The following is a 110,640-nucleotide window of genomic DNA, read 5'->3' on the forward strand; positions in this document are numbered from 1 at the left end:
CGGCGCCAAACGCATGCAGGTGCTGATCAACGACCTGCTGACGTTCTCGCGGGTCGGCCGCCTCAACGCCACCGAAACCGACGTCGACCTCGACACGGTGCTCGACGCGGCGCTGAGCAACGTGGCGACGTCCATCGAGGAGACCGGCGCCGTGATCGAGCGGCCTGCCGGCGGGCTGCCCACGATCAAGGGCGATCCGACGCTGTTGACCATGCTGTGGCAGAACCTGATCGGCAACGCCGTGAAGTTCCGTCGCGAGGGCGTGCGTCCCGAGGTGAGGATCACTTGCGGAGTGGGGTCCGGTGACGCCGATGAATGGTGGTTCTCGGTGACGGACAACGGAATCGGCATCGCTGCGGAGTTCTCCGAGAAAGTCTTCGTGATCTTCCAGCGGCTGCACGGCCGGGACGCCTACACGGGCACCGGCATCGGTCTGGCACTGTGCAAGAAGATCGTCGAACACCACGGCGGGACGATCTGGATCGACACCGACTACACCGAGGGCACCCGCTTCCGGTTCACGCTGCCGGTCGCCGTCGACAGCCCGGCCGCCCAACTGGAAGGATCGTCGTCATGACACCCGCTGAACGCGCCATCGACGTGTTGCTCATCGAGGACGACCCGGGAGACGAGCTGATCACCCGGGAAGCCTTCGAGCACAACAAGATCAAAAACAATCTGCACGTCGCACACGACGGCGAGGAGGGCCTGGACTTCCTCTACAAGAGGGGACAGTACGAGGGGGCGCCCCGGCCGGACCTGGTGCTGCTCGACCTGAACCTGCCCAAGTACGACGGGCGCCAGCTGCTCGAGACCATCAAGTCCGACCCGGACCTGAGCCACATCCCGGTCGTCGTGCTGACCACCTCCTCGGCCGAGGAGGACATCCTGCGCAGCTACAAGCTGCACGCCAACGCGTACGTGACCAAGCCCGTCGACCTCGATCAGTTCATGAACGCTGTCCGCCAGATCGACGAGTTCTTCGTGCAGGTGGTCCGGCTGCCGCAGTTCTGAGGTGGACCTCCCGCGCCCCGACACCGCGACGGCGCACCTCGCCGACGTGACGCCGTCGGTGCTGGCCGCGATGGGGGTCGCGGGCTTCGAGCCGCGCATCGCGCTGCCCTACGACGTCGGCGGGGCGTGTGTGCTGCTGGTCGACGGTCTGGGGGCCGATCTGCTCGACGCGCACACCGCCGACGCCCCCTTCCTGGCCGGTCTCCGGGGCCGCACGTTGCACGTCGGGTTCCCCTCGACGACGGCGGCGGGGCTGGCGGCGGTCGGCACCGGGTGCCGTTCCGGCGAGCACGCCATGGTGGGGATGTCATTCCGGCTGCCCGAGGTGGGCGTGCTCAACGCGCTGCGGTGGCGTCCGCACCCGTGGGGTGACGATCTGCGCGACCGGGCCGTGCCGGAGCAGGTGCAGCCGCTTGCCACGGTGTTCGAGCGGGCCGGCTCGGCGGGGGTGGCGGTCAGCGTGATCTCGGCCGCGGAGTTCGCCGGTTCGGGCCTGACACGGGCGGTGCTCCGCGGCGGCCGGTACGTCGGCGTCCACGCGATCGGGGACCTCGTCGCGGCGATCGGGACGACCATCGCCGAACGCGGCTTCTGTTACGCCTACCACGCTGACCTGGATCTGGTCGGTCATCTTCACGGGCCGGGATCGGACGCGTGGCGGATGCAGTTGCGGCAGGTGGATCTGCTGGTGGAGTCCATCGCCGACGCCCTGCCGCGGGGCGGGCTGCTGGCCGTGGTCGCCGATCACGGCATGGTGTCGCTCGGAGAGGACGTGGTGGACGCCGACGCCGCACCGCCCCTGCAGGACGGGGTCGTCGCCCTCGGCGGCGAGGTACGGGCGCGGCACGTCTACACCCGCGCCGGCGCGAGGGCCGACGTGCTGGCCACCTGGCGGGAGTTCCTCGGGCCGCGGGCGTGGGTGGTGACGCGCGAGGAGGCAGTCGGGGCCGGCTGGTTCGGTGAGCGGGTCACCGACGACGCCAGGTCGCGTATCGGCGACATCGTGGTGGCTGCGCGCGGATCGTCGGGGGTGCTGCGCCGAACCGCCGAACCGGTCGAATCGTCACTGGTCGGTCAGCACGGGTCGCTGACGTCGGCCGAGCAGCACGTCCCGCTGCTGCTGGCTCACCGATGAGGCCAAAAGTTCCTGTGCTGCAGCAGCTTTGCTCGGATCTGATCGCTTTCTGAATCGATCTCTCGCACAATAACTTTCGTGACGTTCAACGCGCTTACGCGCGGATTGTGCCCGCCATCACAGATTTTGGTCGTATTAGAGACCCTCTGCTAGCGTCCGGCCGCATGTATGAACTCGCCACACTCTTGACGCTCGTCAACCAAGTGTCGGGAACGCCGTACATCTCCGGCGGTGACTCCCCGACCGGGACCGACTGCTCCGGGCTTGTGTCGTGGGTCACCAACGCCGCGACCGGCAGGCCGGTCTACGGCGATCGGTTCAACACCGGGAACATCGAGGGCGCACTGCGCGCCCGGGGATTCCAGTACGGGACCCAGCCCGGGGCGCTGGTGGTCGGCTGGAACCGCGGCCACACCGCGGTGACGCTGCCCGACGGCACCCCGGTGTCGTCCGGAGAAGGCGGAGGCGTGAAGATCGGCGGTGGCGGCGCCTATCAGAGCCAGTTCACCCACCACATGTACCTGCCCGCGCCTGCGGCCGCCGACGTGCCGCCTCCGGCCGATCCCCTGCTCTCGCCGCCGATGGCTCCCCCGCCACCGCCCGCGCCGATCGTGCTGATGGGCCAGGAGGCGCCGGCGCCGCCCCCACCCGGGGATCCGCTGCTGCCGCCGCCCCCGCCCCCACCCGGCGATCCGCTGCTGCCGCCGCCCCCACCCGGGGATCCGCTGCTGCCGCCGCCCCCGCCGGCGGGGTGAGCGCCGCGCGCTAGCGTCTTCGCCGTGATCGTCCTGCTGCCCCCGTCGGAGACCAAGCGCGCCGGCGGAGACGGACCCGCGCTGGCCCTGGAATCGCTGAGCTCGCCGGAACTGCATCCGGTCCGGACCGAACTGATCGACGACCTCGTCGGGCTGGCCGCCGACAGGGACGCCAGCCGCACCGCGCTGGGGTTGTCGGCCGGTCAGGATGCGGAGATCGACCGCAACGCGGCCCTGCGCTCGGCGCCGACGATGCCCGCCCTGCACCGCTACACCGGCGTGCTCTACGACGCGCTGGACGTGGAGTCGCTGCGCGGCGCATCGGCGGCCCGCGCCGCCTCGCGGCTCGCGGTCGTGTCGGCGCTGTTCGGGCTCGTCCGCGCCGACGATCCGATCCCGGCCTACCGGCTCTCCGCGAGCTCGCGCCTCCCCGGTCGTCCCACGCTGGCCGCGCGCTGGCGGCCGGCACTGGAGCCCGTGCTCAGCGGGCTGGCCGCGCGCGAACTCGTCGTCGACCTGCGCTCGGGCTCCTACGCGGGATTGGGCAAGATGCCCGGCGCCGTCACCGTCGAGGTCGTCGCCGAACACGCGGACGGTCGTCGCACCGTGGTCAGTCACTTCAACAAGGCGCACAAGGGACGGCTGGCGCGCGCGCTGGCCGCCACCCGGTCGGAGCCGTCGGATGCGGCCGCAGTCGCCGGGGTCGCGCGGCGCGCGGGCATGCGCGTCGAGCGGCAGAGCGACCACCTCACCGTCGTCGTCTCCGCGTGAACGGCCTCGAACACGACGAAATGGCTTGGCGCACTTGAAAAACATCGCCCAAACGTTGGTTTGGGCGAAAAGGTCTACAGAGAAGCGATGAAGTCCGTCGAGTAGAACTCCTCCGGCTGCTGGCTGTTGGCCGCGGGCCGGGTCAGCGACAACCACGCCCCCGTTGCGCCGGGCATGATCGGCCCGCGCACGGTCACGGCGCCCGCGCCCGCTCCGTCGGTGAACAGCACCGCCGACGCCACCCCGGGAGCCCCCGCCCCGCACCCCGCCGCCGACGTCCGCGGTATCTGGATCAGCCGGAGGTCGTAGCGGGTGTTGGGCACGCCGGTGAAGAACGCCACGTCGGCGAGGACCTCACCTCCCTGGACCCGCAGCAGTGCGGTGGGCCGGCCGTAGTAGGAGCCGCCGACGTACTTCACCTGGCTGAAATCGCAGCGGCGCAGCTTCTCGGCGAGCGGCATGACGACCCCCGCGCTCTCCGCGGACGCCGCGCCGGCGCCAGCCAGCATCGGTCCGGTCGCGATCAGCAGCGCCGTGGCGGTCACCGCGGCGCGGGCGATTCGGCGCATGGATCCGTCCTCTCCGGGATCGGGGCAATCGACAGTGCCGTCAAGGTTAGTGGGTCTCATCATCGGCTGCCGCATCAGGGCGTTGACGGTCACCCGCGCGGGAGGTGACACTGTCGGCCGATGTCGACACTGTGGGTCTACCTGCGCATCCAGCTCATGACGTTGGTGTGCGGGATCGTCGGGCCCATCTTCCTGTTCGTCTACTTCGCCGCGCAGCCCGACACCACCATCCGCTGGATGTACTGGTGGGGCCTGCTGATCACGGTCGCCGACATCCTCGTCGCGCTCGCGATCACCGACTCGCTGACCCGCCGGAACCGCGAGGCGGCCCCCCGACGCACCGGACAGGACGCACGGTGACCTACTACCCGACGCCGCGCCCACCGGCACCGCGCTCCGGGGCCGACGTGGCGATCTCCATCGTGGTCCTGGTGCTCACCGCGGTGATGGGCGCCGTCGCGGCGTTTCTCGGCGTGTTCTCGCTGGCATTCCTCGATCACTGTCCACCCGAGACGTGCAGCGTCGATGGCGCGGTCAGCGCGGTGTTCACGGCGCTGATGGTCGCCGCCGGCGTGGGCGTGACCGGGCTGGTGCTCACCGTCGTGGCGCTGGTCCGGCGTGCCACCGCGTGGCCGTATGCGCTCGGCACGTTCGCGCTGTGCGCGCTGACCCTGTTCCTCGGCGTGCTCGGCTACGGCGCTGCTGTGGGCTGACCCGCGGCGGAGTTGCCGCGACGTGCCGCGCCCGCGATGATCCGCGTCATGGACTCACGCACGGCGTTCGAACTCGCCGACCTCGACGCGCTCGGTCAGGCCGAGCTGGCCGCCGCCGGCGAGGTGAGCGCCACCGAGCTGCTCGACGCCGCGATCGTGCGGTTGGAGGCCGGCCGCGCGCTCAACGCGGTGATCGCCGACCTGCTCGACCGCGGTCGGGCCGATGCCGCCGCCCTGGACGCCTCCGGCGCACTGCGAACCGGGGCGAACGGTCCCCTGGCCGGGGTGCCCTTCCTGCTCAAGGATCTGGGCGCCTCGCTGGCCGGCGCACCCGAGGCGATGGGATCGCGCGCGCTGCGCACCCACGTCGCCGAGCAGACGGCGTGGATCGTCGAGCGCTATCTGGACGCGGGTCTGGTGATCTTCGGCAAGACGAACACCCCGGAATGGGGCAACCACTGCACCACCGAGCCGTCGCTGTTCGGCCCGACCGTCAACCCGTGGTCGCCGGACATCACCCCCGGCGGGTCCAGCGGCGGCTCGGCCGCGGCGGTGGCCGCCGGGATCGTGCCTGCCGCGTCGGGCGGAGACGGCACCGGCTCTATCCGGGTTCCCGCGGCGTGCTGTGGGCTGGTGGGGCTTAAGCCGCGACGGGCCCGCACGTCGTTCGGGCCCGCCGCCGGGCACGGGCTGGAAGGCCTGGTCAACGAGCATGCGCTGACCCGGACGGTGCGCGACAGCGCCGCCCTCCTCGACGCGGTCACCGGGGCCGGTGTCGGCGACCCCTACTCGGCCCCGCTGCCCGGCGAGCCGTTCCTGCGCGCCATCGAGACCCCGCCGTCGCCGCAACGCATCCTGCTGGCCACGTCGTCGCCGTTCCCCGCGCCGGTCACCGATCCCGCCGTGGTCGCCGCGGTCGAGCACACCGCGGCCACGCTCGCCGACCTCGGCCACCTGATCGAGCCGGGCGCCCCGACCATCGACGCCGACGCCTTGGCCGACGCCATCGCCGTCCTCCACACCGTCAGCAACGCCGCGCTGTTCGCCCTGGCCCGGGAACACCTGGGCCGGGACCCGCACGAGGACGAGTTCGAGCCGAGCAGCTGGGTGATGATGCGCGAAGGGTTCACCACGACGGGCGTCGCCTACGCCGACGCCATCGCGGCGGTGGACGCCCAGACCCGCCGCTTCGCGGCGCAGATGACCGGTCATGACGTGCTGCTGGTTCCGACCCTGCTGACCTCGCCGCCGCCCTTCGGACTGCTCGACCAGCCGCGCGGCACCACCCGGGCGTTCTTCGACGTCGAGTTCGCCACCACCGGATGGACGTCGCTGGCCAACGTGACCGGATGGGCGGCGGTGTCGCTGCCGCTCGGCGTCACCTCCGACGGCCTGCCGATCGGCGTCCAGCTGATGGCGCCCGACGAGGCGATCCTGCTCAGACTCGCCGCGCAACTTGAAACCGCCCTGCCGTGGGCCGGCCGGCGGCCGCCGGGGTGGGTCGGTCGGAACTGACGGCGACGAGACACCCGCATGCGAGACTGTCGCGCATGGCTCTCGACATCGCCCGTCCCAAGCTCGAAGGCAACGTCGCCGTGGGCGCGCATCGCCGCATCGGGTTCGCCGAGTTCGGCGATCCGCAGGGGCGGCCGATCTTCTGGCTGCACGGCACGCCCGGCGGGCGGCGCCAGATCCCGGTCGAGGCCCGGCTGTACGCGGAGAACAACGGGATCCGGCTGATCGGCGTCGACCGGCCGGGCATCGGGTCGTCCACCCCACACGCCTATGGGCGGGTGATCGACTTCGCCGAGGACCTCGAGGCCATCGCCGATGTGCTGGGCATCGGAAAGATGGTGATCATCGGACTGTCCGGCGGCGGTCCCTACACGCTGGGCGCCGCGGCGGCCATGCCCGAACGCGTCGTCGCGGTCGGCGTGCTCGGCGGTGTCGCCCCGACGCAGGGGGCCGACGCGATCGGCGGCGGCATCATGGGCAAGGTCGGTGTGCCGGTGGCGCCGGTGCTCGAGCACGTCGGCAGCTCGCTGAGCATGGTCGCCACCGGGCTGATCCGGCTGATCAAGCCGATCGCCGAACCGGCGCTGTACCTGTATGCCGGGATCTCCCCCGCCGGTGACCGCCGGCTGCTGGTCCGTCCGGAGTTCAAGGCGATGTTCCTCGACGATCTGCTCAACGGCAGCCGCAAGCAGCTCGCGGCCCCGTTCGCCGATGTCGTGGTGTTCGCCAGGGACTGGGGTTTCCGGCTGGACGAGGTCAAGGTGCCGGTGCGCTGGTGGCATGGCGACAGGGACCACATCGTGCCGTTCGCGCACGGCCGGCATGTGGTGTCGATGCTGCCCGACGCCGAGCTGTACACGCTCTCCGGCGAAAGCCACCTCGGCGGGCTCGGGCAGGCCGAGGCGATCATGGAGGCGATGACGCAGCTGTGGGACGCCGGCGGCGAACGCTGATCAGCGGCGCAGCCAGGCCTGCACCGTCGGGAGTTCCCGGCTGTAGGACTGCAGGAAGTCGTCGTGGAACAGGGTGCCGCCGCTGATCGCGCTGTCGCCCTGCCACACCACGTGCACCCGGACGGTGCCCTTCTCGAAGTAGTCGTTGCGCTCGGCGGTGCGGTGCGTCCAGCCCGTCTGCTCGGCCAGTGCCGAGAACGCCTGCCGCTCGTCGGTGTCAACCATGTCCCACACCCTAGCGGTGCCCGGTCAGTGCCCGGCGCAACAGATGCATCGCGACCGTCGTGGACCGCTCCCGCACATCGGAGCGATTGCCGGGCAGCGTCGTCGTCCGGGTGACCGTCGCTCCGGGATCGGATCCGTCGGTCAGCGCCACCGAGAAGCACACGGTGCCGACCGGTTTGCCCTCGGTGCCGCCGCCGGGTCCGGCGACGCCGGTGATCGCGATCGCGGTGTCGGCGTCGAAGCGGGTCAGGGCACCGTGGGCCATCGCCTCGGCCACCGGCTCGGACACCGCGCCGTGCTGGTCGATCAGCGTGGCGTCGACGCCGAGCAGGTCGGTCTTGGCGGCATTCGCGTACGCCACCACCCCGCCCGCCACGTACGCCGAGGAGCCGGGCCGCTCGGTGAGCCGGGCCGCGAGCAGGCCCGCCGTGCACGATTCCGCGGTCGCGATCCGGCGGCCCCGCAGCAGGTCGGCGATCTGGTCGTCGATCAGGGCGCCGTCGGTGGAGAAGATCTCGCGGTCGTGCCGGGCGCGCAGCGCGTCGAGCAGCGCGGTGTACGCCGCGGCGTCCTGCGGTTCGAACCGGGTGACGATCTCCAGTTCGCCGCGGCGCAGGCAGGTGGTGATCTCGAGGCGGTCGAACCCCGCCACGGACCCCTCGGCGTCGCGCAGCGTCTCGGCCAGACCGGATTCGGGCAGCCCGAACATCCGTACGGTCTCCTGCCGGTACGGCGTGCGCCCCGCGATCGCGGCCTGCAGGGCGTCGGTGGCCACGGCCGCCTGCCACATGGGCTGCAGTTCGCGCGGCGGACCGGGAAGCACGACCACGGTCGGGTGGCCCTCGACGACGACGCCCGGCGCGGTGCCGACCGGGTCGAGGATGACCGCGCCGGCGGGGATCAGCGCCTGCTTGCGGTTGGCGGCGAGAACCGCCTCGGCGTCCACTCCGGGAAAACGCGCCATCAGCCCGGTGACGATGTCGCCGATCTTTGCTTCCAGGCCCGGGTCGAGCACCAGGTCGCGCCCGCAGAACCGGGCGACGACCTCGACGGTCATGTCGTCGGCGGTGGGGCCGAGGCCGCCGCTGGTGATGACGAGGTCGAGGTCCTGGTCGGCGAGGAACCGCAACTGGGCCTCGATGTCGGCGGGCCGGTCACCGCACAGCGTGATGTGGGAGAGCTCGACGCCCAGCTCGAGGAGTCGGTCCGCCAGATACGGGCCGTTGGCATCCGCGACCCGTCCGGTGAGGACCTCGGTCCCCGTCACCACGATGCCCGCCCGTGCGCTCACGATTGCCGACACTACGCACCGGCGCCGCGGCTACCGGACCGGGACGACGACGGGCGCGGTGTTGTAGCCGCTCACCCGCACCCAGTCGGCGGTCGCGCCGGCGGCCAGTGGCGTACCGCGGATCTCGACGGTCTCGCCGCCGAACACGGTGACGTAGTTGTCGGTGTAGGTGACCGGCAGCAGTTCGTCGGCGTCGGGAGCGGCCAGCAGTTCGGCCCGGGCGAAGAACGCCACGCCGCGCCCCGGGTTGTGCAGCCGGATGACCACGCCGTCGGCGGTGCGGGCGGCGCTGACCTCGAGCCGGCCGCGGGGCATCGTGTTGAGCGCGGTCATGTCGGCCCAGGCGGCCGGCCGCAGCTCGAAGGCCTGGTCGTTGCCCGGGTCGCCGACGTCGTCGCGGCGCCGGGACTGCCAGTAGGTGTTCTCGGCGATCAGCGCGCCGGTGGCGTCGCGCAGGTCGAGGCGGACGAAGAACACCGGGGAGTCCCGGGCGACGCGCGGTAGCGACAGGGCCGCGACGTGACCGCCCGCCGCGACGTCGAGCGGGTCGCTGGTGCGGTCCTCGCGGACGCGGCCCTGCAGGTCGTACACCCGCACCCGCACCGTGAGACCGCGGTGCTCGGCCGGGGTCTGGTTGACGACGGTGACCGCGGCGCGGCTGTGGTCGCCGGTGGCGTACGCATCGAACACCGCCGACAGCGGCCGCAGGCCTTTCTTGGCGCCGAAGTAGGCGCCGCCGGGGCGCAGGTAGTAGTCGAAGAGATGGCCGAAGAACGACGGCCAGTGGTTGTTGAGCATCCAGTACACGGTCATCTTGTGCGTGTCCCACCCGCCGGCGGCGAACGCCTCGAACTGTGCACGCGTCGATTCGTAATGTGCCAGTTGGGCTTTGGCGGTGAACATTTCGGCACTGGTGGACGGGCCGTAGCGCCGGTCGATGGCGCGCCGGATGGTCGTCAACGCGGCGTTGCTGGTGTTGGCGCCGGCATGGAAGTACCAGGTGTCGTTGATCGGCCACAGCTTGTCGGCCGGGATGAACCGGCGCAGGCTCGCCATCGGCGGGATGTGTTCGTTGTCGCCCTGCTCGGCGTTCGCGCCGCGCGCGGCGCCGTACCGGCCGGCGAACCAGTAGCTCGGCGGACGCCAACTGTACGGGCCGGCCATGTGGATGCCGTCCCAGAGCACCTGGCCGTCCGCGTCTCTGGCGAAGCTGGACACCGTGTCGACGACGGCCCCCGGCCAGTGCAGTGCCTCGAGGATGCGCCGGTAGTCGGCGAGCAGGTCCGGCGGCGGGGTGCCGTCGCTGCCGTTGGCCCACACGAAAGCCGAAGCGTGCGAACGCAACAGGGTGATCACCGACGTCAGGCTCTCGCGTGCCACCCGCTGGTCCTCGGTGTCCCACTGCGACCACTTCTCCCACTGGTTGCAGCACATCCAGCCCAGCATCAGGGGGATGCCCAGTTCGTCGGCCATGTCGACCAGTCGTTCGCCGGGGAACTTGCCCTCCAGCCGCAGCATGTTCAGGCCCAGGTCCTTGACGTAGCGCAGCGTGGCGGTGTCGCGTGCCGGATCGTCGGCGTAGAGCAGGTCGGGGGCGTACGCCGCGCCGCGGATCGCGAGGTCGCGCCCGTTGACGGTCAGGTAGAAGTTGCCGCCGCCGCCGAGTTCGGGATGGCTGGTGTCATCGTCGCGGTGCTGGGACACCTCCCGGATCCCGAAGCGCTGCAGGCGTTCGTCGGAGGCGCGGCCGAACCGGCGGAACTCGGTGTGCAGGTCATACAGCGCGGGTTCGCCCATCGTGTAGGGCCACCACAGGTCCGGGTGGTCGACCGACAACTGTGGGTGGTCGGCGGGGTCGAACTCGACCTCGCGCTGTTCTCCCGGCGCCAGACTCACCCGCCGCTCGACGACGATGTCGGGTTTCCCCGCCCGGCTGATCGTCGCGCGTACGACCCCGCGCACGGCCGTCGCAGCGTAGTTACGGACGCTGGTGTAGACCGTCAGGCGAGCCGAATCCGTCTGCGGCAGCGGCAGATCCGAGTTCACAGCGGAGGCGCCGAGCACGACGTCCTGCGACATCTGCAGATACACCGGTTTCCAGATGCCCGCGTTGCGGTCGGCGACGAAGGAGGTGTTCACCGGCCGGGCGCCGGGCGGGGCCCGGTAGCCGAGGTAGCGCCAGTTGATCCAGTCGTACCAGCTGTCGGCCAGTTCGACGCCGTCGACGTCCTGCAGCGCCTGTTCGGGTGTCACCTTGACCGCGAGCACGTTGGCTCCCCCGCGGTTGATCCACGGTGTCGTGTCGATCTCGTGCCCGACGTGCATCCCGACCACCCGGGAGGCGTCGGCGATACGGTGCCCGTTGAGCCAGACCTCGGCGCGGTAGTTGATGCCGGGGAACTCGAGCAGGTAGGTGGAGTGACCGCGGGGCGCGTCGAAAGTCGTGCGGTACCACCAGTCTTGCGTGTAGAGGTCCTGGGGCACCTCGTCGCGCAGGTTGGTGCCGACGTAGAGGTCGGGATAGCTGCCGTCGGCCTGCAGTGCCTGCAGCACGGTGGCGGGCATCCGCGCGATGGGATGCCAACCGGCGTCGGAGTAGCCCCGCGCCGACACCGCCGCGCCGTCCTGGCCCGCGGCGCGCGCGGAGATCAACCGCCAGCCCTCCGTCAGTTCGACGCGCGACGGTGCCGGCGTGGGCCGGCCGACCTCCGGGACGTCGGCGACGCCGAGCACCGCGATGAGTGCGGCGAGCACGACGATGGCCAGCGCCGCGCGCACACCGCCGCGGCCCCGGCTGTCAGCGGCGATGGTCGGTGCCCCGAGTCCCGCGGACGGTGCGGCGGCGGACCCTACTTGTGCGGGACGTCGTTGACGAGGCCGCCGTCCATGACGAACTCGGCGCCTGTGGCGTACCGGGATTCGTCACTGGCCAAGAACACCACGAAAGTGGCCACCTCGTCGGGTTGGCCGGGGCGGCCGAGCGGGATACGCAGCATGTTGTCAGGGAAGTGCTTGGTCATCGGGGTGCGGATGAATCCCGGGTGCACCGAGTTGACCCGGATGTTGTGCGGTCCGAGTTCGAGTGCCGCCGACTTGGTCAGCCCGCGCACCGCCCACTTCGAGGCGACGTACGGGTGCACCATCACCGCCCCGCGCAGCCCCTCGATGGAGGAGATGTTGATGATCGATCCGCCGCCGGCCTGCTTCATCGCCTCGACCGAGGCCTGCATGCCGAGGAACGTCCCGGTCAGGTTCACGTCGATGACCTTCTGCCACTTGGCCATGTCGAACTTGCCGATCTGCCCGAGCGCCACGGTGCCTGCGTTGTTCACCAGCACGTTCAGCGTGCCGAATGCGTCGAGGGCGGTGGCCACGGCGGCGTCCCACTGGTCGGCCTGGGTGACGTCGAGATGCACGTAGCGGATGGAGTCCGGTGTCTCGGCGTTGATCTCGTCGGCCAGTTCCCGGCCCTTCTCGTCGAGGATGTCGCCGATCACGACCTTGGCGCCCTCGGCGATCAGCGCCCGGGCGTCCTCGGCGCCCATCCCCTGCGCGCCGCCACTGATGAGTGCCACTTTTCCGTCCACGCGTCCCATGGGGCGACAGGCTACCGCACCCCCACCGCGCAACTAGAACTTGTTCCAATTTGCCCGGGCAGCACGCATACTGGCCGCCATGGCTATTCGTGTGGCGCAGATCGGCACCGGTAACTGCGGCAGTCTGACGCTGCGCCAACTCATCGAGGATCCGCGCTTCGAGCTCACCGGGGTGTGGGTGTCCTCGGAGGCCAAGGTGGGCCGGGATGCCGGGGAGCTCGCGCGCCTCGACGTCACCACGGGCGTGAAAGCCGTCGGCGACCTCGCCGAGATCGTCGCGGCCGCGCCGGACTGCGTCGTCTACTGCGCGATGGGCGACATCCGGCCCAAGGAGGCGCTGGCCGACGTCCGGGCGTTCCTCGGGGCAGGCATCAACGTGGTCGGGTCGTCACCGGGTTTCCTCGAGTACCCCTGGGGCGTGGTCGGCGAGCGGACCATCGACCGGGTCGAGACCGCCGCCCGGCAGGGCAATGCGAGCGTGTTCATCACCGGCGTGGACCCCGGATTCGTCACCGACCTGCTCCCGCTGGCGCTGGCGGGCACCTGCCAGAGCATCAGCCAGATCCGCACGATGGAGATCGCCGACTACGCGACCTACGACGGCGCGACCGTGATGTTCGACGTGATGGGCTTCGGTAACGAGGTCGGCGATCTGCCGTTCCTGTACCAACCCGGCGTGCTGAGCGCGGCGTGGGGCGTGGCCATCCGCCAGCTCGCCGCCGGTCTCGGCGTGGAACTCGACGAGATCAGGGACATGGTCGAGCAGGAACCCGCCCCCGAGGACTTCGACGTCGCCGTCGGCACGATCAAGAAGGGCACGGTCGCCGCGGTGCGCTTCCAGATCGAGGGGCTGGTCGGCGGCGAGCCGGCCATCGTGGTGGAACACATCACCCGGCTGCGCGGTGATCTGCGGCCTGATTGGGCGCAACCGGCGCAGGAAGGCGGGTCCTACCGGGTGGAGATCACCGGCGAGCCGTCGTACGTGATGGACATCTGCCCGACGAGCCGCAACGGGGACCACAACTACGCGGCGATCCTGGCCGCGGCGGGGCGCATCGTCAACGCCGTTCCGGACGTGGTCGCCGCGGCTCCGGGAATCAGGACGACGCTGGATCTGCCGTTGGTCGCCGGACGCGGCACGTACCGGGGCGGGGGCCCTAGCGCCGGGTGACGCCGTGCCACTCCAGGCGCACCCGGGTGCCCGCGGAGGACGGCTCGATGATCGCCTGGTCCGACAGCGTCTCCATCAGCGGGATGCCGCGGCCACGAGTGCGCGGCACCGGGTCGGTCTGCGGCGTCCGCCAGGTCCCGCGGTCGGTGATCTCGACGGTCAGGGTCTTGGCCTGCGGGTCGTGCACCGCGCAGATGTCGATGGTGCCGGGCTGCTCGGCGGACACGTAGGCGAACTCCGCGGCGTTGGCCAGCCCCTCGTTGATCGCCAGCACGAGATCGCTGGAGCGCACCTCGTCGAGATCGAAGAACCGCTTGATCCAGTCGGCGAACTCACGGCGCGCCATCGCGACCGTTCCGGCGTCGGCGTCGAGGCCGAACCGCTCGAAACGTTCAGCGTTGGCTACCTCAGCCGGCGGCATGGAATCGATCATGGCAGTCGGTGGCTACCCGAAGACGCACGTTTCTACGCGGCTTTCCTACGTGTCGCGCGCCGCAAGGGCTTCGTCCAGGCTGGGATAGAGGCTGACGATCTCGGCGATACCGACCAGCTTGAGCGGGCGGCTGGTGGCCGGACCGTCGGCGACCACGCTGAATGCGACCTCGGAGCCGGCTTTGTCGTGCGCGGCGACCAGCACCCCCATGCCCGCTGAGGCTAGGAACTCCACGTCGGTGAAATCGATCACGATGCCGGATGGCTTGCGCTCGAGCGCCGCGTCGATCGCGCTCTCCAGCTGGGGCGAGGTGAGCATGTCGACGACGCCGGATACGGCCACGACGGCCACGCCGCCGACCCACGTTTCGGCGACGACACAGTTCGACGCTCCCGATGAGGCGGTTGTGCCTTCGGCTGCTTGCTCGTCCAAGGTTCACCTTCCATGTCAGGCCGCTCCACGCATATTGCACGAGCACACGCTCATGCCCCTCGCGCAGGCTGCATCCTGAACCCGGCAAGACCAAACTACCGTGGCCGTCTGCGGCGACCGGGACAGATTAAACCAGGAGTGCCGCCGCCGCCCGTAGCATGGCGAGTCGAGAGCCCCCGACGCCCGGACGTGAGGAGACCGTGACCGCAGCGCCCACACATCTGGTGCACCTGCTCACCGCGATCGAGGCGAGCCCGCCCGGACCCGGCATCGGCGCGTTCTTCGATCTGGACGGCACGCTGGTCGACGGCTTCACCGCGACCGCCCACGCCGGGGACCGCATCCGGCGCCGGCAGGCCCGCATCGGCGAGGTGACCGGTGTCGTCGAGGCGGCGATGCGGTACCGGTTCGGCCGGGTGAACTTCGCCAAGCTGCTCGAACGCGCCGCCGGTTACCTGCGCGGCGAATCCCTGGCCGAGCTCGACGACGTGGGCGAACGGCTGTTCGGGGAGCGGGTACGGTCCCGGCTGTTCCCTGCCATGCACGAGGTCGTGCTGGCCCACCAGCGGCGCGGCCACACCGTCGTGATGTGTTCGTCGGCGCTGACCATCCACGCCGAGCCGGTGGCGCGCTTCCTCGAGATCGGCCACGTGCTGTGCAACCACTTCGAGGTCGACGACGCCGGCCGGGTCACCGGCCGGATCGTCCGACCGGTGATCTGGGGGGCGCGCAAGGCCGATGCGGTTCAGACGTTCTGCGCGGGCCGCGCCATCGACCTGGCCGACAGCTACTTCTACGCCGACGGGAACGAGGACATCGCCCTGATGACGCTGGTCGGGTATCCGCGTCCGGTCAACCCCCGTCGCGAGCTGGCCGCCATGGCCGCGCTGCAGAACTGGCCCGTGCTGCGGGTGACGACTCCCGGGAAGGGCAGCCACGACGGACTCCGTGGTGTATTAAAGTAGAACACGTTCCAATTTTCGACTTTTCCGGCCCATGAGCCCACCAGGAGCGGACTATGCATACTCCCCTGTGCGACCAACTCGGCATCGAGTTCCCGATCTTCGCGTTCACCCACTGCCGTGACGTGGTGGTCGCCGTGAGCAAGGCCGGCGGCTTCGGTGTGCTGGGCGCGGTCGGCTTCACCCCCGAGCAGCTCGAGATCGAGCTGAACTGGATCGACGAGCACATCGGCGACCACCCCTACGGCGTCGACATCGTGATCCCGAACAAGTACGAAGGCATGGACGCCGCGGACATGGATCCCGACGTGCTGAAGAAGACCCTCAACGAACTGGTGCCGCAGGAGCACATCGACTTCGCCAAGAAGATCCTCTCCGAGCACGGCGTGCCCGTCGAGCACAGTGACGACGACGCCCTGCAGCTTCTCGGCTGGACCGAGGCCACGGCCACCCCACAGGTCGAGGTGGCGCTGCAGCATCCCAAGGTCACGATGATCGCCAACGCGCTGGGCACCCCGCCGGCCGACATGATCGCCCACATCCACGAGCAGGGGCGGGTGGTCGCGGCGCTGTGCGGGTCGCCGTACCAGGCGCGCAAGCACGCCGACGCCGGCGTGGACATCATCATCGCCCAGGGCGGCGAGGCCGGCGGGCACTGCGGCGACATCGGCTCGATCGTGCTGTGGCCCCAGGTGGTCAAGGAGGTCGCGCCGGTCCCCGTGCTGGCGGCAGGCGGCATCGGCAGCGGTCAGCAGATCGCGGCTGCGCTCGCGCTGGGCGCCCAGGGCGCGTGGACCGGCTCGCAGTGGGTGATGGTCGAGGAGTCCGAGCACACCCCGGTCCAGCACGCCGCCTACGCGAAGGCCACCAGCCGCGACACCGTGCGGAGCCGGTCGTTCACCGGCAAGCCGGCCCGGATGCTCAAGAACGACTGGACCGAGGCGTGGGAGAACCCGGAGAATCCCAAGCCGCTCGGAATGCCGTTGCAGTACATGGTGTCCGGCATGGCGGTGGCCGCGACGCACAAGTACCCCAACGAGTCCGTCGACGTCGCCTTCAACCCCGTCGGTCAGGTGGTCGGCCAGTTCACCAAGGTCGAGAAGACGGCCACGGTGATCGAGCGCTGGGTGCAGGAGTACCTGGAGGCGACGGGCCGGCTCGTCGAACTCAACGAGGCCGCCACGGTCTAGCGATGTGGGCGTGTTCGGTCGCGGTGAGCGCGACCGAACACGCCGGAATCACCGGGTGTTGAGGGCGATCGCCGCATGGATCAGGGCGGTGAACGCCTTCTCGTCGACGGTGTCGCCCTCACGGAAGTCGATGGCGCGCCGGGTGTTTCCGTCGAGGCTGGCATTGAACAGCCCCGCCGGGTCGTCGAGGGAGGCACCCTTGGCGAACGTCACCTTGACGTAGTCCTTGTACGACTCGCCGGTGCAGATCATCCCGCCGCGGTACCAGACGGGCACCCCGCGCCACTTCCACTCCTCGACGACGTCCGGGTCGGCCCGGCGGATCAGGTCGCGGACCCGGGCCAGGGTGTCCCCGCGCCAGTCCCCGAGTTCGTGGATGCGCGCGTCGATCATCTCGGCGGGCGTGCGGTCGGCCATGCTCTGTCTCCTCAGCGTCGTTCCTGGATGCGGATCATCGTGCCCGCGGGATCGCGGACCGCGCAGTCGCGCACCCCGTAGGGCTGCTCGGTCGGTCCGGCGACCACCTCGGCTCGTTCCTGCAGCCGGGCGAACGTGGCGTCGAGGTCGGGGGTGGCCAGCACGATGATCGCGTACGTGCCTTTGGCCATCATCTCCGCGATCACCGCGCGCTCGTCGTCGGTCACGCCGGGGTCGGCGGCCGGTGGATGCAGCACGATCGAGGTGCCGGGCTGTCCGGGCGGCCCGACGGTGATCCAGCGCATCGTGCCGCGGCCCACGTCGAGGCGGACCTCGAAGCCGAGGACGTCGCGGTAGAACGCGAGCGATTCCTCCGGATCGTTGTGCGGCAGAAACGTGTTGTGGATGGTGAGGTCGGTTGTGGTCACGGCCATCACGCTAGGTGCAGGCCCGTCCCCGGTGCTTCTCGATTCCTGATCGGTCTGGTCACCTTCTTCTCCAGGCAGGACGGCAGGCCCGCCGCCGATCGGGCCGCGCGGTCGCGGTAGACGCTGGGCGGCATGCCCACCAGTTCGGTGAACCGGGTGCTGAAGGTGCCCAGCGACGAACAACCTACGGCGAAGCAGACTTCGGTCACCGTCAGGTCGCCGCGGCGCAGCAGGGCCATCGCCCGCTCGATGCGCCGCGTCATCAGATACGAGTACGGCGACTCGCCGTAGGCCAGCTTGAACTGCCGCGACAGATGCCCGGCCGACATGTGCACCCCGCGGGCCAGCGCTTCGACGTCCAGCGGCTGCGCGTAGTCCCGGTCGATCCGGTCGCGGACGCGGCGCAGCAGCGTCAGGTCGCGAAGGCGGTTCGCCGAGGCGGGCTCCGGAGGCATCCCGGAAATCCTACGACGTCACTCTTCCGTCCGCCGGGCCCGTTATGTAGGGTTGCATACATAACAGCGAAGGGAGTCGTCCCACGATGACCGGTCCTCGGGAACGCATGGTGGTCTCGGCGGCGCTGCTGATCCGCGAACGGGGCGCCCACTCCACCGCGATCGCCGACGTGCTCGCCCACAGCGGCGCCCCGCGCGGTTCGGCCTACCACTACTTCCCCGGCGGCCGCACACAGCTGCTCTGCGAAGCGGTCGACTATGCCGCCGAGTACATGACCGCCAAGCTCGAGGCGTCGGCCTCCTGCCTCGACGCGCTCGACGAACTGTTTCGCGGCTATCGGCAGCAGTTGCAGCACAGCGACTTTCGGGCCGGATGCCCCGTCGTCGCGGTCGCCGTCGAGGCCGGCGATCCCGACAAGCCCGGCCAGTCGGCGCCGATGATCGCCCGGGCCGGCGCCGCGTTCGCGGGGTGGCGCGAGGCGATCGCGGCACGGATGCGCGCCGACGGCATCGACGAGCAGCGCGCCGAGGACCTGGCGGTGTTCACCCTGTCGGCGTTCGAGGGCGCCCTGGTCCTCGCCCGTGCGGCGCGCGACCTCGAACCGCTGGACCGGGTGCACGCCCAACTCCGGTCGCTGATCGGCGACCAGATACCTGCAAGGAAACGGACCCGACGATGACCGACACCGCCACCGACTGGCAACCCACCGCCTGCATCCTGTGCGAGTGCAACTGCGGCATCGTCGTACAGGTCGAGGACCGCCGGCTGGCCCGCATCCGCGGCGACAAGGAGCATCCCGCGTCGCGGGGGTACACCTGCAACAAGGCGCTGCGGCTGGATCACTACCAGAACGACCGCAACCGGCTGACCTCCCCGATGCGCCGCCGGCCCGACGGATCCTACGAGGAAATCGACTGGGACACCGCCATCGCCGAGATCGCCGCGGGCTTCCGCGCCATCGCCGACACCCACGGCGGTGACAAGATCCTGTACTACGGCGGCGGCGGACAGGGCAACCACCTCGGCGGGGCGTACAGCGGTGCGTTCCTCAAAGCGCTGGGCTCCCACCACCGGTCGAACGCGCTCGCCCAGGAGAAGACCGGCGAGCACTGGGTCGACGCGCACTTCTACGGCAACCACACCCGCGGTGAATTCGAGCACGCCGAGGTGTCGGTCTTCGTCGGCAAGAACCCGTGGATGTCGCAGAGCTTCCCCCGCGCCCGCGTCGTCCTCAACGAGATCGCCAAGGACCCGGCCCGTTCGATGATCGTGATCGACCCGGTGATCACCGACACCGCGGCGATGGCCGACTTCCACCTACGGGTGCGGCCCGGCACCGACGCGTGGTGCCTGGCGGCGCTGGCGGCAGTGCTGGTGCAGGAAAACCTTTGCGACGAAACGTTTCTCGCCGGGCACGTCACCGGCGCCGACGCGGTCCGGGCCGTGCTGGCCGACGTGCCGGTCGCCGACTACGCGCGGCGCTGTGGTGTCGACGAGGACCTGCTGCGCGCCGCGGCGCGCCGCATCGGCGGCGCGGGCAGCGTCGCGGTGTTCGAGGACCTCGGTGTGCAGCAGTCCGTGAACAGCACGTTGTGCTCGTATCTGAACAAGATGCTGTGGATCCTGACCGGCAACTTCGCCAAACCCGGTGGCCAGCATCTGCATTCGTCGTTCGCGCCGTTGTTCCGGCCCGGCGGCGTGGGCCGCAGCCCGGTCACCGGCGCGCCCATCATCGGCGGCCTGATGCCGAGCAACGTGGTGCCCGAGGAGATCCTCACCGATCACCCCGACCGGTTCCGCGGCTTGATCGTGGAGAGCAGCAACCCGGCCCACTCGATCGCCGACTCCGGCGCGGTGCGGACGGCCTTCGAGAGTCTGGAGCTGCTGGTGGTGATCGACGTGGCGATGACCGAGACGGCCCGGCTCGCGCACTACGTGCTGCCCGCGGCCAGCCAGTTCGAGAAGGCCGAGGCGACGTTCTTCAATCTGGAGTTCCCCCACAACACCTTCCACCTGCGGCACCCGGTCATGGAGCCACTGCCGGGCACACTGCCCGAACCCGAGATCTGGGCGCGTCTGATGCGTGAACTCGATGTGGTCGACGAGGCCGAACTGACTCCGCTACGCCGTGCCGCGGAAGCGGGCCGCGACGAGTTCACCGCCGCGTTCCTCGCCGCCGTCGGGGCGAATCCCGGTCTGGGCAAGGTGCTCCCGTTCGTGCTGTACGAGACGCTGGGACCGACGCTGCCCGAGGGGCTGTCCGGGGCCGCCGCGTTGTGGGGGCTGGCGCAGAAGGCCGCGATGACCTATCCGGAGGCGGTGCGGCGGGCCGGTCATGCCGACGGCAACGCGCTGTTCGACGCGATCCTGTCCGGGCGCTCGGGCATCACGTTCACCGTGCACGAGTACCTCGACGACTTCACGCTGATCACGCATCCGGACCGCAGGATCGCGATCGAGATGCCCGAGATGCTGGCCGAGATCCGCGCGCTGGCCGACGCGCCGGCCGGGCTGACCACACCGGAGTTCCCGATCGTGCTGTCGGCAGGCGAGCGGCGCGCCTACACCGCCAACGACATCATCCGGGACCCGTCGTGGCGTAAGCGCGACGCCGACGGTGCGCTGCGGATCAGTGTGGAAGACGCCGCCGCGCTCGGCCTCACCGACGGCGGCCGCGCCCGCATCAGCACGGCGGCGGGCACCGCCGAGGCGACGGTCGAGATCAGCGACGCGATGCTGGCCGGGCACGCATCGCTGCCCAACGGGTTCGGGGTCGACTTCGTCGGCGCGGACGGACAGGCGCGGATCCCCGGGGTGGCGCCGAATGCGCTGACCTCCAGCGGCTGGCGCGACGCGTACGCGGGCACGCCGCTGCACAAACACGTTCCGGCCCGCATAGAGCCGGTAGTGGTCCCAGAGGTGGCCGCGCTCGCGATCTAGGGGGCCAGCGGAGCAGGGTCGGCCGGGGCGGGCGGCGTCGCGACCGGTGACATCGCCGGCGTCGGGCCGGCCGACATCGGGCGCTGGGTGAGCAGCAGCAGCGCGTCGGAACCCGTCACCTCCTCGGTCTGCATCGCATGCCACAGATCGCGCAGGTAGCCCAATCGCGTCTGCGTCGTCGGGGTCTCGGTGGTGCCCGGCGGTAGGTTCTCCGGGCTCGACAGGTGCGGTACCTCCGCAGGAGGAGCAGCGTCGGCCGGTGCGGCGGGACCGGCCGCCAGCGACTGCACCGGCGCGGCGTCCGTCGGCACGGGAGCGGGGGCCGGCGCGGGCAGCGGCACGGGCACGGGCACGGGCTCCGGCGCCGCGGGCTGGGCGGCCGCCGGCGGTGCACAGGCGATCAGCGCCGCGAACGCGGCAGCCCCCGCGGCCACCGCAGTCTTGTCCCATCCGATCATCGCCGGTGCCCCCTTCGGGTCAGTGGCCGCAGAGATGGCCAGGCTAGAAGCCAGTGCAGATCATTGTCACCCTGTGCTTCCCCGGACGTGCCGAATTCGTTACAGCGCAGGTTCGGCGAAGTCGGTGCACGAGGCCCCGCCGGTGGTGTAGGTATGGCGATACAGCCCCGTGACGGCAAGGAGCAAGCATGCCGACTCCGGATCTCCCGCCCGGTTTCGACTTCACAGATCCCGACCTCAACTGCGCGCGACTCCCGGTGGAGGAACTGGCTGCGCTGCGGCGCAGCGCCCCGATCTGGTGGAACGAGCAGACCACCGGCGGCGCCGGGCCGTTCGGCGACGGCGGCTACTGGGTGGTCACCAAACACCACGACGTCAAGGAGATCTCCAAGCGCAGCGACGTGTTCTCCAGTCTGGAGAAGACTGCGCTCCCCCGCTATCCCGAGGGGTCCACGTTCGAGCAGATCGAGACCGGAAAGTTCGTGTTGCTCAACATGGATGCGCCGCACCACACCCAACTGCGCAAGATCGTCTCGCGCGGCTTCACCCCGCGCGCCGTCGAGCGGCTGCGCGCCGATCTCGACGCCCGTGCGCAGAACATCGCCAAGAGCGCCGCCGCCGAGGGCGCGGGCGATTTCGTCGAACAGGTGTCCTGCGAACTGCCGTTGCAGGCGATCGCCGGTCTCATCGGCATCCCGCTGGAGGACCGCAAGAAGATCTTCGACTGGTCCAATCAGATGGTCGCCGACGACGACCCGGAGTTCGCGCACCACGACAACCGCAATGCCGCAACGGAACTCATCATGTACGCGATGCAGCTTGCGGCGCTGCGCGCCGAGCAGCCCGGCGAGGACATCGTCACCAAGCTGATCGAGGCCGACGTCGAAGGCCACAAACTCTCCGACGACGAATTCGGATTCTTCATGGTGCTGCTGGCCGTCGCCGGCAACGAGACGACCCGCAACTCGATCACCCACGGCATGATCGCGTTCACCGAGTTCCCCGACCAGTGGGAACTGTTCAAGCGGGACCGGCCGGCCACCGCCGTCGACGAGATCGTCCGGTGGGCGACCCCGGTCACGTCGTTCCAGCGCACCGCGCTACAGGACTACGAACTCTCCGGTGTCCAGATCAAGAAGGGGCAGCGGGTCGTGATGTCCTACCGCTCGGCGAACTTCGACGAAGAGGTGTTCGAGGACCCGTTCTCGTTCAACATCCTGCGCGATCCCAACCCGCACGTCGGCTTCGGCGGGACGGGTGCGCACTACTGCATCGGCGCGAACCTGGCCCGGATGACGATCGAATTGATGTTCAACGCCATCGCCGACCACATCCCCGACCTGCGTTCGATCGGCACCCCGGAACGGCTGCGGTCCGGCTGGCTCAACGGGATCAAGCACTGGCAGGTCGACTACACCGGCACGGGCTGCCCCGTCGCGCACTAACGCGGATAGTCGATGATCGAGCGCCAGTAGTCCTCGCCGATCTCGCCGCCGGAGCGCAGCACCATCGCCAGCCCGGTCGCCATCGCCACTCCCAGCAGGCCGAGCCACAGCCCGGTCAGGCCGATCACGACCCACAGCACGGTCGTCAGCGTCGGCCACGGCGACACCACGGCGAGCGCAGGCGCGAAGAAGAAGCCGGTGCCGACGTACCACGACGAGCCTGCGCGGTCGCAGACCAGCACCGCGCGCAACCATCTCGGAATCCCTGCCATGACTCCACGCTGCCCGCCCGAGGTAGCCGGAGCAATTACCTGCGAGGTAGTGGCTTCTCGGACCCGCGGCGCGCAACACTGGGGTCATGACCGTGCAGGAGATACCGACGACGACGGTCGGGTCGATGGTGCGGCGCTGGCGGACCCGGCGCCGGCTCAGCCAGCTCGACCTCGCGCTGGAAGCCGGGGTCTCGGCGCGTCATGTCAGCTTCGTCGAGACCGGCCGGGCCGCCCCCAGCCGCGCGATGGTGATGCGGCTGGCCGCTGTCCTCGACGTGCCGCGCCGTGACCAGAACCGCATGCTCGTCGCCGCCGGGTTCGCCCCGGCCTACGCCGAGCGGCCGCTCGAGGCGCCCGACATGGCGGCCGTGCAGGCCGGCGTCGCGCGCGTGCTCGACGCCTATGATCCCTACCCCTGCGTCGTGGTCAACCGGGCCTGGGACCTGGTGAGCGCCAACGCAGGCGCGGGCGTGCTGCTCGCCGGCGTTGCGGCGCACCTGCTCGAGCGACCGAACGCGCTGCGCATCGCGCTGCATCCCGACGGCCTGGCCCCGCGCATCCGCAACCTCGGCCAGTGGCGGTCCCATCTCGTCGAACGGTTACGCCGCGAGGCCGCCGCCGACGACTCCGGCGAACTCGCCGGACTCCTCGACGAGCTCGACACCTATCCCGGGGGGTACGCGCCGCCCACGGATCTCGGCGGTGTCGCGGTCCCGCTGGAACTCGTCACGCCCGACGGCGTCGAACTGCGTTTCCTGTCGATGGTGACCACGTTCGGCACCGCGCTCGACCTCACCGCCGCCGAACTGAGCATCGAAGCGTTCCTGCCCGCGGACGACGCGACGGCGGCCGCTCTTGGCTGACAGCAACGGCGCGGGCGGCGAATCGCCGGGAATTAACCGACATCGGCGCGCGACCGCATAGAGTCGGGCGCCATGGAACTTCGACACCTCATGACGGCCGTGGCGGGCGGCGTCGTCGTCCTCGGTGCGGTCGGATGCTCGTCCCCCGAGCCCGCGTTGGGCGGCACCACCGCCACCGTCACGATCGACGGCAACGACGCCGGAGGTGCGCTGCCCGTGACGTGTCGGCAGACCGGATTCACCTGGTACATCCAGACTCCCGACAAGGACAAGGGGTTCACGGCCGTGCTCGCCATGGACGGGCCGGCCAAGGCCAAGTCCGTCGAATTCCGCGACGTGGGCGGGTTCTCCGGCAACTTCTGGGCCGACAACTTCGGCGAGGCGGAGGTGACCGGGAACCAGGGGCAGTACACGATCACCGGCACAGCGGAGGGGAACTTCACCGCCAAGCCGAGCGATGCGGTGACAGCGAAGTTCCGCATCCAGGCGAACTGCTAGTCGAGGCCTTCTTCATAGTGGGCGATCGCGATCAGCCGGTCGTGCGCCTCGACGCTGACCAGTTCGCCGCTCATCGCTCTGAGAAGGGGTGAATCCCCGATCTGCGAGACGTCGGCCAGGGTGGCTTTCGGGTGTCCGTCGTGGTGCATCGCCGTGCCTCCGTGCAGTACGGAAGGGCTACCCGGCGGGTGGCGGGCGAATCTGACGAACGTGTGACCTCGCGGATCTAGGTGTACTGACCTGAGAGGTTAGGTACGCGGCTGGCGGGTGGTTGGCCGCCGAGTGCGGTGTGGCCGCGGTGGTGATTGTAGGCGTGCAGCCAGATCGGGAATTGCTCGCAGCGTTGGGCGTCGCTGGTGTAGAGGCGGGCGTAGGCCCATTCGTCGGCCAGGGTGCGGTGGAATCTCTCGACCTTGCCGTTGGTCTGCGGTCGGTATGGGCGGGTGCGCCGGTGTTCGATGTCGCCGAGAGCGTCCCGGAAGGCATGGGATCGGTAGCAGGAGCCGTTGTCGGTCAACACTTTCCGCACTGTGATGCCGCACTCTGTGAACCAGGCGTCGGCGCGTCGCCAGAATGCTGCGGCGGTCTCTTTGCGTTCATCACTTAGCAATTCGGAGTAGGCCAGCCGAGAGTGCGCGTCGATCGCGGTGTGCAGGAAGTGATAGCCCCGCCGGGGATTGCGGTATTGCGTCATGACCGCGCTGCTCTTGTCAGCCTGGCGATTGGCCCTGCCCACAGCGCGGCCCAGCATGCGCCAGCCACCGCCGGCGGGAATCTTGCCGAGCTTCTTGACGTCGATGTGCACCAATTCCCCACACCCGGTGGTTTGGATGCGCCGGATCACTCGGCCGGTAGGTCGGTCCAGCCACCGCAGCTTGGCCACCCCGTAGCGGCTCAGTACCCGATGCACTGTCGAGGGATGAATGCCCAGCTGATAGCCGATGCGGGCCGGTCCCCAACGGCGCAGCACGCGGATTTTGATGATGCGCCGCTCTGTGCGGGTCGGTGTCTGATTCGGGCTGTGGTGCGGCCGAGAGCTGCGATCGACCATCCCAGCCGGACCCAACTCCCGGTATCGGCTCGCCCAGCGGGCCGCCGTAGTCACCGCGACCTGAAACCGTTCGGCAGCCCGGCGCAGCGACCAGCCGTCCTCGACGACGCAGCGAGCCAGCCTCAGACGACCGGTTTCGGACAAGGGGGCATTACGGTGGGACACGAAGACCTCCGGTGAATTGGTGCGTTCCTAGACAGCTCGCACTTCACTCGGAGGTCTTCGTCATGTCACCACGCCACGCCGTACCTAACGTCCGTGGTCAGTACATCTAGGCCTGGATGACGATCGGGTCGCCGACGCTCACCGTGTCGAAATACCAGGCGGCGTTGTCCGGACTGAGGTTGATGCAGCCGTGGCTGACGTTGTCATACCCCTGTGAGCCCACCGACCACGGTGCAGAGTGCACGTAGACGCCGCCCCACGTGACGCGGACGGCGTTGGCGACGGTGAGTTTGTAGCCCTCGGGGTCCGACAGCGGGATGCCGATGGTCCGCGAGTCCATGACGACGGACTTCTCCTTCGCCAGCGCCGTGAACTGGCCGACCGGGGTGGGATGTTTCGGCTTACCCATCGACGCGGGCATCTCCCGTGCGACGACACCGTCGATGCTGACCGTGAACGTGTGCGCGTCGATGTCGGCGACCCCCACCACGGACGAACCGGTCTCGAAGCTGGTGGCGAAGCCGCCGACCGAGACGTCGATGGGTGCGTGCGCCGGGAAGAAGTTCGCGGGCGTCCACTGCACGGTCCGGTCGTCGAGCCAGGCGAAGCTGCCGTCGGCGGGCGTGGTGCTTTCGCCCGGGCGCACCGCGATCGATCCCTCGGCGGCGCGGCGGTTCGGCACCGGCGACGTGAACGTCACCGTGACCGGGTGGGCCACCCCGACGGTCTGCCCCGGCGTCGGCGAGATGTCGCTGATGGCGGGCGGGAGCGCGGTGTCGACCGCGGCGACGGCCGAGGGCCCGGCGGACAGGCCGGAGATCCCGGACAGGACGATCACCGATCCCACCACGGCGGCCACCCGGCGGGTGACCGAGCTGCTGGGCCGGTTCTGTTCACGTGAGGAGCTCACCACGGTGCCATCCTAGGTAATCGTGGGGTTTCCCCCGGTAGAACGCATATCGCGGTCACACTTCGGAACGTTTCACCCCGCCGACGGCCAGCAACGCATAACCGAGTGCCAGCACGCCCGCGGCCAGCGCCGCGACGTTCGCCGCCACCGCGGTGGCACCGACACTGTCGGGGTCCAGAAAGTAGTACGGCGCACGCCGGCCCGCGTCGTTGAGCACGAGCAGGGCCAGCGTCAGATAGGCCGCCGGGAACAGCAGCCAGGCCACGGGCTGCCACCACGACAACCGAGCTGCCAACCGGCCCACCAGCACCCAGTCGCACAGCGCCAGCACCGGCACCACGACATGCAGCAACAGGTTGGCGACGGTGTAGCCCATGCTGTGTTCGGTCAGGAACAGGTTCCACACCAGGCCCGCCATCACCACGTAGAGCACCACCGCGCCACGCAGGCCCGCGCGCGCGTGGGCGCGCGGCCGGACCAGCGTCCACAGGTAATAGCCGGCGGCCAGCAGATTGGCCTGATACGTGAAGGTGAGGAGTCGCCACCACAGACCGCGCTCGGAGGTCACGCCGACGACGAGAAGTGCTGTGGCAACGGCTACCACGATGCCGATGCGCAGGGCGACGCGCGGATTCACACCGTCAGGGTAGGACGGGCGGCACCGGGGGCGGTGCCACCGCTGGCGGCGGCTCGTTCTGCCCGCCGCCCGACAGGCGGTCACGGATCCGCTGCAGGATCCCGGGCCGCTCCTCGGGCACCGGCGGAGGCACGACCTCCGGCACGGGCGGCGGTGCCGCAGCGTCGGGCGCAGGCGGCATGTCGGCGCCCTCCGCCGGGGCGGGATCGGGGGCGGGGGCCACTTCCACCGGCGCGATGTCCGGCGCCGGCTCCTCTTCGACGGGCGCCTCCTCGATCACCGGGGGCGGCGGCGGAACCTCGGCGACCGGCGGGGGTGGCGGCGGCGCCGGGGTCGACGTCGGTGCGGGCACCACGGTCTCGGCGGCGGGCCGGACCGGCGGCGCAGGCCGGTCGGGCACGAACTGCAGGCCCAGCGCCGCCGACACCGAGGCGACGAACGCGACAACGCCGGTGGCCAGCATGACCCTCGGGGCGGCCTCGAGGAAGCGCTCGTTCCCGCGGCCTGTCGGCGGCGCCGCGGTGTCGCGCTCGTCGGCGCAGAAGCCTTCGCCGGCTGGCGCGCAGGCCAGCGCCGCTCCGCGCGCCAGCGCCAGCTGCGCCTCGGCGGGCGAGAACACCGGCACGGCGAGCGCGTCCTGCAGCACCGGCACGAGCCCGTCGAGATCCTCGACCGACCCCACCAGCACCAGCGCCTCGGGCTCCCAGTCGGCGCGGGTGAACACCGCGCTCAGCCAGCCGATCAGATCGTCTTCGGTGATCACGGTGCTGTTGACGGCGGTCTGGACGGCGCCGTCGTCGGGAGTGACGACGAGCGCGATGAGCTGGCCGGGCTCCACCACGCACACCGCGGTGGTGTGGTAGCCCATCACCTCGGCGATGCCGCGCGCGAGCGCGTCGGTGGCCTCGGAGAGCCGTACCGGAACGATGTTGTCGAACCCGGAGTCGCTGAGCGACTCGAGCAGCAGGGACGCCTCGGTGTGGGCGTCGTCGCTCCAGGTCACGCCGATCGACTGCACCCGCCGGCCGCGCTGGGCGGCGATCGCCTCGGTGCGCCGGACCGCGTCGGCGGCCTGCTGCGAGGTCGCCACCTCGAAGCCCGCACCGTCCATCGCGGCGCTGTCGGCGTCGTGCCCCTCGACCAGGACCAGACCGACGGCCGATGACGTCACCGACAAGCCGAGCACTGCGTCCACGAACCACTCCTTCGCGCGTCAGCGGTCCGCCGGCGGACCCGTGACGCGATTTCGCCGGTGACCTTACCCGCACTGCGCGCGGTGGTGCACACCCGTCAAACGGTCACCCCGCGAGAATCTGCGTCAGCAACTGCGGCTCGATGTTGCCACCCGACAGGATCACCGCCGTGGGGCCCGGCGGCGTGCCGCCCTGACGGTAGGCGGCCAGTGCGACGGCTCCGCTGGGTTCACTGACCAGATGCCCCCATAATGCGAATTCTCTTACGGCAGAACGGATTTCGTCTTCATTGACGGTGAGCGCGCCGTCGAGGACATGCTGCAGATGTGCGAAGGTCAGATCCGACGGTTGCGACCGCAGCCCGTCGGCGATGGTGCGGTTGCGCTGCGCGACCGGCCAGTCCGCGCGCCGGCCGGTCCGCAGGCCCTCGGCGGTGTCGGCGGCGAGTTCGGGCTCGACGCCGAACACCGCGGCGTTCGGGCACAGCGCCCGGATCGCTACGCCCACCCCGGAGGCCAGCCCGCCGCCGCTGACCGGGATCAGGACGGTGCGAACCTCGGGCAGGTCCTCGGCGATCTCCAGGCCGATCGTGCCCTGGCCGGCGATCACGTCCGGATGGTCGAACGGCGGGATCATCACCCCGCCGGTCTCGGCGGCGACCTCGGCGGCCACCATCTCGCGCTGCCCGGCCCCGCACAGCACCACCCGTGCGCCGTGCGCGCGGGTGGCGGCGACCTTCACCTCCGGCGTCTCCTCCGGCATCACGATGTGCGCGCGCAGGCCGAAGGCGGCCGCGGCGTAGGCGACGGCCTGTGCGTGGTTGCCGCTGGAGTACGCCACCACGTCCTCCACCCGGCCGGTGAGGGCGGTGAGGGCACTGAACGCGCCGCGAACCTTGAATGCGCCGATGGCCTGCAGGTTCTCCGGTTTGATCCACAACGGCCGGTCGTCGTCGCTCCACGTCGCGGGCACCAGCGGGGTGCGTACCACCCGGCTGCGGATCCGGTGCGCGGCGGAGCGGATGTCGTCGATCGTGACGAGCTGCATGGCCCGAGTCTGCCTCACCCCTAGGGTCGTCCGAATGAGGGAGTTCTCGCTGCCGGTCGTGCCCCGCTACGCCGAGGTGGATCAACAGGGCGTGGTGTTCAACGGCCATTACCTCACCTGGTTCGACGAAGCCTGCACCGGTCTGCTCGACCACTGCGGGGTCGCCTACCCCGAGCTGATGGCGGGCGGTTACGACTTCCAGGTCGTGCACAGCGAGATCGACTTCTCCGCGCCGGTGCGGTGGCGCGACCGCGTGCGGGTGAGCGCCGCATGCACACGCGTCGGCACCACGAGTTTCACGCTGGCGTTCGGGGTGCACCGGTGGGTTCCCGGAGACGGCGCGGAGCAGGTCGCGGTGCGCGGTCAGAACACCTACGTCGTGGTGTCCACCGAGGACTGGGCCAAGCGGCCGGTCCCCGATCACCTGCGCCGGGCGTTGACCGGTTCCGGGGCCGGATGACCGGTACGGTTTTCACGCATGGGCCACGATCACGATCACCGCGGTGACCACCGCCGCGAGCTTCCCCCCGGCATGCTCGAGCAGCTGGAGCTGGCCTACGCGGGAATGGCGTCGTTCGGGCACCGGCCGTTCCTGACCGAGACCGAGCAGCTCGACTCGTGGAAGCCCGACGTGGCGATCGTCGGCGCGCCGTTCGACATCGGGACCACCAACCGGCCGGGCGCCCGCTTCGGCCCGCGGGCGATCCGTGCGACCGCCTACGAACCCGGCACCTACCACATGGATCTGGGCCTGGAGATCTTCGACTGGCTCGAGGTCGTCGACTTCGGTGACGCGTACTGCCCGCACGGGCAGACCGAGGTGTCGCACGCCAACATCAAGGAGCGCGTGCACGCGATCGCCGGCCGCGGCATCGTCCCGGTGATCCTCGGCGGCGACCACTCGATCACGTGGCCGGCTGCCACTGCGGTGGCCGACGTGCACGGCTACGGCAACGTCGGCATCGTGCATTTCGACGCGCACGCCGACACCGCCGACGAGATCGAGGGCAACCTTGCCAGCCACGGCACCCCGATGCGCAGACTGATCGAATCGGGCGCCGTTCCCGGCTCGCACTTCGTCCAGGTCGGGCTGCGGGGCTACTGGCCGCCGCAGGACACCTTCGAGTGGATGCAGGAACAGCGGATGACCTGGCACACCATGCAGGAGATCTGGGAGCGCGGCTTCAAGGCCGTGATGACCGACGCGGTCGGCGAGGCGTTGGCCAAGGCCGACAAGCTGTACGTGTCGGTCGACATCGACGTGCTCGACCCGGCGCACGCCCCCGGCACCGGAACCCCGGAGCCGGGCGGCATCACCAGCGCCGACCTGCTGAGGATGGTGCGCCAGCTCTGCTACGAACACGACGTGGCGGGCGTCGATGTGGTGGAGGTGGCACCCGCCTACGACCACGCCGAGCTGACCGTCAACGCGGCCCACCGGGTGGTGTTCGAGGCCCTGGCGGGCATGGCGGCACGGCGTCGCGACGCCGCGGGCGGGGAACCGGGCCAGCCGGCCCGGTCCTACCTCAGGCCGTAGTCGCGGGCCGCGACATCAGGCCTTCGTGAGGGTGAACTGGCAGATGTCGGTGTAGCCGTCGCGGAACAGGTCGGCGCAGCCGGTCAGGTACTTCATGTACCGCTCGTAGACCTCTTCGGACTGGATCGCGATGGCCTGCTCCCGGTTGGCCTCCAGCGCGGCGGCCCACAGGTCCAGCGTTCTCGCGTAGTGCAGCCTCAGCGGCTGGACGAGCCCGACTCCGAAGCCGGCCTTGGTCGCATGCGTCTTCACCTTCACCGGCTGAGGCAGGTCACCACCGGGGAAGATCTCGTCCATGATGAACTTGAAGAACCTGATCTTGGTCATGGTGACCGGCAGGTTCCGCGCCGCGAACTCCTCGTCGTCGGGCTTGACGATGGTGTGCAGCATCATCACTCCGTCGGCGGGCAGCACGTCGTAGGCCCTGCTGAAGAAGTCGTCGTACCGGTCGCGACCGAAGTGCTCGAATGCGCCGATCGACACGATGCGGTCGACGGGCTCGTGGAACTGCTCCCAGCCCTGCAGCAGCACGCGTTTGCTGCGCGGGCTGTCCAGGCCGTCGAGCACCTTCTGCACGTGCGCCTGCTGGTTACGGCTGAGCGTGAGCCCGACGACGTTGACGTCGTAGCGCTCGACGGCCCGCTTGATGGTGGCACCCCACCCGCAGCCAACGTCGAGCAGCGTCATCCCGGGCTCGAGACCGAGCTTGCCCAGCGACAGATCGATCTTGGCCAGCTGGGCCTCTTCGAGAGTCATGTCGTCACGCTCGAAGTAGGCGCAGCTGTAGGTCTGGGTGGGGTCGAGGAACAGCCGGTAGAAGTCGTCCGAGAGGTCGTAATGCGACTGGACGTCCTCGAAATGCGGTGTCAGATCCCGCGTCCCGTTACTGGTGTCTGGCAAATCACTGACCTTTGAATCGGGGGGCTGGTCGATGGGCGGCCCCGCGCGGTTTGAGGGCCTGTCTCGTCGGAGCACAGTTGTACGCACAGTACCCGAGTGCCCTCGGCAGGCGTGAATCGCCGGGCGTCGGCTGGGGCGTCGGCGACCCGGCGAACTATCGTGGAGGCACCGCTCCCCCCGACTCTCGGAGGCAAACCCGTGATGACGACACCCGACCGCGACCCGCTGCCCGACGCCGCCGAGGCCGACGTCGCCGAACAGCTCACCCCGGTCGACGCCGCCCACGACGCCGACGACGACACCTGGCGCGACGTGGCGCGGGTCGCCGGCGACCGCGACCTGCAGGCCAACGAGGCCGACCTGATCGAGCAGGCGATCGAGGTCCCCGACGACGACGACGACTTCGATCGCTGACCTGCGATGGCCGCGATGCAGGGAGCTGTGACGGTGTCGATGGCGGCGCCTGCCGAGGCGATCTGGGATCTGATCGCCGACGTCCGCAACACCGGCCGGTTCTCGCCGGAGACGTTCGAGGCAGAGTGGCTCGACGGCGCCACCGGGCCCGCGCTCGGTGCCCGCTTCCGCGGCCACGTCCGGCGCAACGAGATCGGCCCGGTGTATTGGACGACGTGCCGGGTCACCGCGTGCGACCCCGGCCGCGAGTTCGGCTTCGCGGTGCTCGCCGGCGACCGCGCGGTCAACAACTGGCACTACCGTCTCACGCCGACGGCGGCGGGCACCGACGTCACCGAATCCTTCCGGCTGGACCAGAATCCCCTGATGGCGCTGTACTCGGTGCTCGGCGGCCAGCTGCGCAAACGACGCAACCTGCGCGACATGCGTAAGACACTGGAAAGAATCAAGGCGGTGGCGGAGGGCGAAGCCCGCGGAGGTTGAGGTGGCGTGAGCCGGGTATCTTCCGGCCGTGACTGACGCAAGCGATGCCACGGTCGACGCCGTCGGCAAGGTGACCGAGGCGCTGGAATGGGTGGAACGCGCGCGGGGCCATCTGTATTCGTTCCACCAGCTGATGGGCCGCGCCGATCTGCTGCTCGGCGAGGCGTGCGACGCGTTGCGCGACGCCGGCCACGACGAGATCGCCGAGCGGGTGGAGACCGAGGTGGTGGGCCGAAACGTCCTCGAGGGACGGTGGACCTTCCAGATCATCGAGGAGTTCGAGGACGCCTACTGGACGGTGATCCGCGATCACGAGCGGCGCGTGCGCGACGAGCTCGTCGGCGGTGAACGGCATCTCCACGAGGCGCGGATGAAAGAGGACCGTCGCACACACGGCAGAAAAGGCCATGAAGCGCGGCCCTGACGCTACGCTCGGGTTGCATGAGCAGCCTGGAACTCGGTGACCTGACCCGGGTGAACGGAACTCCCCCACCCGACGTCGCACTCGCCGACGTCGACCTGGGATCGTGGGATTTCTGGGGACTCGACGACGACGTGCGCGACGGAGCGTTCGCCACCTTGCGGCGCGAAGCCCCGATCAGCTTCCACGAGGCGATCGTCCCCGACGGCGAGGCCGAGGTGGCCGGGCACTGGGCTCTGACCCGCTACGACGACGTCTTCTACGTCAGCAGGCATCCGGAGCTGTTCAGCTCTGCGCTGGGCATCGTGGTCGGCGACCAATCCCCGGAGCTCGCGGAATACTTCGGCTCGATGATCGCGATGGACGACCCGCGCCACACCCGGTTGCGCAACATCGTGCGCAGCGCGTTCACCCCCAGAGTGCTTGCGCTGATCGAGGATTCGGTGCGGGCGCGGGCCGGGCGGCTGGTCGACGACATGGTGGACCGGCACCCCGACGGGCGCGCCGACATCGTCGCCGAGCTGGCCGGGCCTCTGCCGTTGCAGATCATCTGCGACATGATGGGCATCCCGGAGGACGACCATCAGCGCATCTTCGGATGGACCAACGTGATCCTCGGGTTCGGCGACCCTGACATCGCCACCGATTTCGACGAGTTCGTCTCCGTCGCGATGGCGATCGGCGCGTATGCCACCGCGATGGCCGACGACCGGCGCGAGCATCCCGGCGACGATCTCACGACTGCGCTGGTGGCCGCCGAACTCGACGGCGAGCGGCTCACGTCGGCCGAGGTGGCGTCGTTCTTCATCCTGCTCGTCGTCGCGGGCAACGAGACGACCCGCAACGCGATCAGCCACGGTGTGCTCGCGCTGAGTCGCTATCCGGAGCAGCGCGACCTGTGGTGGGCCGACTATGCCGCGATCGCCCCGACGGCGGTCGAGGAGATCGTGCGCTGGGCGTCGCCGGTGGCCTACATGCGGCGCACGGCGACACGTGACGTGGAGTTGGGCGGGGTGCGCATCGCGGCCGGGGACAAGCTGACGATGTGGTACGGCTCGGCCAACCGCGACGAGTCGAAGTTCGCCGATCCCTGGATGTTCGACGTGCGCCGCCATCCGAACCCGCATGTCGGGTTCGGCGGCGGAGGCGCCCACTTCTGCCTCGGCGCCAACCTCGCGCGCCGCGAGATCACCGTGGCCTTCGAGGAACTGCACCGCCGGGTCCCCGACCTGCGCGCGGTCGAGCAGCCCGACCGGCTGCACTCGGCGTTCATCCACGGCATCAAGCGACTGCCCGTCGCGTGGACGCCGCAGGCCGGTTAGCGCTGTGTGACGTCCGGGCGCATCGTCTGGGCGTCGCCCGGCGTGCCGCGATGTCCGTCCTGATGCCCAACGTCGCGGCGGCCGTCGGCGTGGCGGTCGTCGGCTTGGGTGTCGCCGGCGTGGTGATCCACCCGCGGGTCGAGCTTGTCGGCGTGCTCGTGCCGGGCAGCGATGTGCTGCTGTGAGCTGGTGAGCTTGTCGCGACGGCCGGCCGCGGTGTCGGCGAGCCGGGCCGCCTCGGCAGCCTTGGCGTCCGCCTCGGCCTTCGCGGCGCGGGCCCTGGCCTCGGACTCCTCGACGATCGAGGCCTGCCGCTGCACGCGCTGGCTGTCGTGATGCGCCTCTTCGCGGATGCGATCGGCTTCCTGTGCTCGGCGGCGGTCACGGGCCTTGCGTGCCGCGAACACGATCAGGGCGATGACGATGATCGCGACGACGGCGACCACGATCCATACGACGGTGTTGTTGCTGTCCATGCCGGCTCCTCGACGACGGGGGGCCGGTCGTGATTGACGACCCCGTGAATCGTCGGATGCCCGAGTGCCTGCGGAGCTAAACCGCGCCGCTCACAGCGTGGCGGTCAACGGGCCGGTCTCCTGGCAGGACCTCTGCGGTGGATTGCCCGCGGACGCGCAGCCGCGTCCGGTCGCGGTGTAGACCGCGCCTGGGCGGTAGGGCTGGAAGAAGACCTGCGCAGGCAGGATTCCGGCGCCGCGGGCGCACGTCCCGGCGTCGGAGGCGCCGGCCATCTGGATGCAGGCGACGGTCTGGAAGGTGACCGCGCCGTCGCACGCTCTCGGGGTGACCGTCGCCGTCACCACGTTGGTGCCGGACACGGTGACCACGCTCGGGGGCGAGAGTTCGTACTCGCAGGTCGACGGTGCCGGTTGCGCGTCGGCGACCGCGGCCGTCGCGCCGAGGAGCAGCGCGGCAGCCGAGACCACTGCGAACGTGCGGAGCATGCACGAATCGTAGGGCACCGGGGTGCCGGCGCACCGGCTATTGAACGCGTAGCGCGCTGAGCATCCCGGCGGCCGAGCGCGGCCAGGTGAACTGCTCGGCCCGCCGGCGTGCACTGTGCCGCCGGTGGTTCTCGGGCCGGCTCATCACCGCTGTGACGGCGTGCGCGATGGCCCCGGCGTCGTTGTCGGCGGTCGCGCCGCTGTCGTGGGTGAGGATCTCGGCCAGCGCCGAGGTGCGCGACACGACCGCCGGCGTCCCGCAGGCCAGGGCTTCGAGCGCCGCCAGCCCGAACGTTTCATGAGGCCCCGGCGCCAGCGCGACGTCGGCGCTGGCCAGGATGGCGGCCACGGTGTCGCGGCACCCGATGTAGCCGGTGAAGTCGACCGGCAGCCCGTCGGCCTGCCGCTGCAGCCGGGAGCGCAGCGGACCCTCCCCGACCACCACCGGTCGCGCGTCGACCCCCGAATCCCGCAGCGCGGTAACGGTATCGATGCTGCGGTGCGGATGCTTCTCGACTGAGAGCCGCCCGCAGTGCACCAGCAGGGTCTGGCCGGGGCGGGCCCACCGCTCCCGCATCGCCGCAGACCGCAGTCGAGGATGGAACTGGTCGAGGTCGACGCCCAGCGGCACCGTCAGCAGGTTCGTCGCCCCGATCCGGTCGAATTCGGCGCGGGCGAACGCCGTGGTGCAGACCACCGCGTCGTAGTCGGCGGCGGTGCGCCGGTTGGCGGCGTCGGCGACGGTCCTGGCCCACGTCGGTGGCAGGACCTGTCCGACGAGCCGGTCGAGCCGCTCGTGGGAGATCATCACCGTCGAGACGCCGTGTCTGCGGCCCCAGGGTCCCAGCGAGCGCAGCGTGAGCCGGTCGGACACCTCCAGCGCGTCGGGTGCCAGCTGCTCGAGCAGCGCGGTGACCGGCCGCGGCGACACCGCGCGGTATCCACCGGTGAACGGAATCAGCTTGGCGGGCAGACTGATTCGGACGACACCACTGGCCAGCGTGGTGGCCTCGTTGCGCCGGCCGGGCACGACGAGGAACACGGTGTGTCCGGCCGCGCAGTATTCGGCGCCGAGTCGGTCCACCGCGGTGCGCAGGCCGCCGGACCGGGGTCCGTAGAAGTTGGCCACCTGCACGACCCGCATGGCTGCATAGAACGCGCGCGGGTGTGCGAGGAGCAACGACGGGTGGGCGCGTCACCGAACAGCAGGTTGCGTCTTCGCCTGGTGTCAGCCGACGTGCACGGTCAGCCAGTCCAGCGTCCGGCGCCACGCGTCGTCGGCGGCGGCCTGGTCGAAGCGGTCGCCGGTGTCGTTGAAGAACGCGTGGTTGGCGCCCGGTTCGGTGACGAGTTCGTGCACCAGGCCTGCCTTCTCCAGGGCCGCGCGCGCCGCCGGTTCGGTGGCGTTCACGCGCTGATCGAGTGCGCCGTAGAAGCCGAGCACGGCGACGCCCTTCGACGCCGAGAAATCGGGGTCGTCCGGGGTGGGCCCGTAGAACGGGAACGCCGCGGCCAGTTGCGGCACACCGCTGTCGAGCAGCCGCCACACCAGACCGCCGCCCATGCAGAACCCGATCGCGGCGACCTTGCGGCCAGGCACGCGGCGCTGGAGTTCGGCGATGCCCGAGTTCAGATCGGCCACCATCGCCTCTGGCGGGCGGTTGCCCAGCGCGGCCGTCGCCGCGGCCGGGTCGGCGAACGTGGCCGTGCCGCCGTTGTCAGACAGCAGATCGACGGCCAGGCTCGAATATCCCGCCCCGGCCAGCCGGCCTGCGACCGAGCGCACCCAGTCGGTGAGCCCCTTGTTCTCGTGGATGACCAGGATCCCGCCCCGCGCGTCGGGCGCCTCGGCCCACGCGCCCTGCAACTGTCCGGCCGGACCGGCCCACGTCACCGGCGCCGTGGGCAGCGCATTGGCCAGGCCGGGCGGCACCCGCTTGGCCGCGGACGGAGACGCGGACGGTGGCGGAGTCGGGCTCTCGGAGGTCGACCCGTCGGTCTGCTTGGTGTCCGCACAGGCGGCGATCAGCGCCGATGCACTGGCCGCGCCCACACCCAGCAGGGCCAGCCGGCGCAGCGCCTCCCGCCGGGACAGCAGGCCGTCGACGTGGTCGGTGGCGATCTCTTCGGCGATATAGCGCTGCAGCGGCGTCACCTGCTCGATTATGCGCCGACCGCGGGTAGACACTCGGCGAGATCTGTTCACGATTTCGTTGACACGTGTCGTGTCGACCTGTTCGATAGGGAGCGTGAGCAGTGCTGTGAGCTACGACACGATCATCCGCAACGGCCGCTGGTTCGACGGCTCCGGCGCACCGTCGGCGATCCGCACGATCGGCATCAACGACGGCCACGTCGCGGTCATCGCCGACGACGACCTGGCCGACGCCGACGCCGCGGAGGTGATCGACGCGTCAGGGAAATGGGTGCTGCCGGGCATGCTGGACATCCACACCCACTACGACATCGAGGTGCTCGGCGGCCCCGCGCTGGCCGAGTCCCTGCGCCACGGTGTCACCACGGTTCTGCTCGGCTCGTGTTCGCTGTCCACCCTCTACGTCGACGGTCCCGACGCCGGCGACATCTTCGGCCGCGTCGAGGCGATCCCCCGCGAGCACGTCATCGACGCGATCGAACAGCACAAGACCTGGACAAACGGCGAGGAGTACATCGCCGCTCTGGAAGACCGCCCGCTGGGTCCCAACGTCGCCGCGTTCATCGGCCACTCCGACATCCGTGCCGCGACCATGGGTCTGGACCGCGCCACCCGCGGCGACGAGCGCCCGACCAAGGCCGAGCAGGCGCAGATGGAGCGCATGCTCACCGAGGCGCTGCGCGCCGGCTTCGTCGGAATGTCCTCTCAGCAACTGCTTTTCGACAAACTCGACGGAGAGGTCTGCCGCTCGCGCACCCTGCCGTCCACCTACGCCAAGCCCCGGGAACTGCGCCGGCTGAAGTCGCTGTTGCGGCGGTCGGGGCGAGTCCTGCAGTCCGGACCCGATATCCAGAATCCGCTCAACATCGGCTCGCAGGCCTTCGGTTCGCTGGGCATCCTGCGCAACCCGCTCAAGACCAGCCTCCTCTCTGCGGCCGACGTCAAATCCAACCCGCTGGCGATCAAGGTGCTGGGCCCGCTGGCGAAGCTGGTCAACCGCCTCGGCGGCGACTTCCGCTGGCAGCACCTGCCGGTGCCGTTCGAGGTCTACGCCGACGGCATCGATCTGGTGATCTTCGAAGAGTTCGGGGCGGGCGCGGCGGCCCTGCACCTGCGCGACGAGGTCGAACGCAACGCGCTGCTGCGCGACGAGACCTACCGGCGCCGGTTCCGCAGGGACTACGACGCGAAGTTCGGCATGCGGGTGTGGCACCGCGACTTCTTCGACGCCGAGATCGTCGACTGCCCCGACGCCTCGGTGATCGGCAAGTCGTTCGGTCAGGTCGGCCGCGAGCGCGGCGGCCTGCACCCGGTGGATGCCTTCCTCGACCTGGTGCTCGAACACGGCACCGCGCTGCGGTGGCACACCACGATCTCCAACCACCGTCCCGAGGTGCTCAAGATGCTGGCCCGCGACCCGGGCGTGCAGATGGGTTTCTCCGACGCCGGCGCGCACCTGCGCAACATGGCGTTCTACAACATGGGCCTGCGCCTGCTGCGGCACGTGCGCGACGCCGAACGCGCCGGCACGCCGTTCATGACCGTCGAACAGGCTGTGCACCGTCTCACCGGCGAACTGGCCGACTGGTACCGCATCGACGCCGGGCACCTTCGCGTCGGCGACCGCGCCGACGTCGTCGTCCTCGATCCCGAACACCTCGACGCGTCGCTGGACGACTACGCCGAGGCGCCCGTCGACCAGTACGGCGGTCTATCCCGGATGGTCAACCGCAACGACGCCACGGTGACCGCGGTGTTCGTCGGCGGCCGCGCGGTGTTCCGCGAGGGTCAGCCCACTCCGCTCGTCGGGGCGCGGCGCACCGGCCGCTTCCTGCGCGCGGCCCACAAGGCCCCGGCCTTGGCCGCACGGGAGAACGCACTGAGCCATGTCGGCTGAGCACATCGTCGAAGGCATGTGGGCGGCGCTGTCGGTCCGCGACTGGGAGCAGCTGAAGACCTACCTGTCCTGGGACTGCATCTATCTCGACATGCCCGTCGGCCCCGCCGCGGCGGCCCGCGGCCCCGACGACATCGTCAAGCGCCTCAAGATCGGCCTGGAGCCCCTGTCGTCCTACCAGAACTTCCCCGGCCTGATGGTGAGCAACGGCAGCGACGTGATGTACGAGCATCACGAGGAATGGCATTGGGCCACCGGAGAATCCGCGGTCCTGCAGTTCGTCACCGTGCACAGGGTCATCGACGGCGAGATCACGTTGTGGAAGGACTACTGGGACATGGGCGCACTGGTCAACCATGCCCCGCCCACGTGGCTGGAGGACTTCGCAAAAGCGGACATGACCTCGGTGTTTGATGCCACAGGACTGGTCTGACACCACCCGAATTCGGGGCATGTTCGACTGGTGTTCGACTAGCACACGGGTCTATGTCACAATATGTTATGACCGAATTATTTGCTGACCTCGCCGCTGAGGTGCCCCGGTGGCGACGCGCGATGCGCGCCGCCGGTAAATCCGACCGCACGATCACCACCTATAGCGCGGGCGTGTCCCGGTTCTTGCGCTGGTGCGACGACACCGGGACACCCCCGGAGCTGACGAAGGCCAACGCGCAGGGGTGGGTCGCCGACTTGCTCGACTCCGGCGCGCAAGCCACCACCGCGACGACCTGGCTGGGCGGGCTGAAGCGGTTCGGCGCATACCTGGCCGACGAGGAGCTGTTGCCGTCGAACCCGCTGGACCGGCTGTCGCCGCCCAAGATCGCTGTGAAGGTGACCGAGACGCTGACCGACGACGATTTAAAGCGGTTGCTCAAGACGTGCCAAGGCAGCAAGACCCTTCGTGACCGGCGCGACGAGGCGATCATCCGGCTGATGGCCGAAACCGGGCTCCGCGCAAACGAACTCGTGGCCCTCCAACTGGCCGACCTGGACATGGACCGCCAACTAGCGACCGTCACACGCGGCAAGGGCGGCAAGGGCCGCATTGTGCCGTTCTCCCCACAGACCGCGACCGCGCTGGACCGCTACCTCCGCGTGCGCCGCCAACGCGCCGCCGCCGACAACCCGCACCTATTCGTCGGCGCGCAAGCACCCGGCTTCGGATACTGGGCACTGGCCGCGTCACTGAGACGACGCGCGAAAGACGCGGGCGTGGACGGCTTCCACGTCCACAAGCTCCGGCACACCGCCGCGACCCGCTGGTTGCGTGCTGGCGGCTCTGAGGGCGGTCTGATGGCCGTCGCCGGATGGTCCTCCCGCGAAATGCTGGACCGCTACGTGCGCGCGTCCGCGTCCGAACGCGCCGCCGACGAGGCGCGCAACCTCAACCTCGGTGACCTCTAAAGCCAAGGGATAGAGATAACCCCTTGCTGTGACCTCCCAAGGCCACGACCTCCCAATTGACCGCCTCGCACGTCACTCCCAGCGTCCATCGCCCCGCGTCGGCTGAGTGCGCAGGGTTACCGGATTGACCTGGAGGCCGTTGATCACGCGACGAAACCAGGGACGAAGCCGGTTCCCCATCAAGGCACTACCGGAGCGGTCGGTTTACGGCGGACTCACCAAAAGCGCCGGGAACATTTTTCAACCGGGGCCTGGCGTACATCGCATCTGAACGGATACACTCGAACACGGTTAGATGTTCCTGAACCCCGTCCCCGCGAAAGCGGTGGCGGGGTTCAGTTACGTTCTACCCCAACGGCTTTCGGTTGTATAGACCCGAACTCACTGGTCACGAACACATTCCGACACACTGGCTCACACTGGATTAAACGGCGCGCCGACGGTGGCTGACCTCTGAGCGGTGTGCCAGGTGTCCGGATCCGGACACCTGATCTTGGATTCGCCCTGGTGACAACCTCGCTCGTGCTCACAATCTCCACGGATTCCGTGTGCAACACGCACACACAAATCCGACGCGAATCAAACTCCGCTCGAACGCTTTTCGCCTAACCACAGCCCCTTGCGCCCAATTTTGCACACGGGTAATGTCGATTGAAGTACGCGGCTGAAACGTCCGCGCACCCGCGTAGCACCGCACCAGCACCGCTGAGGAACGGCACACGGCCAGGCCGTTCCGGAATTGCGAGAGGGTGCGCTGATGTCCAAGCCCAAAGGCGGCGCGATACCCGCGCAACACATGACGCCGAACGAACGACGGCTTCGCGCCCAGGTGGCCGCGAATGCGTCGTGGGCGGCGACCGAGGACCGTGCGGCGCGAATGGCGAAGGTGCGGAGGGCTTCCCCCACTGAGCTGGAATGGCACGCCAACAAACTCGACCCCGACCACGAACTCCCCGACGCTGAGCGGTACCGCCGCGCGGAGAACGCGCGTAAGGCGTATTACGCGGGCATGGCGCTGAAAGCGGTCACCGCCGCACGCCACCGCCGCGAGAAGCGGGCGCGTGAACATGAGAAGTGAAGACGTCTACAGCCCTGATCCGGTCGTCGCGGACGCACGAAAGTTGCGCCGCCTGGTGGAGCACTTGGAGGTGTTGACCATCGACGCCGGGATCGGTGAGGACGCGCGCGCGGAATTGTTGTGGAGCATCGACGCCTTGCGCCGGATCGTTTCCCGAGGCGGCGAAACAGATTGTGCCGAGCCCGCTTTCATCTTCAAGGGTGGCCCGCCGAGAATCGAGGGACCGTAACATGGCCCGCCGACAAACTCCCCCGTTGCATCTGTGCAATTTCACCGCCACCCGCCGAGCAGATGGCCGGTGGGTGGGCAAGTGCCAAGAATTCCCCGACCTGGCGACTCGCCCGCACGGGAGCAAGGTCGCCGCCCTGGACGCGATCATCACGGCGACCTCTGAGCGGCTCCGCGCCATGTACTTCCCCGAGGCCGAGACGTGAACCGCCTCTGCGCGGAATGCGGTGTCCGGCCCGCGACCGACGACGGATTATGCAAGTCGTGCTCGTCGCGTGAGGCCCGTGAAGAACGGCTTGCCACCGAACGAGCTGAGGACGGTGCCTGAATTGGACACTTGGGAGATTCGTGTCAGCCCTGGTCGTCGTCGCGGGTCGTCAGACCAACCCAGCTTCTTCTGCTCTGAGTGCGAATACGAAGTCTGGCGTGGGTATTTCATCGCACGACCAGCAAGTACCAGCGATTCCGGCGGCTGGATGTGCCTGACGTGCGTCGTGGACCGCGTCCGAAAAGACCTCTACCAACTACCGGCGAGGAACACATGATGACCGACAGACTCGTTCACCGCTGCAATGTGTGTACGCGCACCGTCGCGGACGGCACAGGGTACGTCCACATCTCCCACACCGAGATTTACCAGCACGAGCAAACCCGGCGCGACTGGCGCGCCCAGCACGCGGGTGACATCTACGTCTCGGTCGCCGACATGCCCGACGACGGGCCGGTGCGCTGGCGCACGCACCACACCGACTGCGACCCCGACCCCGGCGGCGACGACTACGTGATCCCCGTCGTACGGATGCGGACCCGTGAGGAATTGCTGTCCTGGACCGCGCACCTTCTCGACAAAAGGTGGCTCTACCAGACGGACTGGAGTCAGTTCATCTACTCGAAAATCTCTCGGGAGGAGGCTGCCACGGTATGACCGCACGGCGCTCGGGCTCGTGGCGGCACTCCGGCCCGGTCTTCGATAACGCCCCGTGTGCAGGTCGCTGGCAACTGTTCGACCTCGTCGCCGACGACCCCACCGCCACCGAAGCCGAAGCCGAAGCCCTGGCCCTGTGCCGGTCATGCCACGCCCGGTCGGCGTGCGCGGCATGGCTCGACTCAATGCCCAAGTCCTCGCAGCCCTACGGCGTCACAGCCGGTCGCGTCCACCGAACCCGAAAGACCACCACCAACGACGCAGGAGGAACCGATGACCGATGAACCCGCACCACCGCCCGCCGAGTGGGTTCCGCACTCCTACGAGGGGCTCCGAATCGCGATGGCCGCGTTCTTGCACCGTGTACGGGGCGACGAGCGGCACTCGGCGATGCTGGTCGCTGAAGCTGGTCATCGCGGCTTGGCGTACGACGTCTTCGACAGCGCCTTGTGGCTGCTGGAGCAAGTAGGCCACTTCGAGGGCGACGAGAAGAAGCAAGCCAAACTCGAACACGACATCGTGCGGTTGGCTGGATGGGAAACCGAGGAGGAGGGCGACGAGGAATGAGCATCACCAACGGGCACAGCGCCGACCCGCCCGCGAGCTTCGATGACCCTGCTCTGGTTGCCCGCCTGGTCGTCCTCGGCGCGTTGCACGACGACCACGATGCGTTGGACGACCTCGCCGACCGCCGACCCGACCTCGACATCGACCAGCTCATTCTGGTGGCTGAGGTCGCCGCCGCCGTCGTCGCGGCCATGACGACGCCCGACACCGCCGCCGCCATCCTGCATCTGAAAAGGAACCCTCGCCGATGACTGACACCGACGCACCCGACGACACCACAGAACCCCCCGAAAGCGGCCCTGAGAGCCACGCTGACGCAACAGAACCCCCTCCCCCGTCCGATGACACCGGAGCGGACTCTGAACAGGGACGCCCGCCGCACCCCGGCATGGTGTGGGACGCGACCAACAACCGCTGGACCGAGTCGGAGCCCTCGGAGCCGCGCACCCGCGAAGCGAAGTACCGGAAACAGCTGCGGGACACCGAAGCTGAGCGGAACTCGCTCAAGGAGCGGCTGGAATCCCGCGACCGCGCCGACGTCGAGCGGATGGTCGTCACGAAACTCACCGACCCGCGCGACCTGTGGCGGGCTGACGTGTCACTGGCCGACATGGTGGGCGACGACGGGGAGATCGACACCGCGAAGGTGGACGAGGCCGTCGCGAATGTGATCGCTGCGCACCCGCATTGGGCCGTCCAGAGACCCAACCCCGCCGCCCCGTCCAGCGCCGTCGGTTTCGGGGCGTCGCAACCCGAGATTGACGACGAACCGCCAACCTGGCAATCCGTGTTCCAAAAGGCGCGCGGCCAAAGCGAATAGCGGCGGCGAGCTCGCTATTGGCTGATCCGCCAATTAAGCGACGCCCAGCGCGGCGCGTAGGATCACCGGCACGACCGCATCCGGTGTGTCACCGTCCCCGGTCCCCCGGCCCTGTTGGGTCACCGCGAGCATGACGTGTCCGTCCTCGCGTGAATCGAATCATTCACGCACAGCTAAGGACTCGCCATGTCTCTGTTCACCACCAGTGCCAGCGGCCTCTTGCGGCCAGAAGAAGTCGGCCCGCTCGTCATCGAACCGCTCAAGAAGGAATCCGTCGCGATGGCCGTCTCGCGTGTCATCACGACCGGCGCAACCAGTTTCAGACTCCCTCGGGTGATCGCCGACCCTGCTTCCGGGTGGTACAGCGAAGGAAGCGACATCGACCCGACCGACGCCACGGTTGACGAGTTGGACGTCGTGCCGCGAGCACTGAAGACGCTGTCCAAGTTGTCGAACGAACTGGTCGCTGACAGCAACCCGACCGCCAGCGAAGTCGTCGGTCAGGGCATGGCGCGTGACATCGCCAGGAAGGTCGACGCTGCCTACTTCGGCAACACCGTCGCCAACGGACCGAACGGATTGCTGAGCCTCGGAAGCGTGCAAACAGTCGACGCCGGTTCGGTATTCGATGACCTCGACGCTTTCGAGGAAGCCGCGAGCAAGCTGGAGAACGTCGGTTCCAAGGTCACGGCGTGGGTTGCCTCCGCGAATACGTGCCTGGCGTTGGCCCAGCTTCGTGAGTTCACCGGCACCGGCTCGACGTCGAACGTCCCGCTGTTGTCGAGTGACCCGACTCAGCCGACCCGCCGGCAAATCCTCGGTGCGCCGCTGTGGCCGCTGCCTTCTGAGGTGATCGCTGACGGCACGGTGTGGGGCTTGGACCGCGACAAGAGTTTCGTTGTCTTGCGCTCCGACACGACGGTCGAGGTGGACACCAGCTACTTCTTCGGCTCTGACTGCACGGCGGTTCGATCCGTGGTTCGGATTGGGTTCGGGTGGCCGCACCAGGAGGCTGTCGTGAAGATCAGCACGGGCGGTAGCTGATCCGTCGACTAGCTTGGCTGGGGCCGCTCCCTTGGAATGTCGGGTGTGACTTTTCGACTGAGAATTTTGTCGAGTTGTTGGTTGGTGGCAATGGGTTTCGGTGTGTGGGTTGGGGTTGTGATGCTTGGTCGTTCGGGGAGCAAGGCGTCGCGGTGGAGCTTGGTGCGGTCGTGGTGGGCGCTGAGAGCCACTTCGGGCTGTTGCTGGGCTCTGCCCAGAGACCAAAAACTTCTGGGAGCCCAGCGGTTTCTCGGCGGATCAACTTTTCGGTTGTTAACTTGATCTCGGTTAGTGTTGGCGTCATGGTGAGGCGGTCGCGGGAGGCGGAAACGCTGCTCGGGGAACTGGAATCGGAGCTGGCCCGGTCGTCGGAGGCCGCTGGTGTGACGCTGTCGTGGACGCCCGCCGAACGGCAACACCTCGACATGATCGCCTCGACGGTGGACCGCCGCGTTCACTTGCAAGGGCGGTACAACACCACCGACCCGCTCGACGCGAAAAATTTGTGCCGGTACTCGACGGAGATTCGGTTGTGCGATGCGCTGGTGTCCCGACTGCTCGGGAAGGTCTCGACCGACGTCGCGCCGCCGATGAGTCAGCGGAGCCGCCGCGCCCAACACGCCGCGCTGTCGCGGTGGGCGAGGGACAGCGGTGCCACAGGTTGACCGGCCCGCCGAGGTGGTCAGCGGCCTCCGCGAGCATCTGATCGCCCAGGCCCGCGCCCAGGTGACGCGCCTCGACGCCGCCGCGTGCGACTGGTACGACTTCGGCGGCGAACGTCAGCGCCAGCGTGACCGCATCGACGCGCTGCTCGACGGACGCGACGTCACCGTGTACCGGCACGAACTCCCCCGCGAACACCAACCCCGCCGCGACGGCACCATGCGCTACACCTTGCACGGCCACCGGCTGATACCGACCCGCTGACCGCCGACGACGAACGCGCGAAAACCGCACGGTAGACCCCGCACCGCTGAAACACTGTCCCCATGTGGACGATTCAAGGTGCTTTGCCATGTCACAGATAATTCACGGCACACAGGGTCTGTCTGACCTCGTTTTACCAGGTCAGAGCACACCGCTGTGTTAGTTCTACGGAAGGACTACTGGGACATGGGCGCGCTGGCCAACCACGCGCCGCCGACCTGGATGGAAGACTTCGCCACCGCCGACATGTCGTGGGTGTTCGACGCGACCGGCCTCGTGTAGAGGAGAACGCGATGCTGGATCTGAAGATCACCGGCGGCACGGTCGTCGACGGCACCGGCGCCGAGCGCTTCCGCGCCGACATCGGGGTCAAGGACGGCCGGATCGTCGAGGTGCGCCGGCGCAGCGGCGACGACGACGGGTTGACCACCGACGCCGCCGAGCACATCGACGCCACCGGCCGTTTCGTCACACCGGGGTTCGTGGACGTGCACACCCACTACGACGGCCAGGTCAGCTGGGACGACACCCTGGAACCGTCGAGCCTGCACGGGGTGACGACGGTGGTCAGCGGAAACTGCGGGGTGGGTTTCGCCCCGGTGCGGCCGGGCCGCGAACAGTGGCTCATCGAGCTGATGGAGGGCGTCGAGGACATCCCGGGCAGCGCGCTGGCGGAGGGCATCAGCTGGCAGTGGGAGAGCTTTCCCGAATACCTCGACGCCGTCGAGAAGCGTTCTCTGGCCGTTGATTACGGGACCCAGGTGGCCCATGGCGCGGTGCGCGGCTACGCGATGGGCGATCGCGGCGCCCGCAACGAGGAGGCCACCGCCGACGACATCGCCGCGATGGCCCGCATCGTGACCGAGGCGGTCGAGGCGGGCGCGCTGGGCTTCTCCACGTCGCGCACGGAGGCGCATCGCGCCATCGACGGGGAACCGGTGCCCGGAACCTACGCCGCCGAGGCCGAACTGTTCGGGTTGGGCCGTGCGATGGCCGCCGGCGGTCAGGCCGTGTTCGAGGTCTCTCCGCAGGGCACGGCCGGCGAGAGTCCGGCGGAGGCCACCATGCGCGAGCTCGAGTGGATGACCAAGCTGTCCGCCGACATCGAGCGGCCCGTGTCGTTCACGATGATCCAGACCGGCGGCGCGCCCGATCTGTGGCGCCGCCAGCTCGAGCGGGCCGGCGCCGCGCTCGATCAGGGCATCGCGCTGTACGCGCAGTTCGCCGCCCGGCCGTTCGGGATGCTGTTCGGCTTCGCCGGCTATCACGCGTTCACCCACCGGCCCACTTACCGAAAACTCAAAGCCGAGCTCGGCCACTCCGATCTCATTGCGCGGCTGGCTGATCCGGCGGTGCGGGCGGCGATCCTGGCCGAGACGGATCTGCCGCCGCAGCCGGTGCCGATGTTCGACGGGCTGTACGCGCTGATCCAGTACAGCGTCGACAAGATCTTCCCGATCGGCGACCCACCGGACTACGAACCGACACCGGACATGACGGTGGCCGCGATCGCCGCCCGCCGCGGCGAGGATCCGCTGGCGACGATGTACGACCTGATGCTCGACTCCGGCGGCACCGCCATGCTGATGCTGCCGTTCTTCAACTACGCCGAGGGCAATCACGACGCGATCTACGAGATGATGACCCACCCGGCCGCGGTGTCGGGGCTCTCCGACGGCGGCGCGCACTGCGGCCTCATCTGTGACGCCTCCTACCCCACCTTCCTGCTGACCCACTGGGCGCGGGACCGCCACCGCGGCCCGAAGTTCTCCCTCGAGTACGTGGTGCGCAAGCAGACCCTGGACACCGCAACGCTTTTCGGGCTGTCCGACCGCGGAGTCATCGCCGAAGGCCGCAAGGCCGACCTGAACGTGATCGACATGGACGCGCTGCGGTTGGACGTTCCGCGGATGGCCTACGACCTGCCCGCCGGTGGCCGTCGGCTGATCCAGGGCGCCTCCGGCTACGACGCCACCGTGGTCAGTGGGGTCGTGACGCGCCGGCACGGCGCCGACACCGGGGCACGTCCGGGCCGGCTGATCCGCGGCGTGCGCTAGGACGCGACCAGGTCGTCGATCTGATTGATCGCCGCCGTCGCGCCCTCGGCCATACCCATGTCCAGCACCTGCTGCAGCGCCTCGGCGGAGTCGTAGGTGCTGACGAACGTCGACCGGGTGCCGCCGTCGTGGGCGCGGAAGGTGAACACGCTTCTCGACACGGGCAGATCCGGGTTGGGGGTGAACTCCAGGTCGGCGAACCCGTCGTCGAACGAGAAGCCGTGCGGCTCATCGACTGCCGTGACGTGCCAGTAGCCGGCGTACTTGTCACCCTCGGGCCCGGTCATGTAGTACGTCACCCGGCCTCCGGGACGCAGGTCGTGGTCGACCACCGTCGCGGGGTATTCGGGCGGCCCCCAGATCTTCTCGAGCTGGCGCGGATCGGCGTAGATCTGCCAGATGCGCTCGACGGGGGCGGCGAAGTCGGCGACGATGGTCAGGGTTCGGGTGTCCAGGTCGTGGTGGACGTCGGTCACGGGCATGGTCATTCCTCCTGTGCGTTCTCGGATGCGATCAGGTCGTCGATGCGCGCGACGCGGCCGCGCCAGAGAAGTTCCAGCTCGGCCAGCAACGAGGCCACCGACCGGACCGCCGTCACGTCGCCACTGGCCAGTTGCTCGCGGCCGCGCCGACGCTTGGTGATCAGTCCGGCCCGGTCGAGCACGGCGACGTGCTTCTGCACGGCGGCGAAACTCATGTCGTAGTCCGCCGCCAGCGTCGACACCGAGTGCTCCCCCACCAGCACCCGGCGCAGAATGTCGCGCCGGGTCCGGTCGGCCAACGCGTGGAACAGGGCGTCGGTGCGGTCCTCGTCGATGACGATCACCCCCTTAACATACAACCAATCGGTTGTATGTTGTCAAGGGTTGGTTCACACGCTCCAGGCGAGCCGGAACTTCTCGGCCAGCTCGTCGGCGCTCAGCCCGCCGTACGTCTCCTGCTCGTAGCGCCGCACGCCGACCACGGCGTCCACCACCGGGTCGCCCAGGATGCGTCGCATCAGTGCCGAACCGTCGAGCGCGTCGAGCGTCGCGGTCTGATCCGTCCCCAGCACGGTGATGCCCGCCTCGGCGCGCTGCGACTCCGACAGCGACGAGGGGTCGACCGCCACCTCGGCAGACAGCGTCAGTTCCCGCTCGACACCGTCGAGTGCCAGGCCGAGGATCGCCGCGGACGCCAGGTACGGGTTGGCCGACGGGTCGACGATCTTGACTTCGACATTGGCGCCGTGGACGTTCGCGGGTCCGGCCGTCAGGAACCGCACCGCGGCTTCCCGGTTCTCGGTGCCCCAGCAGGCGTAGGCGCCGGCCCAGCTGCCCGGCTGCATCCGCAGGCCCGAGACGATCGATCCGCTCAGTACGCCCTGAGCCTCGGCCAGCCCGGCGAGCACCCCGGCCACCGCCGAGGCGCCCTCGCCGGTCATGCCGGCCGGACCGTCGCCGCCGGAGAACACCGGGACCTCATGGCGGGTCAGCGAGAAGTGTTGATGCGCACCGGAACCGACGCTTCCGGCGAACGGCACCGGCGACAGGCTCACCCGCACACCGTACTTGCGGGCCACCCGGCCGATGATGATGCGCATCAGCGTCACATGGTCGGCGGCCGCGACGGGCTTCTGCGGGGCCAGCGAGATCTCGAACTGGTTGGCGCCGTACTCGGGATGGAACTGCTCGATGGCGACCCCGGAGGCGGTCGCGGCCGCGGTGACGTCGCGGACGAACCCCTCGAACTCCAGGACACCGGCCAGCCCGTACTGCGCCCACAGGCGGCTGGGCAGCGCGCTGCCATCGGGGCCGACCAACACGAACTCGATCTCGTGGCCCACCACCGCGTCGAGGCCCGCGCCGGCGAGCCTGTCCTCCACGCGGCGCAGCGCGCCGCGGGTGCAGAACGGATCGCGTGCACCGTTCTGGTCGAAGAAATCGCCCGGCGCCCAGGCGAATCCGTCACCGAGGATGCGTAGCGCGCCGAGGTCGATGCGGATGCGCTGATCGCCGACGACACCGGTGGCGGCACTGAACACGATGCCGGCCTGGTCGATGGCGAAGACGTGCCAGACCGGGCTGGCGCCCAGACCGGGATCGGCGAACGAGCCCATCCGGCGCAGCGGGATCGTCTTGGCGTGGATCAGACCGGCCGGGTTGACCACGGTGCCGATCAGCGTGCCGACACCGTCGGACTCGAGCTGGGCGATCGCCGCGGCGGCGAGCGGTTTGGCGGCCATGCCGGCCATTCTGCCGTCCACCGATCCGCTTTACAGCGTGATCTTGCAGGCCTGTCCGATGTCGAGAGTGCTCAGCATCCGGCCCATCCCCACCCACATCGCGCAGGAGATCGCCAGATCGGTGAGCAGTGCGTCGTCGAAGTGTTCCTTGGCGCGGGCCCAGAAGTCCTCGTCGTCGCGCAGGCCGGTGTGGTCGGTGGCGAACCGGTGGGCGAATTCCATCGCGATCCGCTCGGCGTCGCTGTAACCGGGCCAGGTGCGCCACTGCGCGGCGTAGTCGTAGAACTCCTCGGTGATGCCGTTGGCCTCGCCCTCGGTGTCACGGGTGTTCTGACACGTCACACACTCGTTGGCGAGCGCGATCACGATCCGCGCCGCCTCCCGGGTGCGCATCGGCAGCCGGTTCTTCTCGTACACCGCGTGGCTGAACTTGGCCATCGCCGTGCCCAGCTCCGGTGACGTCACCGCGAAACCCGTCACGTCGTCGTCGGCGAAGTCCCCGATTCGGCTCATTGCCGGATTGTAACGTGTTCCAGTTCCCGGACGGGCCGGTCGACTACTGCGGCGGCCGCGACACGCACTGCGCGAGATAGAGCTCCTCGCCCAGCTTGTTCATCAGCTCGAGCTGGGTCTCGAGGTAGTCGATGTGCAGCTCTTCGTCGGCCAGGATCTTCTCGAAGAGGTTCGCCGAGGTGGCGTCGCCCTTCTCGCGGCACAGGATGATGCCCGGCCTCAGCCGCGCGACCACCTCGTGCTCGATCGCGAGGTCGGCCTCGAACTGCTCGCGGACCGTCTGGCCGACGCGCAGCGAGAACAGCCGCTGGTAGTTGGGCAGCCCGTCGAGGACCAGGATGCGATCGGTGATCTCCTCCGCATGCACCATCTCCTCGAACGATTCCTTGCGGGTGTGCGCCGCCAGTTCGGTGAAGCCCCAGTTGTCCTGCATCTTCGAGTGCAGGAAGTACTGGTTGATCGCCGTGAGTTCGCTCGTCAGCTGCTCGTTGAGCAACTTCAGAACCTCGGGATCGCCTTGCATGGTCGGCTCCTCGAACGCTGGTGAATCGTCTGAACGGGCTGTGGGCTGAGCACGTTCAATCTAGTGCACTTCCGCAGACGGCACGGGCACCATCGGCGCTGTGTCCACCGACCTGGACTACCGGCGTCAGGTAAGGATAGACTTCGCTAACCGTTCACGGGCCGCACAGACAGGCGAGGATGACGATGGGTGAGCACGATCTGCATTCATTCATCCTGGCGTGCGACTATCGCGTCGACGACGTCGAGCACATGTGGACCTGGCTGGGCGGGCGCCGCGACTCGCTCTCCTCTATCGGCGCCCACCACGTGGTGCTCTACGAGTCCATCTGGGAACCGCGCCGGGTGCTGGTGACGATCGGAATCCGGCACGCGGCCCCGCTGCGTGACGTACTGAGCTCGCCGGCGATCTTCGAATGGTTCGACATCTCGGGCGCCGAGGACATCCCACCGATCTTCTGCGGCGAGGTCGTCGAGAAGATCGATCTGCAGGGCGGCAGCTCCGAACGACACGTGGGACGGGTCGTGGTCGGGGTGATGTCGTCGGTCGACGACGTGCCGACCCTGATGGAGAAGGTGCACGACGGGCTCGCCCGGTTCGCCGGCGGCGGGGTGCGCAAGATCTGGGTGTACCGCGCACTCGACGACGGGCACGAGGTGCTGATCCTGCAAGAGATCGCCGACGAGATGAGCGCCCGGCAGTGGATCGACCACCCCGACGCGGCGGCGGAATGGATGAGCCACGCGGGCATGGGGCCCTACCCCACCCAGTTCGTCGGCAGATTCGCCCATCTGATGAGTGTGGACGAGCGGGGATAGCGGCCGATGTTCGTCTGTCTGTGCACCGGGACCACCAGTCACGTGGTGGACGAGGTCGTGGCCAAGGGCGCCCGGACGTCCAAGGACATCGCCGCGGCGTGCGGAGCCGGCGGCGACTGCGGCCGGTGCCGCCGGACGCTGAGGGCGATCATCGAGGCCCACTACGCCCAGTGCGACGCCCGCGTCATCCGTTAGCCGTGCCCTGACCGGTGAACGCGGCCAGCGCGGCGGCATTCGCGGCGCCCCCCAGCAGTTCCGTGAACGCTTCGTTCTCGCGTTCGGTCGCCGCGGCGATGCCCGCCCGATACGGTTCGGCGATGGCCCGCTTGACGGCGACCAGGCTCGGAATCGACTGTGCGGCAAGGACATCGGCGTGGCGGCGAGCCTCGGGCAGCAGGTCCGCGGGTTCGCACACCTTCCACGCGATACCCATCCGGTGTGCTTCGGCGGCGTCGACCCATTCCGAGGACAGCAGCATCCACGCCGCGTTCTGCCGGCCGATCAATTGCGGCAGCAGAAACGACGAGGCCGCCTCGGGGGCCACGCCGAGGCTGGTGAAGGGACACTTCAACCGCGCCGTCGACGACATGAACACGAGGTCGGCGTAGCCCAGGATGGTGGCGCCGATGCCCAGGCCCACGCCGTTGACCGCGCAGATCAACGGTTTGGGGAGCTCCGTGAGCGCGGTGATCATCGTCGAGAAGTGGCTGCCGGAGGAATACGAACCCTCGGCGATGCGGGCCTGCATCTCCTTGAGGTCGTTGCCCGCGCTGAAGGCGCGCCCGGCGCCGGTGAGCAGCACGACGGCGACGTCGGGGTCCTCGCCTGCCTCGCGCAGCGCGACGGCGGTCGCCAGGTAGAGCTCCTCGTTGAACGCGTTGAGGGCCTCGGGCCGGTCGAGCACCAGGGTGCGGACGCGGTTGTCGTCGCTGATCTGCAGAGTCACGGCTGCACTGTAACGAACGGCTCCCGCAACACGTATCGGCTGGTCGGGACGGTGTCGACGTTCTCGTTGGCGCCGAACGCCGAGGTGCTCGCCACCATGCGGGTCATCCGGTCGGCGAGGTCGTCGTCGTCGGCCGCGCCGAAGAAAGCGTGCAGATCCGTCGTCGCCTCGATGGGGAACAGTTCCTCGACGATCGCCGAGATGGGCGCGGCACCCTCGGTGAGGGCGCGCACCACGGTGTTCTGGATGTATCCGAACGTCGCCTGGGTGTCGATCGCGACCTGGGTGTGATCGCGGTGCCACCGCGTCAGCCAGGTGGCCTGGTCCAGGTCGGCGGGGCGACGCAGCAGCGCGATGTTGGCCAGACCGGGCGTCCGTGCGCCCACCTCGGTCGGCGGGGGGACCAGCGGAACCGACTCCGTGACCAGATATGCCGCGAGCTCGTCGCAGACGTCAGCGAGAATCTCTGTCGCCCTGTGGATCTGCGTGCCGTAGTACTGATCGGTCCACAGGCTCACCACAGCGATCACCGGTGGATCCAACGTGGTCAGTGTCATCAACGAGGCGCCGACCGCGCCGTCGCGGACGTTGACGGCCAGACCCGCGACGCCGGTGGCCAGCAGCGTCTGCGCGATGTCGGTGCGCAGGCGGGTGCACCACGCCTCGTCCCCCGGGACGCCACGCAAGGTCATGATCACTTTCTCCACTCGGCGAACATAACCCCGCGCCAGAATGGACGGGTGACTATGGTCCCCGCGGTGCGGTCGGTGCTGCCGGAGGCGGCGCCGGTGCTGCGCGGCCTGGCGGCCGTCGTCGCCGCGGTACTGGTCGCCGTGTCCTTGGGACCGCCGGGGTCCGCGACGGCCGTCGCCGGAGCGGGTGCGGTCGCGGGTGCGGCCGCGCTGCAGGACCGTCCGCGCGGACGCATCCTACGCGTGCTGTTCGTCTCGGTGCTGATGGGGGCGAGCGCGCTGCTCGGTGCCCTGACCTCGTCGCACTCCCCTGTCTTCATCGCTTCGGCCGCGGTGTGGTGCTTCGCCGCGGCGCTGGCGTGGGCGCTGGGCGGCCACGCCGGGCTCATCGCGAGCGCGGCGGGCGCGCTGATGGTCGTCGCCGCTCCGGTACCGCCGACATGGGCCTCGACGGTCGGGGCTGCCGGCCTCGCCGTGGGCGCCGGCGCGCTGCAGGCCGTGGTGGTCGCGGTCTGGCTGCCGCGGCGGTGGCGGATGCAGCACGACGCGCTCACCGCCGCCTATCGGGCGCTGGCCGCCGATGCGTCCCGGCTCGCGCACCGGTCCGGCGACGGCGGCTTCGCCCATGCCGATTCGATGATCGCGTTGCGCGCCGTGTTCACCCCCGCCACCGGACCCGCCACGCGCCATCCCGCCGACTACCGCAGGTGGTACCTCCTGCCCGAACGCATCGGGACCGCACTCACCGATGTCGCGGAGACCGCCGACGCCGCGGAGGTGCTGACTGCGGCGGCCGACACGCTGACCGCGGTGGCCGACCCCCGCCGCGCGGCGCGCGAGGCAGCCGACGAGGCACTGCGCCGACTCGATGACGCCGTGGCGCAGTTGCCCGCCGCCGACGCGGCTGCCGGGCAACGGCTCTCGGCGCATCTGCACGAAGCGGCGGCGATGCGGCTGGGTGACTTCGTGCCCTCCTCGCCGGACGCGCTACGGGTTCGGCGCCCGGACCTACGCACGTCCGGCCGGGCCGCGGTCAGCCAGCTGCGTGCCGAGATCGACCGGCACTCGCCGGTGTTCCGGCACGCGGTGCGCCTGGGTGCCGCGGTGGCCGCGGCGTGCGCGGCCGAGCGCTACACCGCGGTGGGCCACGGGGGGTGGATCGCACTGACCGTACTGATCGTGCTGCGCCCGGAGACGGCGCACACCTATACCCGGTGCGTGGGCCGGACCGCCGGGGTGGCGCTGGGTGCGGTGCTCGCCTCCGCGGTGCTGCTGATCCTCCGGCCGGGACCGGTGGTCACCGGTGTGCTGGCCGCCGTCGCGATCGGCGTGGTGTACGCCGCGGGCCGCTACGGATACCTCGCGCTGGCAGCGGCGTCGGCGGGCGCGATTGCGCTGATCGTCGCGATCGACCGGCCCATCGCGACGGCGACACCCGGTGAGCTGTTGATCGGCACGGTGATCGGGGGTGCGCTGGCGGTCCTCGCCCACGTCGTGTTCCCCGACGACGCGCTCACCCGCCTCGCGCAGCGGGCGGGGGAACTGCTCAAGACCGAGATCGACTATGCCGCCACGGTCGTCAAGGTCTACCTGCACGAGCTGGACACCGCCTCCGACGTCCGCGCCGCGGCCTGGGAGCGCACGTTCCGGGCCCGGGCGGCTTTCGAGGCGGCCGCCGGCGCGGCCCGGTTGGAGTCGCGCGAACAGCGTCACTGGTTGCGCTGTTACCGCAGTGTGCTGAACGCGGTCACGAGTTCGTGCGCCGCGCTCGAGGGCAATCTGCCCGTCGACCCGTTCCCGGACTCCCACCGGGTGTTCCTGCACGCCGTCGACGAGTTCGTCGAGGCGCTGTGCGGCGAGCCTCCCACGCCGACCGACCCCTGGACCGTCGACGCCGTCGAGTTGGCCGCGGCTGCGCAGCGGGTGCGGCGCACCGTTCCGGTCCATGAATCCGACGAAGGGTCCGCGCGGGTGCTGGTCGGCGAGATCGCCGCGATCACCCGGCAGCTGTCCCTGATCGCCGCCACCCCCTGGCCGACCGCGCAGCGCTGACCTCAGCCCTGCGGGGCGGGTCCGACGAGCAGCGTGCGGATCATCGGCCCGGCCCAGCCGATCACTTCGTCGTGCGACATCGCCGTTGCCGCCGGGGCTTCGAGGACGTAGCGGACCGTGGCCATCCCGATCACCAGCGACCCGATCATGGCCGCGCGCGACGCCGTGTGGTCGGGTGCGACAGCCGCGACCGTCGGTGCCACCTGGGTCGCGAACACCGTGCGCATCGTGGTCGCGGCCTCGGGACTCGTCATCGCGGCGCGCAGCAGCGCGACGAACGTCGTGTCGGCCTCCCACACCGCGAAGAACCGGTCGAGCAGCGCGGCGGCCATCTCGTCGGGCGGCATAGTGCTCAGGTCCGGCAGGTGCAGTGTGAAATCGGCCGCGGCGGCAAACAATTGCTGCTTGCTGCCGAAGTACCGGATCACCAGCGCCGGGTCGACCCCGACGTCACCGGCGATCGCCCGCAGCGTGGTCCGCTCGTATCCGTCCGCACCGAAGCGGGTGCGGGCGGCGGCGAGGATGTCGGCGCGGGTGGCGTCGGCGTTACGGGCTCGGGTCATGGCGACAGCATAAGTCACCGACTGTTGACATCGGTCGGAATCGGTCTATCGTCAAGTCATCACTTGTTGACTTATTGCATCGAGGAGACCCTCATGACAATTCCCGTCCTCATCGTCGGTGCCGGGCCGTCGGGCCTGACCGCAGCCGTCGAACTCTCCCGCCTTGGCGTTCACGTCCGCATCGTGGACCGCGCCGTGCGGCCCTCCGCCGAATCGCGTGCGCTGGCCGTGCAGGCCCGCACGATGGAACTGCTGCGGGTCCGCGGCATCGGTGACGAGATGCTCGCGCTGGGCAACCGGGCCACGGCCGCTGGGCTGTATGCCGGCGACCGGAAGCTGGCGCCCATCGAATTACACCGTATGCCAAGCCGATTCAACTTCATCCTGATGCTCGCGCAATCGGAGACCGAGCGGCTGCTGAGAGAGCAGCTCGCGCGCCAGGGCGTCAAGGTCGAGTGCGGTGTGGAGGTGACGTCGGTGCGGCCCGGCGGGCAGACCGTCGCGGTGACGCTGCTCGGGGCCGAGGGCACCGAAGAGCGCATCGAGGCGTCCTACGTGATCGCCGCCGACGGCCCGCACAGCACACTGCGCAAGACGCTGGGCGTGCCCTTCCCCGGCCGCACACTGCCGCAGGACTACGTGCTCGCCGATCTCCACATCACCGGCGGCCTGCCCGAGGACGAGGTGTCGATCTTCCTGGCCCGCGGTGGCTTCGTCGCGATCTTCCCGATGGGGCGCGGTCGATTCCGGATGATGGCCACCGACCCCGACGGCCTCCTCGACGGCGGCGACGACCCGACGGTGGCCCAGATGCAGCAGCTCTATGACCGCACCGTCGGCGTGCCCGCGCGCCTGCACGACGTCAACTGGAGTTCGCGGTTCCGGATCAACAGCAGGCACGTGCCCACGATGCGGGCGGGCCGGGTGTTCCTCGGCGGCGACGCCGCGCACGTGCACAGCCCCGCCGGCGGCCAGGGCATGAACGTGGGTGTCCAAGACATGGTGAACCTGTCCTGGAAGCTCGCGATGGTGCTCGACGGCCGGGCCCGGCCCGATCTGCTCGACACCTACTCCTCGGAGCGCCTGCCGGTGATCCGGACGGTGGTGCGGTTCACCGAGATCGGCACCCGCGTGTTCAACTCGACGAACCCCCTCGTGCACGCGCTGCGGATACGACTCGCGCCGAAAGCCCTCGGCCGCACAGTCATTCAGAATGCCGCGGCGTCGATGTTCGGGCAGGTGGCGGCCGGCTACCGCGGCAACGCGCTCGCCGAGGGCGGCGGTGGTGTGGGGGCGCTACGGGCCGGCGACCGCGTGCCCGACGTCGGCGCCCTGTACGACGCACTGGACCTCGGTGCGCTGACGTTGTTCACCGGCGGACGGGCGCGCGCGATCGTCGAGGTCGGGCAGGCCTGGGGCGGTGTGGTGAGCGTGCGCGATGCGTCTGATCTGGCTCCGGACGGGTGGCTGCTGGTCCGTCCTGACGGCTACCTGGCCGCCGCGGGCGGGCCCGGCGACGCCGCGATGCTCGATGGCTGGCTCGAGCGGTGGTTCGTCAGGCCGTGATTTGTCGGTGGTTCGAACTAGTGTTCGATGTATGGGTGAAGTCGCGAGCGCGGTGGATGCGATCCGGTCGCAGATCGCGATTCTGCACGACACCTGCGACACCCTGTCGCACCGCGAGCTGGTCGAGCTGCTGACGGAGCTGACGACGGTGCTGCGCAGTGTGCCCGCCCTCGAGCATCGGGTGCTCGCGCGGCTGACCGCCGAGACCGAGCCGCGCCGGCTCGGCGAGGCGTCGTGGAAGAAGGTGCTCACCACCGCGCTGCGGGTCTCGGAGACCGAAGCCAAACGACGATTGGCTCACGCCGCGGCGCTGGGGCCGCGGCAGTCGATGACCGGGGAGCCGCTGGCGCCGGTATGGGAAGCCACCGCCGCCGCGCAAGCCCGCGGCGCTCTCGACGCCGAGCACGTCAAGTTGATCGCCACGTTTCACGACAATCTTCCTTCGTGGGTGGACGTGGACACCCGCGCCTCCGCCGACCGCCAACTCGCCACCCTGGGCGCCGGGTTGGCGCCGGAGGACTTGAAGAAGGCCGCGAATCGGCTGGCGGCGATGATCGATCAGGACGGCCCCGAACCGACCGACGCCGAACGCGCCCGCAAACGAGGCGTCACGTTGGGTGAACAGCAAGCCGACGGGATGAGCAAGCTCTCCGGCTGGGTCACCCCGGAATTTCGAGCCGTCTATGAAGCCATCGAGGCCAAACTCGCCGCACAGGGTATGTGTAACCCCGACGACGAGACACCGTGTGTGGACAGCGACCCCGACGACACTCAGCGGCGCGCTGACACGCGCTCCCCGGCGCAGCGGCGCCACGACGCGTGGCTGGCCGTCGGCCGGATGGCGCTGTGCTCGAAGAACTTGGGGCAGCACAACGGATTACCGGTCACCGTGATCGTCTCGACCACGCTGCAGGAGTTGGAGAAGGGTGCCGGGGTGGCGGTCACCGGCGGCGGATCGCTGCTGCCAATGGGCGATCTGATCCGGATGGCCTCCCATGCGTTCCACTATCTGGCGGTGTTCGACCAACACACCAGCCAAGCCCTCTACCTCGGCCGGACCAAACGCCTCGCCTCCCCGGCGCAGCGGATCGTGTTGCATGCGCGCGATCGGGGCTGCAGCCGGCCGGGGTGCACCGTGCCCGGCTACTGGACCCAGGTCCACCACGTCACCGACTGGAAGCACGGCGGCACCACCGACGTCGACGACCTCACCCTGGCCTGCGGCCCGGAGAACCGGATGATCGACACAACCGGCTGGGACACCCGCAAGAACGCCCACGGCCAGATCGAATGGGTGCCGCCACCCGACCTCGACACCGGCCAACACCGCGTCAACGGCTACCACCACCCCGAACGCCATCTGCTGCCCGAAGATGACAACGGTCCATAGCGATTGTGGCGCAACACTATTCGTACGCCGGCCGAACTCTTTCTGCGCGCATCGGAATTTGTTCCTACCATTGTCTGCCATGGCAGCGCCGAGGGAGGAACCGTCGAGGCCGGCGCTGCCTGCGACTCTGGTCGAAGTGGCCGGGCACCGGCTGCGCGATGCGATCCTGTCCGGCCAGCTCGTGCCCGGTCAGAAAATCGTCGAGGAGCAACTGTGTGCCGACCTCGGGATCAGCCGCGCGCCCCTGCGCGAAGCGCTGCGCCTCCTGGCGCAGCAGGGGCTGGTCGAACATCTCCCCCGGCGCGGATCACGGGTCGCCGACTGGTCCCCCACGGACATCCTCCAGTTGTTCGAGCTGCGCCACGTCCTGGAACGGCACGCGATCGACAGCGCGCTGCCGCTGCCCGATCCGCAGAACGACCTCGAACCGGTCCGCGCGGCACTGGAGCGGATGGACCACGCGCGGGACGCGCTGGACCGCGACGACGCGCACCGGGCGTTCCATGCCGCCGTCGTCACGCTCGCCGACAACCGCCAGCTGGACATCGCCCTGGCGCCCATCCTGCTCAAATTGCAGCTCCCGATGGCCAAGAACCTGCGCGAGGAAGCCCGCCAGCGCGACCCCGAGGACGGGATCGAGCGGCACCACGCGATCCTCGCCGCGCTCGAGACCAACGACGCGGCCGTCGTCGTCGCGGCGCTGCGCCACCACGGCCAACTCGACTATCTCGGCCTGCCCGGCGAGCGCTAACACAAACGACACACAGCCGACCCGCGATCGCCACGATTCTGTCGACAATCGACAGATATGCGCACCGAGACCCAGGGACCGTCGGTCGGGCCGTCCGTGGTCGAGATCCTGGCCTCGCACGCGAGCGGCACCGGATCGCCGGCCAAGACGGCGGCCCGGGTGGCGGACGCGATCGCTGCCCGTGGCGATGACGGCACCTGGCTGTCGACCGTCCCGCGTGCGCAGCTGATCGCCGCCGCCGAGGCCATCGAACGCCGGCCCGGGGCCCGGACGCTGCCGCTGTACGGCGTCCCCTTCGGCGTGAAGGACAGCATCGACGTCGACGGCGTTCCGACCACGCTGTCGTGCCCGGACTACGCCTACACCGCCACCCGGACCGCGCCCGCGGTGCAGCGCCTGCTCGACGCCGGAGCGCTCTACGTCGGCAAGACCAACCTCGACCAGTTCGCCACCGGACTCAACGGCACCCGCATGCCGCACACCATCCCGCGCAGCGTGTACGGCGGCGAGATGATCTCGGGCGGCTCCAGTTCCGGCTCGGCGCTCGCCGTGGCGCTGGGCCAGGTGCCGTTCGCCGTCGCCACCGACACCGCCGGCTCGGGCCGGGTGCCCGCCGCACTCAACGGCATCGTCGGTGTCAAGCCCTCCCGCGGCCTGATCAGCACCGTCGGACTTGTACCGGCGTGCAAATCCCTCGACTGCCTGACCGTGATGGCCGGCTGCATCGACGACGCCGACCGGGTGCTCGACGTGATGATCGCCCGCGACGACCGCGACCCCTGGTCGCGCGACCGCGGCCCCCGCTACGCCGGCGAACCGGTGCGCATCGGCTTGCCGGCCGCCACCGAGCTGGAGTTCTTCGGCGACGACGCGATGCGTGCTGCGCACCTGGCCTTCCGTGAACACCTCGCCCGCACCCACATCGTCGTCGACGTCCCCCTCGAACCGTTCCTGGCCGCTGGGGCGCTGCTCTACCAGGGTCCCTGGGTCGCCGAGCGCCTCGTCGAGTTCGCCGATTTCCTTGCTGCCCAGCCTGAGTCGATCCACCCCGTGGTCCGGGAGATCTTCGCGGGCGGACACCGCTACACCGCCGTCGATGCGTTCGCCGCCCTCCAGCGCCTGCAGGAACTCAAGGCCGAGGCGAGCCGGCTGTGGCGGCAGATGGACGTGCTGGTGCTGCCCACCATCGGCACCACCTTCACCGTCGAGCAGGTGCTGGCCGCGCCCATCGAGACCAACACCATGCTCGGCCACTACACCCACTTCGGCAATCTGCTCGACCTGTGCGGCGCCGCGATCCCCGTCGGTGCCACCGCCGACGAAAGGCCCTGCAGTGCCATGCTTCTCGGCCCGGCGCTCGGCGACGACACCGTGCTGCACCTCGCCGCGCAGCTCCTCGACGAACCGCGCCTCGCGCCCTCCCACTCCCTTGTCCCCGTCCCTACCGAGGAGCTGCTGTGACCCCGATCCCCGTCGCCGCGGAACCGGCGCCGTTCCCGCTCGTCGCGGGCAAGACCGCCCTGATCGTGATCGACATGCAGCGGGACTTCCTGCTGCCCGGTGGATTCGGCGAGAGCCTCGGCAACGACGTCGAGCGGCTACGCACGGTGGTGCCCCCGCTGTCCGCACTGCTGGGCGCCGCGCGGGCGGCCGGGATCATGGTGATCCACACCCGCGAAGGGCACCGTCCCGACCTGTCCGACTGCCCGCCCGCCAAACTGCGGCGCGGCGCGCCGTCGAAGCGCATCGGCGACCCCGGCACTTACGGCCGCATCCTGATCCGCGGCGAGTACGGCCACGACATCATCGACGAACTCGCGCCGGTCGAGGGCGAGGTCGTCATCGACAAGCCCGGCAAGGGCGCGTTCTACGGCACCGACCTGTCCGACGTGCTGAACGGCGCGGGCATCACCCAACTACTGATCACCGGCGTCACCACCGAGGTCTGCGTGCACACCACCACACGTGAGGCCAACGACCGCGGCTACGAATGCCTCGTCGTCTCCGACTGTGTCGGTTCCTATTTCCCCGACTTCCACCGCGTCGGCCTGCAGATGGTCACCGCGCAGGGCGGCATCTTCGGCTGGGTCGCCGACAGCGCCGCCGTCATCCCCGCACTGCACCAGCTCACCACCACGGCCGCCTGAGGACACCCGATGAGCACCGACGTCACCACCCCCGCACCCGCCGAGAAGACCGCTGCCGTCGCCTGGTGGACCCGCGGGGACCTCAACGCGTTCTTCGGCCTCGGCTTCAACATCCTGGTCAACGTCCTGACGCTGACCGGCCTGATGATCGGCGTGATCAAGGTGCCCGCCGGTGACGTGCTCGGCACCGTGCTGCCCGCACTCGGCGTCGCGCTGATCCTCGGCAACCTGTACTACACGTTCCTCGCGCGCCGACTGGCAAAGCGGGAGAACCGATCGGACGTCACCGCACTGCCCTACGGGCCCAGCGTGCCGCACATGTTCATCGTGGTCTTCGTCGTCATGCTTCCGGTGTATCTGAACACTGACGACGCGATGCGGGCCTGGGAGGCCGGGCTGGCGTGGGCGTTCATGATCGGTGTGATCGTGATGATCGGTGCGTTCGTCGGCCCGCACATCCGCCGCCTCACCCCGCGTGCGGCGATGCTCGGCACGCTGGCGGGTATCTCGATCACGTTCATCTCCATGCGGCCCGCCGCGCAGATGTGGGAGGCCGCGTGGATCGGGCTGCCCGTGCTGGCGATCATCCTGATCGGCTTCTTCACCGACATCAAGCTGCCGTTCGGCATCCCGGTGGGGCTGGCTGCGCTGCTCGTCGGCACCGCGATCGGCTGGATCGGCGGGTTCATGTCGGCACCGGATGTGGGACAGGCCGTGTCCGACATCGCGATCGGCGTGCCGGATCCGCGCATCGACATGCTGTTCGCCGGGCTGTCGAACCTGGCGCCGCTGCTGGGCACCGCGATTCCGCTGGGCGTGTACAACTTCACCGAAGCGATGAGCAACGTCGAGAGCGCCGCGGCCGCCGGGGACAACTACAACCTGCGCAGCGTGCTGCTCGCCGACGGTGCGGGTGCGGTGGTCGGTTCCGCGTTCGGCTCCCCGTTCCCGCCCGCCGTCTACATCGGGCACCCCGGCTGGAAGGACGCCGGCGGCCGGGCCGGCTACTCGCTGGCCAGCGGAGTCGTCATCGGAATCCTCTGCTTCCTCGGGCTTTTCGGGGTGCTCGACGCGCTGCTCCCGGTACCGGCGATCGTGCCGATCCTGCTCTACATCGGCCTGCTGATCGGCGCGCAGGCGTTCCAGGCGGTGCCGCGGCTACACGCGATCGCCGTGGTGGCCGCGATCCTTCCGAACCTGGCCCAGTGGGCCAGCGGTCTGATCGACAACGCGCTGAACGCCGCCGGCACGTCGGCCACACAGGTCGGCATGGACGCACTGGGCAATGCCGGTGTGGTCTATGAGGGACTGCAGACCCTCGGCGAAGGCGCGGTGCTGGTCGGCCTGATCCTGGGCACGATGGTCACTTTCATCCTGGAGAAGAAGTTCCGCTACGCCGCCATCGCGTCGGCGGTGGGCGCGGTGCTGTCGTTCATCGGGCTGATCCATGCGCCCGAGGTGTCCTGGGCCGCGAATCCTCAAGTGGCGCTGGGCTATGCGCTTTTCGGCGTGGTCTGCCTGCTGTACTCGCTGCTACCCGGCGCGAAGGATCCGGTGCAGGTCGACGAAGCCGACGTGGTGGCGGGCCACTGATTCGGGTCCAGTGGCGGGCCACTATCTGTCTGCGACGAACGGCACCACCGCGTCGTCGCCGAGTCGCACGTACATCCGCCGCCACGGGTCGGCGCCCTCCAGGCGCCACTGGTGGCCCGAGCCGGTGGTGTCCTCGGCGAGCAGGACGTCACCGGGGGCCTGCCGGAACTGCTCGCCGTCGCGGGTGATGAACTGCAGCGTCCCGGCCAGCGTGACGACGAGTTGGCGCACCGGCGCCGTGTGCCAGGCCAGGGTGCCGCCGGTCGCGGTCTCCTCCACGGTCACCTCGGTCGCCGCGAACGTCGTCGACACCAGGTCGTCGTTGCGTCCCGGGGCCATGTCGAGCCGCCCGGTCTGAACGTGCGACGCGTCGTCGTCGCCGGTCCACAGCCGCACGCAACGGATCATGCGCGTCACCGTAGCGGTGCGCACCGGGTCCACGAAGTTGCCTACGCTTGCCCTAGTGACCGAACGAGGGCGCAGCGCCGATCCGCGTGCCGAGCGGGTGCGCGGCCGGCACGGTGACGGTGTACGCCGACCCGGTGCTTGGTGCGCTGACCGGGCACCGTGGCAGGTGTTCGGGGCGCTGTGGCTCTACGCGATGGCGGTCGGCGGCGCGGTCACCGGGGTCGCGGCGGCGTTCGGCAGCGCGGCGTCGGTGGTGCTCGGGCTGTTCCTCGTCGTGGTCGGCAACGCCGCCGCGGCGGGCCCGGTCGGCCGTCCGCTGCTGTCGAACTTCTACTCCACGTTCAGCGCGATCGTGCCGCAGGGCTCCGGGGTGTCGCTGCTGCGCAGTGTGTCCTACTTCGACGGGCACGGCGCGGCGACGGGCCAGGCGCCGGCTGCCTGCTCGCTGTCCTCGCCACCGGCGCACGGCTGAATTATCGTGCCGGGTATGAGCGGATCGCCGGGCGTCGTCGGGCAGACCGAGCCGTACTACGACCTCGGCTCCTACCATCGGCCGACTGACAGCCCATCGCAGGACGCCCGGGTCTGGTTCGACCGGGGCATGGTGTGGGCCTACGCCTTCAACCACGAGGAGGCCATCGCCTGCTTCGAGCGCGCGCTCGACCTCGACCCCGACTTCGCGTTGGCCCGCTGGGGCATCGCCTACGCGATCGGACCGAACTACAACAAGGCGTGGGAGGCCTTCGATCCCGTCGACCTGGCGGCGTCGGTGGCCCGCGCACGCAGCGAGCTCGCGCTTGCCGCAGGCGGGCGCGCCTCGGCGCTCGAACGCGGCCTCGTCGACGCGCTGACGGCGCGGTTCTCCACCGACGATCCCGACGACACCGACGCGCTGCAGGCAGGCCACACCGCCTACGCCGACGCGATGACCGCACTGGCCCGGGAATTCCCCGACGACGTCGACGTCGCGGCCCTGACCGCCGACGCGCTGGTCAACATCACCGCCTGGGCGCTCTGGGACAGCCGCACCGGTGAACCGGCGCCCGGGTCGCGGGTGCTCGAGGCCAAGACGATCCTCGACGGCGCGCTGGCCACCCCGGCCGGCCGAGCCCACCCCGGCATCCTGCACCTGTATCTGCACACCATGGAGATGTCGACCACGCCGGAAGTGGCGTTGCCGGCTGCCGACCTGCTGCGCGGCCTGGTCCCCGACGCCGGGCATCTGCGGCACATGCCCAGCCACATCGACGTGCTGTGCGGCAATTACCACGATTCGATCGTCGCGAATGTGGCTGCCGTACTGGTGGATCGGAGTTTCGTCGAGCGGTCCGGGCCGCTGAACTTCTACTCGCTCTACCGCGCGCACAACCTGCACTTCGTGGTGTACTCGGCGATGTTCGAGGGCAACTCGGCGACCGCACTGCGCGCCGCCGACGAACTCGCCGAGCAACTGACCCCCGACCTGCTGGCCATCTCCTCACCGCCGATGGCCGACTGGCTGGAGGCGTTCGTGCCGCTGCGCGTCCACGTGCTGGTGCGGTTCGGTCGCTGGGACGATCTGATCGCGACCGCGCTGCCTGAGGATCCGGCGCTCTACTGCACCACCACGGCGACCATCCACTACGGGCGCGGCGTCGCCTACGCCGCCACCGGCCGGCTCGCCGAAGCCCGCGCCGAGCGGGCGGCCTTCGCCGTAGTCTACGAGCGGATCCCGGAGAGCCGCTACCTGTTCAACAACACCAGCCGGGACATCCTCGCCGTCGCCGAAGCGATGCTCGACGGTGAGATCGCTTATCGAGCAGGTGAATTCGAGGAGGCCTTCGCGCACCTGCGGCGCGCGATCGCGCTGGACGACGGGCTGCCCTACGACGAGCCGTGGGGATGGATGCAGCCCACCCGACACGCCTACGGTGCGCTGCTGCTCGAGCAGGGCCGCGTCGCCGACGCCGCGCAGGTCTACGCTGCCGACCTCGGGCTGGACCCGACGCTGGCACGGTCGTGCCAGCACCCGGGCAACGTGTGGAGCCTGCACGGCTACCACGAGTGCCTGACGCGGCTGGGCCGAACCGCCGAGGCCGAGATCATCGGCAGGCAGTTGGCGCTGGCCGCCGCGCGCGCCGACGTGCCGATCCGCGCGTCCTGCGCGTGCCGGCTCGATGCGTAGACTGCCGCTGTGTCTGTCCGCGCCGCCGACGTCGAGTACCTGAGACGCTGCGCGGAGCTGGCCCGTCACGCGGTGGAGGCCGGCGACGAGCCGTTCGGGTCGCTGCTCGTCGACCCCGACGGCGTGGTGCGCTTCGAGGATCACAACCACGTCGCGGCCGGTGACGCCACCCGTCATCCGGAGCTGGCGATCGCGCTGTGGGCAGTCGAGCACCTGAGCCCGCAGCAGCGCGCCGCGTCCACGGTCTACACCTCCGGTGAGCACTGCCCGATGTGCGCGGCGGCGCACGCCTGGGTGGGTCTGGGCCGCATCGTGTACGCGGCCTCGTCGGCCCAGCTGACCCAGTGGCTGCGCGACTGGGACGCGCCCGCACCGCCCGTGGCCGCGCTGCCGATCACGACGGTCGCGCCGGGTGTCCCGGTCGACGGGCCGGCGTCCGAACTGACCGAGACCATGAAAGCGTTGTACGAGAGGGCGTTTCGACGATGAGTGAGCCGGACTGGGTCGAGCACGCCCTGTGGTGGCAGGTGTATCCGCTGGGATTCGTCGGCGCCCACCCGGCCGATCCGCCCCCCGGCCCCGAGGAACACCGCCTGCGACGCCTGGTCGACTGGCTGGACTACGCGCTGGAACTCGGAGCCTCCGGCCTGGCGCTGGGCCCGGTCTTCGCATCCCAGACCCACGGCTACGACACCACCGACTACTACCGCGTCGATGGCCGGCTCGGTGACGACGGCGACTTCGACCACCTCGTCGCCGAAGCCCACGGCCGCGGACTGCGGATCCTGCTCGACGGCGTGTTCAACCATGTGGGCACCGACTTCCCGCGCTACCGCGATGCGCTCGCCGGCGGCGACCGGTCCTGGTTCCGGGCGCGCGGCGACGAATTCGCCACCTTCGAGGGCCACGGCGGCCTGATCGCGCTGAACCACCGCGAACCGGAGGTCGTCGACTACGTCGTCGACGTGATGTGCCACTGGCTCCAACGCGGCGCCGACGGGTGGCGGCTGGACGCCGCCTACGCGGTGCCCGACCGGTTCTGGGCCCAGGTGTTGCCCCGGGTGCGGGAACGGCATCCGCAGGCGTGGTTCGTCGGCGAGGTCATCCACGGTGACTACTCGGCGCGGGTCCGCGACTCCGGGTTCGACAGCGTCACCCAGTACGAGCTGTGGAAGGCGATCTGGAGCAGCCTCAACGACGCGAACCTGCACGAACTCGATTGGGCGCTCAAGCGGCACAACGAGTTTCTCGACGTGTTCGTGCCTTTGACGTTCATCGGCAACCACGACGTGACCCGGATCGCCAGCAAGCTGGACAATCCCGACCACGTGGAGCACGCGCTGGTGGTGCTGCTGACCACCGGGGGAACCCCCAGCATCTACGCGGGCGACGAAGTGGCCTACCGCGGGGTCAAAGAGGAGCGCTTCGGCGGTGACGACGCGGTGCGGCCCGAATTCGGTTCTCCCCACGAAGGAGTCGGCGAGCACGGGCAGCAGGTGTTCCGCGCCCACCAGCACCTGATCGGACTGCGCCGCCGCCACCCCTGGCTGCACACCGCGCGGACGGCGCCGCTGCAGGTGACCAACCACGGATACGTCTACGCCACCCGGGGCGGCTCGGAGGCCGGGGACACGCTCGTCGTCGCACTCAACGTCGGCGATGAACCCCTGCCGGTGGCACTGACCGAGTTCGGTTTCAAGTCAGGCGACGTGGTGGCCGGCTCGGGCGCGCCCCCGGCCGAGCGGATCGTCGAGACGACGGTGCCGCCGCACGGTTGGCTCGTGATAGCCCCGTGCTGAATCCGGCTTGAGCCCCTAGCTGAATCCAGCCTGAGCGCCACGCTGACTCAGCCCAGCAGCCGCAGCGTCGCGGAATCGGGTTCTCTGTCGTAGAACGCGTCGAGGACCTCGGTGAAGATCGGGTCGCCGCCGGCGCGGGCGAACAGCGTCATCGACGAACGCACCTTCAGATCGTCGGGATAGCCGAGGATCTGAAGGGCGGTGCGGCCGCGGTGCGCGACCAGCAGGCGGGCGCACTCCTGCAGACGCGGTCCCAGCACCGGATGCGCCAGATAGGCCTGCGCCTCGGCCAGGGACCCCAGGCCGAAGCGCTGCGCAGTGGCGCTGTGGCCGAGCCCGCGTAACTGCGGGAATACGAACCAGATCCAGTGGCTGCGTTTGGCCCCGGCGCGCAGTTCGGCCAGCACCGTCGGGTAGACGCCGGCCTGGGCGTCGACGAAGCGCTGGAGGTCGAAGGGATCGTCGGCGGAAGTACTCATCTCCCCGTCGAGTCTGGCAGGCGGGAGGCTTGATCACTGCGCCGAGTCGTAATCGTTAGCCAACCGCGACCGCGAATCGCTGTGTCGGACAGCCGATCGGGCAATCGGAGCGTGTTGCATGACGACTGCACACGACGGCACGTTTGCGCGACATGTGGGACTTGAACAGAAAGGTGGGTTGGTTGCCGTTATGAAGTGGAAAGAGAAGTTTCGAGGTCGGTGGGTGCGCCGGATGGCGGCTGTCGCCCTGGCAGTCACCGCGCTGCCCGGGCTGATCGGCTTCGTCGGGGGATCGGCGACTGCCAACGCGTTCTCCCGGCCCGGTCTGCCGGTCGAGTACCTGGACGTGTTCTCCGCGGCGATGAACCGCAACATCCGGATCCAGTTCCAGGGTGGCGGTCCGCACGCGGTGTACCTGCTCGACGGGTTGCGCGCGCAGGACGATTACAACGGCTGGGACATCAACACCCCTGCCTTCGAGTGGTACTACCAGTCGGGCTTGTCGACGATCATGCCGGTCGGCGGTCAGTCCAGCTTCTACGCCGACTGGTACCAGCCCTCGCGCGGCAACGGTCAGAACTACACCTACAAGTGGGAGACGTTCCTGACCCAGGAGCTGCCGGCATGGCTTGAGGCCAACCGCGGCGTCTCCCGGACCGGTAACGCGGTCGTCGGTCTGTCGATGGCGGGCAGCGCCTCGATGACCTACGCCATCTACCATCCGCAGCAGTTCATCTACGCCGCATCGCTTTCCGGGTTCCTGAATCCCTCCGAGGGTTGGTGGCCGATGCTGATCGGGTTGGCGATGAACGATGCGGGCGGCTTCAACGCCGAAAGCATGTGGGGACCGTCCTCGGATCCGGCGTGGAAGCGCAACGACCCGATGGTCAACATCAGCCAGCTGGTGGCCAACAACACCCGGATCTGGGTCTACTGCGGCACCGGTACGCCGTCGGACCTCGACTCGGGCACGGCCGGACAGAACCTGATGGCGGCGCAGTTCCTCGAGGGCTTCACCTTGCGGACCAACATCAGCTTCCGGGACAACTACATCGCGGCGGGCGGCACCAACGGTGTCTTCAACTTCCCGGCGCAGGGCACCCACAGCTGGGGCTACTGGGGACAGCAGCTCCTGCAGATGAAGCCGGACATCCAGCGGGTGCTCGGAGCTCAGGCCTCCGCCTAGCCACCCACCCACACCCAGAGAGCCTGCCGTTTCCCCCGAGCGGCAGGCTCTCTGCTGTGTGTCACCGTTCTGCGAACGTGACCACTGTGTGACACGGCGCGGCGGCGCGTTTCGATCGGCGCCGCGGTGGGGTATCTCGCCTCCCGTGATCCCCTTCATCTGCACCAGCTGCGGCAGCATCGACATCGACTCGGCGGACTGCGGCCAGTGCGCCACCGCTACCGGGCCCGAGGGCGCCGCGGCCTGACCGGTCCGCTACAGCCGGGTGCGGACCTCGATGTCGGTGCTGAACTCGTCGAGCATCGCCTCGGTGAGCGTCGGGCGGGTCTCGGCGATCGCCGCCAGATAGTCGTCGGTGCACGCCGGTTCGCCGCGACGCGACTCGATCTCCCGCTCGAACGCGCACTGGGCGCCCTTGCGCGCGGCGAACTCGATGTCGGCGGGAGTGAACATGTCCGACGCCTCGACGAGCTTGTCGACCTCGACGTTGTCGGCGTTGCCGTTCAGATACCGCAACCAGATCGCCTTGCGCGCAGCCTCATCGGGCGGTCCGACGGGGATGATGTAGTCGAACCGGCCGGGACGCAGGAACGCCGAATCCAGTGAGCTGACCGAGTTCGTCGCGCAGATGAGCAGCCGCTCGTCGTGCTGACGGAACGTCGGGATCAACTTGAGCAGTTCGTTGGTCACCCCGTGCGCGGGATCCGACGGGACACCCGACCGCGAGCCGGCGATCTCCTCCACCTCGTCGATGAACACCACCGCCGCGTCGAGTTCGTTCAGATCGGCGAACACCTCCCGCAGCGCGGCGGGCATCGCGACGCCGGGCGCCGCCAGCCGCGACGGGAAGATCTCCACGAACGGCCAACCCAGCCGCCCGGCAACGGCTTTGGCGAAGCTCGTCTTCCCGGTGCCCGGCGGACCGAACAGGATGACCGCCTTCGGCGGCGACACGCCGTAGCGTGCGGCCAGGTCGGGCTGCGCCAGCGGAGCGACGATACGGCGCTCGATCATCCGCTTCTCGGTCTCCATGCCGGCCATGTCCTGCCACAGCCCCTGGCCCATGAGCCGGCCGCCCAGCGCGGTCAGCAGCCCGGTGTCCGACGCGCCGACGTGGTCGACCTTCTCGAAGTACCGCAGGTCGGCCCGCTCGGTGTAGCCCGAATTGCGCAGGGCGGTAGCACCTGTCGCATCGCTGGGCAACAGCACGCTGATGCGGCGCGCGCCGAGGCCGCGCAGTCGCAGCTCCAGTTCGGCGAGCAGCGCGCTGCCGATGCCGCGGTTGCGCCAGCGGTTGGACAGCGCCACCATCGAGACCCAGGCCCTGTCATCGGCGATGTGGGCCACCGCCATCCCGACCAGCTGATCCCCGACCACCGCAACCACCGCGGGCTGGCCGGACCGTGCGGCCGACACCACTTCGGACACCGGGAACGCCGGTGGCGCCTCGCCGGGTTCGCGGCTCTGATCCCAGACCGAGATCGCCTGGTCGAGGTCGTCGTCGTGGAAATCGCGTAAACGCCAAGGGGGCATGCCGGAGTTGTACCGGCACGGGCGGCCGGTCGGCATCGCCCCCGGGGTGGTGCCGGCGGGGGATCCGCGTCTCCCCCGCGCGTCAGCCCTGCCGGGTGGGACGAATAGTCAGATCCCCGATCTCCACGTCGTGGGGCTGCTCGATCGCGAACGCGATCGCCCGGGCCACCGCGTCCGCCGACAGGCCGAACGCATCCATGTCGGCACGTATCCGCTCCCGCAGTGCGTCATCGGTGACGGACCCGTCGAGTTCGGTCTTGACGTACCCCGGCGAGATCGATGTCGTGCGCACCACGCCGTCCGTCGACTCCTGCCGCAGCGCCTCCATCATGGTGCGCACGGCGTTCTTCGTCGCCGCGTAGACCCCCATCGTCGGGACGATCTTCAACCCGGCCGTCGACACCGTCGTCACGAAGTGGCCGCGGCCCTGACGGCGGAACACCGGCATCGCGGCGGCGATGCCGTGCAGCACCCCGCGAAGGTTGACGTCGATCATCGCGTCCCAGCCGGCCACGTCGGCGTCCTCGAGCGGCCCGATCGCGCTGATCCCCGCGTTGGAGACCAGCACATCGAGGCGGCCGAACCGCTCGACCGCGGTGCCGACGAGCCGCGCGAGATCCTCGGCGACAGTGACGTCCGTGGCGACGGTGGCCACCTCGGCGGTGCCCATCTCGTCGGCGAGGGCGTCGAGGCGGTCGGTGCGGCGGGCGCCCAGCACCACGCGCGCGCCGCGGGCGGCCAGCAGTCGTGCCGCCGCCGCGCCGATGCCACTGCTCGCTCCGGTGATCGCGACGACCTCGCCGGTGATCGGGTCTGTGCTCATGGTGGGTACGACCCGGCACCGGGGGCGGCTATTCCGCTGTCGGCCGAATCGCCGCGGGGAACAAAAGCACGCCCCCGCAGGGTTGAGCGCATCAGGTTCAACTTTGGAGGATTGATGCCTGAAGCTCTGCAAGTGCCGGTTCTTTTCGTCACCGAGCCGATCGTGCTGCCCGGAATGGTCGTGCCGATCGAACTCGACGACGCCGCCCGCGCTGCCGTCGACGCCGCTCAAGCCAGCGAGTCAGGCAAGCTGCTGATCGCGCCGCGGCTGGACGACCGCTACCCCACCTACGGCGTGCTCGCCTCGATCGTGCAGGTCGGCCGCGTGCCCGGCGGCGGTGCGGCCGCGGTTGTGCGCGGCGAGACGCGCGCCCACATCGGTACCGGGGCCACCGGTCCCGGCGCGGCCCTGTGGGTCTCGGTCGACGAGGTGGCCGAGCCCGCGATCACCGACGAGACGCGCTCGCTGGCCGCCGAATACAAGAAGCTGCTGCTGGCGATGCTGCAGCGCCGCGAGGCGTGGCAGATCGTCGACGTGGTCAACAAGATCACCGATCCGTCGGCGCTGGCCGACACCGCCGGCTATGCGTCGTACCTGTCCGACGTCCAGAAGCGTGAGCTGCTGGAGACCGAGGACGTGGCGGCGCGGCTGCGGTGGCTGATCGACTGGACCAGCGAGCATCTCGCCGAGGTCGAGGTCAACGACAAGATCGCCGAGGACGTGCGGGCCGGCATGGACAAGCAGCAGAAGGAATTCCTGCTGCGCCAGCAGCTTTCGGCGATCCGCAAGGAACTCGGTGAATCCGATGAGCACGGCGCCGGCTCCTCGGACGACTACCGCGCCCGCGTCGAGGCCGCGGATCTGCCCGACAAGGTCCGCGAGGCCGCGCTGCGCGAGGTCGGCAAGCTGGAGCGGTCCAGCGAGCAGAGCCCCGAGGGCGGTTGGATCCGCACCTGGCTGGACACCGTCCTGGACCTGCCGTGGAACGTCACCACCGAGGACTCGACGGACCTGAAGGCGGCCCGGGAGATTCTCGACGCCGACCACCACGGCCTCGAGGACGTCAAGGACCGCATCGTGGAGTACCTGGCCGTGCGGGCCCGGCGCTCCCAGCGCGGCATGGCCGTCGTCGGCGGCCGCGGGTCCGGTGCGGTGATGGTGCTGGCCGGTCCCCCCGGGGTCGGCAAGACGTCCCTCGGCGAGTCCGTCGCCCGCGCGCTGGGCCGCACGTTCGTGCGGGTCGCGCTGGGCGGGGTGCGCGACGAGGCCGAGATCCGGGGCCACCGGCGCACCTACGTGGGCGCGCTGCCCGGCCGCATCGTGCGGGCCATCGGCGAGGCAGGATCGATGAATCCCGTTGTGCTGCTGGACGAGATCGACAAGGTGGGCTCCGACTACCGCGGCGATCCGTCGGCGGCGCTGCTCGAGGTACTCGACCCGGCGCAGAACCACACGTTCCGCGACCATTACCTCGATCTGGATCTCGACCTGTCCGATGTGGTGTTCCTGGCGACGGCCAACGTCATCGAGAACATTCCGTCGGCGCTGCTGGACCGCATGGAGCTGGTCACCATCGACGGCTACACCGCCGACGACAAGGTGGCGATCGCCAGGGATTACCTGTTGCCCCGCCAGGCCGAGCGCGCGGCGCTCACCGCCGACGAGGTCACGGTCACCGATGCGGCGCTGCGTAAGATCGCCGCGGACTACACCCGCGAACCGGGTGTTCGCCAGTTCGAGCGACTGCTGGCCAAGGCGCTGCGCAAGGTCACCACGAAGCTGGACGCCGACCCGTCGCCGATCACGATCGACGAGCCGGATCTGGTGGAGTACCTGGGCCGTCCGCGGTTCATGCCGGAGTCCGACGAACGCACCGCGGTGCCGGGCGTGGCAACCGGGCTGGCCGTCACCGGCCTGGGCGGCGACGTGCTCTACATCGAGGCCGGCGCGAACGGATCAACGGAGGCCGGTGAGTCGACCTTGACCCTGACCGGACAGCTGGGTGACGTGATGAAGGAGTCGGCGCAGATCGCGCTGTCCTACGTGCGGGCCCACGCCGAACAGCTCGGGGTCGACCCCAAGGCGCTGGACCGCCAGATCCACGTGCACGTGCCCGCGGGCGCGGTGCCCAAGGACGGCCCGTCGGCCGGCGTCACGATGGTCACGGCGCTGGTGTCAATGGCCACGGGACGTCAGGTGCGCGGTGACGTCGGCATGACCGGGGAGGTCACGCTGAACGGCCGGGTGCTGCCGATCGGCGGGGTCAAGCAGAAGCTGCTGGCCGCCCAGCGGGCCGGTCTGGGATGCGTGTTCATCCCGCAGCGCAACGAGCCCGACCTGGACGACGTCCCGGCCGACGTGCTCGAGGCGCTGGAGGTCCGGCCGATGACCGACGTGGCGCAGATCGTCGCGCTGGCCCTGGAGCCGGCGGCCGAGGCGGTGACCGCCGCCGCCTGACAACCCCATGGCGCGAGCAGACGCGGACTCGCACGGAATCTCGCGATTCCGTGCGAGTTCGTGTCTTCTCGGCGAAGAAAGGTGACCCATGCTCGCCGGCGTTACCGTAGCGGCATGGCCTACGACACCGACCTCGCCGACCGGGTGCGCGAACTGATCGCAGGCGAGCGTGGCGTCGACGAGAAGCCGATGTTCGGTGGGTTGGCGTTCCTCGTCGACGGCAATATGTCGGTGTGCGTCAGCGGTCACGGCGGTCTGATGGTGCGGGTGCCACCCGAGGAGACCGAGCGGCTGCTCGACCTCGACCATGTCGAGCCGATGATCATGGCCGGCCGCCAGACGCGGGGATGGGTGAGGGTGTCGGTCGACGGGCTGGCGAACACCCGCCAGCTGCAGACCTGGGTGCGCCGCGGCGTGGAGCAGGCTGGCACGCTGCCCGCCAAGTAGCGATTCTCGGCCCGAAGAGCGGGTAGTCCATGGCCATGAGCAGAAACGACGTCGTGCGCCGCCTGCTCGACGAGGCCGGCACGACCTACGCCGAGCAGGCCGGCATCCGGCTCGCCGACAAACCCATGCCGCTGTTCGAGCTGCTGGTGCTGTGCATGCTCGCCAGTAAGCCGATCGACGCGAACATCGCGGTGCGCGCGGCGCAGGAGATCTTCGGCGAGAAGCTGCGCACCCCCGACGCGGTCCTCGACGCCAAGCGGCAGACGATGATCGAGGCGTTCGGGCGCGCCGGCTACGCCCGCTACGACGAGAGTTCAGCCACCCGGCTGGTCGACATCGCCACCGCGGTCCGCGACGAGTACGGCGGCGACCTGCGTGGCCTGGCCGCACGCGCCGAGCACGACCCCGCGACCGCGAAGCGCCTGCTCGAGGAGTTCACCGGCATCGGTGACACCGGTGCGGACATCTTCCTGCGGGAGGTGCAGGACGTGTGGACGTGGGTGCGACCCCACTTCGACTCCCGGGCGATCGCCGCCGCCGGGGACCTCGGTCTGCCCGGGGACCCGGACGAACTCGGGCGACTCGCAGGCTCGACGTGCGCTCCGCTGGCCGCGGCGCTGGTGCGGGCCTCGCTCGACCGCGACGTGCGCGAGGCGATCACGCGCTGACGATCAGCCGTCACGCGGTAGGTGCGCGCAGCTGGCTCCAGGCACGTTCCCATTGACGAAAGCGGCTGCGCCGCAGACCCATCCGCAGCAGCGCGAACAGCCCCAGTGCGCAGGCGGTCCCTGCCAGCCACACCGCCAGCGCGGCGCCGAGCGCGTCGACCGACACCTGCCACGCACTCATCGGCGTCACGATCTCCGATCGGCTGTCATTCACCCAGACCGCGATGCGGTCCCCCACGCCGATGGGGCGCGTGGAGATCACCGTGCCCGTGTGCTCCTCGATACCGGTGCGCCACACCGTCTGAACCGACGTCGCCGACGAGCGCGCCCGTACCGGCGACGTCCCGACCACCGTCGCCGTGATCTGATGCCGGACCGCCAGGTGTGCCCGGTAGTCGGCCATGCGGCTGTCCTGCACACCGGCGCCGACGACGCTGCCGAGGATCAGCATGGCCGCCGAGATCGCGATCGCGGCCACCAGGCCCGCTGCCTCGACGCGATCGGTTCCGCGGACCAGCGGGCTTCGCGCCTTCAGCTGCGTCCAGCGCCAGCGCAGCCACGCCATCACAGAACTCACGACGCCCCCATACACGCTGCAGGGGGGTGTCAAACATGCCCCGGATGTTCCGCACCGTGGGACCTGCGGCAGGCTGGAACACCGTTATGCGTGCGATTCCCTCACTCTGTGCGACGGCGCTGCTCGGGCTGTTGCTGTCCGGCTGCGGTGGACCGACCGTGGTCAACACCGAGGAGCCGACCAGCCGGGCCCCCGCGCCTGCGGCGGCCCCGACCTCGACCCGGCCCAGCAACGCCCATCTGGCCAACGCCTTCGGCTATGCCACACCGATCGACGGCGCGACCGGCTACGCCTTCACCACGCCCAGCGGCCGCTGGCAGTGCGTGATCGTGCCGCGCACCCGGGCCAGCTGTGGCAAGGCAGGTGGCTCCGCCTCGGCGCTCGGCGTCACCGGAGCCCCCGACGAGGTGCCCGGACCCGAGGGCGAGACCGTCGCGCCGACCGCGATCCTGGTGGACCGCAGCGGCGACCCTCAGTTCGCCGCGCTGCCCGCATCGGCGGTCGCCGACCCGCCGGAGCTGCCGTTCAACCGGATCCTCGCCGTCGCCGGCTTCCGCTGCAATGTCCAGGAGGCGACCGGCATCTCGTGCCTGTCGGAGCTCTCCGGCAAGGGCTTCACGTTCTCGGCCGAGGGCTACTCGACGGCCTACACCGACGTGCCCGCCGACGCTCCCTAGGCTCGTGCCCATGACATCTGCGCGAACCCCGGTCACCGTCACCGTCACCGGAGCCGCCGGCCAGATCGGCTACGCCGCGCTGTTCCGCATCGCCGCGGGCGCGATGCTCGGCCACGACACCTCGGTGCAGCTGCGCCTGCTCGAGCTGCCCGACGCGGTCCGCGCCGCCGAGGGCGTGGTGATGGAACTCGACGACGGCGCCTTCCCGCTGTTGGCAGGCACCGAGATCTTCGACGACCCGGTGCGGGCGTTCGACGGCGTCGACGTCGCGTTGCTGGTCGGCGCCAGACCGCGCACCAAGGGCATGGAGCGGGCCGACCTGCTCGGCGCCAACGCCGCGATCTTCGCGACGGCGGGCCGGGCGCTGAACGCCGGCGCGGGACCCGAGGTCCGCGTGCTCGTCGTCGGTAACCCGGCCAACACCAACGCGCTCGTCACCGCGGCGCACGCCCCCGACATCCCGAGAGACCGGTTCACCGCGCTGACCCGGCTCGACCACAACCGGGCGGTGGCCGCGATGGCCCGGCACGCCGCGGTGCCCGTCACCGAGATCACCCGGATGGCGATCTGGGGCAACCACTCACCCACCCAGTACCCCGACATCTTCCACTCGATCGTCGGCGGCCGTGCCGGCGCGGACTACGCCGCGGACACCCGTTGGCTCACCGACGAATTCATTCCGACCGTGGCGCGGCGCGGCACCGCGATCATCGAGGCGCGCGGCGCCAGCTCGGCCGCATCGGCCGCCAACGGCGCGATCGACCACGTCGACGACTGGATCCACGGCACCCCCGACGGCGACTGGACGTCGGTGGCGTTGCCGTCCCCCGGCGCCTACGGCGTCGACGAGGGGCTGGTGTGCTCGTTCCCGTGCCGCTCGATCGACGGCCGGTGGGAGATCGTCGAGGGCCTCGACATCAACCCGTTCTCCCGGGCCAGGATCGACGCGTCGGTCGCCGAGCTGCGCGCCGAACGCGACGCGGTGGCAGCACTCGGTCTGCTGTAGTCACTCCAGCGTCGCGGTGCCATCGGGATGCACCCGCACCGCCGCGCCGGCGATGTCGTCGGCGATCGTGGTCTCCGCCGCGTCGGTGCCGGTGATCACGGCCAACACCCGGGCGTCCTCGGGCGTGCGCACCGCGAGGAACGCCTTCTCGGGTTCGCCGTCGCGCCCGACCGGCGTCGTCCACGATTCGACCCTGCCCACCCCGCTCCAGTCCACGAGTTCGGTGCGGGTGGGCTCCCGGTCGACGGCGTCTTGCACGTCCTCCCAACGGAATTCGTGCAGCGGCGGCTCCGTCCCGTAGACCCCCATGCTGTGCTTGGTCAGGTAGCCGCCGTTGGCGGTGACCAGCCCGCGGGTACCCGGCCGCACGGCGAGGTGCTCGGCCATCGTCGCGATGGAGTGGGTGACGTAGTTGTTCCAGGGCCCGCCGGCGAAGGTCAGCCCGCCGGTCACCGTCAGCGGCCGCGCGGGATCGCCGAGCGGCAGACCGAGCTCACGCGCGGCGACCTGCACGGCCGACGGGAAGCAGGAGTACACGTCGATCAGGTCGAGGTCGTCGACACCGGTGTCGGCGAGTTCGAGGACGCGCCGGCCGGCGATCCTGATCGCCGGCGAGGTGTGGAACTCGGCCCGCTCCCCGATCGCGTACGTGTCGTGGGCGTCGGTGCCGGCGTACGGGAACACCCAACGCTCCGTGGGGATCTGCAGATAGGTGGCCTTCTCGGCCGAGGCCAGGATCAGCACCGCACCCTGATCCACCATGTTGTTGGAGTTCATCAGCTTCGTGTACGGCCAGCTGATCATCCTGTTGTCGGCCGACGGTTGGTAGATCTGTTCGGGGCTGTAGGTCTCCCGGTTCCACGCGTGCGGGTTGCCCGCGGCCACCCGCGAGAACTGCGCCCACAGTTCGCCGATGCGTTGCCGGTGAACCTGGCTGCTCTCCCCCGCGGCGATGCGCACCGCCTGCTCGAACATCGGGTACACATAGGCCGGACGGTCGAGGTGGATCTTCAGGTCGCCGGGCCCGGCCATCGGCATGGTCTCGTCGGAGCCGGGCGCCAACGGCACGGACTCGTCCTGCTTCGTCCAGTTCGCCTTCGTGCCTGCGGCGCGCATCTTCGTCTTCGTGCGCCAGGTCTCCGCGCCGGCGATCAGCACGAGGTCCGCCCTGCCCTGCTGGATGTCCAGGCATGCCTGGTTCACCAATGTCTGCGGGACGTTGCCGCCGATCCCGGTGTAGCGGGTCACCGCCTTGTCGGCGCGAAGACGTTGCGCCAGAAGCAGACCCGGATCGCGGTAGCGCCACGACAGCAGGTTGACCACCCGTACCGCGTCGACCGCCTCGAGCACCCGCGGATCGGCGGCCTCGCGGGCGGCGGCGACCATCAGGTCGACGGGTTCTGCTTCGGGATTCTCGGTGTGCTGGTTGACCTGGCCGTAGCCGACGAGAACCGGTGTGCGGGGATCGAGGGGCATGGATGCTCAACCTTCCTGGGGGGTGTCGTCGGCGAACAGCGCGCCGTCGGCGATGAGTTCGTGGATCCGGGCGTCGTCGAGACCGAGCACCCGCCTGCAGAGGTCGCGGGTGTGCTCGCCGGGCATCGGAGCCGGGCGCAGCGGCGCGCGGGCAATCCGACGGTACCGGGCCGGTGCGGTCTCGGCTGGAATCGGCTTGTCCAGCAGCGGATGCACCATCTCGGTGAACAGTTCCCGGAAGACGACCTGCGGGTCGGCCGGCACGTCCGCCGCGCGTTGCATCGGCGCTGCCGGCACTCCGTGGCGCTGCAGCAGGCCGGCGACGTCGTCCTTGTCGCGCACGGACGTCCAGGCCCCGACGGCGGCGATCAGTCCGGCCCGGTCGGCGGGCAGACCGGGAGAACCCATCACCGCGGCCAGGGTGTCGCGGTCCGCGGGGCCGCGCACCGAGACGACACACCATTCGTCCTCCCCGGCGCACGGGCACACCGCGTGCACGGCGTCGTCGTCGACAACGGGAAGCCCTGCTGCGCGGGCAGATTCGACGACGTAACGGTCGGCGAGCTGGTTGATCGCCGCCTCGGCCTGGGAGATGTGCACGTGCGCGCCGCAGCCCTGCCGGTCGCGGCGGATCAGGGCGGCCAGCGCGGCGATCGCGGTCAGCCTGCCCACCACGTGGTCGGGGAAGATCGTCGTCGCGTCGAAGAACGCGCCGGGCGGGGCGTCGGGCGAGGTCCACAGGTGGGTGATGCCGGTGCACGCCCGCACCAGCGGGCCGTATCCCATCTGGGCGCTCCAGAGCCCGCGGTCGCCGTAGGCGCTGCTCTCGGCCAGCACGATGTCCGGGTTCACTTCGCGCAGTCGCTCGTAGGAGAAGCCGAGAGAGGCCAGCGTGCCGGGCTTGAAGTTGGCGAACACCGCGTCGGCGTCGGCGACCAGACGGGCGAACAGGTCCGCGCCGCGCGGGTGGCGCAGATCCAGACCGAGGCTGTACTCGTTGCGGTGCGTCAGCGCCCACGACCGGCTCATCAGCCGGCCGGGCGGGCTCTGGCGCAGCCCATCGGGATACGCGGCGCTCTCGATCTTGATGACCTCCGCGCCGAGGTCGGCGAACAACCGCCCCAGTTCGCCGCCGGCGACGATCACCCCGAGATCGAGGATGCGCAGGCCCTCCAGCGGGCGTGCCGCACCGGGCGGCACCGAGGTCGGTGCCGGTGCCGCGGGCTGCGGCCACGCGGCCTCACCGGAGCCGGGTTCAGCTGCGGGACTGCGGAACCCGTGATGCTCGCCGTCGACGACGAACGGCCCAACCGGAATCGCGATGCGCGCCTGCGGGGTGAGCGGCGCCTCGGCGATCGCTCCCACGTCGCGGAAGTGCTCAGCCGACAACGCCTCCCGCGGGGTTCGGACCGCCGCGATCGGCACCCCCCGTTCCTGGCCCTGCGCGACGAGGCTGTCCATCGTCTGCGGCGCGAACAGGGCCCCGATCGCTGCGTTGAGTTCCGCCGACGCGGCGTAGCGCGCGGCGATGGTGTCGAACTCCGGGCCCGCGAACCGTTCCGGTTCACCCAGCCATGCCCGCATCCCCCGCCACTGGCGCGGCGAGAGCAGGCAGATGCGCACGTGCCCGTCGCGGCACCCGAAGACCGGGTAGATCTGCTGGTTGCGGGGGCGGCCGCGCCACAGCTGAGCCGGCTGCTTCAGCCCGACCGCGGCCTGCCCCTCGGAGCCGTACGGCGGATCGAGGGCCTGCACCACCGCCTCGAACCGGGAGAAATCGATGAAATCGCCTGTGCCGCAACGGAGCCTGTCAAAGTAGGCGATCAGTACCGCCCACGCCGCCTGCACCGCCGCGGTCGCCGAGGCCACTCCCGGCGGTGGCAGGATCGGCGTTCCGGTCGACGGCCCGGTGCGCGAGAGTGCCGAGGACATCGCGTAGAAGACCGCGTCGGTGGCGCGCCACGACGCGCGCGGACCCTCCAGTCCGAAGTCGGTGACCGACAGCGTGACCAGGTGGGGGTGCCGGTCGGCCAGCTCGGCGCACGACGTTCCGAAAGGCGCTGCCCCGCTGGGGTTTCCGCTGTCGATGACGATGTCCGCGGTGGCGGCGAGTTCGAGCAGCCGGCGCCGGTCGCCGTCATCGGCCGGATCGAGAATTGCACAGCGCTTGTCGGCGTTGTCGAGCGCGAACCCGATGCTGGCGTCGGCGACGGTCGGCGCCGCGAGACGGGCCGGGCTGCCGCCGGGCGGCTCGATCTTGCAGACGTCGGCGCCCAGGTCGGCCAGGATGCGGCCCACGGCATCCGCGTCACCAACGGACAGATCGAGCACGCGCACGGACGTCAGCAAGCCAGCCTCGCCCATCGCTGATGTCCGCCCTTCTGTGATGACCGCTCGCGAAAGATTAACGCCCCGGTCATCGGGTACGGGTTGACGGTGTACCGGAGCCGGGTTGGATGAGGGCGATGACGACTGCTGCGTGGACGACCGTGGAACGACAGCCGCTGAGCGACGCGATGGTCGATCGGCTGGACCGGTGGTGGCGGGCCGCCAACTATCTCTCGGTGGGCCAGATCTATCTGCTCGACAATCCGTTGCTGCGCACCCCCCTGGTCCGTGACGACGTCAAGCCGCGGCTGCTCGGGCACTGGGGCACCACGCCGGGCCTGAACTTCCTCTACGCCCACCTGAACCGGGTCATCGCCGAACGCGGACAGTCGACGATCTATCTGACGGGCCCCGGCCACGGCGGACCCGGTCTGGTGGCCAGCGCCTACCTCGACGGCACCTACAGCGAGGTCTACCCGGACATCACGCCCGACGCCGAGGGCATGCGCCGGCTGTTCCGTCAGTTCTCCTTCCCCGGCGGCATCCCGTCTCACGTCGCCCCCGAGACGCCGGGGTCGATCCACGAAGGCGGTGAGCTCGGCTACGTGCTGTCGCACGCCTACGGCGCCGCGTTCGACAATCCCGACCTCCTGGTCGCCGCGGTGGTCGGCGACGGTGAGGCGGAGACCGGGCCGCTGGCCACCAGCTGGCACTCCAACAAGCTGGCCAATCCCGCCCACGACGGCGTGGTGCTGCCGATCCTGCACCTCAACGGCTACAAGATCGCGAACCCGACCGTGCTGGCGCGGATCCCCGAGGACGAACTGCGCAGTCTGATGGTCGGCTACGGACACACGCCGTACTTCTTCGAGGTGCCCGACGATCAGTCCGCAGAGGATCATGCGGACGCGCACCGCCGGTTCGCGACCCTGCTCGACGACGTCCTCGACGAGATCGCCGCCATCAAGTCCCGCGCCGCCGACGGCGACGACTCGCGGCCGTCCTGGCCGATGATCGTGTTCCGGACCCCGAAGGGGTGGACCGGGCCGGCCACCATCGACGGCAAGAAGACCACCGGATCCTGGCGCGCCCACCAAGTGCCCCTGGCCAGTGCCCGCGACACGCGGGAGCACCTCGCGGTGCTCGGCGACTGGCTGGCCTCCTACCGCGCCGACGAGCTGTTCGACGAGGACGGCAGGCTGCACGACGAAATCGCGGCGCTCGCGCCGAAGGGTCCGCTGCGGATGAGCGACAACCCGCACACCAACGGCGGGCTCCTGCTCAAGGATCTGCGCCTGCCCGACTTCCGGTCCTTCGGGGTGGACGTGCCCGCCCCCGGCGCAACGGTCGCCGAGGCCACCCGCGTCCTCGGCCAGTGGCTGACCGAGGTGATCCGCCTCAATCCCGACAACTTCCGCATCTTCGGTCCCGACGAGACCGCCTCGAACCGGTTGCAGGCCGTCTACGACGCCACCGACAAGCAGTGGAACGCCGATCTGGTCGGTCCCGAGGTCGACGAGCACCTGGCCCGGGTGGGGCGCGTGGTCGAGATGCTCTCCGAGCACCAGTGCCAGGGCTGGCTCGAGGGCTACCTGTTGACCGGCAGGCACGGGCTGTTCAACTGCTACGAGGCGTTCATCCACATCGTCGACTCGATGCTCAACCAGCACGCCAAGTGGCTGAAGGTCACCGACGAGATCCCGTGGCGGCGTCCCATCTCGAGCCTGAACTACCTTCTGTCCAGCCATGTCTGGCGCCAGGACCACAACGGGTTCTCCCATCAGGATCCCGGGTTCATCGACCACGTCGTCAACAAGAGCGCCCACGTGGTGCGGGTCTACCTGCCACCGGACGCCAACACGCTGCTGTCCACCTACGACCACTGCCTGCGCTCGCGCCAGTACGTCAACGTCGTGGTCTCCGGCAAGCAGCCCTCCCCGAACTTCCTGACCATGGAGCAGGCGATCGCGCACTGCACGCGCGGCCTCGGCATCTGGGAGTGGGCCGGCAGTGAGGTGCTCGGCACCGATCCCGACGTCGTGCTGGCCTCGGCGGGCGACATCCCGACGCTGGAGGCGCTCGCGGCCGCGGACATCCTGCGCCGGCACCTGCCCGACCTGAAGGTGCGGTTCGTCAACGTGGTGGACCTGATGCGGCTACAGGACGACACCGAACATCCGCACGGGCTGTCCAGCCGGAACTTCGACATGATCTTCACCACGGACAGGCCGATCATCTTCGCCTACCACGGCTACCCCTGGCTGATCCACCGGCTGACCTACCGGCGCACCGGTCACGCCAACCTGCACGTGCGCGGCTACAAGGAGGAGGGCACCACGACGACGCCGTTCGACATGGTGATGCTCAACGACCTCGACCGCTACCACCTGGTGATGGACGTCATCGACCGCGTTCCGTCACTGGGCTCCCGGTGCGCCACGCTGCGCCAGCAGATGGCCGACAAGCGCATCGCCGCCCGCGAGTACACCCGCGCCCACGGTGACGACATCGGTGAGGTCAAGGACTGGGTGTGGCCCGCCGCCCGGGAGTCCGGGTTCGGTGTCGGTGCCGCCGACGCCGCCGCCGACACCGGCGGCGACAACGAGTAGCTGAGCAGGGCCTCCGTTTCCGTTCGGTACCCTGGAGCGGTTATGTCTGACGTCAGCGTCATTTCCGACGAGCCCCACCCGCTGGTGGGGCAGTTGGCGGCGCTGCACCATTTCCGCACCTACGTCGACGTCGCGGTCGTCGTCGTCGTGCTGGCGCTGACCAACCTGCTCGCCCATTTCACGACGCCGTGGGCCAACGTCGCGGTGGTCCCGGTTGCCGCGGTCGTGCTGGTCGCGCTGGTGCGCTCCCGCGGGCTGGGCTGGTCGGAGCTGGGGCTGGGCCGCGAGCACTGGCGCTCGGGCGCCGGCTACGCGCTGGGCGCCGTGGGTCTGGTCGGCATCGTAATCGCGATTGGGGCGCTGCTGCCCTGGACCCGGCCGATGTTCCTCAACGACCACTACGCGACGCTGTCCGGCGCCCTGGTGGCCTCGATGATCATCATCCCGCTGCAGACCGTCATTCCCGAAGAGCTCGCGTTCCGCGGAGTCCTGCACGGCGCGCTGGACCGCGCCTGGGGCTTCCGCGGCGTCGCGGCGGCGGGTTCGCTGCTGTTCGGGCTGTGGCACATCGCGTCGTCGCTCGGGCTCACAGCGGGCAACGTCGGCTTCACCCGGGTCCTCGGCGGAGGGGTCTTCGGCATGGTCGCCGGCGTCGTCGGCGCCGTCCTCGCGACCGCCGCGGCCGGCTTCGTGTTCACCTGGCTGCGCCGCCGCAGCGGCAGTCTGATCGCGCCGATCGCACTGCACTGGTCGCTCAACGGGCTGGGCGCTCTCGCCGCGGCCCTGGTGTGGCACCTCAGCTGAGCGTCCGCCCGGCGCGCAGTCCCAGCATGCGGCGACCACCGGCGATCAATTCCGCGCGCAGCGCGTCGTCGTCGAGGCCGTCGAAGGGCAGGCCCACCGCGCCGGCGATCCCGGCCATGACGATCGCCGCCTTCACCTGACCTCGTGGGCCGGGGTCGGCGCCGGCGAGAAGGTCGATCTGGCGTCGCACGATCGCCGCCCACTCCGGCCGGGCGCGCAGGAAGTCGACGACGGCCGGGTCGCCGCTGAACACCGGGAACAGGTCGCGGTTGGCCACCGCGAGCGCGGCGTACCCGGTGAGCATGCGGTCCGCACGTGACCGCGGGGTGCGTTGCGACGCGGCGTGCTCGGTCAACTCGGCGACCCGTTCGATGAGTGGTTCGATGATCGCGCCCAGAAGGTCGTCGCGCGTCCGGAAATGGTGGTAGATGGCCGATTTCGTGAAGCCGAGCTCATCGGAGATCATCTGCAGCGACGTCGCCGCGACACTGTGCTTCCTGAAGAGTTCGATCGCGACATCCATGAGGCGCGCACGGGTCGATCCGTCGTCGGCGGCACCACCGTTGTTCCTACGGCTGACCATCCGTACAGGTTACTCCTGTACGTTTGGTCAGGAATCCGCATGCTGAGAGAGAAGGAATGTCTCATGCCCGTCGACTTCGGCAAGAGCCGCCGGACCCCCTTCGACCTGTCCGGCAAGGTCGTGGTCGTCGTGGGCGGAGGGCAGATGTCCGGACCCAAGATCGGCAACGGCCGGGCCAGCGCCATCGTCGCGGCGCGCCACGGTGCCGAGGTCGTGGTCGTCGACATCGACCCGGGCAGCGCCGCCCAGACCGTCGACGCGATCACCGCCGAGGGTGGCCTCGCCTATGCGCTCGAGGCCGACGTCTCCGAGGAACAGGACTGCCGCCGGATCTTCGACGTCGCGGTGGAGCGCAGTGGGCGCGTCGACGGCATGGTGTACAGCGTGGCGATCAACCCGCCTTTCGACATCGCGACGAACACCATGGCGCGCACCGACTTCCACCACGGCATCGACGTCAACCTGCTCGGCTGCTACTACTGCAATCTCCACGGCGCGCAGGCCATGCAACGCAACGACGGCGATACGACGGGCAGCATCGTCAACATCTCGTCGATCGCCAGCATCAAGAACGAGATCGGGCTGAACATCGGGATCATGCCGTACACGCTGGGCAAGTGCGGGCTGAACCACATCACCGAGCTGACCGCGGTGCAGTTCGCCGGCGCCGGCATCCGGGCGAACACGCTGATGCTCGGGCCGATCGATTCGACGCTGGGTACTCACGACGCACAGTCACTGTTCGGCCTCGACCCGACCGAGGTCGACGAGGTCTACCGTGACACCGTCCGGCTCAAGATGGGGCGTGCCACCGCGTGGGAGACCGGCTACGCCGTGCTCTACCTGCTGGCCGACGAGTCGCGGTTCATGACCGGTCAGCAGATCCGGCTCGACGGCGGCGCCACCGTCGTGCGGTGAGCGTGAGCTAAACCCTGCGCTTCTGCACCATGCCGACGATCCACAGCAGGATCACCGCACCGAGGATCGCGGTGAACAGCGTGAACCACCACCCTCCCCCGGCGGTGTCGAGGAAGAAGCTCAGCAGGAAGCCGCCGATCAGTGCGCCGATGACGCCGATGACGATGTTCATCAGGATGCCCGAGCCGGACCCCTTGACGATCTTCCCGGCAATCCAGCCGGCGATCGCGCCGATGATGATGTAACCGATCCAGCCCACGCTCGTCTGCGTCGACGAACGGGCGAGAAATTCGGTTGCCGCCATGATCTCCATGAGGATCTCCTGCCTGTTGCCAGCCAGGCCCGGAGCAGCCGCGCCCAGGCCCTCACCCAGATATAGCGGGCGAAGGTAACGGTTCGGCCATGCAATCGGAAACGATCACACGCGAATCATCGGTCAGGCGGGCGGCAGCATCCCCGGGGCCGCGTTCGGATCGACCGGAACCGGCACACCCACGGCCGGCCGCGGCGGCGGCGCGTTGGGATCGGCCGGCGGCGGAGCGGCGTTCGGGTCGCCCGGCGCGGGCGGCGGCGGAGGAGGCGGCGTCCAGGGCCGGATCGAGTTGGCCAGCGTCACCGCTTCGTTCTGCGGGATCGGGTTGGTCGCGGTGCCGAGCCAGACGACGAACCAGCGCTCGGGAGCCCGTTGCCCGCGCGGGGTTCCCGGTGCGGTCGGCGCACCGACCACTCCGGCCCAGATCTGGCCGTTCGGCTTGTTGGTGTCGGTGAACTTCACCTCGTAGGACGACGCGACGCCGGTCATGCCGTTGGCGTTGAGCGGAACCGTCTGCTGGTTGATCCGGGTGCCCGGGAACGGCATGAAGAATTCACCCATGTCCGACGCCAGGCGCTGAGCCGCCTTCGTGTTGTCGGTCTCGGCGCCGGCGAACAGCTTCAGGTCGAGACGGCCGAGCAGCACGCTGGTGTCGTTGGGCGCCTGCGCGTCCGGCGGTGATCCCGCCGGCGGCAGCTTGTTCAGCAGCGCCTGGCCGTAGGAGAGCTGGGCGGCGTCGGCCACCTTCCAACCCGCGGGCACGACGTAGCTGAACCCGCCGGCGGCGTTGTCGACCCGTCCCGGCTCGGGGGCCGGCGCAGGCGCGGGCGCGGGCGCGGCGGGATCCGCAGGCGGTGCCGGCGGGGGCGGCGGCGCGTTCGGGTCGGCGGGAGGCGGCGGCGGCGCATTCGGGTCGGCGGGAGGCGGCGGCGCATTCGGGTCGGCGGGAGGCGGAACCGGAGCGTTGGGATCGGCCGGGGGCGGCGGCGCCGCAGGGGGCGGCGCGTCCTGTGCCGTCGGGGGCGGCGCGGGCGCCGGCGCAGGTGCCGGCTGGGCCCCCGCCACGGCGGGGAACGTCAGCGCGGCCACGGTGGCGCCGGTGAGGGCGACCAGCCCGACCGAGGTCGGCAGGCTCCTGCGGCGGGGGGAAGGCACGTCTCGCTCATGCATGGGGAAGAAACTACCGTGTTACAGCCGTGACGCAAGTGTGAGTAGCTGTGAATGTGCCAAATTGTGACATTGCTAATCTGGGCATATATACACGTCAGACAGATTTGCATGGTTGCTGGCATGCCGAGCGCCCCGCGCGTGGCGCGGGGTGCGGCGCCGACGCCGTGCAGCGTCGACGATGGGTTGATCGCGGTGCGGGCCCGAGTCGTTACCGCGCGCGGCGCGTCAGTGTCCGGCGGCTAGCTACCGTCCAGTAACATGGGCCCGACTCGCTGGGGTTCAGCGCCGAACACAACAGGAGGCCGATGATGGATGTCTTGATCACGGGATGCGACACCGACCTGGGGCGCGCGATCGCCGAGAACTTCAGCCACGCCGGGCACCGGGTGATCGTCGCGGGACGTCACCGCGACGACCTGGAGGTGCTGGCCAAGGAACTGGACGCGGACGCCATCGTCGTCGACATGGCCGATCCGGCGTCGATCGCGGCGGCGCAGGATCAGTTCCCGGCGTACCTCGACACCGTGATCAACGTGCCCGCACCCACCTGGAACGGCGGTGACCCGCGGGCCTACACGCTCGCCGACCACGCCGCCGAATGGCGCGGACTCTTCGACGCCGGTCTGCTCTCGGCCGTGCTCGCCGTGCAGGTCCTCGGCGATCAGCTGCGCTCGGGTGGCTCGATCGTCACGGTCATCGGCGACGCACTGCGAGAAGGCAGCGCCGCAGCGGCGGTCAAGGCCGCGGTTTCGGACTGGACGGCCGGGCAGGCGCACTACTTCGGCATCCGCGGGATCACCGTCAACGCGGTGGCCATGGGACGCGGGGCCGAGCCCGGCTACGAAGGCCTCGGCACCACCTCGCCGTCGGTGAGCGCGGAGATCGCCCGGCTGTCGCTGTTCCTGACGACGCCCGCGGCCCGGCACATCACCGGGCAGACCCTGCACGTCAGCCACGGTGCGCTCGCCAACTTCGGCTGAGGACGACGATCAAGCGCTGAGGACGACGATCAAGCGGCGAGGCGCGAGCCGCCGCAACGGCGAACGGGCACGGTTTATTCCGCGCTTCGCGCCGAGTGAAACGGCGGACGACGGCCGCCGCGCAGTGCGTAGGGTCGGTCCCGTGACGATTCGACTCGGGCTTCAGATCAACAACTTCTCGTACGGAACCGGCGTCGGGGAACTGTTCCCCACCGTCGTCGCTCAGGCGAAAGAAGCCGACAGCTCCGGCTTCGACTCCGTGTTCCTGATGGACCACTTCTACCAACTGCCGGGGATCGGCACCTACGACCAGCCGATGCTCGAGGCGTACACCGCGCTCGGCGCACTGGCCGCCGCGACCGACACCGTGCAGCTGGGCACCCTGGTCACCGGCAACACCTACCGCAACCCCACGCTGCTGGCGAAGGCGATCACCACGCTCGACGTGATCAGCGCCGGCCGCGCGATCCTGGGCATCGGCACCGGGTGGTTCGAGCTCGAGCACGACCAACTCGGCTACGAGTTCGGCACCTTCACCGATCGCTTCGAGAAGCTCGGCGAAGCGCTGCAGATCATCCTGCCGATGCTCGCGGGTGAGCGCCCCACCGTCACCGGCAAGCACTACCGCACGCAGGAGGCGCTGGCCAATCCCCGCTTCCGCGACCACATTCCGCTGATGATCGGCGGTAGCGGCGAGAAGAAGACCATTCCGCTTGCGGCCAGGCACTTCGACCACCTCAACGTGATCGCCGGTTTCGACGAGCTGGCCCGCAAGGTGGACGTCGTCAAGCAGCGCTGCGAGGAGATCGACCGCGACCCCGCGGCGCTGGAGACCAGCATGCTCATCGGCGCGGTCGTCGGCGACGGCGTGACCCCGGACATGATCCCGGAGGACTTCCGGCAGCGGATGGTCGCAGGCAGCGTCGACGACGTGGCCGAGCAGATCCAGACCAAGGTGCTCGACGCAGGCATCGACGGGGTGATCCTGTTCGTCCCGACCCAGACCGTCGGCTACCAGCCGGGCCAGATCGCTGCCCTTGGCGAGGCACTCAAGCCGCTGGTCACGGGGTGAGTCGGCGCGGTGGGGCATCTCACCGCGCCGCCCGGAAGCGCGGCCGCTAAGGTTCTGGTTGTTCTGAATGGGTAAAGAAGTTCCGGCAAGGACACCCGAGAGCACCGTGCACAGGAGTAGCCATGACCCATCCCGGAGCCATCGCATCCGATCGCCACAAGGTGGTCATCATCGGATCGGGATTCGGCGGGCTGACCGCGGCCAAGACCCTCAAGAGGGCTGACGTCGACATCAAGATGATCGCCCGCACCACCCATCACCTGTTCCAGCCGCTGCTGTATCAGGTGGCGACGGGCATCATCTCCGAGGGCGAGATCGCGCCGGCGACCCGGGTGATCCTGCGCAAGCAGAAGAACGCGCAAGTGCTGCTCGGTGACGTCACCGGCATCGACCTGAAGACCAACACCGTGCGCTCGGAGTTGCTGGGCCACACCTACATCACGCCGTTCGACAGCCTGATCGTCGCCGCAGGCGCGGGCCAGTCCTATTTCGGCAACGACCACTTCGCCGAGTGGGCGCCGGGCATGAAGTCGATCGACGACGCGCTGGAACTGCGCGGGCGGATCCTGGGCGCATTCGAACAGGCCGAGCGGTCCAGCGACCCGGCCCGGCGCGAGAAGCTGCTGACGTTCGTGGTCGTCGGCGCCGGCCCGACAGGTGTCGAAATGGCCGGGCAGATCGCCGAATTGGCGGACCAGACGCTCAAAGGCGCTTTCCGGCACATCGATTCGACCAAGGCGCGGGTGATCCTGCTCGACGCCGCGCCGGCGGTGCTGCCGCCGATGGGCGAGAAACTCGGCAAGAAGGCCCAAGCCCGGCTGGAGAAGATGGGCGTGGAGATCCAGCTCAACGCCATGGTGACCGACGTCGACCGCAACGGCATCACGGTCAAGGACCCCGACGGCAAGATCCGCCGCATCGAGGCGGCCTGCAAGGTGTGGTCGGCCGGCGTGTCGGCCAGCCCACTGGGCCGCGACCTGGCGGAGCAGTCCGGGGTGGAACTCGACCGTGCCGGCCGCGTCAAGGTGCTGCCCGACCTCTCGATCCCCGGTCACCCCAACGTGTTCGTCGTCGGCGACATGGCGGCGGTGGAAGGCGTGCCGGGCATGGCGCAGGGCGCCATCCAGGGCGGCAAGTACGCCGCCAAGGCGATCATGTCGGGGCTCAAGGGCGCCGACCCCGCCGAGCGCGAACCGTTCAACTACTTCGACAAGGGCTCGATGGCCACGGTGTCGAAGTACAGCGCGGTGGCCAAGGTGGGCCCGCTCGAATTCGGCGGCTTCATCGCCTGGCTGGCGTGGCTGGTGCTGCACCTGGTCTACCTCGTCGGGTTCAAGACCAAGATCGCCACGCTGCTGTCGTGGACGGTGACGTTCCTTGGCAGCAACCGCGGTCAGCTCACGATCACCGAGCAGCAGGCCTACGCGCGCACGCGGATCGAGGAACTCGAGGAGATCGCCGCAGCCGTCGAGGAGAAAGCGGCCAGTTAGAGCCGCTCCCCCTGCCAGGTGGCCAGGCAGCCACCGCCGGCCAGCGCCAAGGCGACGCCGGCTGTGCACGCGTCGGTTGCGGGATAGTGCAGTTCGCTGACACATGCCCGGGGCGCGGCGATCTCGTCGTCGGCGAACGAGCCGTTGCCGATCTCGATCCGGTGGCGCAGCAGTGCGACGCCGTCCACGTCGGCGTGCAGAGACCCCGACCAGTAGCCGTCGCGCTCCCCTGTCCTGCCGATCTGAACGCGTTCGCGCAGCCGCAGCGATGCGCCGGTGCTCAGCGCCAGCCGCGTCGACGTCACGTGTCGCGACAGGCCCGCGACGATCGTCGGCTGCGGGTCGAGATCCAGGACGCCGGCCACCTCCAGGTCCCAGCTGGCGTGCGACTCGGTGGTCAGGGCGCCGGGCAGCGCCATCGTCGCCGCGGCCGTGCGCACCGCCAGCCGGGCGCCCGCCTCCACCACCACGCGCAGCCGGATCGCGTCACCGCCCAGCGGGGTGGCCGCGGCGGATACCAGATGCACCGTGTCGGGCTCGGTCCGCCGGGCGGCGATCCCGCCCGCACACTCGAGGTGGGGTGAGCGGCCGGCGCGGGCGACGATCAGCACGTCGGAGCGCATCTACACTGCCTGCGCGACCCGCAGCTGCTCGCGCACCCACTCCAGCACCGGTCCCGCGGTGGGATCGGCGGTCAGCGAGATCAGCGCGAACGGACGGTCCCCCCGCGCGGCTGCGGCGTCGCGGCGCATCACGCCCAGATCTGCGCCCACCATGGGCGCCAGGTCGGTCTTGTTGATCACCAGCAGATCCGAGAACGTCACGCCGGGCCCGCCCTTGCGGGGCACCTTGTCGCCGCCGGCCACGTCGATGACGAAGATCTGCACGTCGATCAGACCGGACGAGAACGTCGCGGTGAGGTTGTCGCCGCCGGACTCGACCAGGATCAGATCCAGCCGGTCGTGCGCGGCGATCAGGTCGTCGATGGCGTCAAGGTTCGCCGTGATGTCGTCGCGGATCGCCGTGTGCGGACAGCCGCCGGTCTGCACCGCGGCGATGCGGTCGTCGGGCAGCACGGCGTTGCGGCGCAGGAAGTCCGCGTCCTCGGTGGTGTAGATGTCGTTGGTCAGCACCGCCAGGGACAGCTCGTCGCGCAACGTGCGGCACAGGGCGGCCACCAGTGCCGTCTTGCCGGACCCCACCGGACCGCCGACGCCGATCCGCAGCGGTTCGTCGGGCCGGCGCGCGCGGCGGGGTCGGTCGGCGTGGCCGTGCGACTCGCCGACTCCGTCGATGAGATGTGGTGGCATAACGGCTCTTTCGGATCAGGACGCGAACAGCGGACGGTCACGGTCGAGGTGGCGTTGGGCGAGGATGTCGAGCAGCGGGTCGGACAAGTCGGCGAGTTCCTTGACGGCCTCGGCGGCGGTCCGCTCACACAGCGGCGCCAGCGCGAACGTCAGCGCCGCGACGTCACCCGGATCGAGTGCGAGCAGACGCTGGCCGGCGGTCGCCGATCCGGTCATCGTCGTGTAGACGACCGACAGCGCGGTCTGCCCGGGGGTCAGTCCGCTCGCCCGGCCCACCGCGCCCGCGGCGACCGCCAGATGCGGCGTGGCGCCGAGGGCGTCCCAGTCGGTGTCCGGCCACACCCGCCGGGCCAGTCGCACCAGCCCGCGGCCCTGGGCCCGCGACGCCGCGCGGGCGGCCGGAGCCGGTGTGCGCGCGTCGGTTTCGGTGTCACCGGTCCCTGCGGCGACGGCGGTCAACGCGCCTTCGTGGACGGCGGCGGCCAGCGACGCGGCGACCAGTCCGGTGGTGCGGATGCGCCTGCCGAGGTAGGCGCGCAGCGTCGCGAGGTCGGCGACCAGACCGCTGGTCACAGCCTCCTCGATGCCCCCCGAATGAACGTGCCCGCCGGTGGGCAGCCGCGAATCGGCGAGGACGAGCAGGGTGGCGAGGGTGTCCATCAGAACAGGAAGAACCGTTGCGCCATGGGCAGTTCCGCGGCGGGCTGCTCCTGCCACACCTCGCCGTCGATGCGGACGGTGAACGTGTCCGGGTCGACCTCGATGTCGGGAAGCGCGTCGTTGAGCGGCATCTGCGCCTTACCCGCGGCGCGGACGTTGCCCACGGCGACGAGCCTGCGCCGCACCGCGATCCGGTCGGCCAGCCCGTCCTCGAGCGCCTGTGGGGCGACGAAGTGCACCGAGGTCGCGGCGGCCGCGGCGGGCGCGGCGCCGAACATCGGCCGTGGCAGCACCGGCTGCGGGGTGGGGATGGAGGCGTTGGCGTCGCCCATCGCCGCCCAGGCGATCATGCCGCCCTTGAGCACGGCGTGCGGACGGACCCCGAAGAACGCCGGCTCCCACAGCACGAGGTCGGCCAGCTTGCCCACCTCGACCGAGCCGATCTCGTGGTCCATCCCGTGCGCGACCGCCGGGCAGATCGTGTACTTGGCGACATACCGTCGCGCCCTGGTGTTGTCGGCCCGGGTGTCCCCCGGCAGGAAGCCGCGGCGGCGCTTCATCACGTGCGCGGTCTGCCACGTCCGCAGCACCACCTCGCCGATGCGGCCCATCGCCTGGGCGTCGCTGCCGATCATCGAGATCGCCCCGATGTCGTGCAGCAGGTCCTCGGCCGCGATCGTGGAGGGCCGGATGCGGCTCTCGGCGAACGCGAGATCCTCGGGCACGCTGGGGTTGAGGTGGTGGCACACCATCAGCATGTCGAGATGCTCGTCGAGGGTGTTGACGGTGTGCGGACGGGTCGGATTGGTGGAACTGGGCAGCACATTGGGCTTGCCGGCCACGGTGATGATGTCCGGTGCGTGTCCCCCGCCCGCGCCCTCGGTGTGATAGGCGTGGATCGAACGGCCTTTGATCGCGGCGAGGGTGTCCTCGACGAAGCCCGCCTCGTTGAGGGTGTCGGTGTGGATGTTGGCCTGCACGCCGGCGGCCTCGGCCACGCCGAGGCAGGCGTCGATGGCCGCGGGGGTGGTGCCCCAGTCCTCATGCAGCTTGAAACCTGCTGCGCCGCCTCGTAACTGCTCCCACATCGCCTCGGCGCTGACGGTGTTGCCCTTGCCGAGAAGCGCGACGTTGAGCGGCCAGGTGTCGAGCGCCTCGAGCATCCGGGCCAGGTGCCACGACCCCGGGGTGACCGTGGTGGCCTTGCTGCCCTCGGCGGGGCCGGTACCGCCGGCGACGATCGTCGTGATGCCGCCGCCGAGGGCCTCCTCCATGATCTGCGGGCAGATCAGGTGCACGTGGCAGTCGATCGCCCCCGCGGTGACGATGCGGCCGTTGCCGGCGATGACCTCCGTCGACGGTCCGACCACGAGGTCGGGGTGCACCCCCGACATGATGTCCGGATTGCCGGCCTTGCCGATTGCGACGATGCGGCCGTCGCGGATTCCGATGTCGGCCTTGATGATCCCCCAGTAGTCGAGGATGATCGCGCCGGTGATGACGGTGTCGGGTGCGCCGTCGGTACGGGTGGCGCGCGACTGGCCCATCGACTCCCGCAGCACCTTGCCGCCGCCGAACACCGCCTCGTCGCCTGCGAGTGTCGGACCGCCGCTGCGATCCTCGGTGATCTCGACGAACAGGTCGGTGTCGGCCAGTCGGATGCGGTCGCCGGTCGTCGGGCCGTAGAGGGCCGCGTAGCGGGCCCTCGGCAGTGCGCTCATCGCGGGTCCAATCTGCCGGGCGGGTCGAGGCTCAGGCCGTACACCTCGCGGGTGCCGCGCAACGGCACCAGCGCCACGCGCTGGGCGACGCCGGGCTCGAACCGGATCGCGGTGCCCGCGGGGATGTCGAACCGGTGCCCATGCGCGGCGGAGCGGTCGAACTGCAGGGCTGAATTGGCTTGCGGCACATGGACATGGCTGCCGACCTGCACGGGCCGGTCGCCGGTGTTGACGATGTCGAGTTCGAGCCGCTGCGCGCCGGCGTTGATCTCGATGTCGCCGTCGCCGAAGATGATCTCTCCGGGAATCATCGCTGCCGCCTCACGGGATCGGGTCGTGGACGGTGACGAGCTTGGTGCCGTCGGGGAAGGTGGCTTCGACCTGGACGTCGTGCAGCATCTCGGGGATACCGTCCATCACCTCGTCGCGGCCGAGCACCGCGCGGCCGCTGACCATCAGCTCGGCCACGGTCCGGCCGTCCCGGGCTCCCTCGAGGATGTGGTCGGTGATCACCGCGACGGCCTCGGGATGGTTGAGCCGCAGGCCGCGGGCCTGCCTGCGGCGGGCCAGTTCGGCCGCATACGAGATCAGCAGCCGTTCCTGTTCATGCGGGGTCAGGCGCATAGTGGGCGATCCTGCCACGCCGCGCGACAGTCAGCAGCGCACGCGCGTGCGCTACTCCTCGGGCAGGTTCTGCAGCCGGACCTGACCGCGGGCCACCAGCCGGTCGGACGCGTCGGTGAGGGTCACCAGCCACAACTGCTGGCGGCGGCCGCGGTGAATCGGCGTGGACGTCGCGGTCACGGTGCCGGTCTTGATCGCGCGCAGGAAGTCGGTGTTGTTGTTGACGCCGACGACGTGGCCGCCCCCGTTTTGGGAGAGCCACACCTGGCCCGAGACGCTGGCCATGCTCTCGATCACCGCGCAGTAGACGCCGCCGTGCACGATTCCCCAGGGCTGCAACAGCTTCTCGGTGATCTCCAGCGTGGCGCGTCCGCCGTCGGGGCTCATGTCGAGATAGGTGAGGCCCAGTTCTTTGTCGAAGCCGCCGCCGACTCCATCGGGAAGATCAGTCACGGATCGTGTCTACACGTATGCCGTCGTGCCCCGAAAAGGGGGGACGGGCCCCACGCGGGAGCGTGGGGCCCGTCCTTCGGTCGGACCGGGGGTCTCTGCAGCCCTCAGGACTCCGGCGCGGTCCGGTGGTTCTCGGCGGTTCTCCGTGGTGCGATGGCCGCTCCATAAATATAGGCAAGGCTGCCCTAATAGAGCAAGGGCTTCCCCGCATTCGGCCGTGCGGTTCCGCGCACCGGGGCGCCGAAGCCGACGAGCGCGTCGAGCACCGCCTGGGCGCGCCGCATGCTCACCACCTCGCTGGTGCCCGCCAGCACCGGGATACGGGTGGCCGCGCCGACGGTGGCCACCCCGACGCCATGCCACATCGCCGCGACCGGCATCGCACCTCCGCTCACTGCCGCGAGCCGGCCGAACAGCGGCGCCAGGGCGCGGTGGCTGCGATGGGCGACCCAGGTCGTCAGCGCCGCCTCGCTCGGCAACGCGACGATCCCGTCGTCGACGACCGCGGCGCGGCCGTCGAACATCGGATCGTCGGGCAGGGCGCGCAGCGTCGGATCCGCCACCCCCACCCAGTCGATGGCGCCCTCGGAGTCGACATGCACCCAGAGGTTCTCCGGACCGGTGTCCCAGGCGCGGCCCTCCAGCGCCAGCAACGGGATCACGCGCCCGACCACGACGTGGGCGAAGGTGGCCGCGAGCTGCTGGGTCACCGCGGCCGCGCCGGCCGTCTCGGCCCGGGCCGCGTCGTACATCCCGCTCAGTCGATCAGTGGTGAGCAACTCCGCCAGCGGCCACCACCGCCGCCGGGAGAGGTCCCCCATCACCGCGACGCCGTACACCCGCGGGCACTCGCGGTAGAGCTCTCGCAGCCGCCGGCTGGACTCGTGGATCGGCAGCGTGCGCCGGATCAACATGCTCGCGATCAGGGGATCGTCCACCAGGACCGTCACGGCGCCTCCACTCAAGTTAGGTTAGGCTTACTATAATCACCAATGCATGAGAGGGGGCCACCGGCTGTGATCGGACTCACAACGCTCGACGGCACGACGCACAGAGGTGCTGACGTTGCTCGACGCAGCGACGTGCGCAGGCCCACCGCCGGTTCGCAGGAATTTGATACGACACGCGGTAGTAATCCCGTAGTAGGCTCGAAACCACCGCCGGTAGGAGAGAAACGGAAGATGGCCAAGCTGACACGGCTCGGAGAGCTCGAGCGCTCCGTGATGGATCACCTGTGGTCCGCGGGCGACCCGCAAACCGTACGGCAGGTGCATGAAGCCCTGTCAGCGCGCCGCGAGCTCGCCTACACGACGATCATGACCGTGCTGCAGAGGCTGGCCAAGAAGAACCTCGTGGTGCAGCATCGCGACGACCGTGCCCACCGCTATGCGCCCACGCATGGCCGTGACGAACTGGTCGCCGGCCTGATGGTCGATGCCCTCGACCAGGCCGCCGACTCGGGCAGCCGCGAGGCCGCGCTGGTGCATTTCGTGGAGCGCGTCGGCGCCGACGAGGCCGCCGCGCTTCGCCGCGCGCTGGCAGAACTCGAGGACAAACACCGCGCGCACCCACCCGGTGGCGAGCAAGGCACCGGCTGAGAGACACTGACAGCGTGTCCGCGCTGGCCTTCACCACCGTCGCCCTGCTGCTGTCGGGGCCGGTGCCTGCGATGCTGGCACGCGCCACCTGGCCGCTGCGGGCCCCCCGCGCCGCGATCGTGCTCTGGCAGTCGATCGCACTGGCCGCGGTGCTCTCCTTCTTCTCCGCGGGTATCGCGATCGCCAGCCGGCTTTTCGAGCCCGGCCCGGACGGGCGCCCCACCGCGACGATCGTCACCGCGTACGACGACCTCGGGTGGGCACTGTGGACCACCTACGTCGTCGTCTTCGCGCTGACCCTCGTCGTCGGAGCCCGGCTGATCGTCTCGATCCTGCAGGTGGCGATCGCCACCCGTCGCCGCCGCGCCCACCACCGCATGATCGTCGACCTCGTCGGCGCCCACCCCACCCGGCCGATGGCGGCCAGCGGCGTGCGCATCCTGCACGTCGCGCAGCCGCTGGCGTACTGCCTGCCAGGGGTGCGCAGCCGTGTCGTGGTCAGCGATGGCGCGCTGAACACGTTGGCGGACAACGAGATGTCGGCCATCCTGTCGCACGAGCGGGCGCATCTGCGGGCCCGGCACGACCTGGTGCTGGAGATGTTCACCGCGGTGCACGCCGCTTTCCCCCGCATCGTGCGCAGCGCACATGCGCTCAACGCGGTGCGCCTGCTCATCGAGGCGCTCGCCGACGACGCCGCCGTCCGCCACACCGGCCCCACTCCCCTGGCCCGCGCGCTGGTCGCCTGCGCGGCCGGACACACCCCGCGCGGCGCGCTGGCGGCGGGCGGGCCCACCACGGTGGTGCGGGTTCGCCGGCTGGGCGGCGCGCCGAACAGCCGCGCCGTCGCCGCGTGCGCCTACGTCTGCGCAGCGACGGTGCTGGTGCTGCCGACCGTCGCGCTGGCGGTGCCGTGGCTGACCGAGCTGCACCGCCTGTTCAGTGCCCTTTGAATGTCCTCCAGCTGCCCTCCAGCTCTGCTCGATCCCCCACAACCGCACAACGAAAGGCTGTCCGCATGACCGACTCCGCCACCCCCACGACCGGTACCGCGCAGATCGGCGTCACCGGCCTCGCGGTCATGGGGTCGAATCTCGCGCGCAACTTCGCCCGGCACGGCTACACCGTGGCGCTGCACAACCGCTCGATCGCCAAGACCGACGCGCTGCTGGCCGAGCACGGCTCCGACGGCACGTTCGTGCGCAGCGAGACCATCGCCGAGTTCCTCGACGCGCTGGAGAAGCCGCGGCGGGTGATCATCATGGTCAAGGCCGGCGATCCGACCGACGCCGTGATCAACGAGCTCGCCGACGCGATGGAATCCGGCGACATCATCATCGACGGCGGCAACGCGCTCTACACCGACACCATCCGCCGCGAGAAGGCGATGCGCGAGCGCGGACTGCACTTCGTCGGCGCGGGCATCTCCGGCGGCGAGGAGGGCGCGCTGAACGGGCCGTCGATCATGCCCGGCGGGCCCGTCGAGTCCTACAAGAGCCTGGGCCCGCTGCTGGAAGAGATCTCCGCACACGTCGACGGCGTGCCCTGCTGCACCCACATCGGCCCCGATGGCGCTGGCCACTTCGTCAAGATGGTGCACAACGGCATCGAGTACTCCGACATGCAGCTCATCGGCGAGGCGTACCAGCTGCTGCGCGACGGGCTGGGCAAGACAGCTCCCGAGATCGCCGACGTGTTCGCCGAGTGGAACACCGGCGACCTGGACAGCTTCCTGATCGAGATCACCGCGCAGGTGCTCCGCCAGACCGACGCCAAGACCGGCAAGCCCCTCGTCGACGTCATCCTGGACGAGGCCGAGCAGAAGGGCACCGGCCGCTGGACGGTGAAGTCGGCGCTCGACTTGGGCGTCCCGGTGACCGGCATCGCCGAGGCCGTGTTCGCCCGGGCGCTGTCGGGCTCGGTCGCCCAGCGGAAGGCCACCACCGGTCTTGCCTCCGGCGAGCTCGGCGACAAGCCCAGCGACGCAGCGCAATTCGTCGACGACGTCAGCAAGGCGCTGTACGCCTCGAAGATCATCGCCTACGCGCAGGGCTTCAACCAGATCCAGGCAGGCAGCGCCGAGTACGACTGGAACATCACCCCGGGCGACATGGCCACGATCTGGCGCGGCGGCTGCATCATCCGGGCCAAGTTCCTCAACCGGATCAAAGAGGCGTTCGACGAGAACCCCGACCTGCCGACGCTGATCGCCGCCCCGTACTTCCGCGAGGCCATCGAGTCGGGCATCGACAGCTGGCGGCGCGTCGTGGCGACCGCCACCCGGCTGGGCATCCCGATCCCCGGGTTCGCCTCGGCACTGTCCTACTACGACGCGCTGCGCACCGAGCGGCTGCCCGCCGCGCTGACCCAGGGCCTGCGCGACTTCTTCGGCGCGCACACCTACGGCCGCACCGACACCGACCCTGCCAAGCGCTTCCACACGCTGTGGAGCGGCGACCGCGGCGAGATCGAGGCCTGAGCCTGACGATCACAATGTCGTCGTGAGAGCGCCGTCGTGCAGATATGTGCGTGGCTCCGCTCTCGGGGTGACATTGCGACCGCAGCGAGATCGAGGCCTGAGCCTGCGCCACTAGACTCGGGGCGTGAAGTTCCTCGATGACCCGCCGTACGACCTGACCTACAACGACGTCTTCATCGTGCCGGGCCGCTCGCAGGTCACCTCCCGCTTCGACGTGGACCTGTCCACGGTCGACGGGTCGGGCACGACGATCCCGGTGGTGGTGGCCAACATGACTGCCGTCGCGGGCCGCCGGATGGCCGAGACCGTCGCCCGCCGCGGGGGCATCGTGGTTCTGCCGCAGGACCTTCCGGCGGCCGCGGTGCACCACACCGTCGACTTCGTCAAGAGCCGGGACACGGTCGTCGACACCCCGGTGACGCTGTCACCGGACGACTCGGTGTCCGATGCCTGCGCGCTGATCAACAAGCGGGCCCACGGCGCGGCCGTCGTGGTCGACGACAACCGTCCGATCGGACTGGTGACCGAGTCGGTGTGCAGCGGCGTGGACCGCTTCACCCGGGTCCGCGACGTGGCCGTCCGGGATTTCGTCAACGCGCCGGTGGGCACCGACCCGCGCAAGGTGTTCGACCTGCTCGAACACGCGCCGGTCGCCGTCGCCGTGCTCACCGACGCCGACGGCGCGCTGGCCGGTGTGCTCACCCGCACGGGCGCCATCCGTGCCGGCATCTACACCCCCGCGCTCGACGACCGCGGGCGCCTGCGCATCGCCGCCGCGGTCGGCATCAACGGCGACGTCGCCGCCAAGGCCCGTGCGCTCGTCGAGGCCGGCGCCGACCTGCTGGTCATCGACACCGCGCACGGCCACCAGGTCAAGATGCTCGACGCGATCGCCGCGGTCGCCGCGCTGGACCTCGGGGTGCCGTTGGCCGCCGGCAACGTCGTCTCGGCGCAGGGCACGCGCGACCTGATCGCCGCCGGCGCCTCGATCGTGAAGGTCGGCGTCGGCCCCGGCGCCATGTGCACCACCCGCATGATGACCGGCGTGGGCCGCCCGCAGTTCTCCGCGGTCGTCGAATGTGCCGCTGCGGCAAAAGAACTCGGTGGACATGTGTGGGCCGACGGCGGGGTGCGCCACCCCCGCGACGTCGCGCTGGCGCTCGCGGCCGGAGCGTCGAACGTGATGATCGGCTCCTGGTTCGCCGGCACCTACGAATCCCCCGGAGACCTGCTGCACGACCGCGACAACCAGCCGTTCAAGGAGAGCTACGGCATGGCCTCCAAGCGGGCCGTGGCCGCCAGGACCGCTGCCGACAGCGCGTTCGACCGGGCCCGCAAGGCGCTGTTCGAGGAGGGCATCTCGACGTCGCGGATGAACCTCGATCCGGTGCGCGGCGGAGTCGAAGACCTGCTCGACCACATCACCTCCGGGGTGCGCAGCACGTGCACCTACGTCGGCGCCGCCACACTGCCCGAACTGCACGAGAAGGTGGTGCTCGGCGTGCAGTCAGCGGCCGGTTTCGCCGAAGGGCACCCGCTGCCCACCGGCTGGTGAGGCATAGGCCAGCACGTCGCCGGCCACCTCGACGGTGACCACGCTGTCACCGGCCAGCTCGGTCCGCCCCGGATGCCGCATGCGCACCGCGGTGCCGTCGGAGAGCATCAGCTCCACCGCGGTGTCCGCGCCGTAGAACCGGCACGCCGTCACACGGGCGGGCACTCCCTCGGCGCCGATGCGCAGCTGCTCGGGGCGCAGCACCACCACCGCGGCGCCGTCGGCCACCGGCAGCCGCGGGCGAAGCCGCCCCAGCGCAGTCTGCACGACCCCTGCCGCGGACGTGCCGGTCAACTCCACCGTGGCGCCGACGAACCGGGCCGCGGCCAGGCTGGCCGGCCGCTCGTAGAGGTCGGCGGGAGTGCCGTGCTGGGCCACCGTCCCGTCGATGAGCAGGGCCACCGAGTCGGCGAGCGACAGCGCTTCGGACTGATCGTGGGTGACCAGCACCGCCGTCGTCCCGGTGTCGCGCAGGATCGTCGCGATGTCCTCACGGACCCGCGTCCGCAGACCCGCGTCCAGTGCGGCGAACGGTTCGTCGAGCAACAGCACCCGCGGCCGGGCTGCCAGCGCGCGCGCCAGCGCGACCCGCTGCTGCTGGCCACCGGAGATCTCGTGCGGGCGCGCGTCGGCCAGCCCCTCGAGGCCCACCACCTCGAGCCACTCTTCGACGCGGCCGCCGCGCGGCATGCCGAACGCGACGTTGGCGCCGACGCTCAGATGCGGGAACAGCGCACCCTCCTGCGGCATCAGGCCCACCCGCCGGCGGTGAACGGGCACCGGGGCGGGGCCGCCGGCGACGAGCTGCCCGGCGATGCGAACCGTGCCCGCGTCCGGATCGGTGAACCCGGCCAGGATCCGCAGCAGTGTGGTCTTGCCGCACCCCGACGGTCCGAGCACCGCGCTCATCGTGCCTGCGGGCACCACCAGATCGGCCCCGGCGAGCACCCTCCGGTCGCCGAACGCCTTGTGGACGCCGTTCGCGGCGACCCCGGCCACCGGCTCAGTCACCGCGCACGCTCCACGCACCGAGCAGCGCGGTGGGCACCGCCGCGAACAGCAGCAGCGCCGCGGCGTACGGCGCGGCGGCGGCGTAGTCGCTGACCGAGCTGTATCCCCACAGCCGGGTGGCCAGCGTGTCCGTCCCCGTCGGATGCAGCAGCAGCGTCACCGGCAGTTCCTTCATGCAGGTCAGCAGCACCATCGCCGCACCGGCCGCGATGCCGGGCAGCGCCACCCGGGCCGTCACCGCGGTGAACGCCCGCACCGGTGTGCGGCCCAGCGACCGCGCCACCTCTTCGAGCCGGATGGGCGCCGACTCCACCGCGGCACGCACCGAACCGACCGCCAGCGGCACGAACAGCACCGTGTAGGCCAGTATCAACAGCGGTTCGCGCTGATAGATCGGCCGCAAAAGCAGCACGCCCAGCGACACCATCGAGATCGCGATGACGATCGCCGGAAGGCCGTGTGCCACATAGCTGACGCCCTCGAGCGCCCGCGTCGCGCGGTCGCGGTGACGGGCCGCAAGCACCCCCAGCGGGAGCGCGGCGGCGGTCGAGGCGAGTGCGGCCGCGGCCGACAACCACAGCGTCGACCCCAGGGCGTCCAGCCACCGGCCCGGATCCCAGCGCGGACCGGCCGTCGCCAGCCAGTCCACCAGCGCCGCCCCGGGCACCACCACCGCGGCCGCGAGCACGACGACCGGCAGCCCCAGCGCCACGCCCGTCCACCCCCCGAGACGGTTCCGCGGCGCTGGCCGGGGCGCGCCCGACCCGACCCGCGACGCCGCGGCCCGACCCCGGACCCTGTGCTCGGCGGCGACCAGGACCACGGCGAACACCATCAGCACCAGCGACAACACCGCCGCCCGTGCCGGATTGAACCCCGACCGGTACGCGCCGTAGATCACCCAGGTGAACGCTTCGAAGCGCATCGCCGCCACCGCGCCGAAATCGCTGAGCACATACAGCGCCACCAGTAGGGCGCCCGCGGCGATCGCCGCGCGCGCCTGCCGCAGCGTCACCCCGAACAGCACCGCCCAGCCGCCCCGGCCCAGCGAGCGGGCCACCTCCTCCTGCGCCGGATCGACCCGGGCCAGCGCCGCCGTCGTCGTCAGCAGCACCAGCGGGTAGCTGACCAGCGTCAGCACCAGGACAGCGCCCCAGAAACCGGCCATCGAGGGAACCGCCGACACCCATAGGTAGGCCAGCAGGTAGCTCGGCATCGCCAGCGGCAACGTCAGCGCGACGCTCCACAACCGCCGGCCCGGGAGGTCGGTACGAGTGAGCAGCACCGCCAGCGTCACACCGAGCACCACGCACGCGGCCGTGACCGTCGTGACGAGCAGCAGCGACCGGCCGACCAGGGCCGCGGTGCGCGGCTGCACCACCTCGGCGACGACCGCGGACCAGCCGCGGGAGAGCGCCCGGTCGCCGAGATAGACGAGGGGAATCAGGGTCGCCGCGGCCACCAGGGCGGCCGGCAGCACCAGCAGCGCCGGCGGACGACGTGCCGCCCGGACCGAACCGGCCACCCTCAGTTGGTCAGCAGGCCGGTCTCGACGAGGAGCTCCTGCGTCGTCTCGATGTCGTCGAGTTGGGACAGGTCCACGGCGGGCGGACGCAGGTCGCTCAGCGCAGGCATCTGCGCGGCCGGCGCCACCCCGGCCGCCAGCGGGTACTCCGCGGTCTCCTCGGCGAAGTACCGCTGCGCCGACTCGCCCACCAGGTAGGCCGCAAACGCTTGCGCGCCTTCAGGATTGGGTGCCGCCTTCAGCACGCCGACGCCTGCGACGTTCACCAACCCGCCGGGGTCGCCGGCCGCCATGAACTTGTTCTGCGCCGTCACCGCGCCGTCACCCTTGGCGTCGATCAGCTCGTAGAGGTAGTAGTGGTTGACCAGGCCGAGCGGGATCTGGCCGGAATCCACCGCGTCGCGGACCGCGACGTTGTTCTCGAACGCCTTGGGGTCCTGGGCCTTGAACGCGCGTAGCCACTGCGCGGCGCCGTCTTCGCCGCGCACCACCCGCAACCCGGTGACGAACGCCTGCCACGACGCGTTGCTCGGCGCGAAGCCGATCTTGCCCTTCCACTGCGGCGCGAGCAGGCCGTCGATGGTGTCCGGCGGGGCGGGGGCCAGCGTCGGGTTGTAGACGACCACCCGTGCCCGGCCCGACACCCCGACCCAGGTGCCGTCGGCGGCGGCGTACTGCGCGGGGACCGCGCGCAGCGTCTCGGCGTCCACCGGCGCCAGCAATCCGGCCTTCGACACCGCGCCCAGTGCGCCGGCGTCCTGCGACAGGAACACGTCGGCCGGAGACTTGTCGCCCTCGGTGATCAGTTGCGCGGCGATCTCGCCCGAACCGGCGTAGCGGGTTTCCACCTCGATGCCGGTGTCGGCGGTGAACTGCTTGATCAGCGGCGCCACCAGCTCCTCGCTGCGGCCGGAGTACACGACGACCTTGTCGGCGTCGTCGGTGCGCGTCTCGGAACCGCATGCGGACAGCGCCACCAGCGCGGTGACGACGCCGAGGGCGCCGGCCCAGCGCGAGGCCGAGATTCTCGGGAATGTCACAGACATCGACTTCAGGGGCATAGGGAGCAGTCCGCCTTTCTGATCGTGATCTGCAACCTACCATCGCGTGAGGTTAGGCTTAGTAAACGCTCGCCGCGGCGGGGCGGGCCGCGCACTTCGGCTAACATGTGAGGTCACGCTGTCACTCAGCCGACCTGTCACTGCGCCGAAAGGGATCAGGTGCCGCAGGCACTGGATGGAGGCCCATCCGCGCCGGCCACACTCGCCGAGCGGCCCGAACACGAGCCCGCCGAGGCCGAGCCCTCCTGTAGTCCGCCGGGCCTCGAGCCCGGCGCCTCCCCCGCTGCCGTCCCGGGAGCGATCCGATGACCGCCACGATGTCTCTGCTGTCGCTGCTGGCCATCGGGTTGCTGACCGCCGGGACCGCGGTGTTCGTCGCCGCCGAGTTCTCGCTCACCGCACTGGAACGCAGCACCGTCGAGTCCAACGCGCGCTCGGGCAACCGGCGCGATCAGCTGGTGCAGCGCGCGCACCGGACCCTGTCCACGCAGCTGTCGGGTGCCCAGGTCGGCATCTCGATCACGACGCTGGCCACCGGTTTTCTCGCCGAGCCCGTGCTGGCGCGGCTGATCGAACCGGGACTGGCCGCCGTGGGCCTGCCGGAGCGGTTCGCCACCAGCCTGGCGCTGATCCTGGCCATCCTGATCGCCACGTCCGTGTCGATGGTGTTCGGCGAGTTGGTGCCGAAGAACCTCGCGGTCGCCCGGCCTGTGCCCACGGCGCGGGCCTCGGCGGGCCCGCAGCTGATGTTCTCGTTCCTGTTCACGCCGCTGATCCGGATGACGAACGGCACCGCGAACTGGATCCTGCGCCGGTTGGGCATCGAGCCTGCCGAAGAGTTGCGGTCCGCGCGCTCGCCGCAGGAGCTGGTGTCACTGGTGCGCACGTCGGCCCAGAGCGGCTCGCTGGACCCCGTCACCGCGGTGCTGGTGGACCGCTCGCTGCAGTTCGGTGACCGGACCGCCGAGGAACTCATGACCCCGCGCTCGAAGATCGACACCCTCGACGCCGACGACACCGTGCTCGAGCTCAGCCAGGCCGCGGTGCGGACCGGGCACTCGCGCTTCCCGGTGATCCGCGGCGACCTCGACGAGACGATCGGCGTGGTGCACGTCAAGCAGGTGTTCGCGGTGGCCCACGACAAACGTTCCACGACCCGGTTGTCGGAGATCGTGCAGCCCGTCGCGAAGGTCCCGTCCACCCTCGACGGCGATGCGGTGATGTCGGAGGTGCGCGCCAACGGCCTGGCCACCGCGCTGGTGGTCGACGAGTACGGCGGCACCGCGGGCATGGTCACCGTCGAGGACCTGATCGAGGAGATCGTCGGCGACGTGCGCGACGAGCACGACGACGAACCCCCCGACGTCGTGCCGGCAGGCAGCGGCTGGCAGGTCTCGGGCCTGCTGCGTATCGACGAGGTGGCCGAGAACACCGAGTTCCGGGCACCCGAAGGCGACTACGAGACGATCGGCGGGCTGGTGCTCGAGGAGCTCGGACACATTCCCGACGAGGGCGAATCGGTGGAGTTGACCGCGTTCGACCCCGACGGACCGATCGAGGATCCCATTCGCTGGCTCGCCACCGTGGTCAAGATGGACGGCCGACGCATCGACCAACTGACACTGACCGTGCTCGGCCGTGCCGGTGATCACGATGACGAGCGCGCCGAGACCGGTGAGGACCTCTGATGGGCGACATCTTCGGCGTGCTGCTGACCTTCGTGCTGCTGGGCGCCAACGCGTTCTTCGTCGCTTCGGAGTTCGCGCTGATCTCGGCCCGCCGCGACCGCCTGGAGGCGCTCGCCGAGCAGGGCAAGAACAGCGCGGTCACCGTCATCAGGGCCGGGGAGAACCTGTCGCTGATGCTGGCCGGCGCCCAACTGGGCATCACGGTGTGTTCGATCCTGCTCGGCCGCGTCGCCGAACCCGCGGTGGCGCACCTGCTCGAGAAGCCGTTCGATCTGCTCGGCATCCCCGACACGCTGTTGCACACGGTGTCGTTCCTGGTGGCGCTCTCCATCGTGGTGACGCTGCACGTGCTGCTCGGGGAGATGGTGCCGAAGAACATCGCGATCGCGGGCCCGGAGTCGACGGCGATGCTGCTGATCCCGGTGTACCTGGTCTACATCCGGGCCGCCCGTCCGTTCATCGCCTTCTACAACTGGTGCGCCAACACCACGCTGCGGTCCTTCGGGGTGGAACCCAAGGACGAACTCGACGTCACGGTGTCCACGGTCGAGCTGTCGGAGATGATCGCCGAGTCCCTGTCGGAGGGACTGCTGGACCCCGAGGAGCACAGCCGACTGACGCGCGCGCTACAGATCCGCAACCGCGTCGTCGACGACGTCGCGCTGCCGCTGCACCAGATCCGGGCGGTGCCCGCGGCGCGCACCGGCGCCGGGCCGACGATCCGCGCCCTCGAGGAGGCGCTGAAAGAGACCGGCTACTCGCGGTTCCCGGTCGCCGACCCGTCCGGTTCCTATGCCGGCTACCTGCACATCAAAGACGTGCTGCCCCTGCTCGACGGGCCGCACGACGACTCGGTGGTGCTCGAGTCGTCGATGGTGCGCCCGTTGCCGCGGGTGCCGGCCTCGCTGCCGTTGCCCGACGCGTTGACCCGGCTGCGCCGCACCAACAGTCACCTGGCTCTGGTCACCGCGGCCGACGGCAGCGTCACCGCCATGGTCGCGCTGGAAGACCTCGTCGAAGACCTGGTGGGCACCGTCCGTGACGGCACCCATCGTGTCTGAGAGCACCGACTGGAGCGTCTGTGCCGACTGGACCGAGCGTGCCGAGGCCCACCGCCGCCGCGCCGACGCCCTGCTCGCGCCGCACGTCGAGCGCCGCCGGGCGGGCCGGCCCCACCCGGTGTTCGACTTCCTGTTCACCTATTACAGCTGCCGGCCGCGCCAGCTGCGCGTCTGGCATCCGGGCTTCGGAGTGGTGCTCGGCGGGGACGCCGCACAGGCGTATCTGACGCGCGCCGGCTACCAGCGCTCCGGTGCAGGCGTCACCGTGAGCCGTGACCATCTGCTGACGCGTCTGGGCACTGTGACGTTCATCGCCGAGCTGCTGGCGGCCACCGCGGCGCGCCCGGCCCGATTCAGTTGCTTCGGCATGCACGAGTGGGCGATGGTGTACCGCACCGAGACCGTTCGTCACGACGCGGTGCCCCTGCGGCTCGGGGCGGCGGGCACCGACGCGGTGGTGGAGTCGATTCCTCTGCGCTGCAGCCACTTCGATGCTTACCGCTTCTTCACCGAGCCGGCTGCGGCGCGCAACGCCCGGCCGCTGACGCGGCAGACGCAGATCGCTGAGGAGCAGCCCGGCTGCGTGCATGCCGGAATGGACCTCTACAAGTGGGCGTTCAAGCTCGGCCCGCTGATCGAATCCTCCCTTCTGCTCGACTGTTTCGAGCTGGCCGCCGACGCCCGCATCCTGGACATGCGCGCCAGCCCGTACGATCTGCAGGACTTCGGCTTCGCGCCAATAAGAGTCGAAACACCGGACGGCCGACGGGAATACGCGGCGGCGCAGGAGGCCATCAGCGGCCGCGCGGCCCCGCTGCGGTCGAGGCTTCTGCGGGCCTGCGCCGCGCTGGCCGAAGCCGGCCGGCGAAGTGGGCCGGGGATCAGCGCGTTTACCGGCGGGTAAACTGATTCGACGGATTTCACGACAGGCACGCGCGGGCCGAGCGCATGTGCCGGCGAGGGAGGAATCATGACCGAACGTGTGACGGTGGGGAACCTGCGCGTCGCCCCGGTGTTGTACGACTTCATCACCCATGAGGCGCTGTCCGGCACCGGAATCGACCCCGACACGTTCTGGTCCGGCGTCGACAAGGTCGTCGCCGATCTCACCCCCAAGAATCAGGAGCTGCTCGCCCGCCGTGACGAACTGCAGGCCCAGATCGACCGGTGGCACCGCGCGCGGGTGATCGGCGGCTTCGAGCCCGAGGAGTACAAGCAGTTCCTCACCGACATCGGCTACCTGGAGCCCGAACCCGGCGACTTCACGATCACCACCGCCGGGGTGGACGACGAGATCACCACAACGGCCGGACCGCAGCTGGTGGTGCCGGTGCTCAACGCGCGCTTCGCCCTCAATGCCGCGAATGCGCGCTGGGGCTCGCTCTACGACGCGCTGTACGGCACCGACGTGATCTCCGAGGAGGACGGGGCCGAGCCGGGCACGAGTTACAACAAGGTGCGCGGCGACAAGGTGATCGCGTATGCCCGTACGTTCCTGGACGG

122 protein-coding genes and 2 pseudogenes (2 of these 124 cut by a window edge) are annotated in these 110,640 nt (G+C 69.8%); 72 read left to right on the plus strand and 52 right to left on the minus strand.

All coding sequences use genetic code 11. From position 1 onward, the window contains the following. The 5 genes from G6N45_RS17465 to yaaA all read left to right on the plus strand — a co-directional run. Window positions 1-577, plus strand: the 3' portion of a protein-coding gene (locus G6N45_RS17465) for a sensor histidine kinase (RefSeq protein ID WP_163723397.1). The gene continues 1,007 nt to the left of window position 1, outside the view; only the last 577 of its 1,584 coding nucleotides appear in the window; its start codon lies off the left edge, out of view; the stop codon is at window positions 575-577. Then, the gene (locus tag G6N45_RS17470; protein WP_057147989.1) at window positions 574-1,014 is read left to right on the plus strand and encodes a response regulator; all 441 of its coding nucleotides are present in this window, start codon (window positions 574-576) and stop codon (window positions 1,012-1,014) included. Before G6N45_RS17465 ends, G6N45_RS17470 begins: the two co-directional genes overlap by 4 nt. A 1-nt stretch (window position 1,015) precedes the next feature. Next, window positions 1,016-2,149 (plus strand): alkaline phosphatase family protein, encoded by a 1,134-nt coding sequence (locus G6N45_RS17475; RefSeq protein WP_163723398.1) that lies wholly within the window; start codon window positions 1,016-1,018, stop codon window positions 2,147-2,149. Window positions 2,150-2,313: 164 nt separating this feature from the next. Continuing rightward, window positions 2,314-2,904 (plus strand): C40 family peptidase, encoded by a 591-nt coding sequence (locus G6N45_RS17480; protein ID WP_163723399.1) that lies wholly within the window; start codon window positions 2,314-2,316, stop codon window positions 2,902-2,904. Between the two features lie 24 nt (window positions 2,905-2,928). Then, on the plus strand, window positions 2,929-3,675 hold the full coding sequence (yaaA, locus tag G6N45_RS17485) for a peroxide stress protein YaaA (protein ID WP_163723400.1): 747 nt from the start codon (window positions 2,929-2,931) through the stop codon (window positions 3,673-3,675). Between the two features lie 74 nt (window positions 3,676-3,749). Here the strand turns inward: yaaA and G6N45_RS17490 are convergent, their stop codons facing one another. Beyond that, the gene (locus G6N45_RS17490) at window positions 3,750-4,244 is read right to left on the minus strand and encodes a hypothetical protein (RefSeq protein WP_163723401.1); all 495 of its coding nucleotides are present in this window, start codon (window positions 4,242-4,244) and stop codon (window positions 3,750-3,752) included. A gap of 120 nt (window positions 4,245-4,364) precedes the next feature. Here G6N45_RS17490 and G6N45_RS17495 point away from each other — a divergent pair, with 120 nt between their 5' ends. The 4 genes from G6N45_RS17495 to G6N45_RS17510 are packed head-to-tail and all read left to right on the plus strand — an operon-like array spanning window position 4,365 to window position 7,425. After that, window positions 4,365-4,604, plus strand: a complete 240-nt coding sequence (locus G6N45_RS17495; RefSeq protein ID WP_163723402.1) for a hypothetical protein — start codon at window positions 4,365-4,367, stop codon at window positions 4,602-4,604. Continuing rightward, window positions 4,601-4,957 carry a hypothetical protein gene (locus G6N45_RS17500; RefSeq protein WP_163723403.1) on the plus strand — a complete coding sequence of 119 codons (357 nt, stop codon included), beginning with the start codon at window positions 4,601-4,603 and terminating at the stop codon, window positions 4,955-4,957. The genes G6N45_RS17495 and G6N45_RS17500 overlap by 4 nt, the downstream gene beginning before the upstream one ends. Before the next feature lie 48 nt (window positions 4,958-5,005). Continuing rightward, window positions 5,006-6,472, plus strand: a complete 1,467-nt coding sequence (locus G6N45_RS17505) for an amidase (RefSeq protein WP_163723404.1) — start codon at window positions 5,006-5,008, stop codon at window positions 6,470-6,472. A 35-nt stretch (window positions 6,473-6,507) separates the two neighbouring features. Then, window positions 6,508-7,425: an alpha/beta fold hydrolase gene (locus G6N45_RS17510; RefSeq protein ID WP_163723405.1), complete on the plus strand. Its 918-nt coding sequence runs from the start codon at window positions 6,508-6,510 to the stop codon at window positions 7,423-7,425. On the opposite strand, the gene G6N45_RS17515 is transcribed toward G6N45_RS17510, so the two are convergent. The 4 genes from G6N45_RS17515 to G6N45_RS17530 all read right to left on the minus strand — a co-directional run bounded on the left by G6N45_RS17515 (window position 7,426) and on the right by G6N45_RS17530 (window position 12,537). Beyond that, complete coding sequence (locus G6N45_RS17515; RefSeq protein WP_057148015.1) at window positions 7,426-7,650, minus strand: hypothetical protein; 225 nt, start codon at window positions 7,648-7,650, stop codon at window positions 7,426-7,428. Between the two features lie 10 nt (window positions 7,651-7,660). After that, complete coding sequence (locus G6N45_RS17520; RefSeq protein WP_163723406.1) at window positions 7,661-8,941, minus strand: competence/damage-inducible protein A; 1,281 nt, start codon at window positions 8,939-8,941, stop codon at window positions 7,661-7,663. Window positions 8,942-8,971: 30 nt separating this feature from the next. Then, window positions 8,972-11,719, minus strand: a complete 2,748-nt coding sequence (locus G6N45_RS17525) for a glycoside hydrolase family 2 protein (RefSeq protein ID WP_308207030.1) — start codon at window positions 11,717-11,719, stop codon at window positions 8,972-8,974. A 71-nt stretch (window positions 11,720-11,790) separates the two neighbouring features. Then, window positions 11,791-12,537 (minus strand): glucose 1-dehydrogenase, encoded by a 747-nt coding sequence (locus G6N45_RS17530; protein WP_057147981.1) that lies wholly within the window; start codon window positions 12,535-12,537, stop codon window positions 11,791-11,793. A 79-nt stretch (window positions 12,538-12,616) separates the two neighbouring features. On the opposite strand from G6N45_RS17530, the gene G6N45_RS17535 reads away from it, so the two are divergent. Then, on the plus strand, window positions 12,617-13,708 hold the full coding sequence (locus tag G6N45_RS17535; RefSeq protein ID WP_163723407.1) for an NAD(P)H-dependent amine dehydrogenase family protein: 1,092 nt from the start codon (window positions 12,617-12,619) through the stop codon (window positions 13,706-13,708). Here G6N45_RS17535 and G6N45_RS17540 read toward each other — a convergent pair. Both G6N45_RS17540 and G6N45_RS17545 read right to left on the minus strand, forming a co-directional pair. After that, the gene (locus G6N45_RS17540) at window positions 13,695-14,141 is read right to left on the minus strand and encodes an ATP-binding protein (RefSeq protein WP_163723408.1); all 447 of its coding nucleotides are present in this window, start codon (window positions 14,139-14,141) and stop codon (window positions 13,695-13,697) included. The two genes, G6N45_RS17535 and G6N45_RS17540, sit on opposite strands and share 14 nt — an antisense overlap. 45 nt (window positions 14,142-14,186) lie before the next feature. After that, window positions 14,187-14,573 (minus strand): STAS domain-containing protein, encoded by a 387-nt coding sequence (locus G6N45_RS17545; RefSeq protein ID WP_163723409.1) that lies wholly within the window; start codon window positions 14,571-14,573, stop codon window positions 14,187-14,189. A gap of 200 nt (window positions 14,574-14,773) precedes the next feature. Here G6N45_RS17545 and G6N45_RS17550 point away from each other — a divergent pair, with 200 nt between their 5' ends. Next, window positions 14,774-15,538 carry an HAD family hydrolase gene (locus tag G6N45_RS17550; RefSeq protein ID WP_246228711.1) on the plus strand — a complete coding sequence of 255 codons (765 nt, stop codon included), beginning with the start codon at window positions 14,774-14,776 and terminating at the stop codon, window positions 15,536-15,538. 53 nt (window positions 15,539-15,591) lie between these two features. Next, window positions 15,592-16,725 carry a nitronate monooxygenase gene (locus G6N45_RS17555; RefSeq protein ID WP_163723411.1) on the plus strand — a complete coding sequence of 378 codons (1,134 nt, stop codon included), beginning with the start codon at window positions 15,592-15,594 and terminating at the stop codon, window positions 16,723-16,725. A gap of 48 nt (window positions 16,726-16,773) precedes the next feature. Here G6N45_RS17555 and G6N45_RS17560 read toward each other — a convergent pair whose 3' ends face one another. Genes G6N45_RS17560 through G6N45_RS17570 form a run of 3 tightly spaced genes read right to left on the minus strand, consistent with a single transcriptional unit; the run spans window position 16,774 to window position 18,025 of the window. Next, window positions 16,774-17,142 carry a DUF1801 domain-containing protein gene (locus tag G6N45_RS17560; protein WP_163723412.1) on the minus strand — a complete coding sequence of 123 codons (369 nt, stop codon included), beginning with the start codon at window positions 17,140-17,142 and terminating at the stop codon, window positions 16,774-16,776. 11 nt (window positions 17,143-17,153) lie between these two features. Beyond that, the gene (locus G6N45_RS17565; protein ID WP_246228712.1) at window positions 17,154-17,570 is read right to left on the minus strand and encodes a VOC family protein; all 417 of its coding nucleotides are present in this window, start codon (window positions 17,568-17,570) and stop codon (window positions 17,154-17,156) included. Window positions 17,571-17,575: 5 nt separating this feature from the next. Further along, on the minus strand, window positions 17,576-18,025 hold the full coding sequence (locus G6N45_RS17570; RefSeq protein WP_163723414.1) for a helix-turn-helix transcriptional regulator: 450 nt from the start codon (window positions 18,023-18,025) through the stop codon (window positions 17,576-17,578). A gap of 86 nt (window positions 18,026-18,111) precedes the next feature. Here G6N45_RS17570 and G6N45_RS17575 point away from each other — a divergent pair, with 86 nt between their 5' ends. Both G6N45_RS17575 and G6N45_RS17580 read left to right on the plus strand, forming a co-directional pair. After that, a complete protein-coding gene (locus G6N45_RS17575) occupies window positions 18,112-18,705 on the plus strand; it encodes a TetR/AcrR family transcriptional regulator (protein WP_163723415.1) in 594 nt (197 codons plus the stop codon). Then, window positions 18,702-20,966, plus strand: coding sequence for a molybdopterin-dependent oxidoreductase (locus tag G6N45_RS17580; RefSeq protein WP_163723416.1), 2,265 nt, complete (start codon window positions 18,702-18,704; stop codon window positions 20,964-20,966). Before G6N45_RS17575 ends, G6N45_RS17580 begins: the two co-directional genes overlap by 4 nt. Here the strand turns inward: G6N45_RS17580 and G6N45_RS17585 are convergent. Continuing rightward, window positions 20,963-21,424, minus strand: coding sequence for a hypothetical protein (locus G6N45_RS17585; RefSeq protein WP_163723417.1), 462 nt, complete (start codon window positions 21,422-21,424; stop codon window positions 20,963-20,965). The two genes, G6N45_RS17580 and G6N45_RS17585, sit on opposite strands and share 4 nt — an antisense overlap. Before the next feature lie 188 nt (window positions 21,425-21,612). On the opposite strand from G6N45_RS17585, the gene G6N45_RS17590 reads away from it, so the two are divergent. Next, a complete protein-coding gene (locus G6N45_RS17590) occupies window positions 21,613-22,869 on the plus strand; it encodes a cytochrome P450 (protein WP_163723418.1) in 1,257 nt (418 codons plus the stop codon). Here G6N45_RS17590 and G6N45_RS17595 read toward each other — a convergent pair. Then, window positions 22,866-23,141 carry a hypothetical protein gene (locus tag G6N45_RS17595; RefSeq protein ID WP_163723419.1) on the minus strand — a complete coding sequence of 92 codons (276 nt, stop codon included), beginning with the start codon at window positions 23,139-23,141 and terminating at the stop codon, window positions 22,866-22,868. The two genes, G6N45_RS17590 and G6N45_RS17595, sit on opposite strands and share 4 nt — an antisense overlap. A gap of 86 nt (window positions 23,142-23,227) precedes the next feature. On the opposite strand from G6N45_RS17595, the gene G6N45_RS17600 reads away from it, so the two are divergent. Together G6N45_RS17600 and G6N45_RS17605 are read left to right on the plus strand one after the other, a co-directional pair. Continuing rightward, entirely contained in the window at window positions 23,228-24,004 is a 777-nt protein-coding gene (locus G6N45_RS17600) for a helix-turn-helix transcriptional regulator (RefSeq protein WP_163723420.1), read from the plus strand. A 72-nt stretch (window positions 24,005-24,076) separates the two neighbouring features. After that, window positions 24,077-24,502 carry a lipoprotein LpqH gene (locus G6N45_RS17605; RefSeq protein WP_163723421.1) on the plus strand — a complete coding sequence of 142 codons (426 nt, stop codon included), beginning with the start codon at window positions 24,077-24,079 and terminating at the stop codon, window positions 24,500-24,502. On the opposite strand, the gene G6N45_RS27735 is transcribed toward G6N45_RS17605, so the two are convergent. From G6N45_RS27735 to G6N45_RS17630, 6 genes are all read right to left on the minus strand, one after another. After that, window positions 24,499-24,651 (minus strand): hypothetical protein, encoded by a 153-nt coding sequence (locus tag G6N45_RS27735; RefSeq protein WP_170312454.1) that lies wholly within the window; start codon window positions 24,649-24,651, stop codon window positions 24,499-24,501. The two genes, G6N45_RS17605 and G6N45_RS27735, sit on opposite strands and share 4 nt — an antisense overlap. Window positions 24,652-24,728: 77 nt before the next feature. Further along, window positions 24,729-25,718: an IS481 family transposase gene (locus G6N45_RS17610; protein WP_163723422.1), complete on the minus strand. Its 990-nt coding sequence runs from the start codon at window positions 25,716-25,718 to the stop codon at window positions 24,729-24,731. Window positions 25,719-25,824: 106 nt separating this feature from the next. Continuing rightward, complete coding sequence (locus G6N45_RS17615; protein WP_163723423.1) at window positions 25,825-26,631, minus strand: L,D-transpeptidase; 807 nt, start codon at window positions 26,629-26,631, stop codon at window positions 25,825-25,827. A gap of 52 nt (window positions 26,632-26,683) precedes the next feature. Continuing rightward, window positions 26,684-27,265 (minus strand): Pr6Pr family membrane protein, encoded by a 582-nt coding sequence (locus G6N45_RS17620; RefSeq protein ID WP_163723424.1) that lies wholly within the window; start codon window positions 27,263-27,265, stop codon window positions 26,684-26,686. A 4-nt stretch (window positions 27,266-27,269) separates the two neighbouring features. Then, window positions 27,270-28,460, minus strand: coding sequence for a DUF7159 family protein (locus G6N45_RS17625; RefSeq protein WP_163723425.1), 1,191 nt, complete (start codon window positions 28,458-28,460; stop codon window positions 27,270-27,272). Window positions 28,461-28,563: 103 nt separating this feature from the next. After that, a complete protein-coding gene (locus G6N45_RS17630) occupies window positions 28,564-29,505 on the minus strand; it encodes a threonine ammonia-lyase (RefSeq protein WP_163723426.1) in 942 nt (313 codons plus the stop codon). Window positions 29,506-29,539: 34 nt separating this feature from the next. Here G6N45_RS17630 and G6N45_RS17635 point away from each other — a divergent pair, with 34 nt between their 5' ends. Both G6N45_RS17635 and speB read left to right on the plus strand, forming a co-directional pair. Next, window positions 29,540-29,965, plus strand: a complete 426-nt coding sequence (locus G6N45_RS17635) for an acyl-CoA thioesterase (protein ID WP_163723427.1) — start codon at window positions 29,540-29,542, stop codon at window positions 29,963-29,965. Between the two features lie 18 nt (window positions 29,966-29,983). After that, window positions 29,984-31,042, plus strand: coding sequence for an agmatinase (speB, locus tag G6N45_RS17640; protein ID WP_179965193.1), 1,059 nt, complete (start codon window positions 29,984-29,986; stop codon window positions 31,040-31,042). Between the two features lie 15 nt (window positions 31,043-31,057). On the opposite strand, the gene G6N45_RS17645 is transcribed toward speB, so the two are convergent. Next, entirely contained in the window at window positions 31,058-31,942 is an 885-nt protein-coding gene (locus G6N45_RS17645) for a cyclopropane mycolic acid synthase family methyltransferase (protein ID WP_163723428.1), read from the minus strand. A 201-nt stretch (window positions 31,943-32,143) separates the two neighbouring features. On the opposite strand from G6N45_RS17645, the gene G6N45_RS17650 reads away from it, so the two are divergent. From G6N45_RS17650 to G6N45_RS17665, 4 genes are read left to right on the plus strand one after another with little or no spacing between them, the layout of a single operon-like run. Then, entirely contained in the window at window positions 32,144-32,356 is a 213-nt protein-coding gene (locus G6N45_RS17650; RefSeq protein ID WP_163723429.1) for an Rv3202a family protein, read from the plus strand. Between the two features lie 15 nt (window positions 32,357-32,371). After that, on the plus strand, window positions 32,372-32,839 hold the full coding sequence (locus G6N45_RS17655) for an SRPBCC family protein (protein WP_163723430.1): 468 nt from the start codon (window positions 32,372-32,374) through the stop codon (window positions 32,837-32,839). A gap of 28 nt (window positions 32,840-32,867) precedes the next feature. Then, entirely contained in the window at window positions 32,868-33,263 is a 396-nt protein-coding gene (locus G6N45_RS17660) for a hypothetical protein (RefSeq protein WP_163723431.1), read from the plus strand. Between the two features lie 17 nt (window positions 33,264-33,280). Next, complete coding sequence (locus tag G6N45_RS17665; RefSeq protein ID WP_163723432.1) at window positions 33,281-34,582, plus strand: cytochrome P450; 1,302 nt, start codon at window positions 33,281-33,283, stop codon at window positions 34,580-34,582. Here G6N45_RS17665 and G6N45_RS17670 read toward each other — a convergent pair. The 4 genes from G6N45_RS17670 to G6N45_RS17685 form a co-directional block, all read right to left on the minus strand. Next, complete coding sequence (locus G6N45_RS17670; protein ID WP_246228713.1) at window positions 34,579-35,058, minus strand: hypothetical protein; 480 nt, start codon at window positions 35,056-35,058, stop codon at window positions 34,579-34,581. The genes G6N45_RS17665 and G6N45_RS17670 overlap by 4 nt on opposite strands. A 90-nt stretch (window positions 35,059-35,148) precedes the next feature. Continuing rightward, on the minus strand, window positions 35,149-35,544 hold the full coding sequence (locus G6N45_RS17675) for a hypothetical protein (protein WP_163723433.1): 396 nt from the start codon (window positions 35,542-35,544) through the stop codon (window positions 35,149-35,151). Between the two features lie 37 nt (window positions 35,545-35,581). After that, on the minus strand, window positions 35,582-36,688 hold the full coding sequence (locus G6N45_RS17680) for a glycosyltransferase (RefSeq protein ID WP_163723434.1): 1,107 nt from the start codon (window positions 36,686-36,688) through the stop codon (window positions 35,582-35,584). Window positions 36,689-36,772: 84 nt separating this feature from the next. Beyond that, on the minus strand, window positions 36,773-37,699 hold the full coding sequence (locus tag G6N45_RS17685; protein WP_163723435.1) for a dienelactone hydrolase family protein: 927 nt from the start codon (window positions 37,697-37,699) through the stop codon (window positions 36,773-36,775). A gap of 106 nt (window positions 37,700-37,805) precedes the next feature. Between G6N45_RS17685 and G6N45_RS17690 the strand changes: the two genes are divergently transcribed. The 16 genes and pseudogenes from G6N45_RS17690 (at window position 37,806) to G6N45_RS17765 (ending at window position 48,646) form a co-directional block, all read left to right on the plus strand. Continuing rightward, entirely contained in the window at window positions 37,806-39,596 is a 1,791-nt protein-coding gene (locus G6N45_RS17690) for an N-acyl-D-amino-acid deacylase family protein (protein WP_246229129.1), read from the plus strand. Next, on the plus strand, window positions 39,586-40,029 hold the full coding sequence (locus tag G6N45_RS17695; RefSeq protein WP_163723437.1) for a nuclear transport factor 2 family protein: 444 nt from the start codon (window positions 39,586-39,588) through the stop codon (window positions 40,027-40,029). The genes G6N45_RS17690 and G6N45_RS17695 overlap by 11 nt, the downstream gene beginning before the upstream one ends. A gap of 68 nt (window positions 40,030-40,097) precedes the next feature. Beyond that, window positions 40,098-41,000: a tyrosine-type recombinase/integrase gene (locus G6N45_RS17700; RefSeq protein WP_163723438.1), complete on the plus strand. Its 903-nt coding sequence runs from the start codon at window positions 40,098-40,100 to the stop codon at window positions 40,998-41,000. Window positions 41,001-41,757: 757 nt separating this feature from the next. Then, entirely contained in the window at window positions 41,758-42,078 is a 321-nt protein-coding gene (locus G6N45_RS17705) for a hypothetical protein (protein ID WP_197746846.1), read from the plus strand. Beyond that, window positions 42,068-42,307 carry a hypothetical protein gene (locus tag G6N45_RS17710; protein ID WP_163723439.1) on the plus strand — a complete coding sequence of 80 codons (240 nt, stop codon included), beginning with the start codon at window positions 42,068-42,070 and terminating at the stop codon, window positions 42,305-42,307. Before G6N45_RS17705 ends, G6N45_RS17710 begins: the two co-directional genes overlap by 11 nt. A gap of 1 nt (window position 42,308) precedes the next feature. Next, complete coding sequence (locus G6N45_RS17715) at window positions 42,309-42,512, plus strand: hypothetical protein (protein ID WP_163723440.1); 204 nt, start codon at window positions 42,309-42,311, stop codon at window positions 42,510-42,512. A 338-nt stretch (window positions 42,513-42,850) separates the two neighbouring features. Beyond that, window positions 42,851-43,231, plus strand: coding sequence for a hypothetical protein (locus tag G6N45_RS17720; RefSeq protein WP_163723441.1), 381 nt, complete (start codon window positions 42,851-42,853; stop codon window positions 43,229-43,231). Continuing rightward, window positions 43,228-43,515 carry a WhiB family transcriptional regulator gene (locus tag G6N45_RS17725; protein WP_163723442.1) on the plus strand — a complete coding sequence of 96 codons (288 nt, stop codon included), beginning with the start codon at window positions 43,228-43,230 and terminating at the stop codon, window positions 43,513-43,515. The genes G6N45_RS17720 and G6N45_RS17725 overlap by 4 nt, the downstream gene beginning before the upstream one ends. Continuing rightward, window positions 43,505-43,798 (plus strand): hypothetical protein, encoded by a 294-nt coding sequence (locus G6N45_RS17730; RefSeq protein ID WP_163723443.1) that lies wholly within the window; start codon window positions 43,505-43,507, stop codon window positions 43,796-43,798. The genes G6N45_RS17725 and G6N45_RS17730 overlap by 11 nt, the downstream gene beginning before the upstream one ends. After that, window positions 43,795-44,049 (plus strand): hypothetical protein, encoded by a 255-nt coding sequence (locus G6N45_RS17735; protein WP_163723444.1) that lies wholly within the window; start codon window positions 43,795-43,797, stop codon window positions 44,047-44,049. Before G6N45_RS17730 ends, G6N45_RS17735 begins: the two co-directional genes overlap by 4 nt. After that, window positions 44,046-44,618 (plus strand): hypothetical protein, encoded by a 573-nt coding sequence (locus G6N45_RS17740; RefSeq protein WP_163723445.1) that lies wholly within the window; start codon window positions 44,046-44,048, stop codon window positions 44,616-44,618. Before G6N45_RS17735 ends, G6N45_RS17740 begins: the two co-directional genes overlap by 4 nt. Before the next feature lie 186 nt (window positions 44,619-44,804). Beyond that, a complete protein-coding gene (locus tag G6N45_RS17745; protein ID WP_163723446.1) occupies window positions 44,805-45,662 on the plus strand; it encodes a phage major capsid protein in 858 nt (285 codons plus the stop codon). A gap of 302 nt (window positions 45,663-45,964) precedes the next feature. Then, window positions 45,965-46,327, plus strand: a complete 363-nt coding sequence (locus G6N45_RS17750) for a hypothetical protein (protein ID WP_163723447.1) — start codon at window positions 45,965-45,967, stop codon at window positions 46,325-46,327. After that, a complete protein-coding gene (locus tag G6N45_RS17755) occupies window positions 46,314-46,589 on the plus strand; it encodes a hypothetical protein (protein ID WP_163723448.1) in 276 nt (91 codons plus the stop codon). The genes G6N45_RS17750 and G6N45_RS17755 overlap by 14 nt, the downstream gene beginning before the upstream one ends. A 159-nt stretch (window positions 46,590-46,748) precedes the next feature. Further along, window positions 46,749-46,871: pseudogene (locus G6N45_RS17760) on the plus strand (nuclear transport factor 2 family protein); the annotation flags it as partial. Window positions 46,872-46,882: 11 nt separating this feature from the next. Next, a complete protein-coding gene (locus tag G6N45_RS17765) occupies window positions 46,883-48,646 on the plus strand; it encodes an N-acyl-D-amino-acid deacylase family protein (RefSeq protein WP_163723449.1) in 1,764 nt (587 codons plus the stop codon). On the opposite strand, the gene G6N45_RS17770 is transcribed toward G6N45_RS17765, so the two are convergent. Genes G6N45_RS17770 through bfr form a run of 5 tightly spaced genes read right to left on the minus strand, consistent with a single transcriptional unit; the run spans window position 48,643 to window position 51,906 of the window. Continuing rightward, a complete protein-coding gene (locus G6N45_RS17770; RefSeq protein ID WP_163723450.1) occupies window positions 48,643-49,128 on the minus strand; it encodes an SRPBCC family protein in 486 nt (161 codons plus the stop codon). The genes G6N45_RS17765 and G6N45_RS17770 overlap by 4 nt on opposite strands. A gap of 2 nt (window positions 49,129-49,130) precedes the next feature. After that, window positions 49,131-49,472, minus strand: coding sequence for an ArsR/SmtB family transcription factor (locus tag G6N45_RS17775; protein WP_163723451.1), 342 nt, complete (start codon window positions 49,470-49,472; stop codon window positions 49,131-49,133). A 45-nt stretch (window positions 49,473-49,517) separates the two neighbouring features. Then, window positions 49,518-50,879 carry a type I glutamate--ammonia ligase gene (locus G6N45_RS17780; protein WP_163728607.1) on the minus strand — a complete coding sequence of 454 codons (1,362 nt, stop codon included), beginning with the start codon at window positions 50,877-50,879 and terminating at the stop codon, window positions 49,518-49,520. Between the two features lie 21 nt (window positions 50,880-50,900). After that, window positions 50,901-51,383, minus strand: coding sequence for a carboxymuconolactone decarboxylase family protein (locus tag G6N45_RS17785; protein WP_057147945.1), 483 nt, complete (start codon window positions 51,381-51,383; stop codon window positions 50,901-50,903). A gap of 43 nt (window positions 51,384-51,426) precedes the next feature. Beyond that, complete coding sequence (gene bfr, locus G6N45_RS17790; RefSeq protein ID WP_163723452.1) at window positions 51,427-51,906, minus strand: bacterioferritin; 480 nt, start codon at window positions 51,904-51,906, stop codon at window positions 51,427-51,429. A 185-nt stretch (window positions 51,907-52,091) separates the two neighbouring features. Between bfr and G6N45_RS17795 the strand changes: the two genes are divergently transcribed. Together G6N45_RS17795 and G6N45_RS17800 are read left to right on the plus strand one after the other, a co-directional pair. Next, the gene (locus G6N45_RS17795; RefSeq protein WP_163728611.1) at window positions 52,092-52,724 is read left to right on the plus strand and encodes a fatty-acid--CoA ligase; all 633 of its coding nucleotides are present in this window, start codon (window positions 52,092-52,094) and stop codon (window positions 52,722-52,724) included. 6 nt (window positions 52,725-52,730) lie between these two features. Next, window positions 52,731-52,919 carry a (2Fe-2S)-binding protein gene (locus G6N45_RS17800; protein WP_163723453.1) on the plus strand — a complete coding sequence of 63 codons (189 nt, stop codon included), beginning with the start codon at window positions 52,731-52,733 and terminating at the stop codon, window positions 52,917-52,919. Here G6N45_RS17800 and G6N45_RS17805 read toward each other — a convergent pair. Both G6N45_RS17805 and G6N45_RS17810 read right to left on the minus strand, forming a co-directional pair. Next, on the minus strand, window positions 52,909-53,670 hold the full coding sequence (locus G6N45_RS17805) for an enoyl-CoA hydratase/isomerase family protein (RefSeq protein WP_163723454.1): 762 nt from the start codon (window positions 53,668-53,670) through the stop codon (window positions 52,909-52,911). The genes G6N45_RS17800 and G6N45_RS17805 overlap by 11 nt on opposite strands. Continuing rightward, window positions 53,667-54,377: a hypothetical protein gene (locus tag G6N45_RS17810; protein ID WP_407664217.1), complete on the minus strand. Its 711-nt coding sequence runs from the start codon at window positions 54,375-54,377 to the stop codon at window positions 53,667-53,669. Before G6N45_RS17810 ends, G6N45_RS17805 begins: the two co-directional genes overlap by 4 nt. 39 nt (window positions 54,378-54,416) lie before the next feature. Here G6N45_RS17810 and G6N45_RS17815 point away from each other — a divergent pair, with 39 nt between their 5' ends. After that, entirely contained in the window at window positions 54,417-56,414 is a 1,998-nt protein-coding gene (locus G6N45_RS17815) for an FUSC family protein (protein WP_163728616.1), read from the plus strand. Window positions 56,415-56,416: 2 nt separating this feature from the next. Here G6N45_RS17815 and G6N45_RS17820 read toward each other — a convergent pair whose 3' ends face one another. Then, window positions 56,417-56,977 (minus strand): TetR/AcrR family transcriptional regulator, encoded by a 561-nt coding sequence (locus G6N45_RS17820; RefSeq protein WP_163723455.1) that lies wholly within the window; start codon window positions 56,975-56,977, stop codon window positions 56,417-56,419. A 93-nt stretch (window positions 56,978-57,070) separates the two neighbouring features. On the opposite strand from G6N45_RS17820, the gene G6N45_RS17825 reads away from it, so the two are divergent. From G6N45_RS17825 to G6N45_RS17850, 6 genes are all read left to right on the plus strand, one after another. Beyond that, a complete protein-coding gene (locus tag G6N45_RS17825; protein ID WP_163723456.1) occupies window positions 57,071-58,543 on the plus strand; it encodes an FAD-dependent monooxygenase in 1,473 nt (490 codons plus the stop codon). 31 nt (window positions 58,544-58,574) lie between these two features. Next, window positions 58,575-59,933: an HNH endonuclease signature motif containing protein gene (locus tag G6N45_RS17830; RefSeq protein WP_163723457.1), complete on the plus strand. Its 1,359-nt coding sequence runs from the start codon at window positions 58,575-58,577 to the stop codon at window positions 59,931-59,933. Window positions 59,934-60,012: 79 nt separating this feature from the next. After that, window positions 60,013-60,684 carry a GntR family transcriptional regulator gene (locus tag G6N45_RS17835; RefSeq protein ID WP_163723458.1) on the plus strand — a complete coding sequence of 224 codons (672 nt, stop codon included), beginning with the start codon at window positions 60,013-60,015 and terminating at the stop codon, window positions 60,682-60,684. Window positions 60,685-60,741: 57 nt separating this feature from the next. Beyond that, complete coding sequence (locus G6N45_RS17840; protein ID WP_163723459.1) at window positions 60,742-62,145, plus strand: allophanate hydrolase; 1,404 nt, start codon at window positions 60,742-60,744, stop codon at window positions 62,143-62,145. Next, entirely contained in the window at window positions 62,142-62,831 is a 690-nt protein-coding gene (locus tag G6N45_RS17845; protein WP_163723460.1) for a cysteine hydrolase family protein, read from the plus strand. Before G6N45_RS17840 ends, G6N45_RS17845 begins: the two co-directional genes overlap by 4 nt. A 9-nt stretch (window positions 62,832-62,840) precedes the next feature. Next, complete coding sequence (locus tag G6N45_RS17850; protein WP_163723461.1) at window positions 62,841-64,424, plus strand: SulP family inorganic anion transporter; 1,584 nt, start codon at window positions 62,841-62,843, stop codon at window positions 64,422-64,424. A 21-nt stretch (window positions 64,425-64,445) separates the two neighbouring features. Here the strand turns inward: G6N45_RS17850 and G6N45_RS17855 are convergent, their stop codons facing one another. Further along, window positions 64,446-64,832, minus strand: a complete 387-nt coding sequence (locus G6N45_RS17855; RefSeq protein ID WP_163723462.1) for a cupin domain-containing protein — start codon at window positions 64,830-64,832, stop codon at window positions 64,446-64,448. 92 nt (window positions 64,833-64,924) lie between these two features. Here G6N45_RS17855 and G6N45_RS17860 point away from each other — a divergent pair. The 4 genes and pseudogenes from G6N45_RS17860 to G6N45_RS17875 form a co-directional block, all read left to right on the plus strand. Continuing rightward, window positions 64,925-65,393 (plus strand): annotated as a pseudogene (locus tag G6N45_RS17860) (hypothetical protein); the annotation flags it as partial. Then, window positions 65,320-66,996 (plus strand): tetratricopeptide repeat protein, encoded by a 1,677-nt coding sequence (locus tag G6N45_RS17865; RefSeq protein ID WP_163723463.1) that lies wholly within the window; start codon window positions 65,320-65,322, stop codon window positions 66,994-66,996. The pseudogene G6N45_RS17860 and the gene G6N45_RS17865, both read left to right, overlap by 74 nt. Window positions 66,997-67,005: 9 nt before the next feature. Then, a complete protein-coding gene (locus tag G6N45_RS17870; RefSeq protein ID WP_163723464.1) occupies window positions 67,006-67,485 on the plus strand; it encodes a nucleoside deaminase in 480 nt (159 codons plus the stop codon). Continuing rightward, complete coding sequence (locus tag G6N45_RS17875) at window positions 67,482-68,795, plus strand: alpha-amylase family protein (protein ID WP_163723465.1); 1,314 nt, start codon at window positions 67,482-67,484, stop codon at window positions 68,793-68,795. The genes G6N45_RS17870 and G6N45_RS17875 overlap by 4 nt, the downstream gene beginning before the upstream one ends. 47 nt (window positions 68,796-68,842) lie before the next feature. Here G6N45_RS17875 and G6N45_RS17880 read toward each other — a convergent pair whose 3' ends face one another. Then, window positions 68,843-69,274 (minus strand): DUF1810 domain-containing protein, encoded by a 432-nt coding sequence (locus G6N45_RS17880; RefSeq protein ID WP_163723466.1) that lies wholly within the window; start codon window positions 69,272-69,274, stop codon window positions 68,843-68,845. A 190-nt stretch (window positions 69,275-69,464) separates the two neighbouring features. Here G6N45_RS17880 and G6N45_RS17885 point away from each other — a divergent pair, with 190 nt between their 5' ends. Next, complete coding sequence (locus G6N45_RS17885) at window positions 69,465-70,460, plus strand: esterase family protein (RefSeq protein WP_057147083.1); 996 nt, start codon at window positions 69,465-69,467, stop codon at window positions 70,458-70,460. Between the two features lie 255 nt (window positions 70,461-70,715). Here G6N45_RS17885 and G6N45_RS17890 read toward each other — a convergent pair whose 3' ends face one another. Then, window positions 70,716-71,993: an ATP-binding protein gene (locus tag G6N45_RS17890; protein ID WP_163723467.1), complete on the minus strand. Its 1,278-nt coding sequence runs from the start codon at window positions 71,991-71,993 to the stop codon at window positions 70,716-70,718. Window positions 71,994-72,075: 82 nt separating this feature from the next. Continuing rightward, window positions 72,076-72,816 (minus strand): SDR family oxidoreductase, encoded by a 741-nt coding sequence (locus G6N45_RS17895; protein ID WP_163723468.1) that lies wholly within the window; start codon window positions 72,814-72,816, stop codon window positions 72,076-72,078. Between the two features lie 114 nt (window positions 72,817-72,930). Between G6N45_RS17895 and lon the strand changes: the two genes are divergently transcribed. From lon to G6N45_RS17910, 3 genes are all read left to right on the plus strand, one after another. Beyond that, a complete protein-coding gene (gene lon, locus G6N45_RS17900) occupies window positions 72,931-75,273 on the plus strand; it encodes an endopeptidase La (RefSeq protein ID WP_163723469.1) in 2,343 nt (780 codons plus the stop codon). Window positions 75,274-75,387: 114 nt separating this feature from the next. After that, a complete protein-coding gene (locus G6N45_RS17905; RefSeq protein WP_163723470.1) occupies window positions 75,388-75,720 on the plus strand; it encodes a TfoX/Sxy family protein in 333 nt (110 codons plus the stop codon). A gap of 35 nt (window positions 75,721-75,755) precedes the next feature. Next, window positions 75,756-76,388, plus strand: a complete 633-nt coding sequence (locus G6N45_RS17910) for an HhH-GDP family DNA glycosylase (RefSeq protein ID WP_057147108.1) — start codon at window positions 75,756-75,758, stop codon at window positions 76,386-76,388. A gap of 10 nt (window positions 76,389-76,398) precedes the next feature. On the opposite strand, the gene G6N45_RS17915 is transcribed toward G6N45_RS17910, so the two are convergent. Continuing rightward, complete coding sequence (locus G6N45_RS17915; protein WP_163723471.1) at window positions 76,399-76,965, minus strand: Rv1733c family protein; 567 nt, start codon at window positions 76,963-76,965, stop codon at window positions 76,399-76,401. A gap of 86 nt (window positions 76,966-77,051) precedes the next feature. Here G6N45_RS17915 and G6N45_RS17920 point away from each other — a divergent pair, with 86 nt between their 5' ends. After that, the gene (locus G6N45_RS17920) at window positions 77,052-77,642 is read left to right on the plus strand and encodes a hypothetical protein (RefSeq protein ID WP_163728619.1); all 591 of its coding nucleotides are present in this window, start codon (window positions 77,052-77,054) and stop codon (window positions 77,640-77,642) included. A 10-nt stretch (window positions 77,643-77,652) separates the two neighbouring features. Next, window positions 77,653-78,648: a malate dehydrogenase gene (locus G6N45_RS17925; RefSeq protein ID WP_163723472.1), complete on the plus strand. Its 996-nt coding sequence runs from the start codon at window positions 77,653-77,655 to the stop codon at window positions 78,646-78,648. Here the strand turns inward: G6N45_RS17925 and G6N45_RS17930 are convergent, their stop codons facing one another. Beyond that, window positions 78,649-80,124, minus strand: a complete 1,476-nt coding sequence (locus G6N45_RS17930) for an acetyl-CoA acetyltransferase (RefSeq protein ID WP_163723473.1) — start codon at window positions 80,122-80,124, stop codon at window positions 78,649-78,651. A gap of 6 nt (window positions 80,125-80,130) precedes the next feature. Continuing rightward, window positions 80,131-82,488, minus strand: a complete 2,358-nt coding sequence (locus tag G6N45_RS17935) for a CaiB/BaiF CoA-transferase family protein (RefSeq protein ID WP_163723474.1) — start codon at window positions 82,486-82,488, stop codon at window positions 80,131-80,133. A 101-nt stretch (window positions 82,489-82,589) separates the two neighbouring features. Between G6N45_RS17935 and G6N45_RS17940 the strand changes: the two genes are divergently transcribed. Together G6N45_RS17940 and G6N45_RS17945 are read left to right on the plus strand one after the other, a co-directional pair. Then, window positions 82,590-85,061 (plus strand): phosphoketolase family protein, encoded by a 2,472-nt coding sequence (locus G6N45_RS17940; RefSeq protein ID WP_163723475.1) that lies wholly within the window; start codon window positions 82,590-82,592, stop codon window positions 85,059-85,061. 42 nt (window positions 85,062-85,103) lie between these two features. Next, window positions 85,104-85,865, plus strand: a complete 762-nt coding sequence (locus tag G6N45_RS17945; RefSeq protein ID WP_163723476.1) for a CPBP family intramembrane glutamic endopeptidase — start codon at window positions 85,104-85,106, stop codon at window positions 85,863-85,865. Here G6N45_RS17945 and G6N45_RS17950 read toward each other — a convergent pair. Continuing rightward, the gene (locus G6N45_RS17950) at window positions 85,858-86,448 is read right to left on the minus strand and encodes a TetR/AcrR family transcriptional regulator (protein ID WP_163723477.1); all 591 of its coding nucleotides are present in this window, start codon (window positions 86,446-86,448) and stop codon (window positions 85,858-85,860) included. The genes G6N45_RS17945 and G6N45_RS17950 overlap by 8 nt on opposite strands. 63 nt (window positions 86,449-86,511) lie before the next feature. Here G6N45_RS17950 and G6N45_RS17955 point away from each other — a divergent pair, with 63 nt between their 5' ends. Continuing rightward, complete coding sequence (locus G6N45_RS17955; protein WP_163723478.1) at window positions 86,512-87,366, plus strand: SDR family NAD(P)-dependent oxidoreductase; 855 nt, start codon at window positions 86,512-86,514, stop codon at window positions 87,364-87,366. A gap of 7 nt (window positions 87,367-87,373) precedes the next feature. Here the strand turns inward: G6N45_RS17955 and G6N45_RS17960 are convergent, their stop codons facing one another. Together G6N45_RS17960 and G6N45_RS17965 are read right to left on the minus strand one after the other, a co-directional pair. Further along, window positions 87,374-87,679, minus strand: coding sequence for a GlsB/YeaQ/YmgE family stress response membrane protein (locus G6N45_RS17960; protein WP_163723479.1), 306 nt, complete (start codon window positions 87,677-87,679; stop codon window positions 87,374-87,376). Window positions 87,680-87,802: 123 nt separating this feature from the next. Continuing rightward, window positions 87,803-88,849, minus strand: coding sequence for an APA family fibronectin-binding glycoprotein (locus G6N45_RS17965; protein ID WP_163723480.1), 1,047 nt, complete (start codon window positions 88,847-88,849; stop codon window positions 87,803-87,805). A gap of 308 nt (window positions 88,850-89,157) precedes the next feature. Between G6N45_RS17965 and G6N45_RS17970 the strand changes: the two genes are divergently transcribed. The 3 genes from G6N45_RS17970 to G6N45_RS17980 all read left to right on the plus strand — a co-directional run bounded on the left by G6N45_RS17970 (window position 89,158) and on the right by G6N45_RS17980 (window position 92,391). Next, window positions 89,158-89,829 carry an SDR family oxidoreductase gene (locus G6N45_RS17970; RefSeq protein WP_163723481.1) on the plus strand — a complete coding sequence of 224 codons (672 nt, stop codon included), beginning with the start codon at window positions 89,158-89,160 and terminating at the stop codon, window positions 89,827-89,829. A 142-nt stretch (window positions 89,830-89,971) separates the two neighbouring features. Further along, the gene (locus G6N45_RS17975) at window positions 89,972-90,901 is read left to right on the plus strand and encodes an LLM class F420-dependent oxidoreductase (protein ID WP_163723482.1); all 930 of its coding nucleotides are present in this window, start codon (window positions 89,972-89,974) and stop codon (window positions 90,899-90,901) included. Between the two features lie 122 nt (window positions 90,902-91,023). Beyond that, window positions 91,024-92,391, plus strand: a complete 1,368-nt coding sequence (locus G6N45_RS17980; RefSeq protein ID WP_057147065.1) for a type II NADH:quinone oxidoreductase Ndh — start codon at window positions 91,024-91,026, stop codon at window positions 92,389-92,391. Here the strand turns inward: G6N45_RS17980 and G6N45_RS17985 are convergent. From G6N45_RS17985 to G6N45_RS18020, 8 genes are all read right to left on the minus strand, one after another. After that, window positions 92,388-93,014, minus strand: a complete 627-nt coding sequence (locus G6N45_RS17985; protein ID WP_163723483.1) for an urease accessory protein UreD — start codon at window positions 93,012-93,014, stop codon at window positions 92,388-92,390. The genes G6N45_RS17980 and G6N45_RS17985 overlap by 4 nt on opposite strands. Next, window positions 93,015-93,701, minus strand: coding sequence for an urease accessory protein UreG (gene ureG, locus G6N45_RS17990; protein ID WP_163723484.1), 687 nt, complete (start codon window positions 93,699-93,701; stop codon window positions 93,015-93,017). Window positions 93,702-93,716: 15 nt separating this feature from the next. Beyond that, window positions 93,717-94,361, minus strand: coding sequence for an urease accessory protein UreF (locus tag G6N45_RS17995; RefSeq protein ID WP_163723485.1), 645 nt, complete (start codon window positions 94,359-94,361; stop codon window positions 93,717-93,719). Next, the gene (locus G6N45_RS18000) at window positions 94,361-96,082 is read right to left on the minus strand and encodes an urease subunit alpha (RefSeq protein WP_163723486.1); all 1,722 of its coding nucleotides are present in this window, start codon (window positions 96,080-96,082) and stop codon (window positions 94,361-94,363) included. The genes G6N45_RS17995 and G6N45_RS18000 overlap by 1 nt, the downstream gene beginning before the upstream one ends. Then, window positions 96,079-96,393 (minus strand): urease subunit beta, encoded by a 315-nt coding sequence (locus G6N45_RS18005; RefSeq protein ID WP_163723487.1) that lies wholly within the window; start codon window positions 96,391-96,393, stop codon window positions 96,079-96,081. Before G6N45_RS18005 ends, G6N45_RS18000 begins: the two co-directional genes overlap by 4 nt. A 10-nt stretch (window positions 96,394-96,403) precedes the next feature. Then, window positions 96,404-96,706 carry an urease subunit gamma gene (locus G6N45_RS18010; protein ID WP_163723488.1) on the minus strand — a complete coding sequence of 101 codons (303 nt, stop codon included), beginning with the start codon at window positions 96,704-96,706 and terminating at the stop codon, window positions 96,404-96,406. A 51-nt stretch (window positions 96,707-96,757) separates the two neighbouring features. Continuing rightward, complete coding sequence (locus G6N45_RS18015; protein ID WP_163723489.1) at window positions 96,758-97,159, minus strand: PaaI family thioesterase; 402 nt, start codon at window positions 97,157-97,159, stop codon at window positions 96,758-96,760. Window positions 97,160-97,344: 185 nt separating this feature from the next. After that, a complete protein-coding gene (locus G6N45_RS18020; protein WP_163723490.1) occupies window positions 97,345-98,109 on the minus strand; it encodes an iron reductase in 765 nt (254 codons plus the stop codon). Between the two features lie 231 nt (window positions 98,110-98,340). On the opposite strand from G6N45_RS18020, the gene G6N45_RS18025 reads away from it, so the two are divergent. The 4 genes from G6N45_RS18025 (at window position 98,341) to G6N45_RS18040 (ending at window position 102,791) form a co-directional block, all read left to right on the plus strand. Next, entirely contained in the window at window positions 98,341-98,757 is a 417-nt protein-coding gene (locus G6N45_RS18025) for a BlaI/MecI/CopY family transcriptional regulator (RefSeq protein ID WP_163723491.1), read from the plus strand. Window positions 98,758-98,771: 14 nt separating this feature from the next. After that, window positions 98,772-99,710: a M56 family metallopeptidase gene (locus tag G6N45_RS18030; protein ID WP_163723492.1), complete on the plus strand. Its 939-nt coding sequence runs from the start codon at window positions 98,772-98,774 to the stop codon at window positions 99,708-99,710. Window positions 99,711-99,775: 65 nt separating this feature from the next. After that, on the plus strand, window positions 99,776-101,236 hold the full coding sequence (gene gndA, locus G6N45_RS18035; protein ID WP_163723493.1) for an NADP-dependent phosphogluconate dehydrogenase: 1,461 nt from the start codon (window positions 99,776-99,778) through the stop codon (window positions 101,234-101,236). A 124-nt stretch (window positions 101,237-101,360) separates the two neighbouring features. After that, window positions 101,361-102,791 (plus strand): GuaB1 family IMP dehydrogenase-related protein, encoded by a 1,431-nt coding sequence (locus G6N45_RS18040; protein WP_163723494.1) that lies wholly within the window; start codon window positions 101,361-101,363, stop codon window positions 102,789-102,791. Here the strand turns inward: G6N45_RS18040 and G6N45_RS18045 are convergent. From G6N45_RS18045 to G6N45_RS18055, 3 genes are read right to left on the minus strand one after another with little or no spacing between them, the layout of a single operon-like run. Next, window positions 102,744-103,802, minus strand: coding sequence for an ABC transporter ATP-binding protein (locus G6N45_RS18045; RefSeq protein WP_163723495.1), 1,059 nt, complete (start codon window positions 103,800-103,802; stop codon window positions 102,744-102,746). The genes G6N45_RS18040 and G6N45_RS18045 overlap by 48 nt on opposite strands. After that, a complete protein-coding gene (locus G6N45_RS18050) occupies window positions 103,795-105,327 on the minus strand; it encodes an ABC transporter permease (protein WP_163723496.1) in 1,533 nt (510 codons plus the stop codon). Before G6N45_RS18050 ends, G6N45_RS18045 begins: the two co-directional genes overlap by 8 nt. Before the next feature lie 2 nt (window positions 105,328-105,329). Beyond that, window positions 105,330-106,373, minus strand: coding sequence for an iron ABC transporter substrate-binding protein (locus G6N45_RS18055; protein ID WP_163723497.1), 1,044 nt, complete (start codon window positions 106,371-106,373; stop codon window positions 105,330-105,332). Between the two features lie 320 nt (window positions 106,374-106,693). Between G6N45_RS18055 and G6N45_RS18060 the strand changes: the two genes are divergently transcribed. The 4 genes from G6N45_RS18060 to G6N45_RS18075 form a co-directional block, all read left to right on the plus strand. Then, the gene (locus tag G6N45_RS18060) at window positions 106,694-108,076 is read left to right on the plus strand and encodes a hemolysin family protein (RefSeq protein WP_163723498.1); all 1,383 of its coding nucleotides are present in this window, start codon (window positions 106,694-106,696) and stop codon (window positions 108,074-108,076) included. Next, a complete protein-coding gene (locus G6N45_RS18065; RefSeq protein ID WP_163723499.1) occupies window positions 108,076-109,137 on the plus strand; it encodes a hemolysin family protein in 1,062 nt (353 codons plus the stop codon). The genes G6N45_RS18060 and G6N45_RS18065 overlap by 1 nt, the downstream gene beginning before the upstream one ends. Then, entirely contained in the window at window positions 109,130-110,041 is a 912-nt protein-coding gene (locus tag G6N45_RS18070; protein WP_246228714.1) for a 3-methyladenine DNA glycosylase, read from the plus strand. The genes G6N45_RS18065 and G6N45_RS18070 overlap by 8 nt, the downstream gene beginning before the upstream one ends. A 66-nt stretch (window positions 110,042-110,107) precedes the next feature. Next, window positions 110,108-110,640, plus strand: partial view of a malate synthase G gene (locus G6N45_RS18075; RefSeq protein ID WP_163723500.1) — the start only. Its footprint extends 1,693 nt past the window's final position; the window shows 533 of its 2,226 coding nt (coding positions 1-533); the start codon lies at window positions 110,108-110,110; its stop codon lies off the right edge, out of view.

This window comes from Mycolicibacterium psychrotolerans, assembly GCF_010729305.1.
GTDB lineage: Bacteria > Actinomycetota > Actinomycetes > Mycobacteriales > Mycobacteriaceae > Mycobacterium > Mycobacterium psychrotolerans.

Coding starts and splice junctions, on each gene's coding strand:
- G6N45_RS17535 (WP_163723407.1), top strand. CDS start 12,617: ATGGCTATTCGTGTGGCGCAGATCGGCACCGGTAACTGCGGCAGTCTG.
- G6N45_RS18065 (WP_163723499.1), top strand. CDS start 108,076: ATGGGCGACATCTTCGGCGTGCTGCTGACCTTCGTGCTGCTGGGCGCC.
- G6N45_RS17665 (WP_163723432.1), top strand. CDS start 33,281: ATGAGCAGCCTGGAACTCGGTGACCTGACCCGGGTGAACGGAACTCCC.
- G6N45_RS17765 (WP_163723449.1), top strand. CDS start 46,883: ATGCTGGATCTGAAGATCACCGGCGGCACGGTCGTCGACGGCACCGGC.
- G6N45_RS17490 (WP_163723401.1), bottom strand. CDS start 4,244: ATGCGCCGAATCGCCCGCGCCGCGGTGACCGCCACGGCGCTGCTGATC.
- G6N45_RS17850 (WP_163723461.1), top strand. CDS start 62,841: ATGAGCACCGACGTCACCACCCCCGCACCCGCCGAGAAGACCGCTGCC.
- G6N45_RS17910 (WP_057147108.1), top strand. CDS start 75,756: ATGAGCAGAAACGACGTCGTGCGCCGCCTGCTCGACGAGGCCGGCACG.
- G6N45_RS17940 (WP_163723475.1), top strand. CDS start 82,590: ATGACGACTGCTGCGTGGACGACCGTGGAACGACAGCCGCTGAGCGAC.
- G6N45_RS17600 (WP_163723420.1), top strand. CDS start 23,228: ATGACCGTGCAGGAGATACCGACGACGACGGTCGGGTCGATGGTGCGG.
- G6N45_RS17785 (WP_057147945.1), bottom strand. CDS start 51,383: ATGAGCCGAATCGGGGACTTCGCCGACGACGACGTGACGGGTTTCGCG.
- G6N45_RS17865 (WP_163723463.1), top strand. CDS start 65,320: ATGAGCGGATCGCCGGGCGTCGTCGGGCAGACCGAGCCGTACTACGAC.
- G6N45_RS17745 (WP_163723446.1), top strand. CDS start 44,805: ATGTCTCTGTTCACCACCAGTGCCAGCGGCCTCTTGCGGCCAGAAGAA.
- G6N45_RS17630 (WP_163723426.1), bottom strand. CDS start 29,505: ATGCAGCTCGTCACGATCGACGACATCCGCTCCGCCGCGCACCGGATC.
- G6N45_RS17505 (WP_163723404.1), top strand. CDS start 5,006: ATGGACTCACGCACGGCGTTCGAACTCGCCGACCTCGACGCGCTCGGT.
- G6N45_RS17930 (WP_163723473.1), bottom strand. CDS start 80,124: ATGCCCCTCGATCCCCGCACACCGGTTCTCGTCGGCTACGGCCAGGTC.
- G6N45_RS17770 (WP_163723450.1), bottom strand. CDS start 49,128: ATGCCCGTGACCGACGTCCACCACGACCTGGACACCCGAACCCTGACC.
- G6N45_RS17700 (WP_163723438.1), top strand. CDS start 40,098: ATGACCGAATTATTTGCTGACCTCGCCGCTGAGGTGCCCCGGTGGCGA.
- G6N45_RS17580 (WP_163723416.1), top strand. CDS start 18,702: ATGACCGACACCGCCACCGACTGGCAACCCACCGCCTGCATCCTGTGC.
- G6N45_RS17605 (WP_163723421.1), top strand. CDS start 24,077: ATGGAACTTCGACACCTCATGACGGCCGTGGCGGGCGGCGTCGTCGTC.
- G6N45_RS17825 (WP_163723456.1), top strand. CDS start 57,071: ATGACAATTCCCGTCCTCATCGTCGGTGCCGGGCCGTCGGGCCTGACC.
- G6N45_RS17855 (WP_163723462.1), bottom strand. CDS start 64,832: ATGATCCGTTGCGTGCGGCTGTGGACCGGCGACGACGACGCGTCGCAC.
- G6N45_RS17935 (WP_163723474.1), bottom strand. CDS start 82,488: ATGGGCGAGGCTGGCTTGCTGACGTCCGTGCGCGTGCTCGATCTGTCC.
- G6N45_RS18005 (WP_163723487.1), bottom strand. CDS start 96,393: ATGATTCCCGGAGAGATCATCTTCGGCGACGGCGACATCGAGATCAAC.
- G6N45_RS17890 (WP_163723467.1), bottom strand. CDS start 71,993: ATGCCCCCTTGGCGTTTACGCGATTTCCACGACGACGACCTCGACCAG.
- G6N45_RS17980 (WP_057147065.1), top strand. CDS start 91,024: ATGACCCATCCCGGAGCCATCGCATCCGATCGCCACAAGGTGGTCATC.
- G6N45_RS17905 (WP_163723470.1), top strand. CDS start 75,388: ATGGCCTACGACACCGACCTCGCCGACCGGGTGCGCGAACTGATCGCA.
- G6N45_RS17510 (WP_163723405.1), top strand. CDS start 6,508: ATGGCTCTCGACATCGCCCGTCCCAAGCTCGAAGGCAACGTCGCCGTG.
- G6N45_RS17695 (WP_163723437.1), top strand. CDS start 39,586: ATGTCGGCTGAGCACATCGTCGAAGGCATGTGGGCGGCGCTGTCGGTC.
- G6N45_RS17750 (WP_163723447.1), top strand. CDS start 45,965: ATGGTGAGGCGGTCGCGGGAGGCGGAAACGCTGCTCGGGGAACTGGAA.
- G6N45_RS17540 (WP_163723408.1), bottom strand. CDS start 14,141: ATGATCGATTCCATGCCGCCGGCTGAGGTAGCCAACGCTGAACGTTTC.
- gndA (WP_163723493.1), top strand. CDS start 99,776: ATGACCGACTCCGCCACCCCCACGACCGGTACCGCGCAGATCGGCGTC.
- G6N45_RS17995 (WP_163723485.1), bottom strand. CDS start 94,361: ATGGACACCCTCGCCACCCTGCTCGTCCTCGCCGATTCGCGGCTGCCC.
- G6N45_RS17835 (WP_163723458.1), top strand. CDS start 60,013: ATGGCAGCGCCGAGGGAGGAACCGTCGAGGCCGGCGCTGCCTGCGACT.
- G6N45_RS17515 (WP_057148015.1), bottom strand. CDS start 7,650: ATGGTTGACACCGACGAGCGGCAGGCGTTCTCGGCACTGGCCGAGCAG.
- G6N45_RS17560 (WP_163723412.1), bottom strand. CDS start 17,142: ATGGCCGACCGCACGCCCGCCGAGATGATCGACGCGCGCATCCACGAA.
- G6N45_RS17950 (WP_163723477.1), bottom strand. CDS start 86,448: ATGGTCAGCCGTAGGAACAACGGTGGTGCCGCCGACGACGGATCGACC.
- G6N45_RS17720 (WP_163723441.1), top strand. CDS start 42,851: ATGACCGACAGACTCGTTCACCGCTGCAATGTGTGTACGCGCACCGTC.
- G6N45_RS17590 (WP_163723418.1), top strand. CDS start 21,613: ATGCCGACTCCGGATCTCCCGCCCGGTTTCGACTTCACAGATCCCGAC.
- G6N45_RS17710 (WP_163723439.1), top strand. CDS start 42,068: ATGAGAAGTGAAGACGTCTACAGCCCTGATCCGGTCGTCGCGGACGCA.
- G6N45_RS17840 (WP_163723459.1), top strand. CDS start 60,742: ATGCGCACCGAGACCCAGGGACCGTCGGTCGGGCCGTCCGTGGTCGAG.
- G6N45_RS17715 (WP_163723440.1), top strand. CDS start 42,309: ATGGCCCGCCGACAAACTCCCCCGTTGCATCTGTGCAATTTCACCGCC.
- G6N45_RS18025 (WP_163723491.1), top strand. CDS start 98,341: ATGGCCAAGCTGACACGGCTCGGAGAGCTCGAGCGCTCCGTGATGGAT.
- G6N45_RS17635 (WP_163723427.1), top strand. CDS start 29,540: ATGAGGGAGTTCTCGCTGCCGGTCGTGCCCCGCTACGCCGAGGTGGAT.
- G6N45_RS27735 (WP_170312454.1), bottom strand. CDS start 24,651: ATGCACCACGACGGACACCCGAAAGCCACCCTGGCCGACGTCTCGCAG.
- G6N45_RS17585 (WP_163723417.1), bottom strand. CDS start 21,424: ATGATCGGATGGGACAAGACTGCGGTGGCCGCGGGGGCTGCCGCGTTC.
- G6N45_RS17800 (WP_163723453.1), top strand. CDS start 52,731: ATGTTCGTCTGTCTGTGCACCGGGACCACCAGTCACGTGGTGGACGAG.
- G6N45_RS18010 (WP_163723488.1), bottom strand. CDS start 96,706: ATGCGCCTGACCCCGCATGAACAGGAACGGCTGCTGATCTCGTATGCG.
- G6N45_RS17875 (WP_163723465.1), top strand. CDS start 67,482: ATGAGTGAGCCGGACTGGGTCGAGCACGCCCTGTGGTGGCAGGTGTAT.
- G6N45_RS17740 (WP_163723445.1), top strand. CDS start 44,046: ATGACTGACACCGACGCACCCGACGACACCACAGAACCCCCCGAAAGC.
- G6N45_RS17885 (WP_057147083.1), top strand. CDS start 69,465: ATGAAGTGGAAAGAGAAGTTTCGAGGTCGGTGGGTGCGCCGGATGGCG.
- G6N45_RS17670 (WP_246228713.1), bottom strand. CDS start 35,058: ATGGACAGCAACAACACCGTCGTATGGATCGTGGTCGCCGTCGTCGCG.
- G6N45_RS17830 (WP_163723457.1), top strand. CDS start 58,575: ATGGGTGAAGTCGCGAGCGCGGTGGATGCGATCCGGTCGCAGATCGCG.
- G6N45_RS17925 (WP_163723472.1), top strand. CDS start 77,653: ATGACATCTGCGCGAACCCCGGTCACCGTCACCGTCACCGGAGCCGCC.
- G6N45_RS17920 (WP_163728619.1), top strand. CDS start 77,052: ATGCGTGCGATTCCCTCACTCTGTGCGACGGCGCTGCTCGGGCTGTTG.
- G6N45_RS17955 (WP_163723478.1), top strand. CDS start 86,512: ATGCCCGTCGACTTCGGCAAGAGCCGCCGGACCCCCTTCGACCTGTCC.
- G6N45_RS17895 (WP_163723468.1), bottom strand. CDS start 72,816: ATGAGCACAGACCCGATCACCGGCGAGGTCGTCGCGATCACCGGAGCG.
- lon (WP_163723469.1), top strand. CDS start 72,931: ATGCCTGAAGCTCTGCAAGTGCCGGTTCTTTTCGTCACCGAGCCGATC.
- G6N45_RS17960 (WP_163723479.1), bottom strand. CDS start 87,679: ATGGAGATCATGGCGGCAACCGAATTTCTCGCCCGTTCGTCGACGCAG.
- G6N45_RS17530 (WP_057147981.1), bottom strand. CDS start 12,537: ATGGGACGCGTGGACGGAAAAGTGGCACTCATCAGTGGCGGCGCGCAG.
- G6N45_RS17820 (WP_163723455.1), bottom strand. CDS start 56,977: ATGACCCGAGCCCGTAACGCCGACGCCACCCGCGCCGACATCCTCGCC.
- ureG (WP_163723484.1), bottom strand. CDS start 93,701: ATGCCACCACATCTCATCGACGGAGTCGGCGAGTCGCACGGCCACGCC.
- G6N45_RS17680 (WP_163723434.1), bottom strand. CDS start 36,688: ATGCGGGTCGTGCAGGTGGCCAACTTCTACGGACCCCGGTCCGGCGGC.
- G6N45_RS17880 (WP_163723466.1), bottom strand. CDS start 69,274: ATGAGTACTTCCGCCGACGATCCCTTCGACCTCCAGCGCTTCGTCGAC.
- G6N45_RS17570 (WP_163723414.1), bottom strand. CDS start 18,025: ATGCCTCCGGAGCCCGCCTCGGCGAACCGCCTTCGCGACCTGACGCTG.
- bfr (WP_163723452.1), bottom strand. CDS start 51,906: ATGCAAGGCGATCCCGAGGTTCTGAAGTTGCTCAACGAGCAGCTGACG.
- G6N45_RS17815 (WP_163728616.1), top strand. CDS start 54,417: ATGGTCCCCGCGGTGCGGTCGGTGCTGCCGGAGGCGGCGCCGGTGCTG.
- G6N45_RS17480 (WP_163723399.1), top strand. CDS start 2,314: ATGTATGAACTCGCCACACTCTTGACGCTCGTCAACCAAGTGTCGGGA.
- G6N45_RS17555 (WP_163723411.1), top strand. CDS start 15,592: ATGCATACTCCCCTGTGCGACCAACTCGGCATCGAGTTCCCGATCTTC.
- G6N45_RS17965 (WP_163723480.1), bottom strand. CDS start 88,849: ATGCATGAGCGAGACGTGCCTTCCCCCCGCCGCAGGAGCCTGCCGACC.
- G6N45_RS18000 (WP_163723486.1), bottom strand. CDS start 96,082: ATGAGCGCACTGCCGAGGGCCCGCTACGCGGCCCTCTACGGCCCGACG.
- G6N45_RS17655 (WP_163723430.1), top strand. CDS start 32,372: ATGCAGGGAGCTGTGACGGTGTCGATGGCGGCGCCTGCCGAGGCGATC.
- speB (WP_179965193.1), top strand. CDS start 29,984: ATGGGCCACGATCACGATCACCGCGGTGACCACCGCCGCGAGCTTCCC.
- G6N45_RS17985 (WP_163723483.1), bottom strand. CDS start 93,014: ATGCGCTCCGACGTGCTGATCGTCGCCCGCGCCGGCCGCTCACCCCAC.
- G6N45_RS17735 (WP_163723444.1), top strand. CDS start 43,795: ATGAGCATCACCAACGGGCACAGCGCCGACCCGCCCGCGAGCTTCGAT.
- G6N45_RS17595 (WP_163723419.1), bottom strand. CDS start 23,141: ATGGCAGGGATTCCGAGATGGTTGCGCGCGGTGCTGGTCTGCGACCGC.
- G6N45_RS18060 (WP_163723498.1), top strand. CDS start 106,694: ATGACCGCCACGATGTCTCTGCTGTCGCTGCTGGCCATCGGGTTGCTG.
- G6N45_RS17495 (WP_163723402.1), top strand. CDS start 4,365: ATGTCGACACTGTGGGTCTACCTGCGCATCCAGCTCATGACGTTGGTG.
- G6N45_RS17780 (WP_163728607.1), bottom strand. CDS start 50,879: ATGGCCGGCATGGCCGCCAAACCGCTCGCCGCCGCGGCGATCGCCCAG.
- G6N45_RS17575 (WP_163723415.1), top strand. CDS start 18,112: ATGACCGGTCCTCGGGAACGCATGGTGGTCTCGGCGGCGCTGCTGATC.
- G6N45_RS17705 (WP_197746846.1), top strand. CDS start 41,758: ATGTCCAAGCCCAAAGGCGGCGCGATACCCGCGCAACACATGACGCCG.
- G6N45_RS17730 (WP_163723443.1), top strand. CDS start 43,505: ATGACCGATGAACCCGCACCACCGCCCGCCGAGTGGGTTCCGCACTCC.
- G6N45_RS17970 (WP_163723481.1), top strand. CDS start 89,158: ATGGATGTCTTGATCACGGGATGCGACACCGACCTGGGGCGCGCGATC.
- G6N45_RS17795 (WP_163728611.1), top strand. CDS start 52,092: ATGGGTGAGCACGATCTGCATTCATTCATCCTGGCGTGCGACTATCGC.
- G6N45_RS18055 (WP_163723497.1), bottom strand. CDS start 106,373: ATGTCTGTGACATTCCCGAGAATCTCGGCCTCGCGCTGGGCCGGCGCC.
- G6N45_RS17945 (WP_163723476.1), top strand. CDS start 85,104: ATGTCTGACGTCAGCGTCATTTCCGACGAGCCCCACCCGCTGGTGGGG.
- G6N45_RS17675 (WP_163723433.1), bottom strand. CDS start 35,544: ATGCTCCGCACGTTCGCAGTGGTCTCGGCTGCCGCGCTGCTCCTCGGC.
- G6N45_RS17470 (WP_057147989.1), top strand. CDS start 574: ATGACACCCGCTGAACGCGCCATCGACGTGTTGCTCATCGAGGACGAC.
- G6N45_RS17650 (WP_163723429.1), top strand. CDS start 32,144: ATGACGACACCCGACCGCGACCCGCTGCCCGACGCCGCCGAGGCCGAC.
- G6N45_RS17725 (WP_163723442.1), top strand. CDS start 43,228: ATGACCGCACGGCGCTCGGGCTCGTGGCGGCACTCCGGCCCGGTCTTC.